Raw genomic sequence first — 104332 nt, 5'->3', positions numbered from 1 at the left:
ACTGCGCTCGGGTGATTTCAGTCCAGGCCATCTTGATCTCATCAGGTTATCGCAAACCCATGAATCATAACCCGCTGAAATCACTCAACTCATTTTCGGTCAGACACTCAGTCAACACCATTATCCACCCGGAAGTGATGAAGCTCTACTCGGGAGCCTGCTGTCCCTTCTTCAAATTTCATGAGCACCCCGACGGAGCGCTCGAAATGACCTATAAATCCTCCAGAAAACTCCTGGATCTCGCTCATGGTTTTGTTCTTGGCGCAGCGGACCTCTGGGGCGAAGCAGTGTCCATCGAACGTTTCCCGACAGGTTCACCACGCGAAAACGACATGATCATCCGCTGGCTCGCTGAATAATGGAGCCGGAAGGTGATTCTGACGCGGAGGACTACAGGGCGCTCTACCTCCGGACCCGCAGGCGCCTCGAACGCGAACGAAAAATTCGCCGGGAAGCCGAGGCCATAGCAGAGCGCGGTCTCCGTGAGCTTTACCGCCTGAATGCCCAGCAGAAGCTTCTCGAAACAATCGTGAGCTGCGCCAACACCACGTCATCGACCCGGTGCGTCCTGAAAGTCGCTCTTGAAGAAACATGTAAAGGTCTCGGCCTGACCGGTGGCGTTGCCTTTCTGAAAGGTAAACACGGTTTCGGCCTCATCGATCCGGATCTCTGCACTCCTGACACACCAGCAGCCCTGAAGAATATCCGGATCGCCTGCGAGGCCTCCGGATTGTTCGAATCCGGAGGCCTCGCCGCACAAATCACGGACGAGCAGAAAATCATCAGCTGGACGATCGGCCAGGATAAAGACACGACAGCAGCCTTTTCGCATGGGCTTGGTCTCCCGGTGATCGCCGGTGGTGTCGTCAGAGCCCTTCTGATCTTTTTCTCCTGCGCGGAGGTCAGGGCGGAAGAACCCATCGTTGGCCTGTGCATGAACATCGGCGGTCACATCGCCCGTGTCATGGAGCGCGAACAGGCTGAGCAAAAATTGCGCCATGATGCCTCGCACGATGCACTGACTGGCCTGCCCAACCGAACGCACTTCAACCGTAAACTCGCCGACACGGTTCGGTCATGGAATTCCACCACCGTGCCACCAGCCATCTGCGTCATCGACCTTGATCATTTTAAGCAGATCAATGACAGTTTTGGCCATGCGGTCGGAGATATGTTTCTCGCTGAGGCGGCCCACCGTCTGGCCGAATGCACCGATCCCTACCCTGGCTGCACGCTTGCCCGCATCGGTGGTGATGAATTCATGGCCTGCCTCACCGGCCTGCCGGATGCCGCCGAGGCTGTGCTGATCGCAGATCGTCTGTGCCGCGTCTTCGACCGCCCCTTCTTTCCGGATGGCCATGAACTGATGTCATCCGCAAGTGTCGGCATTGCATTCTGGACAACTCCGCAGACCGCTGCGTCGCAAATCCTGCACGCCGCCGACTCAGCCATGTATGCCAGCAAGAAGCGCGGCGGCGGCATCGTCACGATCGCAGAGCGCTGAACTATGAACTACCCGCCACGCCGCAAAGTGGCCCCACGACGCCCGGTACCTCCCTCCGCGTTCCGTATCAGTATGAGCCGGAAGCCCGACATTGGCAGAGCCATCATATCATCGACTAAATACAAAAATCCGATCATGAAGGATTGCCCGCCATATGCCTCATACCCCACGGATCATCGCCGACAGCGCCACCCTTTTCCCCCGCCGCCATTCAGGACATCAGACAGAAAATATAACGATACGATAAAGGACAACCAAAAAGCAGAGACCGCCTCAGACTTCCCCGAGCACCATTCCCAGCGCATGGCCCACTGCCTGGGCCCGCACCGCGATCCGCCCGCCCGCAAACATGCGCCGCTCAGCCCGCGCCTCCCGTCCGCGCCGCATCACAGCAAACCACACCAGGCCAACCGGCTTCTCAGCACTCCCGCCATCCGGTCCGGCAATCCCGGTAATCGCTACAGACACATCCGCATCGTCCGCAGCCTGCAAGGCCCCGAAGGCCATCGCCAGAGCCACCGCCTCACTCACTGCGCCCCATTGCACCAGCATTGCCTCAGGCACCCCCAGACAGGTCTGTTTCATCGCATTGGAATAAGTCACGAACCCGCCGGAAACCGCAGCCGAAGAGCCCGCCTGATGCGTCAGCGCCCCGGCTACCAGGCCGCCCGTACAACTCTCCGCCGTGACAACCCGCAGCCTCGCCGCTTCAAGAGCCACCAGAACATCGCTCGCAGCACTGAGAACAACGTCCGGCAATACCATGCCGCCACAGTCTGTATCCGTCATGATTCCGTCTTCCGACAGTCTGTCATCATAACACCACTTCGGCGCCATAGTATGAGCCGTTTGTCAGGATAACGGAAAAACTCTCACTTCAGAAAGCCGACAATTTCCTCAACCCGGGACACAATCGGTTCAGCAATCGCCCCGGCGCGCGCGGCCCCGTCCCGCAACACCGCGTCCAGATGCCCCGTATCCGCCAGCAGCCGCCGTGTCTCAAGCGCAATTGGCTCAATTTTGCTGACCAGAACGTCCGTCAGCGCCTGCTTGAACGGTCCGAAACCTTCCCCGCCATGCTGCGCCAGAACCTGATCCACACTCAGTCCCGAAAGCACCGCATAAAGCCCGACCAGATTGCGCGCTTCCGGCCGGCCTTCCAGCCCCTCAGCCGAGCCCGGTAAGGGCTCAGGATCGGTTTTCGCCCGACGTATTTTCAGCGCAATCATGTCAGCATCATCCGTCATGTCGATCCGGCTCTGTGCCGACGCATCGGATTTCGACATCTTCTTCGTGCCGTCACGCAAACTCATCACCCGCGCAGCCTCAGGCGGCACAAAAGCTTCAATCGTCTGAAAGAACTCAACGCCGTAATCATGATTGAACTTCTGCGCGATATCATTCGCCAGTTCGATATGCTGCCGCTGGTCGTCTCCCACCGGCACCCGTGTCGCCTGATAGGCCATAATGTCGGCCGCCATCAGGTTCGGATAGACATAAAGCCCCGCCGAGTGATTCTCCCGGTCCTTGCCAGCTTTGTCTTTGAACTGCGTCATCCGGTTCAGCCAGCCCAGCCGCGCCACACAGTTGAAAATCCATGCCAGGCGCGCATGCGCGCTTACTGCCGACTGGTTGAACAGAATCTGCCCGACCGGATCAATCCCCGAGGCCAGCAGCACCGCCGTTTGCTGCCGCGTCTGCTCCCGCAGGTCAGCAGGGTTCTGCCAGACCGTGATCGCATGCAGATCCACAAGGCAAAAAATGCACTCGTGATCATCCTGAAGCGAAACCCAGTTACGGATCGCGCCCAGATAGTTGCCCAGATGAGGAATGCCAGTCGGCTGAATGCCGGAGAATACGCGTTTCATGCCCGCTTTGTCGGGCGTTTCACCTCATCCGGTCAAGACGTAACACTCACGTCCCACCATGCAATGAACGCGGCCGTCAGGCAGGGCAACCATCAGGGGACGGAATGCTCCCGGTCAAGCGCCTCGCGCATCGAAGCCGTGCCACTCGCGCCCACCCGATGCGCCCGCGCCTCAGCCACATCCGCCGCCGTAATGACAGGAGCCGGCACCGTCGAACCCTGACCGGAAAGATATGTCAGGATCAGCGCCGCTTCTTCATCAGAAAGATACCGGAAAGGCGGCATCTCCGCCTCGTAAGACATCCCGTTTGCCCGCATAGGCCCGCTCAGCCCATTCATCAGAACTGCCGCCAGATAGCGCTTTCCTTCCGGAGTCGATGCAATCCGGTCAATCCGACCCGTCAGCGGCGGCACCGATCCGGCCATGCCCTGTCCACCGTGGTGACAGATGCCGCAGTTCGAGCCATACAAAAAATGACCGCTCTTATGCCGCGAACAGCCACTCAGGAGCGCGATGGCGATGAGCGCGGAAATCAGGCGGCCACGGCGGAAACTGTTTCGGGCGGATAAAAAATGCATAGGTCCTGTCTGAAATCTGAAAGCCACGGCACACCCGCAAAGAGCGTTAAGTTACCATAACGTCCATGAAGGAGCATCACATGGCCTCTGTTTATCATCCCGCTCGCAGGCTCGCAGCACTCTGCACCCTGATCGGGCTGGCAGCAGTGACAGCAACTCCTGCCGCCAGCGCCGCGACACGCGAAGAACAGAGCGCAGCCTGTAAAGGCGATGCTCTCAAACTCTGTACCTTCTATATTCCGAATGAGCAGAAAATCGCAGCCTGCCTGCAGGCAAAGCGCGACAAACTGAGCCCCGCCTGCAAAACATTTTTCCCCGAAAAGAAATCTTCAAAGGGCAGGAAATCCTCAAAGCCGAGAACTTCATAAAATCTGACGGGATCGGGATGTCAGCCCCCCGGTCCCGTCAGAAATCAGCGCGCCGGATAAACCGATTATTCCGCGTGCTCGACGCCCAGAAGCTGAATCTTGAAGATCAGCGGGCTGTTTGATGGAATAATGCCCATCTCACGCGAGGCATAACCAAGCTTCGCCGGAACATAGAGCATCCATGTGTCGCCGACATGCATCATCGGCAGAGCTTCCATCCAGCCCGGCACCAGACCGTCAAGCGGCATCCGCATATAAGCGCCCTGACCATGCTGGTCAGAACTGTCGAAGATCGATCCGTCCGGCAGCCTGCCTTCATAAATCAGCATCATGCCGTCGCCCTTGCGCGGCGAAGCGCCGTCCTTCGGACCTGAGGTCAGAACCTTATAGGCCAGTCCATCAGGAAGAACCGTCACACCCGGCTGCGAGATCTCCTTCTTCATGATCTGCTCGGGGGTGAGTTCCGGCTCTTCGTTGTGCCCGCATGCGGCCAGAGGAAGGCCAAGAAGCCCCACCAGCGCGAGGGGGAACAATTTTTTCGAATTCAGCGAAAAACGCACCATTTCACCTCAGAAATTGTTGAAAAACGGCATTACACTGCCCGATCACATCGCAACACGCGACATGACCGGATGACACTACCCGTTCAGACCAGACTACGGCAGACCGTCAGAGCGATCCGCCCCGCCGACCGATCTGTGCTCCCAGACGCAGCCGCAGGGCATTGAGCTTGATGAAGCCCTGAGCGTCCTGCTGATTATAGGCGCCCTGGTCATCCTCAAACGTCACCACCCGTGTGTCGTAAAGACTGTTCGGGCTCTCGCGACCAATGCAGATCACGTTACCCTTGTACAGCTTCAGACGAACCCGCCCCGTCACCGAATGTTGAGACGTATCAATCAGCGCCTGCAACATCCGCCGCTCAGGCGAGAACCAGAACCCGTTATACAGGATTTCCGCATACCGTGGCATCAGACTGTCCTTGAGGTGCATCGCCTCACGGTCCAGCGTGATCGACTCGATGCTCCGATGCGCCGTCAGCAGAATCGTGCCGCCCGGCGTCTCATAGATGCCGCGTGACTTCATGCCGACAAACCGGTTCTCCACCAGATCAAGACGACCAATCCCGTTTGCCCGGCCCAGTTCGTTCAGCTTCGTCAGCAACATCGCCGGAGACAGAACCTCACCGTTGATCGCCACCGGATCACCAGATGCGAAATCAATCGTGATCTCAGTCGCCACGTCCGGCGCATCTTCCGGCGCAATCGTCCTCTGGAAAACAAGCTCCTCAGGCGGCACCGCAGGATCTTCGAGAATTTTCCCCTCAGAAGAAGAGTGCAGCAGATTCGCATCCACCGAGAACGGAGCCTCGCCACGCTTGTCCTTCGTCACCGGAATCTGATTTTCTTCAGCGAACGCCAGCAGACGCGTCCGGGACGTCAGATCCCACTCACGCCAGGGCGCAATCACCGTGATGTCCGGCTTCAGCGCATAATACGCCAGCTCAAACCGCACCTGATCATTGCCCTTGCCTGTCGCGCCGTGCGCCACAGCGTCCGCGCCAACAGCTTCTGCAATTTCAATCTGCCGCTGCGCGATCAGCGGACGCGCAATCGACGTGCCCAGCAGATACTGGCCCTCATAAAGCGTGTTCGCCCGGAACATCGGAAACACGAAATCCTTCACAAATGTCTCGCGCAGATCCTCAACGAAGATCTCCTTCACGCCAAACATCTCAGCTTTCTTCCGTGCCGGCTCCAGCTCTTCGCCCTGACCCAGATCAGCCGTGAAGGTGACAACCTCGCAGCCATATGTCGTCTGCAGCCAGCGCAAAATGACAGACGTGTCGAGGCCGCCCGAATAGGCCAGCACCACCTTCTTGATACGTTTCCCATCGGCGGGCGCCATGCGAGGTTTCTCCGGTATTGTGTGTCACAGATCAGATGCGCCGCGCCGCCAGCCCATGGCGACAGCGCAGCCGCTCTGCTGTCAGTAGCATCCTCACCCCATGCAAGGCCAGAGCCACCCCCGGAACTTCATGCCCCGGGCCCATACCAGGAAAGACCCGCCGCAGAAGCTCACTTGGAGAGCCGCATCAGCCGGGCTATCACAACGTCCCAGATGCGCATCCTCTTCATCACGGCAACCCGTCTCGGCGACGCGGTCATCTCCACCGGGCTGCTGGAGCACCTGCGCCACACATGTCCCGAGGCCCGTTTCACCATCGCCTGCGGTCCAGTCGCCGCCGGCCTGTTCCAGCGAATGCCCGGCCTCGAACGGGTCATCGTCATGACCAAACGCCGTTACGACCTGCACTGGTTCGACCTCTGGCGGCACTGCGTTCTCACGCGCTGGGATCTCGTCATCGACCTGCGCGGTTCAGCCACCAGCCTGTTTCTGTGGACCCGCCGCCGCCGGATCATGCGCGGTGGCCGCCGCCCGGGCTCCCGCCTCGCTCACGTCGCGCAGCTCTTCAGCCTCTCCCCGTCACCCATGCCCACCGTCTGGACCAGCCCGGACGACACAGCCCGAGCCCGCGCCACGCTCGGCACACTTCCCCTGATCGCTCTTGGCCCCACCGCCAACTGGTCTGGTAAAGTCTGGCCAGCCGACCGCTTTGTCGCCCTGTGGAACGCCCTCTCCAAAACCCGGCCAGACATCCGTCTTGCCGTATTCTACGGTCCGGGGCAGACCGAAAAACATATGGCCGCACCACTCCTGGCCATCCCCGGCGCAATCGATGCCGGCGGACGATTCACTCTTGCAGAAACTGCCGCGATGCTCGAACTCTGCTCACTGTTCGTCGGAAACGATTCCGGCCTGATGCACCTCGCCGCCGCCGCCGGCACACCCACGCTGGGCCTGTTCGGTCCGTCAAAAGCCAGCGAATATGCTCCCGGCGGTCGTCGCGCCGAATGGATCGCGGCCCCGGGGCCGGAAGGCGAAGCCCCCATCGCCGGCCTGAAAACCGAAACCGTCATCGAACATGCCCGGATCATGCTGCCCGGCGCAGCAACGGAGACGAGACAGTGAGCGTCGCAAGGAACGAAACAGGCCTGACGAACCCTCACCGGACGTCAGATGCGCAGTCCCGGAATTCTCCCGGTACCTCTGCAAAAACGTCGGAGACAGATAAGCCAGAGACACCTGGACCCGCCGCACCTCATGTCGTGCCTCCCCGCAAACCGATGCCCGAAATCCCGGAAATCCCTGAAATCCTGGATCCGGGCGAACTCCCGATCCCGACACCCCCCATCGGCCCTCTCCGCGTCGCCCATGTCATGGCCGGCGCCCCCGCGGGGGGCGCCGAACTCTTCTTCGAGCGCCTCTGCATCGCTCAGGCCGCAAACGGCCTCGATGTCCTCTCCGTTATCCGGCGTGACCCGGACCGCCTCGCCCGACTGACCGCAGGAGGTCTCACCCCACGTGAACTCCGTTTCGGTGGCCAGGCCGATCTCCTCACCAGACCCCGCCTCAACGCCGCCCTCCGCAAGTTCGAGCCCTCCGTCGTCGTCGCATGGATGAACCGCGCCGCCCGTTTTGCGTCAACCGGTCCCTGGACCCTCGCCGGTCGCCTGGGAGGCTTCTACGATCTGTCCTATTATCGCCGCTGTACCCACCTGATCGGAAACACGCACGGTCTGGTCAGCTGGATGACCCGACAGGGCTGGCCAGCGGAGCAGGTTCATTACGTCCCCAATTTCGCCACTGACATCGGCCAGGTCGCCCCGAAACGCCCCCGGGAAATCCCGGACGGCGTTCCCTTCGTTCTGGCCCTCGGACGCCTGCACACCAATAAAGCTTTCGATGTTCTCATCCGCGCCATCGCCCGCGTCCCGGGCGTGCACCTGATGATCGCAGGGGAGGGACCGGAACGGGAAAATCTCGAAGCCCTGGCCCGCACCGAGCGCGTGAGAGACCGCGTCCACATGCCCGGCTGGACCGATCCGGCCAGCCTCATCCGCGCCTGCGATCTCTTCGTCTGCCCCTCGCGGCATGAACCGCTCGGCAACGTCGTGATCGAAGGCTTCTCCGCCGTGCGCCCCGTTGTGGCCGCCGCATCGCAAGGCCCGCGTGAACTCATTCTCCACGGGCGAAACGGTCTGCTTGCCCCGGTGGATGACGACCGCGCCCTCGCCGCCGTCATGCAGATGGTTCTCGCCGACCACGCCCTGGCCCACCGCCTCGCTGTCGCTGGCCGCGCCACCTACGAACGCAGTTTCGGCCCAAAACCCGTCCTCGCCGCCTGGGCTGAATTCCTCCAGCGCGTCGCACCCCGGGGAGCCTGATATGTGCGGTATCGGTGGCATCGTCTATAAACCCGGCGCCACGCTCCGGGACGACGCCACTCTCGCCCGTTTCGCCTCAGCCCTCGCCCATCGCGGTCCGGACGGCATCAAAATCGAACGCCTCGGTCGCGCCGATCTCATCCACGCCCGCCTTTCCATCATCGATCTCGAAGGCGGCGACCAGCCCATCCACGCCGGCCCCGCCGCCATGATCGCCAACGGCGAGATCTACAACGATCCCGTTATCCGCACAAAAATCGGAAACGATCATTATACCACCGGAAGCGATTGCGAATCCGCCCTGCGCCTCTGGCAGCGCGACACCCGCGATTTCGCTCTCCACCTGCGCGGCATGTATGCCATCGCCATCTATGATGCCGATCATGACACCCTGGTCCTCACCCGCGATCCCTTCGGTATCAAACCTCTCTACATCGCGGAACTCACGGACGGCATCGCCTTCGCATCAGAGGCCGCCCCCCTCATCGCCGCCGGTCTTGTCCCGCCCGGCATCGACACCGTCAAACGCGCCGAACTCCTCCAGCTCCAGTTCACCACCGGAAGCCCCACAATTTTCCCTGGCATCACGCGTCTGCTGCCCGGAGAAAACCTCCATATTCAATCAGGAAGCATCACAAACCGTACCCGTCAGTCCCCGCTTCCCGCAGGCCCCGTCGAACAGATCGACGAAGAAACAGCCCTGACCCGCCTCGACTCAGCCCTCATGGACAGCGTCCGCGTCCACGAACGCGCCGACGTGCCCTTCGGCCTGTTCCTCTCCGGCGGCATCGACAGCAGCACCGTCCTCGCCGCCATGTCCCGTCTCCGCCGCGAAGCAGGGCAGGGGGCGCCGTTGCTCGCCTGGACCGCCACCTTCGACACAAACAACATTGCCAATGAAAGCGAGCACGCCGCCCGTCTCGCAAAAGCAGCCGGCGCCATTCATGAAATCGTCCACGTTACACGAGAGGATTTCTGGCGGCATCTCCCCGCCATCGCTGGCTGCATGGATGATCCCGTCGCCGATTATGCCATCATCCCCACCTGGCTCCTCGCCCGCCGCGCCCGCGAAAGCGCCACCGTCGTCCTCTCAGGCGAAGGCGGCGACGAACTCTTCGCTGGCTACGGGCGCTACCGCCGCGCGCTCCGCCCCTGGTGGCGTGGCGGTCGCAAAATGCGCCACAAAGGCATCTTCGATGGCCTCGACATCCTGCGCCCCGAACCCACTCACTGGCGCACCGGCCTCGCCACCACCGAACGCAGCATCATAAACGCCCCCACGCGCCTCGCCGCCCTTCAGGCCGCCGACATCGCTGAATGGCTCCCCAATGACCTGCTGCTCAAACTCGACCGCTGCCTCATGGATCACGGCCTCGAAGGCCGCACGCCGCTGCTCGATCCCGCCGTCGCCAGCGCCATCTGGCGCCTGCCCGACACTCTTCGCATCCGCGACGGCAAAGGCAAATACCTTCTCCGCCGCTGGCTCGAACGCGAACTCCCGGACTCACATCCCTTCGCCCCCAAACAGGGCTTTACTGTGCCCGTCGGTGAATGGATCGCTCAGGAAAGCGCCCGCCTGGCCCCGCTCATCGCCAGCCAGCCGTCCATTGCCGCCATCGCAGACCCGGACCGTGTCCGAAGTCTTTTTCGGGATGTTCACACCCGGAAAACCGGCCCTGCCGCCTGGACGCTCCTCTTCTACGCTCTCTGGCACCGCATCCATCTCGAAGGCGCGGACCGTAACGGAGACGTATTCGAGACACTGTCCTCCCGTTAAACGGGAGCCTTCATTCGCCCGTCACGAAGGTTCACTCCCAAACGGCCAGTCAGCCCGGCTGATCGGTCGCGGCGCCCGGACGTAACAGATCACCCCGACAAGCACGGACAGGACAGTGACAATCCCGGCTTTCGTCACACCAATCGTAAACGGATTGAAAATCTGAACCCCGAAAATCGTCGCCATCGACGCACCGGCGATCACACCCTTAGCCGGCTCGCGCATCACGAAAAATGGCAGCGCCGGCACAAACGCCAGACCTGTGACGCACGCTGCCAGTTCCACAGCCGCGACAGCAGCATGTCCGGACGATGAGCGGGACAAAATCGCATAAGGCACGACAAGACTCAGCGTCCGGAGAGAAACCGTCAGCGCCGAGCGCGTCAAAGCAGCTTTAAAGACCGCACGAACAAACTGAAGCCGCGCGCCAAACCGTCCGGTCATCAGCAGCATGGGCCAGTGCCTGCGCTCCATCAGCCAGGTGTTCCCGCCGGCAATCATGATCGTCATGCCCTGTGCGGTCTGAAGCCATTTGTCGGCAAAGGCACCATGCCCGAACGGCAGGCACGCCAGCAGCGTCACACACACGGGGATCGCGCTGATGCTGAGCAGAATGTCGTTGCGCAGAGACACGGGAAGACCAGGAGCCAGAAGCATCTGACGCAACTCATAACGCCCCGGTTTGCGGGACGAGAGACGCGGTCGCGAAGGCCCGGACACGGCAGCCCCCGGCACAGTCTTCCGCTCTTCGCTTACCAGCGGCTGATGCCAGATCCGGTTCGGAAGCGATAGCACGGCAGCGATCAGCATGCCCATGAGCAGAATGCTGCCAGGAACTGTCACAACCGGTGGCCGCGTCACCAGCCAGAGCTGAAGATCGGACAGAAAAGACGCAACCGTAAAAGTCAGGATCAGCAGAATCCCCGCGAGTATGGTAACAGCCCGCTTTCTGCGTGATCCCGTACGGGCGGGGCTGTACCAGCCCGGCAAAGAAGGAATGGTGTAGACAAGAATAAAAAACAACGTGTCATGAAAAGGCAGACCGCTGACCGCCATCAGCGCGCCCAGACAAAGCACCGTCAGGCATGCCAGCAGTGCCGCAACCCGTGCCTCGCTTCTGACAAGCCCGGGAATCCCAGGCGCCTGCGCCGCGCTGATCTGATTGCCCGCATAGAACTGCAATCCGGCCGGAATGAAAAATGCCGCATAAAGAAAGCTGAAAAATGGATTCCCCTTCATGAGTTCGGGCAGAGACCGAAGCGGGAACTGCCCGTGAAGCCTGAAAGCCTTCAGCACTGCAAGTGCAACAAACACCCCCGCCGTCAGGATCACCGGGTTCCCGCGCCAGAAGGCACTCGTTCCATACTGGCCGAATGTGCGCCTCAGATCACGCCAGTCTCTCCGGGACAAAACAGGCATCACGCCACACCCTTTTCGACGGATGGTGCGGTAATATCCAGAAATGCATCCTCAAAATCGGGAATGGTCATCACTGTGTCCGCAGGCAACATGACATCGTCCCGATAGCCATGCACCAGAACGCCATTTGGCCGCCGGCTCAGAATCTGAAAATCCGGAGGTAAACTTTCCAGAAGCAACTCCGGCGCCGCATGCGTGAGCCAGCGCGTCCGCGCATGAAAAACATCCGTCCTCACATCAAGAACCAGCCTGCCCTGCCGCAGAAAAAGCAGACGCGAGCACAGACGCTCCAGATCGGACAGGATATGAGACGAAATCAGAATGCTGGCCTTCCGGTTACGGCTGTAGTCGCCCAGAAGATTCATGAAATCACGCCGCGCATGAGGGTCCAGACTGGCAACAGGCTCGTCGAGAACCAGAAAATCCGGCTGATGCTGCATCGCCAGAACAATCGCCAGACGCTGCTTCTGCCCGCCTGAAAGTGCCCGGACAAATTTCGCCGGATCAAGGTCCGCCCACTCCGCCAGTAACGGGTCAACCGGCGCGGTGGTCTCGTAAAACGCAGCGATATACTCAATAAGCTGCCCGACCCGGAATGTCCCGAAACCGGACATCGTCTGGGGAACGAATCCCGTTCGTGACCGCACTCCGCGCGAAAGATCGAGAATGTCCTCGCCGAAAATCCTGATTCTGCCGCTGTCGGCCATCATGAAGCCCATCAGACAGCCGATCAGCGTGGACTTGCCAGCACCGTTCCGCCCCAGGAGAGCGACGGTCTCTCCCGGAGCGATCGAAAACGAAACCTCGTTCAGAGCCGTAAAAGTCCCGAAACGACGTGTCAGGTCAGAAACCTGAACCGGAAAAAGATTATTCACGGCAGAGAGGGGATGCGGTCAGATGGTTCATGTCTCCGAGTGTTGCAGACACATCATCCGCCCGGCAAGACCGACGGGCCGGTTTCATTCCTGAAACCAGCCCGATCCTTTACTCAGAAAGACGAAAAAGCAGGACTAACCGACATCCAGCATCTTCGCGATTTTCCCGCCACAAACCTCTCGCAGAAGTTCCCGCACCACATCGTTCGAATATTGCGCGCGGATATAGCTCTGACCAGCCCGTGACAGACCGTCATACATCGCCCCCCGCCGATGCAGCCGGACGATCTCCTCAGCAAGCGCCTCCGGATCGGCATGAACAAGCCCCGCCAGCGCCTCCGGCAAAGCAAGCCCTTCCGCCGCGACCGGCGTCATCACGCACGGAACCCCGGCCGCCAGGCTGTCCAGCACTTTCCCCTTGATACCAGCCCCGAATCTCAGAGGCGCGACACTCAGGCTGACACGCCCGAACAGCGCGTTCAGATCATCAGTTCTGCCCGCAATTTCGACCCCGGTCTCAGCCAGTGCCGCAACACTGTCCGGCATGTCCGCGCCCGCAAGCACGCAGCGGATGGATGCATCGCGCTTCCATACCAGCGGCATGATGTCCTCAACCAGCCAGCGCGCAGCGTCCACATTCGGCGCATGGGTGTAGTTGCCGAGGAACAGCACGCCGGCCCGCTCACCTGTGACCGCCCGCTGCACAGGAACCGCCCACGGCACAAAATGCGCATTCGCCTGAGGCAGTTCGCGACGCAGGATCTCCATCTCTTCCGCAGAGTGCGTCAGCACCGCATCGGCCTGCAAAGCCGCGCGATATTCAGCTGTTTTGACAATTCCTGCCTGCGCCAGAAGCTCCGGCCGGCTCTGAATCGCAGCCTGGCGGGCAAGCCGAAGGAAATGCAGATCCGCAACGTTATAGAGAACACGGGCCGATGTCTGATAACGGCGGACCAGCGCCAGATAACGTGTCGCCACGTCCTCGCGATGCAGATACACCACGTCAAAGCTGTTCGCCTGCCGGCGCAGAATATCTTCCACCGATACATGCACCGGCAGCCCCAGAACCCGTGCCTCCGGGCAATCCTTCAGCACCGCGGGTCCGTCAGGCTGATCGGCAGCGACAAACGAAACGTCAAAGCCGAGCGCAAGGAAGGCCTCCATATGTGACAGCACTGCCCGTGATCCGGCATCCCGCATCGCATCGGGCCGGCGGGAGTCGATCACCAGCACTCTCTGCCGTGAAGCCGCCGGTTCCGTCACATGACCCAGAAGGCGGCGCGCCCGCATCAGTTCGCGACGTTCCGCACCGCTCTCCGCACGCGCCGAAGACTGCCGAAGTTTCTCGACCTGGCCAAGAAGAAACGACAGAACCTGTGTCTGGCTGTCCTGCCCGGCAGACGCCTCAACCGCCCCCGCAATCGCCCGCTCAATATCGCGGTCAAACGCCGTGGCCGCCTCCAGAACAGCAGGCTCGGCGAGCAACGCATCATCACTCTCGCGCCGAATCTCGATCACATGCCGCGCAAGCGGCGACAGTCCGCCAGGAAGCAGAATATTAAACCCGCACAGCAGACTGCGACCCGTCCGGGCCACATCCGGCCTGCGCGCATTCGCGACAATCGACGCAATGACAACGCCATTATCGACAATCCGAAGCGTCACAGGTTCAGCCGGACTGGCCGGATTCCATGCCCAGCCGGAAACCCGGTCGCGGCCGACATGGTCGAGATACCCTTCCAGCGGCGCGACAGGTGAGGGGGCGGAAACCGCCGTGCTGACCAGTTGCTCCGCCTGATCCAGCATCCAGGGCGTGTTTCCGATGCGGCTGTGATCGCCAATGCGACGAACCTCGATCACATGGCGCTGCAAAGGCGACAGTCCGCCAGGAATGTTGAAACGGAAACCACAGTCTCTGCCAAGATCAGAACGCGATCCATCCGCCGTCACCTCCCCGAGTACCAGCCCGTTATCGAGAATCTGCAACCGGACCGGCGCATCATCTCCCTCGCCAGATGCCCAGCCGGCCACAAAGTCATGCGTGACCGTATCAAGAAAGCCCCGCAGCGCCCCGACTGTTTCGGTCGCCTGAACTATTTGCCCGCTTTTCGCGTGAATCCGACGCCGGATAGCCTCCAGTTTCGCGCCTTCCTCGACACGCGGTGCACAATACTGTGCCAGATGCGAAACGGCATCTGGATAAAGCGCGTCATACTCGCCGGCATTGTGGAACATGCCGCGTGACCCGTCATCGACGAAGCTTTCGGAAGCAGCTCCGTTGGCAAAGATAATGTCATGACTCTCCAGTTCGATATGGAAATACGCCACTTCATCCATCTTACCGGCCTGAACGATCCCCGTGCCGTTCACCAGAACAAGCGCCGGTACCAGCACGCCATCAAGATACATCGCATGCAGTGGCGATACCGACAGATCCTGCACCGGCAGCCCGTCGCCCAGCGATCCCTTGCGGAAAATCACCGGCAGAATATCGTGGTTTCCGTTCGCAAACTGACCGGAATAGCTCCGTCGCCCGATCCAGCGGACGGGACGATACCCGTTCGCACAGGTCGCCACGCGATCCCCGATCACCAGATGCTCAACCGGAACGTCGCCGCGCTCCGTCCGGATCAGCGTGCCACGGCAATAGCATGGCGTGCCCTCGGTCACGATCAGGGTGCCGCCACTGCCGTCAGACTGCAACGTGAAAAAAGCCGCGTCATAATCACCGGAAAGACCAACCGTATAACTATCGGTCCCGTTGCTGATGAGCAGAGTGGACGGATCAGTCAGCGTGGCAGTGGCGTTGCCCGACCAGGCCAGTTCCGGCAGATCAATGGAAACACCACTGGCAAGAGCGACAGCACTCGCCGTGCTCCCCGAATACAGCGCCAGCCGCCCGCCCTGTGCGATGCTGACATCAGAGACGCTCGCGCCGGTGTTCGCACTGGCCGTCTGACCGGAAGCGATGGTAACGCCGGAGAGCGTTTCATCTTTATCCGTCACGTAGTCGGACATGTTGATCAGCGTGACGGAAGGATCGTGATCGGATTCCGGGTTCTGCCACCCGGTGTTGACGTGAACAGTCTCGAATTGCGAGCTGGCGGTCAGACCGGTCGTGCCGAGCGTGTGGTCAAGAGATTCCGCGTTGCCTTCAAAGATATAGGTATAGCGATTTCCGGCATCTTCCAGTGTGTTCAGATCAGTGAGGCCGCTGGTGGTATAAACCTGCTGTGCCGCGCTCCACTCAACGTCGTTGAAATCGCCCAGAACGCCAACTTTTGCATTCGGATCGCTCGCAACCAGGCTTTGCACGTAACTGCTGATGTAATCCGCCTGTGCGATGCGGTTATTGACTGTGCCGGTTGTGCCTCCATGATTGATCGGCGCCTGAACAGATCCGTATTCCTCGGAACTTCCCGCCTGTGAAGACAGATGAACATTGATCAGCGTGACATCCTTGCCATTGAAGCTGAATGTCCCGACCAGCGGTAAGCGGGTGTTCTTGAACGTCGTGCTCAGATCTTCGCCACCAATGGTGGTCACCGGCGAAACAAGTGACACACGATCGGCATTGTAGAGATAGATACTCCGAATATTACCGCCGGAGACGCCCCCCTGCGTGCCATCCGCCGGGTCCACTTCGGCATAGGAATAGGTCGGCCCGCCGGCAGCGGCAATCGCCCTGATGATCGCTTCGATATTCTGTTCAGCGCTTACCGTTCCGTCACTGGTGGTCCCGCTGTCATCCTGAATTTCCTGAAGCGCAAGAATGTCCGGTGCGTTGAGATTGTTCAGAATAATTTTGACAAGAGCGCTCAGGCGATCGGCATTGGCCGGATCAAGCGCGTTGAAGTTCTCAATATTATAGTCGCAGACAAGAAGATTCTGATCATCCTTATGAAATGATGTTGTCTGCTGCGTGATGTTGGTATGAACGACTGTCACCTGTGTGGTGGGGACGAGTTCATAGACGCCGTTATAGTAAGAAAGCACGCCAGTGACTGTTCCGAGTTTGTCGCCCACATCCGCGACCGGCGCATCTCCCGGCGTTACGCCGCTGTCATAATAGATCTCGATCCGCTGTGTGTTCAGACTGTCAGCCGTCTCCTGCAATGCTCCGGTTGCCGTGATAAGACCATTGCCGTCATCCGGCACGACCCACGTCGCGTTGGATGCCGTCGTGTCGACCACAACCGCATTATTGATAGTGATAAGCTGGCCAACAAGATTCTTGTAAAAATCGAGCGCATTCGTATCAGGCTGGAGACTGGCCGTGCTGGTATTCAGATTGATAGCGGACTGAATGTCCGTCAGGTAAGACGCGGCGGGAACCGTGAGGCCGCCTTTCCCGATCAGTATCGGCGCTACTTCGGTGTAAGAAGCTCCCGTCGCCGTATAGGATACAAGATTGAGTTCCGGCAGCGCGAGCGCATTACTCCACGATGTGCCAGAATAATTCGTAACTTTCCCCGTAACCGAAACAGTGGTTCCAACAGTCGGAAGAGTGGCCCCCGTGCCGGCATACACAAAGATGCCGCTGCTTCCGACAGTGCTCTCGTCCTTATCTGCTTCCTGAATCCAGAAGCCAATGCTGCCATTCGTATCCACCGCGGTGACAACACCCGTTGTCATAACCGTGCTGCCGGCGAGCGTGCTGTAATATCCGGTGCCGTTGATCTGCTGGATCGTCACGTCTTTGACAGTTCCGGTATCCCCGGAGCCTGTGTCGCCGCCACTGCCCGTGCTGCCGCCGCTTCCGGAACTGCCACCAGTATCATCTCCCGAGCCTGTATCCGAACCACCACCAGCTGAAGATGTGTCGTTGGCGGCTCCCGGTGTCAGCAGCACCGTTCCGCTGGCAGGCGTGCTGCTGTACCCTGGTAGACCAGACAAAGCAGGATCATCAGCGACCCAGTTGGAACTGCCGGTCGTGGCTGTGGCCGAAATGCGCGAAGCGCCGGCGGCCAGCGCCCCGGAAAGCACCACCGACGCGTTGTAGGTGATGTCGCCTTTATCCCCGTCCGTGACAGCAAGAGTATTTCCGATTTCGGACCACGGTGTGGAAGTAAAGCTTCCGGTATTTCCGACGTCGAGATCATCCCCGACCTTGCCAGTAAAATCTTTGACGAGAAGGACCGTCTGAGTGCCGTTCTGCAGCGTGTTGGTGACGAACGGCGTCGCCCAGTAACCCGAAGGACTTGTCGTCCCGAGCTGAAAAACGTTGTCCACTTTTCCCGCAACGCTGCCGTCACCATCTACGACAATCAGTGACCAGGCACTGTAGTCCGTCGAGGCGTCCCCCTGAATTTCGATGAATTCATCCGGGTCACCAGAGACACTCGGATTGAACATGAACTCGTTGATCTGCGGACTGGACACCATCTGGATTTTATCCTGGGCGCATTCGCGCCGTTGTTGTTACTAGGCCGGAATAAGGATGCAACTATTCGTTTCGTTCAGACTGTCGTCAACAACGTTTTGTTAATTTTTTGACCATTTAAACAAATTGTCATGGAGCTTTCCTCCAAAAATAAGATCAGTCTGTTGTTTTTATTGTATTATTCTGAATTCAATGTCGCCACGCAATCAACGATGCGGAGTCGAAATATAAGTGGCCCGGTCCTGTGGTTCAGTTCCGATTCAGGTTTTTCCAACGCGTTATAAAGACCATCCGTCTCAAAAGAATCATTTTTACAGTAAAATGCAGGATTCTATGGCGCGTTATTTCCAAAACATGACAAACCATGTCCATAAACCAGGGCACCCCCTCCGCCCCTCAATGCCCCAGATATCGCTCCGGCCGATGAAACACGATCATTACTCCGCTCAGAGCCGCTGCGCTGATCGCTGAAATCAGCACCTGTCGCCATGGCAGCGCCACCAGAGCCGTCAGCAAAATCACCGTATCAATCGCAAGCTGCGTCCGTCCGGCATTGATCCCGCGCGTCTTCTGCAACCACAGCGTCACAACACCTGTGCCTCCGACGCCAGCCTGATGCCGGGCGAGCGACAGAATGCCCATCCCGATAATCGTGCCCCCGAAAACCGCAGCAAAAACAGGGTCAATATAGCTGATCCCGATCACATCCGGGATGATCAGCGCCAGAAGCGTGATCGACACACTCGCAATCGTCGTCTTCAGAGCAAAAGAATGCCCCATGGCCCGAAAAGCAAAAATCAGAAACGGAATATTGATCAGCGAGAACAGCGTGCCCGGCGTCACCGGCACAAGATAAGATACCAGCAGCGCAATCCCGGCCACACCACCCGTCACCAGACCCGCCTTATGCAGGCAGGCAAGCCCGACAACAATCATCGAGCAGCCGATAAGAAAAGCGTAGATATCTTCAGGAAGCGTATGGCGATGCGGTATCCGGACGGAAAGGGGAGAGTCTTTCGTTTTGCGGATCATGTCGCCTCTGTGCACGTCGCCGCGCCGTGCGACGCGATAATGCCACAATGAACGACCCGCCGGACTACACGCAACTTATATTCCCTGATCGCTACTGCCAGAGGTCACTACTGTCAGAGCCGGCAGGTCTCCGACATCGCATCCTAATGAAGAACCGCGCACGCAATCCGATCGCCCGCACCGCCAATCGGCTGCGTCCGGTAATCATCCGGACTGGCATGGATCACCAGCGAAGACCCGTCAGAATCAAGCAGGGCAGGGCGCCTGCCCGCCTCAGACAACGAGACCAGCGTCGAATACAACTCGACCGTCCCCGCCCCGTCCGGACCGATAAAGATATTCGGCAGATCGCCGTCGTCATTCGCTTCCGCGTGCATCAGTCCGTGGACAACCGGCTTTGCTGTGTGAACATGGCCACCCGCAGTGGTGAATTTCGGCGCCGTACAGTCTCCCTTTTCATGGAAATGGACCCCATGCCACCCGGGAGGCAGTCCCTTCGTCATAATGCGCACGAGAACACCCTTCGGCGCCCCGGTCACCTGAACCGTCCCTCGTGAGCCTCCATCCGCACCGATCAGTTCACCGGACGCGCTGCCCGCAGCCGCAGCAAAGGCAGGAAGTGTCGCAATTCCATACATAAAACCGGTCATCAGCATGAGGCGCACTGAGATCATGACATTTTTCTTTTCATTGAGAGACCCGGCCGACACCCGGCACACAAAAACCTTACGTCGCCCGCCTTCGGTTCCGCGATCAGAGTTTCGTGATCTCCTTCGCAACCGCGCCACCACATGTGTTCCATGCGAAAATATCCATCCTCCCGGCCAATGACCCGGCTGGACCATACGCTCGTGACAGACCAGGCTTCTGCATGACCAGCAGAGGACCACCGAGGCATGACACCTCCCGAAGCCCGGCCAGCAGCACCGTACACCCTGACAAAGCTGTCCTGGCGCACTGCTGAATTCCTGCTTGTGTTCATCGGTGGTCCGCTCCTGATCCTTGACCTGCGTCGGCCAGGCCTCCTCTTCGCGGCGCTCTGGATCGGAGCCTCCGTCGCCTGGTTCTCGACACGGACCCAGACCCGGTCACCCCACAACACGACGCATGAACTGAAAAACATCTTCATCCGCTTTGCCGTCCTCGCCCCGCTCATCGCCCTCGCAAGCTGGTGGCTATGGCCGGAAACCTTCCTGATCCTGCCCCGACAGAAACCACGCTTCTGGGCCATGATCATGGTCCTCTATCCGCTTCTCTCCGTCTGGCCCCAGGAAATGCTCTACCGCCAGTTTCTCTTCACCCGTTACGCACCCCTCTTCAGAAAAACGGGCGCTCTCATCGCAGCCAGCGCCATCAGCTTTGGCTTCGCCCACATCATCTTTCTCAATCCGATCGCCATTGTCATGACAGTCATCGGCGGCTTCCTCTTCGCCCGTGATTACAGCCGGCACAGATCGCTGCGTTTCGCCTGCCTGGAGCACAGCCTCTATGGCTGCCTCATTTTCACCGTCGGCCTCGGGAGATTTTTCTACACCGGCGCAGCCTGGCACCATCACTGAGAAGAAGCCCGGTCCGCTCTAGGATACCGCAGCCCGATCACGTAAAGAATGGCCGAGCTTACAGACGGGGCCATGCATCACCATGCGCCCGGCAGACAGGAAAGACCCGGCCAATGCGCTATGACCTGATCATCCGGAACGGAACCTGCATTCTCCCCTGGGGCGAAGCAAAAACCGATATCGGTGTGACATCCGGCCGCATCGCCGAACTGGCCGTCCCGGCAACCGCCGAAGCCGGCGAAACCATCGACGCTACCGGCCTGCACGTGCTCCCCGGCCTCATCGAGGCCCACGTCCACCTGCGCGACCCCGGCAACGCTGCCGTGGAAAGCATCCCCACCGGAACCCACGCCGCGGCCCTCGGCGGCATCACCACCGTGTTCGACATGCCGAACACAAATCCGGCCATCACAAATGACGAAATGCTGCGCTGGAAACAGGAATACGCATCAGGTCATTCCTGGACCGATTTCGGCTTCTACGTCGGCGCCACAAGAGAAAATACCCCTCAGCTCGGCAAGTACGAACAGTTCGACGGCGTGTGCGCAGTCAAAGTCTTCGCCGGCTCCTCCACTGGCAACCTGATGATCGAAGACGACGCCGGTCTCGAAGCCGTCATGCGCCACGGTCATCGCCGCATCGCCTATCACTCCGAAGACGAATACCGCCTTCAGGCCCGCCGCAAAGACTTCCACACCGGCATGCCCTACAGCACCCACGCCGTCTGGCGTGACGTCGAATGCGCCTTCCTCGGCACCCGCCGTATCATGGCGCTGGCCCGCAAAACCAGACGTCCCGCCCACATCCTCCACACCTCAACCGCGGAAGAACTGAAATACCTCCAGGGCTTCCGCGACATCGCCACCGTAGAAGTCCTCGTCAACCATCTCACCCAGTTCGGCCCGGACTGTTACGATGAACTCGGCGGCCTCGCGGTCATGAACCCGCCGATCCGCGACCGCAGCCACTTCGAGGCAAGCTGGGAAGCCGTCCGCAACGGCACCGTCGACGTCGTCTCCTCCGACCACGCCCCGCACCCGCTCGAAGCCAAAGCAAAACCCTGGCCCGAATGTCCCGCGGGCCTCACCGGCGTGCAGACCATTGTTCCCCTCATGCTCGATCATGTGAACGCCGGGCGCCTCAGCCTCGGACGCCTCGCAGACCTCATGGCTGCCGGCCCCGCCCGCGTCTACGGTCTCCAGGCCAAAGGCCGTATCGCCGCCGGCTACGATGCCGATTTCACGCTTGTCGATATGAAAGCCCGCCGCACCATCACTAACGACCAGATCGTCACCCCCGCAGGCTGGAGTCCCTTCGACGGCAAGCAGATCACCGGCTGGCCCGTCGCCACCATCGTGCGCGGTCAGGCCATCATGCGCGAGGACACCATGATTGGCGAACCTCGCGGCCAGCTTGCCTGCTTTTTGCCCTAAAGCTGGTGTTAACGCGCGAACACTCCGTCGTGGATCAAAAAATCCCCGGATATCGCCTGCACCATCGTCCCGGCCTCAGGCCGGAAGGAAACCGCATGAAGACCCGCCTCTCTCTCTGCATCACCGCAATGATGACCCTCGCGGGAGCCTCCGTTGCCCGCGCAGAAAGCCCCTGGACTGCCTCCGGTTGCGGAACCGAGCCTTCCGCACCGAGCCTCGATGTCTCCAGCGTCGATAAATATAACAGCAGTGTCGACCGTGCCGCCGCCTACGAAAAAGCCGCCCGCGTCTACAATGCCTGCGTCGCCAAAGAGGCGAACCGCCAGGAAACCATCGCCAGCAACGAAGCGCGCGACAAAATCGGCCACATCCATGACGGCAGCACCGATGTCCAGAAACGTATCGCCGCCAATTTCACAAAGATGACCGCAACCCTGAAAACCGCCGGCGCGAAATTCAGTAAATAAGACGAAAGATTCCGGTAAAAATCCGGAACTTTTCACATGTAACAGGACTTCGCTCCGGTCACTTTCAGGAAGAAAGTGGCCCGCTTCTCATCTTAACAAAGGCAGATGAGAAGCATCATAAACCGCATGCGGAAATCTTCCCCGACCTCACCTCATCCGGACCCGAACCACACGAATGCCGATCACGCCCGATGCCCGACGATGCCGCTGGGCCGAAACCAGCCCGCTCCTCCGAACCTATCATGACGAAGAATGGGGCGTCGCCGTCCACGACAGTCGCGAACTCTGGGAAATGCTCTGCCTCGAAGGCTTCCAGGCCGGCCTCTCCTGGCTCACCGTCCTGAAACGCCGCGATGCGTTCCGAAAAGCCTTCAAAGGCTTCAATCCCGAAATCGTCGCCTGCTTCACGGAAGCCGACATCACCCGCCTCATGGCCGATCCGGGCATCATCCGCGCCCGCGCCAAAATCGAAGCGACTATCGGAAACGCGCACGCCTTTCTCTCCATGCGTGAAAACGGAGAAGACTTCGCCTCCTTCACCTGGGCTTTCGCCAGAAACCATTCCCCCGATGGCCTGCCCATCCGCAACACCACAGGCACCGTCCTCGCGCAGTCCCCGCTTTCATCCGCTCTTTCAAAAGCCCTCAAAGCCCGCGGCTTCAAATTCACCGGCCCCGTTATCGTCTACGCCTGGATGCAGGCCGCCGGCATGATCGACGACCACGATCCGCACTGTTTCCGCCATCAGGCCGGCAACACGTCACGTTAACGCAATTGCGTGAATTTCTCTTTTCTCATACTCGTGCGGCCAGCGGATAACTCGTACAAAGCAAGCACTGATGATATTTCGGCCCGGAAAAACAGTTGATCACAAGAACGGACTATTCTTTTCGGGTATCATAATTCTTCTTCTGCTCACCACAGTCGTCCAGATTTGTCTTATCGGAATGCCCGTAACCGGCGATGAGCCGGAATATATCTACCGCGCCCTGAGTTTCTGGCGAACGGGCGGCTTTCAGATGCCGACCAGCGAATTCGCAAAGGAAATGCCGCAATTTCAGGCTCTGGTCGCCAGCGGCTTCACACCGATCAGCGGCCACCCCGTCACAATGTCCATCATCGCCTCGCCTTTTACCGGCCTGTTCGGAGTGGCGGGAGCCAGAGGCATATCGGTCCTGTGCGCGCTGACCTCCGTGGTAAGTCTGGCATGGATGCTGCGCCCCGTAGCCGGACCAGTCATCGCTCTGCTCGCCACAGCATTCGTGATGCTGACTTTCCCCGTGCTTCCTTACACGCATCTTTTCTATACCGAACTGATGATGATGGCCCTGCTCGCAGCATCATGGACATGCGGCCGGCAGAACAGCACGCTTCCCGCTCTGGCGGGAATCCTGTGCGCGTTATTGCTGCCTTTCGTCCATATCCGCGCGGCCCTGCTATCCGCCACTCTCGTGCTTTTTGCTCTCATTCATCTGTGGCAACGACGTGACCGAAACGGGCTCGTCGCCGGTGCCGGACTGTGCGCCATCGCCGGCGGATTATTCCTCTGGCACCAGTTCGCATTCTACGGCCATCTGGTTGCCGGTGCCTCAGCCTCTTTCCAGCCATCCCTGAACGGCGTGTTTGATCGTCTTACAGTCCAGCTTACCGAATTTCGCCATGGCCTTCTCACCGTCAACCCGGCCTGTCTGCTGGCTTTCGCGGGCCTGATTATCGGCGCCTGGAAGAGATCGTCACTCGCGCTCCAGGCAATTCTGCTGCTGGCCGTCTATCTGCCCCCCATGATCTGGGGCACCGCATCGGAATCCTGGCCTGCGCGCTTCTGGGTTCCGGTAATGCCGACCATGGCTGTCGGAATGGCATTCTGGCTCAGATCCGTAAGCGGACTGCCAGCACGTCTCGCCGGTGGCGCACTGGTGCTTTTCGCCGTACTCAATTCAAGAATACTCCTTCATCATAACTCGAAATTTCTTGAAAACCGCCTCGGACTGCTGACCGGAGACGAAGATTTCCCATTCCATGACAGGTTCGATGTGGCCGGCCTGTTACCGTGGGACAGTTTTGATTTCGCAGCTTTCGGAATAGATCCGGCATCTGCTCTGGATGAAACACTGCTGATCCGGGCCGCGCTGTTCTGGCTCGCGCTTCTGGTCGCCTTCGTCCTCAACGGCCTGCTGCGGGCCGGGCGCTTCCCGAAACTGACCACATGGCTCCCGGCACTGGCGCTCCTCCCGCTGCTTCTCGCGGCGACAATGCGCCCCGTCACGGCGTCAGCCTTCGTCGTGACCCGTCAGGACAGCGTCGTCACTCTGAGCTTTAACTGCCCCGCCCAGGTGCGGCTCATCCGTATCTCCGCCCCGCCCCGCCCGCAAATGATCCCGCCGGGTTTCCCTGCCGCGCTGGATATCACCACCATCCGGGCAGCAGACGGAAACCAGGAAACCTGGCGCGCCCCCTTCGCGCCTGTTGCGGGCATTCCGGCCGGGGAATATCGAACGATCAGGCTGACTGCATCGGGTAGCGGTGCAAACGGTCGCTGGAAAAACGCAGCCTTCACGCCCCTGGCAACCGGCCTGCGTCGTCTACGCTGTCACTGACACTATCCGGCCCCTCTGCTCCGGCGTCCGCATCCTGTCGATTTTCTAGGCAGGCTTTCAGGTCTTCGTCAGGCCGTTTCAGTTATGCTCTCTTCTGACAATATAAAGCGGCCTCTGTTTCGTCTCCATGTAAATACGACCAACATATTCCCCAAGCATCCCGATGCTGATGATCTGAATACTTCCGAAAAAAGTAATCGCCACAAACAAAGATGCATAACCGGGTACATGATTGCCCATGACTGCCGTACGAAGCATAATATAGACGCCATATGCCAGCGCCAGAACGGCTCCCACCGTTCCCAGATACGTCCAGAGCCTGATGGGCAAAGTCGAAAAGCTCGTCAGTCCTTCAAGCGCCAGATTCCACAGCGACAGTCCGGAAAACTTTGTCTCGCCAACCGCTCGGGCCGGCCGCGTATAATCCAGCGTCACCGTCCTGAAGCCCACCCAGGCAAACAACCCCTTCATGAACCGCTGCCGCTCGGGAAGCTGCTTCAGAGCCTCCACCACACAGCGATCCATCAGACGAAAATCGCCAACGTTCTCAGGAAGCTGAACCTGCGCCAGCCTGTTATGAAGCGAATAAAACCAGCCAGACGTTTTGCGCTTCACGTAGCTGTCTGAAGACCGGTCAATCCGATGCCCAAGCACAACATCCGCGCCATTACGCCATGCCAGAATCATCTCGGGAATAAGCTCCGGAGGGTCCTGCAGATCAGCGTCAATCAGGATCGCGGCATCCCCGCGTGCGGCATCAAGCCCCGCACTCATCGCCGCTTCTTTTCCGAAATTCCGCGACAGTTCCAGAACCCGGAACCGATGATCCGTATCCGCCAGGGCAACCAGACGCTTCAGAGTGTCGTCACGACTGCCATCATCAACGCACACAATCTCCCAGCATATGTCCGGAATCGCTTCCAGAACCGGAAGGATAACCCCGGCAAAATGCGTGACTCCGGCACCCTCGTTATAAAACGGAACAACAAGAGAAATCGTCCGGGTCACAGCTTCGCTTACACCCGTCATGCGTGTTCCGGCCCACGGACTAAAATCACGCGGAAACCGGACTCCGCCTCAGTGGCCATTATCGTCAGCGTAAGGATTCTTCGTCCCGCGAAACTGCAACCGAACGGGAACGCCGGTCAGTCCAAAGCTCTCCCGCAGCCCGTTGACCAGATAACGCCGGTAATCCTCAGGCAGAAGCTCCGCACGCGTGCCAAAAATCACAAAGGTCGGAGGCCTGCTCTTCACCTGCGTGATATAGCGCAGCTTCAGTCGCCGTCCGCTGACCAGCGGGGGAGGGTGTCTCTCCAGCGCGGAATCAAACCAGCGATTCAGCTCCCCGGTCGGCACGCGACTGTTCCAGATCTCCGCCGTCCGCCGCACTGCCGGCAACAGCTTCTGCACACCGGCGCCCGTCTTCGCCGAAAAGGCAACAACCTCCAGCCCGCGCATCTGTGTCAGAGAAATTTCGAGCCGGTCATAAATCGCCTTGCGCGTCGCAACCCGATCCTCAACCGCATCCCACTTGTTGAGCACCAGAACGCAGCCACGCCCCTCACGCTCCACAAGACGCGCAATCTGCAGATCCTGTTCATGCAGCCCGAGCACCGCATCCACGACCAGAACCACAACCTCGGCCATCTTCAGCGCCTCAATCGTCGCCGACGTTGACATCTTCTCAAGCTTCTCGTCGATCCGCGCCTTGCGCCTCAACCCGGCCGTATCAACAACCTGAACCTCGCCGTGCTCATCGCTGACCATCACGGCCACCGAATCCCGCGTCAGCCCTGGCTCCGGCCCGGTAATCATCCGTTCCTCACCCAACACCCGATTCAGTAACGTCGATTTTCCGGCATTCGGCCGACCAACAAACGCAATCCGCAGCCGCCCCGGCGCCGCCGTTTCGTCTTCAATGAAAACGGCCTCGTCCGCGAACTCCTCAGGAACCGCGTCTTCCTCCGGTTCATCCGGACCTGTCAGCGCCGCAAAGCTGAGAGAAGGCTCTTCCTCAACCGGCTTCGCAGTCTTTCTCGATCGTCTGCGCGGCGAGTGCGTATCTTCAGCAAGCATCTCCGCCTCTGTCGGCGGCGGTAAAGCATCCGCAACCTCGCTCATGAGATCGGCGATGCCCTCACCATGCTCCGCAGATACCGCGATCGGTGTTCCCAGCCCAAGCGAGAACGCCTCCATCGCGGAAGCCGCCCCCGCTTTGCCCTCGGCCTTGTTCGCCACCAGCAGCACTTTGCGGTTCTGCTTCCTCAGCCAGTTCGCAAAATGCTCATCGGCCGGCGTAATCCCCGTCCGCGCATCAATGCAGAACAGCACCACATCCGCCTCGACAACTGCCATTTCAGACGAGGCCCGCATCCGCCCGAACAACGTGTCCGGTGCCGCTTCCTCCAGTCCGGCCGTGTCAATCAGTCGCACCAGGCGACCACGCAACACCGCTTCGCCCTCCTTGCGATCCCGCGTGACACCCGGAGTGTCCGCCACAAGCGCCTGTCTGCGGCCAACCAGACGGTTGAACAGGGTCGACTTGCCAACATTCGGGCGCCCGGCGATGACAACCGTCAGCAGCCCCTTACCGGGAAGAGCCGGTTCGGGGCGCATCGGCTGCCTTGATGAGCGCCCGCCGCGTTTCTGATCAGCCATAAGAAGTAAGAACGCCCCGGTTATCGATAACCAGCATCTGGCCATCTGAGAAAATAGGCTCAACCGTCGTCGCCGCAGGCATCTTGTCCAGCGACAGAATTTTGCCGGTGAGAGGGTCGAGAGTCACAATGCCGTTCTCCGGCAGTGTGCTGATACAAACCAGCTTGCCACCTGCCAGAGCCGGTCCCGTCCAGGTCACGCCATCCTTGCGTACATCAACCCGGACATACTCACGAAGCTGCGTAATCCAGCGCACCTGACCGGTAATCCGGTCAATACAGGTCACCTGCTCATCCATGGTGATGATAAACAGCCAGTCTCCGACAGACAAAATCGGATTCTGGCCCGCAATGGCCCGCTCCCAGATCCTGCGGCCAGATCGCATATCAATCGCCACCATCATCGGCGCGACACTTATCGCATAGGCCGTCCCGCCAGCAACGGCCGGCATGCTGCGCACGCAGGAGAAATCCAGCGCCGAAGTCTGGCCGTTCGCGCTGCCCAGCGTGTCACTCCACACAACCTCGCCACTCTCCTCACGGAGCGCCACAAGATCACCAGACCCAAATCCCGCCAGCACAATCCCGTCCACCACAGTCGGTGCCGGCTGACCGAACATCACCGTATCCGCGGGAGAGGCGTTGTAATTCCAGAGCTGATGTCCGGATGTCGCATCAAGCGCGAACAGCCGCTCGTCAATCGTGCCGAAAAACAGCCGCCCGTTCGTGATCGTCGGCGCCGAACGCCCCGGCGTGCCAACATTCATGCGCCATTTAACTTCGCCAGTCGCGGCTTCGACCGCAACCGTCTCCGAAATGCCATCAACAATATAGAGTGTGTCGCCGTCAGCTCCCAGGCCACCACCAATATTGCTCGACTGCAACCGGTGTGATTTCGGATTAAAATGCCAGAGCTGACGCATGCCCGGCCAGGTGTAACCATGCACGTTCCCCACCGCATCCATGGTGAAGATACGGCCTTTATGAATGACCGGTGTCGCCTGAATAACCCCGCGTCCGCTAGACCCGAGCGCCGCATAAGACAGGAAATCCGGTTCGGAAACACTGTGCCCGATCGATTCCGACCAGCGCTCCTTCAGGCCACCCCAGGCATAGTTGGCGGATACATGGCTCGGCACACGCCCGCTGATCGGCCAGTCAACAGACTGAGTCGGCGCCGGAACAGTGATCGGCGTCAGGGGCTCATTGCTCTTCTGCACCACCAGCCCGTTGCGGCCGTTGAGCACCGGGACGCGATGCCCGGCCAGAATTGGCTTCTCGTCATCATCAAAGACGCTGCAGGCCGCAAGACCTGGAACAGCCGCGGCACCCGCCAGCAGCGTGCGGAGAAAGCTGCGGCGACTGTTACGCGGAGATCGGGACATCGGATCGCTTTCGATCGGCTGGGACACGGCGGAATGGTCTCTGACTGAAGTGAAAATGACGAATGTGCTCAGCCGGCCTGACCGAGCGTCTGCAACAGCGCGTTGGCACGCATTCTGACACCTTCCGGCGCGGCATAATCCTGCGCCAGTGTGGTCAGACGATCGCGAGCCTCTTTATTCTGCCCGGCGCGAATGTCGAGCGTCGCAAGAAGCTCGGTGGCGAGCGCGGCATAAGGCTTTCCGACGCCGGTAAGCAGCGACAGACGCGAACGGATCGTCGCCACATCCCCGGAATCGATCTGCCACTGGCACCACAGCAACGTCGCCAGGTCACGCAGATTACGGTCAGTATGCGTGTCGCGTTCAATGGAATCCCATGCCGTCAGTGCGCGCTGCACATTGCCATGCGTCGCATCTCCGGCCGCAACCCTCATCTTCGCAAGAGTCGCCAGCCCTGATGATCCCGTTCCGCTAAGCTGCGTCAGCGACGCGAATGCCTTTTTCTGCACATCCGTCAGCGGCGCGCTCGCTCCGCTGGCCGATTCATCCGACCCTGCATCATGAAGCGCTTTGAAATAGGTGAGGGAAGCCTGCTCCATCTGCGCCTGTTCCGTGGAACGATGGTACTCCCAGGCACCAACCCCGGCTCCCGTCAGAACGATGATGGCCAGCCCCAGGCCGCCGAATCGCCTGGCCATGCGTCGCATACGCTCAGCCCGCAGCTCATCGTCCACTTCTCTGAAAATTTCGTCGACCACCGGAGCACAATCTCTTCATCTGCGGGCCTGATGCCCGTAACGCCACCGAATGCACGCTTCTTTCCCCGCAGGGCACGGGCAGAGCAGCACACATTGCATATTCCGGGCAGACAATAGCCGCGCATCAGAAATGCAGCAAACGGCGTTCCTGTAAAACACCTGACAGCGGCATTTCGTCGGTAAGCGTTTCTTTACACCGGAGCGCCATACTCTCCCTCATGCACAGCACCCGTTTTCTGTTTCCGACCATCATTCTGCTGCTCAGCGGCTGCTCTGCGCCGCAAATCGGCAGCTTCGCCATGGGGCGTGACTGCTCGGCGACCGAACTCGAAAAAGGCACCGGCTGGTGCTCGCCTCCGGAGACGCCACCCCCCCCACAACCCTACTGCACCGCCGGCTGGAGCGGTGTGGATTGCTGGAGCCGCCCCGATCTCATGCCAAACGTGGCCCGACAGGTTGCCGAAGGCCCGACGGGGCTGACGGCCGAACAGAACGCAGTACGTCTGAATAAATCCTACACGAACGTGCCGCCGTCATCACAGGACAAATACTGAGGAAAGGCCTGCTTCTTTTCCTTCCCCACGGACAGGTCATCAGAACGATGACCGACCACATATCCGGACACAGAGAGCTGTTCAAAATCGGCGCGCAGCCCGGAACGCGCTACGCCGTGCAGTTCGCGACCTCTTCAGCGTCCACCCCGCCGATCGAGGCCGGCTGCCAGACGGGCTTATTGTCCTTGTCGATGACTCTCGCTCTCACCCCTTCGCAAAAATCAGCCCGCGCCAGCAGACGACCAACGGCGCTGCTCTCCAATGAAAACCCGTCCGTAATCAGTTCCATAGAGGCCAGTTTTTGCTGCATCAGCCAGGTGACATGCAGCGAAAACGGACACGCCGCCTTCAGTGTCGCCACATCTTCCTCTGCCCACGCCACATCACCTCCCGCCACGATGACAGCCTCCAGCCGTTCCAGCACCAGAGGCAAACCTTCCGCCGGCGTCAGAGTAAGCGCGTCATAAACGGGAACAGAGGCAGCAAGCAGTCCCGGCAGACTCACGTCGCCTGCCCGCGCCGCAGCAAGATTCCCCAGAACAGCATCGATCTCTTCGCCGGAAACGTCCGCAAGCGTATCCATAAGAGAGGGGAGGCAGTCCGAATGCAGCAGATGGTCCGCCATCCCCATTGTCACGGCCTGCGCGCCATTCATCCGTCCGCCGGTCAGAGCAAAACGGAGTCCGTGCGGGCGGGGGGCACGAGCAAGCAGCCAGCCCCCGCCGGCATCCGGCGTCAGCCCGATCGCTGTCTCCGGCATCGCCAGCACGGAGCGCTCCGTGACAATCCGATGCCGTGCATGCGCGCCAAACCCGATCCCGCCACCCATCGTGATGCCGTCCATCACCGTCACCACTGGCTTCGGATAGCGCGCAATCGCCAGCATCGTCCGGTAAGGGATCGCCATGCTCGTATGGGCCGCCACCGGACCATCCTGCCCGATAATCGACCGGATCGCCTTGATGTCGCCCCCCGCGCAGAAGGCTCGTGGCGACGAGGAGTCAATCAGAACCATCCGGACTTCGGAATCGTCCCGCCAGTCATCCAGCACAGACAGCATCTCTTCCGCTGTCGCCGCGTCGACCGCATTCAGTTTCTTCGGACAATCAAGAGTCATCCGGGCCAGAGAGCCCCGTCGCTCAAGGAGAAAAGGACGACCACCGCCCGATGGTCCCAATTGCAAAGATTCAGTCATGGCACCTCTTCCGGTTCCCGGCCGCCACACCCTGCGGCACCGCCCGTTCATGCGTTCTTTATATCCGGTTGTGACAATCACCCGAATCTCGTACGGGTGATCACATCATAATTCAGACCCGTTCAGGTCGGACGAGAGCAGGAGCAGAAGCGTGGCCGTCGAATCCGTTGCATTTCGGGAAGCAATGGCGCGTCTGGGCGCGGCAGTGACAATCGTGACCACAGGCAGCCTTGATGAGCCAACCGGTTTCACAGCCTCCGCCGTCTGCTCCGTCACAGACACCCCGCCAACCATCCTCGTCTGCCTGAACCGTTCAGCGCGCGTTCGTCCGGCTTTTACCGAAAACGCCGCACTGTGCGTCAATGTCCTCTCAGGTGCTCAACGGGCGCTTTCAGACCGTTTCGCCGGCGCCTTCGATATGTCCGAGCGCTTCGATGTCGGGCACTGGACCACCCTGGAAACAGGAGCGCCCGTCCTTGAAGAAGCCATCGTCGCGCTGGACTGCCGGATCAGCAAAATCGTGGAAGTCGGAACGCACAGCGTCATTTTCGGCACTGTCGAAGCCCTTCGGCTCGGCGGCACCGTCGGCGGTCTCGTCTATTTCAACCGGGCTTACCATCACCTGCCTCACGTCGAGGCCAAATAACCTTCGGGATAACAGGCCCGGCGGACAACGAAAAAACGGAGCGAACACAGATGGCAAAAAAAGACATAAAGGATGACGTGCCGATCATTTCCGTCCGGACCATCCTGATCATGCATGGTGTGCTGATCATCGTCGTCGCCATGATGGTCTGGATCGACTGGTCTCTGCCTTCCTGATCGCGGAGCATTCGCAGGGAGCCCCGCCACTCCCCACACTGCCACCGCCGCTCACGCTGCTGGCGGCAGAAGGTCCTCAACCAGCTCAGCCGGCCTGCAAAGCCGTGTGCCGCGCTCCGTCACCACAACCGGCCTGTTGATCAGCACCGGATGCGCCACCATCGCATCCAGCAACGCGTCGTCTGAAATATCCGGTGCATCGAGACCGGGTTCAGCAACCAGCGTCTCCTTCGCCCGCAACAACCCCCGCACCCCGATGCCACCTGCGCGGGCAATTTCCGCCAGCGTCGCACGATCAGGCGGTGTCCTGAGATACTCCACGATCCACACCTCAAGTCCGGCCTGGGTCAGCCGCTCCAGCACCCTGCGCGAGGTGCCACAACGCGGATTGTGAAAAATCGTCGCCTGCATCAGTTTCTCCAGCTTAAAACCAGGCTGCCCAGGAGCCCGTGTCATACCAGCAGAACCGGCAGATTACGGCTGGTTCCGATAACGAGACAAAAATTATCGCCTGCGTTATAGTCCTGTCATGCAAGACATCCAGACCCTGACCCGTTTCTCCGTGTCCCCGCTGCACTGCATGACCCGCCAGCTCGCCGCCGTCGCTTCAGGCCGCGCAGCGCCGGATCTCGTGCTGACCGGCGCCCGGATGCTCTCCACCTATTCCAGCCGCATGCTGAAAAATCGCGAACTGTGGATCAGCGGCGGTCGCATCGCCGCTCTCCGCCCCGCCGGAAGCTGGCGCGCAACCGGTCAGACGCCGGGTGAGGTGAGGGATGTCACCGGGGGCATCCTTGCCCCGGGTCTCGTGGATCCGCACCTGCACATCGAGAGCAGCATGATGACTGCCTGCGCCTACGCGGAAGCGGCCCTGCTCAACGGCACCACCACCATCTTCTGTGACAGCCACGAAATCGGCAATGTCGCAGACGTCGCCGGTATCGAATGGATGCTCGAAGACGCCCGGCACGCGCCGCTCAACGTCTTCCTTACCGTGCCAAGTACCGTCCCGGCCACTTCACCGCAATGCGAAACCGCTGGCGGCGATCTGACACCCAATAAGATCGGCGCCATCTTCGACCGCTGGCCCGAAGCCGTCGCGCTCGGCGAAAAAATGGATTTTGTCCCGCTTTGCCTTGGTGACGAACGCAGCCATGCCATCGTCGCCGAATCGCTCAAACGCGGCTGCCCCGTCAGCGGGCATATTTATGGACGGGAATTCGTCGCCGCCTACGCTGCCTCCGGCGTCACCGACACACACGAAGCCGTCACCGGCGAAATCGCCGATGACCTCCTGGAAGCTGGCGTCTGGATCTTTCTCCGCGGCGGGCCACCGACAACCCCGTGGCATTCCCTCCCGGAAGCCATCAAAACCATCACCGAAATGGGCGCCGACCCCAAGCGCGTCTGCGTCTGCACAGATGACCGTGATGCCGATGATCTGTTCCTGTTCGGTCAGGACTGGGTCGTCCGTCAGGCCATCGCAGCGGGCCTCAAACCGGAAACCGCCTGGAGTCTGGGCTCTCTCCACGGCGCTACCCGCTTCGGCATGGATAACGAAATTGGCGGCTTCGGCGGCGGGCGTCGCGCCGATCTTGTCCTCCTTGATGATGCAATGGAGGTTCAGGACACCTGGTATGGCGGCGTCCATGTCGTCTCAGATCGTAAAATCACCCCCGTGCTCGATCGTCAGCTTTCCGAATCCCGTTACCATTACCCGGAAGCCGCTTACCGGACCGTTATCCTCCCGAAGATCGGTTCCCTCACGCCTCCGCTGCCTGACGCTGCCTGTCACGCCAATGTGATCAGCATCGGTGCCCCGGGCGACATCGCCCTCCGGCACGACGTCATCGCACTTGAAGAAGCCCGTAACTGGGACACTCTGCTCGCGAAACATGATCTCTGTTTCGTCACCGTCCTCGAACGGCATGGACGGAATGGCGGAGTCGCACATGGTCTCCTCCGTGGCTTCGGCCTCACCGAAGGCGCGGTCGCCAGCAGCGTCGGACACGACGCGCACAACATCATTGTCGCGGGCCGCAATGAAGCCGATATGCGCCTCGCCGTTGAGACGATCCGCGACAGTCGTGGCGGTGTCGTTGTCGTTTCCGGCGGCGAAGTCAAAGCGCTCGTGCCGCTGCCCATCGCCGGCCTGCTTTCAGATCAGCGGGCTTGTGTCGTCGCGCGACAGGCCGAAAAACTGAAGCACGCATGGAGCGAGCTTGGCTGTACACTGCCTTATATGGGCTTCAATCTGATCCCGCTTTCCGTCATCCCGGACATCCGGATCACAGATCGCGGACTCATCACCGTACCCGCCATGGAACAGATTCCGCTCTTCGTGGTGTGAACTCCCGAGATTGACAATGACCCCGGATCGTGAGGGGATGCGCATGAGTCAGGGACGCCGCAGAGTGCGGCTGTCCACCTGGCCGTCGCGCCCGTCCGCTGGTCGGGTGGCGATTCACGAGAAGGATGATTTCGATGCCCACCGGCACAGTAAAATGGTTCAATGCGACAAAGGGCTATGGCTTTATCCAACCGGATGATGGTGACAAGGATGTGTTCGTCCATATCACCGCTGTCCAGGCGGCAGGTCTGACCGGGCTCACAGAGAACGAAAAAGTCAGCTACGATCTGGTCAACGAGCGCGGTAAAGCTGCAGCGACCAACCTCAAAACCGTCTGAAGTTCTGCCGCCGGTCGCTTCGTCGACAAAGGCGGCATACTTTGGCCAGAGGGTAAGTCAGGGCTGGAATGCCGGATCGTGTCATGCGGTCCCTCCAGCCCTTAACACCTCTGCTTACACATTCTGTTTCACGGAAATTCCGTGATATTATATTCTGTACTATTACGTACAATTTTTCGCTTTCATATTTACCGTCACCGGCCTCGTCCGGCAGGACAATATGATCGCGATCATCCCCGATACAGTCCTGAACGCCTGATGCATGGTTTCAGGAAAAGTTCATATAAAATCAGCAATCTGGTGCTCTGAGAAGAAAAGTGCCACCTGTCCTTGACACCCTCCTCAGGCACTCCTATCTCCAGTGTGGCACTCCCGGGGTGGGAGTGCTAACGCACCGCGGCGTAGAGCGCGTGGCAAGAGGCGGCGTCGCTTGAGACTAAGGGCGTCGTCCCCAGAAAAAGAATGTGGAGCGATCCATAATGACGAAATTTCGTCCCTTGCATGACCGTGTGGTGGTTCGTCGCGTAACAAGCGAAGAAAAAACCGTTGGCGGCATTATCATTCCTGACACCGCGAAAGAGAAGCCAATGGAAGGCGAGATTGTCGCCGTTGGCCAGGGCGCTCGCAATGAGCAGGGCCAGATCGTGGCACTCGATGTGAAAGTCGGTGATCGTATTCTGTTCGGCAAATGGTCCGGAACAGAAGTCAAGATCGACAGTGAAGAACTGCTGATCATGAAAGAAAGCGACATTATGGGCGTGATCGCCTCCTGATCAGGCTTCTGATCCCCCAATTTGTTCGTTTTCATCCTTTAAGGAGAATTTTCCATGGCTGCTAAGGACGTAAAGTTCGGTGGTGACGCACGTCAGCGTATGCTGCGTGGTGTCGACATCCTCGCGGATGCCGTCAAAGTAACGCTCGGCCCCAAAGGTCGTAACGTTGTCCTCGACAAAAGCTTCGGCGCACCCCGCATCACCAAAGACGGTGTGTCGGTCGCAAAAGAAATCGAGCTGGCAGACAAGTTCGAGAACATGGGCGCACAGATGCTGCGCGAAGTGGCCTCGAAAACCAATGACGTGGCCGGTGACGGCACCACGACAGCAACCGTTCTGGCTCAGGCCATCGTGCGTGAGGGCCACAAGGCCGTTGCCGCCGGCATGAACCCGATGGACCTCAGGCGCGGTATCGACAAAGCTGTCGCAGCCGTCGTCGAAGAGCTGAAGAAGAACACCAAGAAGATCACCACCCCGGCTGAAACAGCTCAGGTCGGCACGATCTCCTCGAACGGCGAGCATGAAATCGGAGAGATGATCTCCAAAGCCATGCAGAAAGTCGGCTCCGAGGGTGTCATCACGGTTGAGGAAGCCAAGGGCCTCCACACCGAGCTCGACGTCGTCGAAGGCATGCAGTTCGATCGTGGCTACATCTCCCCGTATTTCATCACGAATGCGGAAAAGATGATTGCGGATATGGATAACCCCTATATCCTCATTCACGAGAAGAAGCTGTCCTCGCTTCAGCCGATCCTGCCTCTGCTTGAGGCTGTTGTTCAGTCCGGTCGTCCGCTGGTCATCATCGCCGAAGACGTCGACGGTGAAGCTCTGGCAACACTGGTCGTCAACAAACTGCGTGGTGGCCTGAAAATCGCTGCCGTGAAGGCTCCTGGTTTCGGTGATCGTCGTAAGGCGATGCTCGAAGACATCGCGATCCTCACCAATGGTCAGGTCATCAGCGAAGACATCGGCATCAAGCTCGAAAACGTCACGCTGCCGATGCTCGGTCGCGCCAAAAAGGTGCATATCGAGAAAGAAAACACCACGATCGTTGAAGGCGCCGGCAACGGCGACGATATCAAAGGTCGCTGCAACCAGATCCGTGCGCAGATCGAGGAAACAACCTCGGATTACGACCGTGAGAAGCTGCAGGAACGTCTCGCGAAACTGGCCGGTGGCGTCGCTGTCATCCGCGTCGGTGGTTCGACGGAAGTCGAGGTGAAGGAGCGCAAGGATCGCGTTGATGACGCGCTTCATGCAACCCGCGCCGCTGTCGAGGAAGGCATCGTTCCCGGCGGTGGAACCGCTCTGGCCCGCGCTTCCACGGGTCTGGCTCACCTGCACTACCACAACGAAGACCAGAGAGTTGGCGGCGAAATTATCCGCAAGGCTCTTCAGGCTCCGTTGCGTCAGATCGCGCACAACGCTGGTGAAGATGGCGCTGTCATCGCTGGTAAAGTGCTCGAATCCGATGAGTATGCTTACGGCTTCGACGCACAGCTCGGCGAGTACAAGAACCTCGTCGACGCCGGCATCATCGATCCGACCAAGGTCGTCCGCACGGCTCTTCAGGACGCAGCTTCGGTTGCCGGTCTGCTGATCACGACGGAAGCTATGGTCGCCGACAGGCCGGAGAAAAAAGCTCAGCCAATGCCGGGTGGCGGTGGAATGGGCGGCATGGGCGACATGGATTTCTGATCCATTCGACAGCCGGTTTCATACCGAAAAAGGGGAGGGCGATTTCGCCCTCCTTTTTTTGTGCCCGTTTTTTCAGCGATGTGGAAATATTCCTTACCGCTACAGAGTGTCGGAAACTACGCTGACCTTGTCGCTTACACGCAGCTCTGACTCATCCCCTGTAAATGGCGCAGCTTCATGTGTGCCTCGTTAAACCAAAAAGGGACAAGTTCCTTTTGCAGGTCTCAGGAAAAACAGAGCGGTATCAGGTCCACTGCCGACGAAATTCCTCCAGGCGGCTGAGGTAATCTTTCCGCTGAGCCGCGCTGATCCACGCCGCGTCAATCCCGTTCCGGGTGATCGTCAAAAGATCCTGTCTGCTCAGCGCCGCATCTCCCTGAGCCACGATCAGGCTTTGCCCGACGTAATTTCCCTTCATATATGCCGGGTCATCTGAACTGACAGTCACTTTCAGTCCCTGATCAAGCATGCCCCGGACAATATTGATGTTCTCGCCATTCTGGCGCAGCCAGCCACAGGCAACCGGGCATACCGTAAACGCAACACCACGCCTCCGTGCCACAGCAACAAGATCAGCCCGCTCCAGAATGTTGCCACCATGATCGATCCGGTCAGTATGGAGATCCTCCAGCGCCTGCCGGATATGCTCATGCGTCTCCAGCTGATCGAGATCGCAATGCATCGTCAGATGAAAGCCAGCCTGACGTGCCCTGGCAAAGACCGTCCTGAATTTGTCGGGCGGATTGTTCTTCTCATCAGAATCCAGACCAACACCCACGATATGCTGACGATATGGCAAAGCCATTTCCAGAGTTCTCATCGCTGAATCGGCGCTCAGCTCCCGCTCGAAACACATAACAAGCTGAGAATCGATATGGAGCTGGCGCCGGGCATCAGCCTGAGCCCGCGTCAGACCCATGATGACCGTCTCAAACGGAATACCCCGATCCGTGTGCATCTGCGGATCAAAGAAGATCTCGGAATACAGGACATTCTGATACGCTGCCTTTGTCAGATACGCATAGGTCAGATCGTAGAAATCCTGCTCCTTCAGCAGAACGCTCTTTCCTTCATAAAAAATTTTCAGAAAACTCTGTAAATCGTGGAAATTATAGCTCGCCCGCATGTCCGCGACCGTATTGTAAGGCAGCGCAACGCCATTTCGCTTCGCCAGCTGAAATTTCATCTCTGGCTCAAGTGTGCCTTCAATATGCACATGGAGTTCCGTCTTCGGCATCGCCTGAATGAACGCAGTCAGATCCTCATCAGTCTTTCCACGCGCAGGCGCCGCACCAGCTCCTCTCCCCACCACCATGGCAGCAGAGAGCAACATTGTATTGGCCAGAAAAATTCTTCGTCCGGACGCCATTCCCGGTAATTCCTTTTGCTAATCTTATAAACAAAGCCGGAGCCGGCTGTTGCGTAACAACACTCTGTCCTGATCCGTCGGAGATCAGGCCTTTCCGAACGCTCTGTTGTCATTAAGTGTTGGTTCCTTCCCAGGGCTTTGCCCTGGAACTGACCAAAGGTCACAAACCTTTGGAAATATGCTTATTTATCAACAGATTGGGGTGAAGGGGTCCGCGACCCCTTCCGGGTTCGGGCAGAGCCCGATCTTTTTCTAACCCTTTGAAAAATCACAGATCAACACTTAACGACAACAGAGCCTTTCCGAAGGCCACAATGTCGTCAGACGACATCCTCGCATTCGCGCATAAGCAACATCGTATCCCTACGGGAAAACAACACATGTCCCGCATCCCGATACCCATGCCACCCGGCCAGCCGAAGCAACGACGCATTATCCGGCGAAATAATAGAAAGACCGCTCGTATCCGGCCTCCCCGTCATGTCACGCCAGCGCGGCAGTCAGCGCCTCACCCGCATACCCCCGGCCTATGCGACCACGCCGCAAAAACCAGTCCGCTTCCGGCACATTCTCAGGTCGCAACTGCATGTTTCGCCGGAAACCGGCAAACCGCCCGGAAACCATAACCCATCAGTGACCACAGACCACGATACCGAACCAGCCGCTCCGTCTCAGGCTCCGGAATCCTAATCTCATAAACCCCGACCTTACTCCGCCACTCCCAGCACGGCAGACGCTTCCCGAACCACATCGGCCAGCGCCCCGGGCGCAAATGGCGACACCAGACCCGCTTCCGCCACCAGTGCCGTGAACGGTGCCGACCCACCCCGCGCGCAGAGCTTCTCATAGGCCTTCATCGCCGCCGGCTCATCCCGGCGCGATTGCAGCCACAGCTGCATCGCACAGCACAGAGCCAGCGTATAATCGATGTAATAGAAAGGAGATTTGTAAATATGCCCCTGCGCCTGCCAGCGGCCGCCCTTCGCCGGATAAGCAACATCGCCGTAATCCCGCCACGGCATATATTGCCGCTCCAGCCGTCGCCATGTCTCATGCCGCTCCGCCGGCGTCATCTCCGGCCGCGCATAAACCTCATGCTGAAAGTGATCCACGCAGACGCCATAAGGCAGAAAACTCAGAGACCCGATCAGGTGCATCCGCCGGAACCGCTCCGCCGCTCCGTCCTCAACCATCAGTTCCATATGCGGCCAGGTCAGAAACTCCAGCCCCATCGAGTCAATCTCCGCCGCCTCCATCGTTGGCCACAACTCATCAATCGATGGCAGATCGCGACTGCGCCAGTTCTGATACGCATGGCCCATCTCATGGGTAAAAACACTGATATCCCCATGTGTGCCATTGAAGTTTGCAAAGATGAACGGCATGCCGACATCCGGAAACGCCGTGCAGAACCCGCCACCCGCCTTGCCGTCCCGGTTCTTCAGATCGAGATAACCACCCTTCACCATATCCGCAAAAAACGGCCCCAGCCCGCCTGACATCCGGTCGAACATCGTCTGCGCCCGCCCGATCAGAAGATCATAATCCCCCGCCGGTTTCGGATTGCCCTTCGGATCAATGAAGTTTTCATCCCAGTACCGCAGATGATCCCAGCCCATCTCCTCACGCCGCGCCTCAAGCAGCTTCGCCACCAGTGGCGTCACATGCGTCAGAACTTCCTCGCGAAACCGGGCCACCTGCTCCGGCCCATAATCAACCCGCCGCATCCGCCGGTACCCCAGCGGTGTGTAGCTGTCGAAACCCAGCGTCCGCGCCATCTCCGTCCGTAACGCAACCAGCCGCGCATAGAGGGTATCAAGCGTGTCCCCGTGCTCAGCAAAAAACGCCCAGCGCGCTCGCTCCGCTTCATGCCGAACCGTCCGGTCCGCGTTCTCCAGCCATGGTGCCAGCCCTGAGAGATTGACCGTCTGCCCCGCAACCGTAATCCGCGCTGATGCCAGTAACGCCGTATACTCACTGCAAAGACGAGACTCTTCCTCAAGAGCCGCCTCAATGCGCGTATCAAACGTGGTGACGTCACTCTCCCAGAGCTGCACGACATGCGCGCCGACCACGGCAACGAGCGCGTCCCGGTTCGGATCAGCGAGAAGACGCTTCTTGATCGCCACCTCATGCGCCGTCACCTTCGGCGCCAGCTTGTCGGCGTAGTCCCGCCCGGCCTTACTCGTCTCACTGGTCGTGTCCTGCGAAAACCGCAGATAAACAAGCGCCGCCCAGCTATCGAGCGTGCGCCGCTCGCGGTCAAACCGCTCAAGCGCCGCAGCGAGGTCGCCCGCATCCAGCAGAGCAACAACAGCCCCGAAACCGTCCGCGAGACTGGCTTCCGTGGGACGGGGAAAGGTGAGGGAGGAAAATTCCGGCTTCATTCCGGTATCGTGGCACTGAGCTCGCCGCCCGTCCACCGGTCTCGGAGAGAATGAAACGATGTCCATCTCAGAGGCTGTTTCATACGCCCCGCAGCCGCCGATCCGACATGCGTTGCGACGCGGATTTTCCGGCCTCCGATACTCACGATCCGCACGGCCTGTTCCACTTCGGTGCTTAAAAACACAACCCGGTCGCGTGCCTCAGGCGCGGTCTCAATCAACAGCGAAGCTTTTGAAACAGTTCATAAGACAAATATTAAGACAAATCACCGTAAGTGAGACGCTATTGCGGACCGTCACCTGACCTCCGGCTGGCAAGGATCTCCTCTCATGGCAACCGATCAGCTTTCCGTTGCCGAAAGGCCTGGCACTGTCGCCCTGTGGCAGCCCCCCTCAGAAACGGACGAGGCAAGGCTCGCCAGCCAGTTCACCCAGGCGAGCCCGTTTCCACATCTCGTCATCGACGGTCTGTTCGACCCGGCCTTCCTCACAGCAATCACCGACGAGATAAAACGCCTCCCGTCCGCTGACTGGTCCCCGCATTACACGGCGCTCCAGAAAAAACGTATGACCGGAAAACCGGCAGATCTGCCATTCTCAGCCGCACGCTATTTCTCACTCGTCAACGCACCGGAATTCATCGCTTTCCTGGAAGCCGTCACAGGCATCCCGTCACTCCGGCCCGATCTCACCCTCCTCGGCGGCGGTGTGCATGAAGCGGGCGCAAACGGTCATTTTGAAATCCACGTCGATTTTCAGAAACACCCCTCAACAGGGCTGCAAAATCGCCTCGCGGTCATCACTTATCTGAACACAGACTGGACCGAAGCCGATGGCGGCGCGCTCGAACTCTGGAACATGAAAGACAACCGGTCCGGCGCAACCATCCCGCCTCTGCTCGGCCGAACCGTCATCATGGGACAGTCGCCTGTCGCAGCGCATGGCTATCCCGAACCGTTGCCCGGCTCCCGCCCACGCCGCGCTCTGATCGCTTATTTCTATTCGCAGCCAGACAAACCAGCCGGCGCCATGATCAGCACAACCCGCTATATCCGCCGCCCCGGCATGCCTCTGTCCAGTCATCTCCAGATGACCCTCAGAGACATTTTCCCGCAACCGATCGTCAGATCACTGCGTCAGATCCGATCCCGCTTCACACATAAACGGAGCCGCTAAGAAGCTGTTTCAAAAGCCCCTCTGCCAGCAATCCGACGCGCGTTTTTACGCTCCGATGCTCACGGCCCGCGCCCGGGTGCTCAGAAACACACGCCGGTCACGCCCCTCAGCAACGAGACTTTTGAAACAGCCTCAAAAACACACAGCTTCACCGCAACGTCGCGACAAACGCCGCGATCCGCCCGCAGGCTTCTTTCAGATCCGCATCAGCCGTCGCGCAGGACAGCCTCAGATAAGGTGACAACCCGAACGCGCTCCCCGGCACCGTCGCCACATAAGCCTGCTCCAGCAGCGCCATCGCGAAATCAGTATCCGTCCGCAGCACCCGTCCGTCGGGCGTCGTCTTTCCAAGGCACGCCGCAATTCCCGGATAGGCATAAAACGCCCCCGACGGCATCGCACAGCTAAACCCGGGAATGGCGCGCAGCGCCTCAACCACCATCAACCGACGGCGCGCATAGGTCGCCACCATCTCCCGGATCATATCCGCAGGCCCGTCCAGCGCCGCCGCCGCCGCCGCCTGCGCCACCGTGCAGATGCCCGACGTCGCATTACCCTGAACAACCCGCATCGCCGCGATCAGCTCCCGTGGCCCACCAGCGTAGCCGACACGCCACCCGGTCATGGCATAAGCCTTCGCCACACCATTCATCGTCAGCACACGATCCCGCAAATCCGGCGCGATCGCCGCGAAAGAGCGGAAAGAATGATTGTCAAAAACAAGATGCTCATAGATCTCGTCAGAGAGAATCCACACATCAGGATAATCCCGCAACACTGCCGCAATGCCGCGCAGATCGTCCTCCGTGCACAGCGCCCCGGACGGATTGTTTGGAAAATTCAGCACCAGCCACTTCGTCTTCGGCGTCATCACCGCCGCCAGTCGCTCCGGCCGCAGACTGAACCCGTCCGCCTCATCACATTCCGGATGAACCGCAACACCACCAAACATCCGGGCAATCAGCGGATAACTCACCCAGTAAGGCGCGGGAACAACAACCTCGTCCCCCGGATCGATCGTCGCCATGAACGCGTTAAAAATGACCTGCTTGCCGCCATTGCAGACAATCAGCTCATCCGGCGCATAGGTCAGCCCGTTCTCGCGCTCAAACTTCCGCGCAATCGCAGCCTTCAGCGCCGGCTTCCCGTCCACCGGCGGATATTTCGTATCTCCCGCCAGCGCGGCCTGATGCGCGGCCTCAACCGCATAAGGCGGCGTCGGAAAATCCGGTTCGCCCAGGGCCAGAGAGATCACATTGTGCCCCTCCGCCCGCAACGCCCGTGCCCGGCGCGCCATTTCCATCGTCGCCGGAGCCGGCAGCCCCTCAAGACGCTTCGCCAGCCGTGGTCCCGAAACAGCGTCGTCGGTCACACCCATTCTCCTCAGCGCAGCCCGGCACAGAAACGCTGAATCCGGGAGCAGGCTTCCTTCAGACTCTCCGTGTCCGTCGCATAAGACACCCGGAAATGCCCGGCGAACATGAACGCCGACCCATGCACAGCCGCGACACCTTCCTCATCAAGCAGAGCCGTCACAAAGGCCTCATCCGTGTCGATCACCGTGCCACTCGCCGTTCGCTTGCCGAAACATGCGGCCATCGACGGAAACACATAAAACGCCCCTTCCGGACGCGCGCAGCTCAGCCCGGTCGCCTGATTGAGCATCGACACAACCAGATCGCGACGCTCACGATACGTCTCACACATCGTCCCGATGAAATCCTGTGGCCCCGTCAGCGCCTCAAGCGCCGCCGCCTGCGCAATCGAACACGGATTGGACGTGGACTGCCCCTGCAGCTTGTTCATCGCCCGCGTCAGTTCCACCGGCGCACCCGAAAACCCGATCCGCCAGCCCGTCATCGCATAGGCCTTGGACACGCCGTTCATCGTCACGGTCCGGTTCCGCAGCTTCGGCTCAACCTGCACGATCGTCGCCGGCTCAAAGCCATCGTAAACCAGCTTCGCATAGATATCGTCAGTAAAAATCCACACATCCGGATGACGCAGCAGCACATCGCAGAGCGGCCGCAGATCCTCCGCCGAATAGGTTGCTCCCGTCGGATTGCACGGTGAGTTCAGAAAGAACCACTTCGTCCGCGGCGTAATCGCCGCTTCAAGCTCAGCCGCCGTCAGCTTGAAATCATTCTTCGGCAGACAAGGGACAATCACCGGATAGCCATCCGCCAGCGCCACAATGTCAGGATAAGATACCCAGCACGGAGCCGGAATGATCGCCTCATCACCCTTGTTGATGGTGCTCACCATCGCGTTGTAAATCACCTGCTTGCCACCCGTGGAGACAATCACCTCCTCCGGCTTGTAATCCAGCCCGGAATCCAGCCGGAACCGCTCGGCAACCGCCGCGCGCAGGGCTGGAGTGCCCGCCACATCCGTATATTTCGTCTGCCCGGCCTCAATCGCCCGGATCGCCGCCTCTTTGATGCTGGCCGGCGTATCAAAATCCGGTTCACCCGCCGAAAGGCTGATAATGTCGCGGCCAGCCGCCTTCAGAGCACGTGCCTTCGCCGTAATGGCGATCGTCTGGCTGGGGCTGATCTTGTTCAGGCGGTCGGCGATGAAAGACATAATCTCGATCCTGAGAAGTGAGCGCCGGGTAAACCCGACCGGATGCCGTCTTCCGGCAGCGCGGCACAATAGAAGGTTTCGCGCCAATGCGGAACAGCCGGCCCCCCACATCCGGGTGATGACCCGTGAACAGCCTCATCCATACGCTGAAACACCGGTTCGAATCACAAAAGAACAGGAGCAATGGCTCTGTTCACGCTCTGTGATTTTTCAAAGGATCAGCGGAAGACCATGTTCCGGCCGAACCCGGAAGGGGTCGCAGCCCCCTTTCATCCCAAACTGTTGATAAACAAGCCGGTTTCCACAGATCTGCGATTTTTGGCGGGTTCCAGGGCAGAGCCCTGAGAAGGTACCGGTACTTAACGCGAACAGAATCAGAGCAATCCTGATCTGTATCAAAAAGTATCACAATAATGAGAAATAAGACCGGTCATAAACTCTGATTAAGATTTCCTCCTCATCGTGGTGCTCAGAAAACTCGCCCCGCAAAATGCCGGAGAACTACCATGACCGATCCCGTTTCGTCTGTCTCAAGCCTCCCACAAACTTTGGCCAAAGATCAGTTCGTGTTCAGAATGCTGGACTCTTTCCTGCCTCTGACCCGGCAGAGTGAAATCAGCACATCAGACGCCGGTAACACCGCCGCGACATCCGCTCAAAGCAGCCTGTTCGTCACGAGCGACGATCGCCGCGACCTTGATGCCATGGCAGACAGCGGAACCGCAGGGATCAGCACACTGGCAACAATCTTCAGTCAGGCGGCAGCCGCAATCAACAGCACCACCACATCCGACAACGATAAAATTTCCGTCTGGACTACAGTCACCGCTGATATCGCCATGTTCAGGTACGGAGACGCCTCGACAAACCAGATCGCGCCCGCAATGACAGCCATCGAACAGGCATTTTACAACGCCACGCAAAACAGTCCGTTCATGAAAACGGCTCTCGCAATGAGCGAGGCCACATCCCTGCCTCCAAACGCCTCGAAACTCGAAACTGCGCTGTATAACGCAGCGCAGAACATCAGAAATTCCGCTGATTTCACCACAGTCACTTACACAGACAAAATGAATTCCAGCACAGCGCAGACTGCGTCAGGTACAACCGTCAACTCAACCTTTACCTACGGAATAACGCGCGAAAACATCACCAACGTTCAGCTTGTACCGACCTTCATAGATCCATCCGAACGATCCGGCGAAAAAGATGTCATAACCGAAACGACCAGCTCCAGACAGGTCTCGGCTACTCAGACTGGCTCATCCGGCGAAAAATCCACAGGATCGTCATCGTCAGCCACTCCGGCCGCCTCGACGTATCACCTCTTCACTTCCGGACAATCGACCACCAGAACACTTGAACAGGAGATCGCCGAAACTCTGCTCGGCTTTGGCAACAGGACACGAACCAATACTCAGGCCTGATTGCCCGTCTTTCTGAAACCCACCGGACGGAAAACGTGTTTTTTCAGGGCGCTCCGTTCCGGTTCAGGTTCGCAGGCTGTCCCGCACCCCTGCCGCCTGCCGCACAGCCTCAGCGCTCATCCCCGCCTCCCGCATCGCCCGGACCGACAACGCGCCACTCCGCTTCGAAAGCCGCTTTCCCGCCGCGTCACACAGCAATGGATGAAATGCATAATCCGGCACCGGCCACCCCATCAGCTCCTGCAAAAGCCGGTGAATCGCCGTGATATTCCGCAAATCCACGCCCCGCGTCACCAGAGTCACGCCCTGCGCCGCATCATCCTGCGTGACACACAGATTATAAGAGACCGGCACATCCCGCCGCGCCAGCACCACATCCCCGAACGCAACCGGGTCACACGTCACAACACCCCGGTCCAGATCCCGAAAGGTGAGGGGACCACGCCCGGTCGTCCCGACCGCCCGCGCCACATCCAGCCGCAACGCATATGACTGTCCGGACGCAATTCGCCGGGCCCGCGTCTCCGCGTCCAGCCCCCGGCAGATCCCCGGATAAACCAGACTTCCGTCCGGCGCATGATGCGGCGCTGATGCCGCCTCCATCACCTCCCGGGCGATCTCCGCCCGGGTGCAGAAACACGGATAGACCAGCCCCCGCGCCGCAAGCCCCGCCAGCGTCTCCCGATACAACACCATCCGTGCCGACTGCCGGATCACCGGCCCATCCCACCGGAGCCCGACCCAGGTCAGATCCTCAAGAGTTTCATCAACAAACCGCTTCCGACACCGCCGCGTGTCGATATCCTCAATCCGCAACAGAAACCGGCCGTTCGATCCCGCATGCCGCCCTGCAAAAAACGCCGCTGCCACATGCCCCAGGTGAAGAGGCCCCGTCGGGCTCGGCGCAAACCGCGTCGTGACCGGTCCACGCACCGGAAACAGCGCATTGCTCACCGGACACTCAACCGGCCTGTGCCGATCCGCCATCGTCGCTCTGTCATCGAAGTCTCATATTCCGGCAGAGTCCGCTTCCTTGCAGTACCCGAATTTCCAGGCTTATAGTTTTTACGATACTTCTCGACGACGCGTGATCCATGGCGTTCTGTTTCGAGCCCAGCCATGCGACTCATGAGCCGTCTCCGGGGAAAGGACACGGGCTTTGACCAGTGGCAGTATGCACTATCCGTCTCTCGTCCTGAATGCCGACTTCAGGCCGCTTTCATATTTTCCGCTTTCGCTGTGGTCATGGCAGGACACCATCAAGGCCGTCTGCCTGGACCGTGTTTCCGTCCTGAATGAATACGATACCGAGGTCCGCTCCCCAAGCTGCCGCATGCGCCTTCCCAGCGTCATCGCCCTCAGGGAATACGTCCCGACCGCCCGCCGCCCTGCCTTCACGCGCTTCAACGTCTTCCTGCGGGACAATTTCTCCTGCCAGTACTGCGATGATCACCTGCCCACGCACGAACTGACATTCGATCACGTCATCCCCCGCAGCAAAGGCGGAAAAACAACCTGGGAAAACGTCATCACCGCCTGCGGAACCTGCAATCTGCTCAAAGCCGACCACATGCCACACGAAATCCGCATGTTCCCGCGCCGCCGGCCCGCACAGCCCTCAACATGGGAACTGCAGGAAAATGGCCGTGCTTTCCCGCCAAACCACCTGCATGAAAGCTGGCGCGATTACCTCTACTGGGATGTCGAACTCGAAACCTGAAACAGCCTCACTTCGTATAAGTGTAGCTATATTCTTCAGCCTGCGCCTGCAGATCCGGCGCGCCCTTCAGATTGAGCGGGATCGGTTTCGCGCTCTTCTGGTTGAAAATCGTGTTGTGATTCGTCCAGCGCTGACACGTATTCGCCGCGAGGGGAAAGGACGTGTGAATTTCAGACCCCATCTGCTTGCGCAGACATGAAATGTCCGTGTCGTTGATCGTTCGTCCCATTTCCGCCGAGCACCCGGCTGCACATAACGCCAGAAGCGGAACAACCCTGCGGAAAGCGGTCCGCCCAAAACCGTGCTTCCTGGTTTCAACTGGATGAGACACCGCGACCTCGTTCATTCCTGACCATGCACCGTGACAGCCCTGCCACAGCCTTCCCCGTCTGCCACGTTCCGCCACATCAATGAAGTCCGTCCCCGGCAGGCCCCCCGCGTGCCCCCTGCATGGCCGAAGCCACAGCAGGGCAGGGGAGAAAGCCGTACAAAAACACCACCCGATAGCGAAAATGTCAGTTGACGTCGAAGCCCGCCGCCTCAATCGTACGGCGCAGCGCCGTCTCACCGGTCAGAGACGGGTCATAGTCAACGGTAACCTCGCCTTTTTCCAGGGAAGGACGCGCCTCTTTCACGCCGGCGATGCCCTCAAGCGCCCGCCTGATCGATGCAACACACCCGTCGCATGTCATGCCCTGCACAAGAAATGTCTCGGTTTTCATCGCTTTTCTCCTTACACGCGCAGCCGGCGACATCGTCGCCACCAGACCGCCCGCCGTCTTCAACAGCCGGCGACCATCGCGCCACAGCCCGTCAATGTCCACCCCCGACAACGGGAACAGACCGCTCATCCAGCGATACCGGCCGCCACCTGTTGAGCAGCAGCGCATTGCTCACAACAGACACGGAACTCATTGCCATGGCCGCGCCCGACAACATCGGCGGCAGCATCCCGAAGGCCGCCAGCGGCACACCCAGACCATTATAAATACACGCGAAAAACAGATTCTGCCGGATCTTGCGGGATGTCGCCCGTGACAGGCTGACGGCGTCAACCAGCGCCAGAAGCTGCGACCGCATCAGCACAACCTCCGCCGTGTCCAGCGCGACATCCGTTCCGCCACCCATCGCAATGCCAACATCCGCCGCCGCCAGAGCCGGCGCATCGTTGATCCCGTCGCCCACCATGCCAACAAGACCGCCATCACCCGCTGAAGCCTTCACCTCCGCCACCTCGGCAGCCTTGTCGCCCGGCAACACCCCGGCCCGGATATCCGTAATGCCCACCAGCGCCGCCACACGCCGCGCCGCAGCCTCGGAATCCCCCGTCACCATCACCGGACGAATCCCCAGATCTTTCAGCAACTCCACACTCTGCGCCGCATCCGGCCGGATTGTGTCCGCGACCGCAATCCAGCCGGTCAGAACACCGTCCCGCTCAACCCCGATCAGCGTCTGCCCATGCACTCCCGCCTCCGCCGCCGCTCCCTGAGCCGTCACGCCAAGAAACCGCTCAGATCCCAGCCGCACCGGCACACCCTCTGCCTGCGCCGTCAGCCCGTGTCCGGCCACAGCCTGCCCGCCAGACACCGCGACAGGAACAATGCCGTCAGCCTCCGCCGCTTCACGAACCGCCTTCGCCAGCGGATGCGCAGACTCCCCCTCCATTCCCGCCGCCAGCGCCAGAACATCCCCCCTGGTCAGCCCGTCCACAGGAAACACTCCCGTCACCTGAGGCCGTCCTTCCGTCAGCGTCCCGGTCTTGTCCATCAGCAGCACGGACACACGCCCCATCTGCTCCAGCGCTTCCGCCGAGCGAAACAGCAGCCCCGCCGCCGCGCCCCGGCCGGCCCCGACCATGATCGCCGTTGGCGTCGCCAGCCCCAGAGCACACGGGCACGCCACAACCAGAACCGCCACGGCATTGACCAGGCTCCACTCAAATGAGCCCGATATCGCCCAGCCAAATCCCAGCGTCAGCAGCGCAATCCCCAGAATGACAGGCACAAAAATCGCCGAAACCCGGTCCACCAGCCGCTCGATCGGCGCTTTGGACCCTTCCGCCTCGTCCACCATCCGGGTGATCCGCGCCAGCGCCGTGTCCGCCCCGACAGCCGTCGCACGCACCCGCAAAACGCCATCGCCATTGAGCGTCCCGCCGCGCACCGCATCCCCCGGTTCACGCGGCACCGGCATGCTTTCACCCGTCAGCATCGCCTCATCAAGAGCCGACTCACCCGTCAGCACCGCGCCATCCGTCGGCACAGCCTCTCCGGGCCGGACCACAAACACATCACCCACAACCAGCCCCGCCGCCGGCCGGTCCAGAACCCCGTCCGCCGTCTCCACATGCGCCGTCCGGGGTTGCAACTTCGCCAGCCGTGCAATGCCGGACGCCGCCCGGTCCTTCGCATTCGTCTCCATCAGCCGGCCGGTCGTCACCAGCGTCAGAACCGTCGCTCCGGACTCAAACCACACCGGCGCATCCAGCCCGCACACGGTAACAATCGCGCTCGAAAGCCAGGCAATCGTCGTTCCCAGAGCTACCAGCACGTCCATATTCGCGCCGCCGCCCCGGAGCGCCCCCCATGCCCCCCGATAGAATTTCAGCCCGAGCCCGAACTGCACGACGCTTGCCAGCACAAGCTGTATCCAGCGCGGCAGCATCAGCGCATGGCCCGCTCCAGGCACCATCTCCAGAAGCAGCGGCACCGTGGCCACCACGCCCACAGCCAGTTCCATCTTCAGCCGCCGCCGCGCCCCGGCCCGCCGCGCCTCGCGCGCCACCTCATCCGTCTCCGCCAGCCCCGCCCGAAAGCCCGCCTGACTCACCGCCGCAATCAGATCATCAACACCCGCCAGCCCCGGCGTCACATCAGCCGTCGCCCGCGCCGCCGCGAAATTTACATGTGCCGTCACGCCGGGAAGCCGGTTCAGAACTTTCTCAATCCGCGTCGCACACGCCGCGCAGGTCATCCCCTCAATCGCCAGCGAAACATGCTCATGCGGCACCGTGAATCCCGCCCGCTCAATGGCCGCTTCAATGTCGGAAACAGGGGCATGATCCCCGGTCAGAGCCAGAGACGCCTTTCCGGACGCGAAATTCACAGTGGCGATGACGCCGGGAAGCCGGTTCACAACCTTTTCGATACGCGCCGCACACGCCGCGCACGTCATGCCCTCAACTGGCAGAGAAACCGATGCAGACATCACCGCCCCCGATAGCCGGAAAAAACCCTTCAGGCCTCCCGCCGGCACTCTATTTCGTAAGTTCCGTCACGCACCCGGCCAGATGCCAGGTTCATCCCCGGTCAATATGCGGTCCCGGTCACCATGCGCGGCAGGACTGCTCCCGTCGATAAGGGAATTTTCCGCCGGAGACGCAAGAGGAGCGATACCCAGGCTCAGGACACTGGTTTCAGAAGTCCCTCCGATGACGATCCGACGCACATGTTCTGCACTCCGATGTTCCCGGCCCTTCCGGCCGCTGAGCCTTGGTGCTCAAAACCACACGAGGACATACCCCCGCCAGGCGCTCCCGCTCACCGGAGAAACCTCCGAAACAGTCTCATAAACGCGTCATTAATACGCGGATGACAGACTGCGCTTCTGTTCTGAAAACCATGAAATAATGCGGGCCTCGCAATCTCGGCAATCACATCAGCGGGCGGACGCAAAGGGGGAGCAATTATAAGATTTTCAACAGTGCGTTCCGCTTCCCGGCCCCTTCGGAAAGCCCGCACATGGAAAATTGTGCCCGGCCTCTTCATCAGAGACCAGTCAGGCACCACCGCTCTTGAATTCGCGTTCATCGCAATCCCGCTCTGCACGCTTCTTTACGCCTCGGTGATGATGAGCGTCATCTATTTCACTCAGGATGCACTCGATTTCGTCGCGGACCAGATGTCCCGGCCCCTCCTGACAGGGACCGCTCCTTCCTCCTCCGCCGCCTTTAAAACACAGGCCTGCACCCAGCTACCCTCTTATCTGAGCTGTTCTTCACTGTATGTTAATGTGCAGACTGTCACCACCTTCGCACAGCCGTCTGTCACGCCAACGTACGACAGCAGTGATCAGATTTCAAACAAGCTGAACTATGAGCCCGGCAGTCCCGGAGACATCGTAGCACTTCAGCTGATGTACAGATTGCCCATCCCGACAGTCGCCGGCCTGGGAGGATTCAACCCCGTCACTCAGGGCGCCGGGCAGTCGCTGCTCCTGCTTTCGACCGTCGTCATCAAGACGGAGCCAGCCTCGTGACCCGTTCCGATGACGCAGGCAGCAAAAACTCCGGGAAAAACCAGTGGCAGCGCTTCCTGGCCTGCCGACGTGGCGTTTCCGCCGTTGAATTCGCACTGCTCGCCCCGATCCTCATCACCATGTTCGTCGGAGGCACCGAAATCGAGGAAGCCGTCGTCGTTCTGAGAAAAGTCACCTCCACATCGTACACCGTCGCAAATCTGACAACGCAGTACGACACCATGACCACAGATGACGCCGCAATCATCCTGGAAGCCGCGCAGATGGTGTTGCAACCCTATCCGACAAGTTCGGCACAGACGGTCGTTTCAGAAATTTCCGTCGGAAGCAGCGGTCAGGGCACGATCATCTGGAGCTGCGGCCTCAACCACGCACCGCATACCCTGAACGCGAACATCACCCTGCCGGCCGGAACCGATTCCTCAGGCTCAGCCTACCTCATCTACGGCGAGAGCTGGTATTCCTTCACCCCTCCCGTCATCAGCCAGTTCATGCCGACAGTGTCCGGCACGGGGCAGGGAAACAGTTACTCGCTGCCCATGTACGAAAATCTCTACATGGTGCCACGGCAATCCACATCCATTCCCCTGACCGCCGGCAGCAACACCAGCTCAGGTGTTACATGCACGTACCCGTCGTCTTCCTGACACGCACCACAAACCACCAGCACACGCACACAAACGCCAGACAGCCCAGAATCGTGTCCCAGGGCGCAATCCCGCTCCCAACGACCGCCAGCGCACTGTCCGACCCGCTCAGTCCGGACACAGCAGCCAGCGCCACCCCCATCAGGCTTTCCCCGACAATCAGCCCGGATGCGATCATCGTCCCCGCGCCAGCCTCGGCTTCAGTCCGTCCCATCCGGCGCTGAAGCCACCAGCCAAGGCCCGCGCCAACAGCAATCGTCGTGGAGACCGCCGGAGGCAGATAAAGCCCGATCCCGACAGCCAGAGGCGGAAGCGAAAGCGCGCGCCGCTTCAGAACCCGGTCAAGCACGATCAGGGCCGCGCCCAGCACCAGGCCAATGGAAATCATCGTCCAGTCAAGGTTGTGTTCAAAAATGCCCGAAGACACCATGGCAATGATCGCAGGCTGCGGTGCCGCAAGAGCCCGTGCCGGGTCCATGCCCGGACGAGGTAAAGCACCGGTAAACCCATAAGCCTGATAAAGAAGATTCAAAATCGGCGGCACAACGAGCGCCCCGATTCCGCACCCCAGCAGCAGCACCGCCTCCTGTTTCCATGGCGACGCTCCCACAAGCTGCCCCGTCTTCAGGTCCTGAAGATTGTCATTCGAAATCGCCGCCGAAGCGACAATCGCGGACAGAATGAAGATGGTGAACGCAATCGCCAGATGATGGCCGTTCGCCGAAAAAACTGCCGGCAAAAGCCCGACATAATCCATCCCGAGCATGAAAGACGAAACCAGAACAGTCGCAATCAGAACAATGCCCGAAATCGGTGACGAGGAAGAGCCGACCAGCCCCGCCATATAGCCGCAGGCCGCTGCCGTCAGAAACCCGAAGATAAACAGAAACACTGTCCCGAACAGAACCGGCACAATCACATGCGACGTAAACGGCAGCAGAAACACCGTCAGCAACCCCGCAACCACGACAAAAAGCCCGCCAGCAACCAGCCCGATCGTCCGCGGCGACAGATCGCGGTTATCCGTGGCGACCCCGACCCGCGAAGTCAGCGCGTCCTTCACACCCCGGATCACCGGTCCGGCCAGTTCCCCGAGCGTCCACACCGAAGCCAGCGCAATCGCCCCCGCGCCAATAAACCGCACCTTGTGCATCCACACCCAGGTCGCAAAAGCCGCCGGAGCCAGATGGTCAGTGTTCGGCGTGATCGCCGTCAGCCAGGGTACGGCAATCAGCCAGGACAGAACATACCCGAACAGCATCGCAAGCCCGCCCGCGATCCCGACCAGATAACCCGCTCCCAGAAGCGCCAGTGAAAACCCCGTGGAAAGCCGGAACACCGCTGAACCGGACGTAAAGACCACCGCCGCTCCGTCCGAAAGCACCCGCAATCCGCCGCTCGCAAACGAGAAGACGGCGGAAATCACAGTGCCCAGAATCAGCGTGACCAGCCCGTCACTCCGCGCCCCCCGTTCAGACTGTTCATGTCCGGCTCGCAAAATCTCCGCCGCCGCAACACCTTCGGGGTAGGGCAGGGAACTCTCATTCACCAGCGCCCGCCGCAACGGAATCGTGAACAGCACGCCCGCCATCCCTCCCGCCGCCGTCAGCCCCATCGTCTCAAGATAAGGAAACCGCGCCCAGTGTCCGACCAGAATCAGTGCCGGAAACACCGCGAACACCGTGGAGATCGTCCCGGCCGCCGAGGCCTGACTCTGCACCATGTTGTTCTCAAGAATCGATCCGCCGCCCAGCAGCCGCAACACCGCCATCGAAATGACCGCCGCGGGAATCGAAGAGGCAAATGTCAGCCCGATCCGCAACCCCAGATAGGTGTTGGATGCCGTGAAAACCACGGTGATAAGAGCACCGATAATGAGACCACGAACAGTGAGTTCGCGGGACGAAACGGGCTGCGGCATAAAGCGATCCTGCGAGAATTCCGACACGAAAACCATCGCTCGCAACCGGAGACCCTCCGGATACGGCAATCAGCCCTCCGGCGCCGGACTCCGGTTGACGAAGAGCCGCGTGCCGGCATACGGCCCGACGCGCACACTGCCCGATGAAGTCCCCCATGATGACCGAACTGGTTCGATATGCAAACGTCCCGCGCGGTCTGCACATGGAAACCAGACAGCATCTTCACGGGTTAATACACGGACAGACCATGACAATCCGCCATACCGGCGGTCACCGGACAGGAGGAAATGTGTCAGGAACACCGATGCCAGGAGCGTCCGATACCGCCGTTATGCCATTCCCAATAAGAGCACGCACGTCGAAACCGCCCCGCCCCCGGAGGCCAGCGCTGACAGCGATCCTCTGCCTGCTCAGTCTCATCTGCGGACCTGTGGGACAAACGGCGCTCCTCGCATCCGCTGCCGGTCTCGGTCTGGTGGCGACAACGACGACAGCAGACGCCCGCGCGACGGATGCCACCGTGCCAGGCGTCACCGCACCGGATACAGGCACCACCACTGGCACGACCGGCACTCAGGATACCCTCTTCGCCGTGCCCGCCAGCATCGCCCCTGACTCCGCCCTGGACGCGCTCGATAAAACCATCCGGGACGTGTTCCGCACCCGCATCGATGCCAGTTCGAGTCGCAATGCCAGCACCGTCGCGGAACTTTCCCAGCGTGCCGGCGCCGCGGAGACCAGAGCGAACGCCATGGTCGCGCAGCTTGAACCTTACGAAAAAATCTTCAGATCGATGCTCGACGTGCTCGGTCCGGCCCCCGCAAAGGACGCGCCCCCCGAAGACGCAACCCTGACAGAACATCGCAACAGACTGCTTGCCGCCCAGCGCGACCTGACCGGACGCCTCACCCGTGCCCGCCTCTACGCTCTCCAGGCGCATCAGCTCGTCCTCGTCCTCGGTCAGCGGAATAACGCCGCCCAGCAGGCGATGCTGCTGCAACGGTTCCCATCCCCCCTGGCCCCCGCGTTCTGGAGCCACCTCTCCGCCGAATTCGCCTCCGACCTCACCCGGGGACGTGATTTCGTCAGCGAAGCCGCGCAGACCGTCGCCACCACGGCCCAAAGCTCAGCCCTCCCGACGCTGCTGATCTGCCTCTTCGGCGCAGGCGTGCTCTTCGCGGCCCCCTTCTTTCTCCTGAACCAGACCCGTCGCGCCGCCGCGCGCCTTCTGCCGGTCGGACGCGTGCGCCGCGTCGGCGCCGCCGTGCTGTATTCCGTCTGCTGCGGCGCTTTCTCAGGATTCGGCGCCATGGTCTTCTGGATCGGCATCACAGGCGCAACCGATGTGGATGGCAGTGATCTCGCCCGGTTCGCCAGCTTTGTCGGAGCCCAGATTCCGCTGGTCGGATTCATCCTCGGTGCCGCCGCCGCCATCCTGTCTCCCGGCAAACCGGACTGGCGCGTCGTCCCGCTCTGTGACAGTGCCGCCCGCGCGATGGCGCCCTATGCACTCTGGTTCGCGCTCCTGCTCCTCCTGCGTGGCGCGCTCCGCTATATCGATACAGAAGCCGGCCTCGGCCAGTTCGGCATCCAGGCCGCCGATATCGTCTTCGTGTTCGCCGCCGCCCCCCTCCTGTTCATGACGCCCAGACAGATTGTCCGGCAAAGCGATGCCGACGCGGACGACACGCCACTGCTGCAAAGCACCATCGGGCGCGTCGTCCGCGTCCTGGCGTTCTTTGTGTCCATCTTCTGCGTGGCAGCCAGCCTCATGGGCTATATCCCGCTCGGTTACACGACGCTGTCATGGATCTGCTCCATGGTCGTCACCCTGCTTGGCCTGTCGCTGGTCTTCCTGCTGATCAACGACCTCGCAACAACCGTCTTCACCAGCGCCGGCCCCCTCGGTGCCCACCTCGTCCGTCTCGGCATCGCGCCCCGGCTCGTCGACCAGGGCAGCACGGTTATCAGCGGCCTGCTCAGCGTCTTCCTGGTTTTCATCGCCGTCGCCGTCGCACAGTCGGGTGGCGACTTCGACTTCTCCGTGATCTTTGGAAACATCGAAAAAGTCGTGTTCGGACAGAACATCGGCGGCGTCAGCCTGTCCTTCGACGTCATCGTGAAATGCATCGCCGTGCCGGTCATCGGCTACTACCTCATCCACCTGGTCCAGAACTGGCTCAGAAACCGCCTGTTCCCGACAACAGCCCTCGATCTCGGTGCCCAGACTTCCATCGTCACCATTTTCACCTACACCGCCTGGATTCTCGTCGGCCTGACAATCATGTCGACCATCGGCATCACCGTGAAAAGCATGACCTGGGTCGTCAGCGCCCTTTCCGTCGGCATCGGCTTCGGCCTTCAGTCCATCGTTCAGAATTTCGTGTCCGGAATCATCCTGCTCGCCGAACGCCCCGTCACAATCGGAGATCTCGTCCAGATCAACGGCACCACAGGCGACATCCGCCGAATCAGCGTCCGGTCCACCGATATCGGTCTGTCCGACGGCTCCACGATGATCGTCCCGAACTCGCAGTTCATCACCTCCGCCGTCCGTAACGTCACCCTCGGTCACCCCACGGGCGCCATGTCCGTCTCCATCGGCCTCCCTTTGGGCACCGACCTCTCGAAAGCCGTCGGCGTCATGAGCAAAGCCCTCGAAAGCGTTCCCGGCCTGCTGAAAGATCCGGCTCCCACCGTCACGATCGCGTCCATCGCCGTCGATACGGTGACCCTCACCGCCTCCGCGAAAACCTCCTCGCCCCGCAACGTGGATGCCGCCGCCAACGCCGTCCGCCTCGCCCTGTGGAGCGCCCTGCACGAAAACGGCATCGTCGCCACCGTCGCGCCGACGTCATGAAGTGGTCACGCGCACAATCTACCCCGGAAGGGCAGGGTGGGCTGGAACACGCGGCACAGCCAGTGTAGAAACCGGCATGTGAGGGAAAATATGAGCAAGACCGGGCCGTTTGCGGGCGACTCAGCGTACACAGGAAGACCGCCACTCGCCGTCGTGACCGGTGGATCAGGCGGAATAGGACAGACAATCCTTCTCGCCCTGGCCCGCAAAGGGTACGACACGGTCACCCTTTCCCGCAACGCGCCCCCGCGTCCCGACAGCCGAACCGGACAGATTCGTCACATTCCCTGTGACCTTGCCAATGCCGACGATCTCGCCCGCGTTGCCGGACAGCTCGTGACCGAAGGCCGGCCTGTTCAGGTTCTCATCCACTGCGCCGGCGTCATTGTGCCCGGCCCGGTGCAGTCCATGCGCGCGGAAGATGTTCAGCGTCAGATCGCCATCAATCTGACCGCCCCCATCCTGCTGACATCGCAGCTCCTGCCGCTGATCCCGCGCGGCGGACACATCGTCTTCATCAATTCACTCGCCGCTGTCATCCCGCTCGCCAACAGCGCCGTCTATGTCGCCAGTAAAGCTGCCCTCCGCAGCTTCGCTCTGGCCCTGACACTGGAAACAAAATCGGTCGGTATCGCCGTCTCATCCATCTTCCCCGGCGCCGTCGATACCCCCATGCTCCGTGATGAAATGGCCCAGGGCGGCTCCGTCCTCAATTTCGTCAGCCCTCCGGCCAGGCCGGAAAATATCGCCGCCGCCGTCATGAAAGCCCTCCGTCATCCCGGCCAGGAACGCTTCGAACCCGCCATAGACGGCCTGTTCGGTCGCCTCTGCATGATGTTTCCGAAGCTCCTCCGCCTGGCGCTCCCCGTTCTGACCTGGTTCGGCCGACGCGGCTCCGCCCGCGCCTGCGGCAGACCCCCGAACCAGTAACCGGCAGTCGGACCGTCTGTTTGTAACCGCCAGATAACAAGCAGACGTGACAGAGCACGAATGAGCCTGCATGATCCCCGCAATCAGAGGCAGCGGGACCGCACACACATTATGATTTCCAGATTTTCGAGACCCCTTCCGTCACTCCTGTGCGCGGGTCTCCTCGCCGGAACCATGCTCACCGGCACGGCAATCACAGCGCCTCACGCCGCGGCACGCCCCCCGGAACCAGCCCGCATCAGCAGCACCACCGGCAACGTTACCCACGCCACGCTGCCCAACGGCCTTCAGGTCGTCATCGTGCAGAACCGCCTGGCCCCGGTCGTCACCACCGAACTCAATTACCTCGTCGGCTCAGCCAACGCCCCGGATGGCTTCCCCGGAAGCGCCCATGCCCTGGAACACATGATGTTCCGTGGCAGCAAAGGCCTCGATAAAGACCAGCTCGCAGCCCTCGCAGCCCGTCTCGGTGGCAGCTACAACGCCGATACCACCGAAGACGTCACACAGTATTTTTACACAGCGCCCGCCGAAGACCTCGGCCTGCTGCTCCACATCGAAGCCCTGCGCATGAACGGCCTCACCCTGTCGGAAGCCGACTGGGACAAAGAGCGGGGCGCCATTGAGCAGGAAGTCTCCCGTGACCTCTCCAGCCCCGTCTATCGCTACATCTCGCAGCTCCGCTCGATCCTTTTCAAAGGCACGCCCTACGAACACGACGCGCTCGGAACCCGCCCGTCCTTCGACAAAACAAACGCCGCCCTGCTGCGGAGTTTCTACGAGAAATGGTACGCTCCGAATAACGCCATCCTTGTCATCGTCGGCGATATCGACCCCCAGGCCACTCTCGCCCAGGTGAAACAGGCTTTCGGAGCCATCCCCAGCCGCGTTCTCCCGGAGCGCCTTCCCGTAAACCCCGCGCCCGCGCCAGCGCAGGCCCTTGCCTTCCCGACTGATCTTCCCGTCGGTATCGCAACACTCGCCTTCCCGATGCCCGGCCTGACATCAAAGGAATTCGCAACCGCCGATATCCTGTCAGATGTTCTCGCCAGCCAGCGTGGCGCCCTCTACCAGCTCGTCCCGGCAGGCAAAGCCCTCTTCGCCGGCTTCGAGTTCAACCCGATCAAACGCGCCGGCCTCGGCATCGCCCTCTCCGCCTTCCCGAAAGGCGGCAATTCCGCAAAAGCCATTGCCGACATGAAGGATATCCTCACCGATATCCGCGCCCACGGCGTCCCGGCCGAACTCGTCGAAGCGGCAAAAACGAAGGAAATCGCCCAGCTCGGCTTCTCCGCGAACTCAATCAGCGGTCTCGCAGAAAGCTGGTCACAGGCCCTCGCATTTCAGAACCTGTCCGCCCCGGACGACATCGCGGCCGCCTACCGCGCCGTCACCCCGGAAGACGTCAACCGCCTGGCAGCCCGCATCCTCGATCCGGCCCGCGCCGTCACCGCAATCCTGACACCGGAAGAATCCGGAAAACCACAGAGCGACAAAGGTTTCGGCGGTGCGGAATCCTTCGCTTCCGCTCCCGATAAACCCGTCAAACTCCCGGAATGGGCGGAAACAGCGCTGGCAAAGCTCGACCTGCCACCGCCCGTTCCGTTGCCGACCGTCCAGACCCTCCCCAACGGCCTCACGCTCATCGTCCACCCGTCCCATGTCAGCCAGACCATCGAAGTCTCGGGCCTGATCCGCAACAATGCCGACCTCCAGGTGCCGAAAGGTAAGGAAGGCCTGTCCGGCGTCACCGAAGAACTCTTTAGTTACGGCACAACAAAGCACGACCGTCTGGCCTTCCATAAAGCCCTGGACGATGTCCCGGCCTGGGAAAGCGCCGGCACCGGCTTCTCCCTCAGCGTCCCCGCCGCGAAATTCGATCAGGGAATGGATCTCCTCGCCGAAAACGAACTGCACCCGGCCTTCCCGGAACAGGCGTTCCAGGTCGTGAAAGTGCAGAATGCCCAGGGACAGGCCGGCGTGCTGCAATCCCCTGGCTATATCTTCGGGCGCGCCATCAAAACAGCGCTCTCCCCAAAAGCCGATCCCTCGCTGCGTCAGGCCACGCCACAAACCATCATGGCCCTCTCCCTCGCGGATGTCCGTGCGTATTACGGCGCTGTCTGGCGCCCTGACATGACCACCATCGTCATCACAGGTGATATCACCCCGGAAAAAGCCCGTTCCACGGTTGAAAAAACCTTCGGTGACTGGAAGGCCACCGGCCCGAAACCACAGGTCGATCTGCCCGGCTGGCCCGACAGCAAAACTTCACGCGCCCATGTCCCGGATAAAAGCAACGTTCAGGACACGGTCGCTCTGGCGGAAAGCCTCGGCATCACCGCAGCAAATCCCGATCGCTATATGCTGACAGTCGGTGACGAAATTCTCGGTGGCGGCTTCTCGTCACGCCTCTACCGCGACCTTCGCGTCAAAACGGGTTACGTCTATTCCGTCAGCAGCAGCTTTACGATCGGCAGAACCCGCGGTGGCTACTCCGTCTCCTACGGCGCTGATCCCGATAAAGTCGGCCTGGCCCGCGAAGCCGCCATGCACGACATCCGTGCCATGCAGACGTCACCCGTCACGGACGATGAACTCACCATCGCCAAATCCGGCCTCCTGCGAGGCCTGCCACTCGGCCGCGCCAACCTGGATGCCATCGCCAGCAGCTATCTGCACCTGATCCAGCTCGGCCTGCCACTCAACACGCCCGACATCGCCGCTCAGGCCTACTACAAAGCCACCGCAGCAGACGTTCAGGCCGCCTTCACCAAATGGGTCCGCCCTGACGACCTCGCCGAAATCGTCAAAGGTCCCGATCCAAAATGGTGATCTGAGAAACATCGTCCCGGCATCGCCTCCCTGCGATGCCGGTGACACCCCTCCGCAATCCGATCTGTTATCGTTAAGTGCTGGTCCGGTCTCAGGGCTTTGCCCTGGAACCACCAAGGGTCACAGACCTTATTGACAAACAGACAGGGGTGAAGGGGTCTCCGACCCTTTCCAGGTCCGGGCAGAGCCCGTTGCGTCTCATCACGTCGGTCAGCCCTGATCCGGACTGGCATGAAACACTCAGTCTTCGCCTCAGTATTTTCGTAATATCAGAAGCTGTGAAGCCTGAGCTGTGAGTGAGAGCGCCGGACACAGCCAGAACCCCGCAGAGTCCGCAGACCCCGCCACCCCGGTCTGCCCGGATTACCGGGCAGCTCTTCCTGACTCCCCGTCCTCGTCCAGAAAAAACTGATCCGCGTCCTCGTCAAAATCAAACAGTTCCGCATAACGCGCCCAGTCCACCACCGTCTGCAGCGTCTGCGATGCATAACCAGGCGACATCCCGTCGCACAGTTCCTCGCGAAATCTCCCGGCATCCACAACATGATTCGGACGCTCATCCAGAGCCACGCAAATCGCCTTCACCAGCGGCACCTGCTGCAACAGAGCATGCCGGAGGATCGTCTTGCGCTCGTCAAACTCGCTGACCGGGAAACGAACACCTTCTTCCGTCAGAAGAATGTCACCATCTTCCAGCTCGGCAAACCCAAGCAGCTGCAACGCCTCGACAAGCGGAAACAGGTCATCCAGCTCCAGCTGTGCCTTCTCCGCCAGTAACGGCAGATCCGCACGCCCGTTCAGCGGCGCCGCGGCAAGCCCCTCGATCAGCCCGACCATGCTGCCGATCGTCACCGGCGCAATCGCCACATAAGCCGGCGCGGGCGGCGTTACCACCACACCATCCTCCGGCAGATCAGCCTCCGACAGAACCGGCGCCCGCCGCGTCATCAGGCCGTAGATCCGGTCCACCAGCTCCCGAAACGCAGGATCATCCCGCAGACGCGGATGGGGCAGGGGAACCGTCACAACATGCTCAACACGCCCCGGATTGGCCGCGAAAACCAGAATCCGGTCACACATCAGAACCGCTTCCTCAATGCTGTGCGTCACCATCAGCATCGATTTCACCGGCAGCTTGTTCTCACACCACAGCTCAACCAGATCAGTCCGCAAATTCTCCGCCGTCAGCACATCCAGCGAGGAAAACGGCTCATCCATCAGCAGCAGATCCGGCAGCACAGATAATGCCCGCGCCAGCCCGGCCCGCTGCGCCATCCCGCCCGACAACTCGCGCGGCCAGGCATTTTCGTGACCACCAGCCCCGATCAGATCAATCGCTTCTCTCGCCCGGACCTCGCGCGCCTTCCGCGCGACGCCCTGCGCTTCCAGCACAAGCTCCACATTGTCCTGCACACTGAGCCAGGGAAACAGAGCACTGGACTGAAACACCATCGCAATGCCCGGAACCGGCCCATGCAGCGGCTCGCCCCGCCAGATCACCGCCCCGGATGTCGGCGCCATCAGCCCCGCCATGATCCGCAGCAGCATCGACTTGCCCGACCCCGACCGTCCCAGCAGCCCGACGATCTCGCCCGAAACAATGTCCATCGACACATCATCAAGCACCAGCAGATCAGCACTGGCGCCACGATGGTAGCACTGCCTGATCGCCCTCAGCGAAAGCAGCGTCTCCCGTTCATCCGCTTCCGCCGGATCATCGACAGGCTCGGGAGAGGGAGGTGCAGAAAAGAAATCCGGCATCGCGGGGTGCATCAGGTCTTCGGTCAGAAAATGGTCCTCCTTCCCACCGGATGTGAAAGGAGATCAGAAACACACCCGGTCACGCTATCGCCTCATCGCCCCGGAAGGAAGCGTCATCTGCTTCTTTGTTCAGCCTGATGAACCGACGGCGGCCCTCCGCCCCGAAATTCCCGCAAAGCCGCCCTCACCACGCCACTGACACGACCATCGGACCGGTCGGTGACGCAAATCACCCCCGTCCATAACAGATATGCGCCCCGCGCCCTGAGCGGACCGGAAGTTTGCGCCATGATCCCCGGGCCGTTCCACGTATGCGGACAATAAAAAAAATAGCTGAACTGGAGAGGTTCCATGTCTTCCTGGTATCAGACCATGCCGCCCGATCAGCGCAGAACGTTCTGGGCATGTTTTCTCGGCTGGGCTCTCGACGCGATGGATGTCCAGCTTTTCGCCTTCGTCATTCCAACCCTGCTGCCCCTCTGGGGAATGACAAAAGGACAGGCCGGCATCATCAGCACATCCGCCATCATGACATCCGCCCTCGGTGGTATCCTCGCCGGAACACTCGCCGACCGCATAGGCCGGGTGAAAGTTCTTAAACTCGCCATCCTCTGGTTTACCCTTTTTACGGGTCTGTCAGCCTTCACAAACTCCTTCCACCAGTTGCTGTTCACCCGAAGCCTCCAGGGCATCGGTTTCGGCGGAGAATGGACGGCAGGCGCAATCCTGATCGGGGAAGTGGTGGATAAGCGTATTCGCGGGCGCGCCGTCGGCTCGGTGCAGGCCGGCTGGCCGGTTGGCTATGCCGCAGCCGCCCTGGCCTGGTGGATCGTCTTCAGCCTCGCGCCGGAACACATCGCCTGGAGAGCCCTGTTTCTCGTTGGCCTGCTTCCGGGACTCCTTGTGCTGTGGATCCGGCGCGGCATCAAAGACTCAGACGCATTCGAAGTCGCCGTCGAAAAACGCAGACAGGCCAATGACCGGTCCGTCCTTTCTCAGCTCATGGCGTCCGGAGTGCGTTCCAGAATGATCCTGTCCTGCCTGATGGTCGCAGGCGCCCTCGGCGGAAACTACACCATCCTGACATGGCTGGTGACCTACCTGCGTCAGACGCAGGAAATGACCGTCAACATGACGTCTCTCTATCTCTCGGTCAATATCGCGGGATCGTTCGTGGGCTACGTCCTGATGGCGCATGTCAGCGACTATATCGGCCGGCGCAAAACATTCTCCCTCTCCGCCGCCGGAGCCTTCGTCACCGTCCTCGCCTACACGCAGCTCGACCTCCCGACGGGCGTACTCCTCGTCCTCGGTTTCCCGCTCGGCTTCTTCCAGTCCGGCATCGTCTCCGGCATGGGCGCCTGTTTCACCGAACTCTTCCCGACACGCATCCGCGGAACAGCCGCCGGCATCTCCTACAATGTGGGCCGGGGCGCCGGCGCCATGGTGCCCACAATCGTCGGTTTCACCAGCGCATCAATGGGGCTGGCGCTGGCAATCGGCGCATGGGCCGCCTGTTCCTACGTCCTTGTCTTCATCGTTGCGATCTTCCTTCCTGAAACTCTCGGCACGGAGCTGGAGCATGTCTGAAATCACCCCGCAGCGTAACGGCGGACAAATTCTCGTTTCCGCCCTCTCCGCCAACGGCGTCGATACAATCTACTGCGTGCCCGGCGAAAGTTACCTCCCCGTCCTGGACGCTCTGCATGACGCAACCGGAATACGTACCATCGTCACCCGTCACGAAGGCGCCGCATCCAACATGGCCGACGCCTATGGAAAGCTGACAGGACGGCCTGGAATCTGCTTCGTCACCCGTGGTCCGGGCGCTACCCATGCCAGCAACGGCATCCACACGGCACACCAGGATTCCACACCGCTGATCCTGTTCGCGGGCCAGGTGGAAACCGATTTTCTGGGCCGCGAGGCATTCCAGGAAATCGACTACCGGCAGATGTTCGGCGGCATCGCGAAATGGGTCACCGAAATCGACAGCATCGAGCGCATTCCCGAGATCATATCACGTGCGTTTTCCGTCGCCTTGTCCGGCCGCCCCGGACCGGTGGTGATCGCCCTTCCCGAAAACATCCTGTTCGGAACGAGCGTAGTTGCCGATATCCCGGCGCCCCGCATCGCCCGTTCCGCTCCCGACCCGCAGGCAATGACGGAACTGCGCGACATGCTGGCCAGCGCGGAACGCCCCCTGATGATCGTCGGTGGTACAGGCTGGTCCGTTTCAGCCTGTAAAGCACTGGAACAGTTTGCCATCGCAAACAATCTGCCCGTCGCGGCATCTTTCAGAAGGCAGGATCTGTTCGATAACCGCCTCCCCAACTATGCCGGACAGATCGGCATCGGAATCTCGCCAGCCCTGACAGAGCGCGTCAGAAACGCGGACCTGCTTCTGGTCGCCGGCTCCCGCCTGTCCGAAGCCGTGACATCGGGCTACACCCTGGTCAGAGTTCCAAAACCGGAACAGGCCATGATCCACATTCATGCTGATCCGGAAGAACTGGGTCACGTCTATCAGGCCCGGCTCCCGATCAATGCCTCAATGCAGGGATTTGCCGCCGCCCTGGCGGATCTCGCCCCCGTCGAAAATGCCCTGTGGACATCCTGGACCCAGGCCGCACGGGCGGATTATCTGCATCATTCGACACCACCTGTCCCGCATCCTGATCTGGAAGGCGTCGACCTCGCCCGCGTGGTGGCGTGGCTGGACGATGTCCTGCCGGATAACGCCATCATCACCAACGGCGCCGGAAACTACACCGCCTGGGTTCATCGTTTTTATCGCTACCGTCAGCAGGGAACCGAACTGGCCCCCACCAACGGCGCAATGGGCTACGGCCTGCCCGCCGCCATAGCCGCCAGCCTCCAGAACCCGTCACGACCAGCGATCTGCTTCGCGGGAGACGGCTGCTTCATGATGTATCCACAGGAACTCGCAACCGCGATGCAATTTGGCGCACCGGTCATCGTCATCGTCGTGAATAACGGCATGCTGGCAACCATCCGGATGCACCAGGAACAGAAATTCCCCGGCCGGATCAGCGGCACGGATCTGTCCAACCCCGATTTTGTCCTGTTCGCCCGTTCCTTCGGCGCACATGGCGAGCGCATCGAGAGAACAGAGGATTTCCCCGCAGCATTCGAACGCGCCCGCGCAGCAGGCAAGGCGGCTCTGATCGAACTCTGTGTCGATCCCCGACAGATCACGGCACAGATCCGTCTGGCCCCGGTCGGTTTCGCATAAATACTTCTGGAACAATGGGAAATAAAGATCATGAAACTCACTGGTGAACTGGTAATCGGCCAGCGGCGCACACGCGGAACAGGCGGAGACTTCCACGCTCAGGCGGCAGATGGCGGCGAAATGCCTGATCCCGTTTTTGGCGGCGCGGTCACATCGGACGTCGATACGGCCTGCACCCTCGCAGAATCAGCCTTCGATGAGTACCGACAGCTTTCCGCCGAACGACGCGCCGCATTTCTGGAAGCCATCGGCGAGGAAATCATGGCCATCGGAGACGCTCTTCCCGAAAGAGCCCACAAAGAATCCGGCCTGCCAATGGCACGTCTGACATCAGAGCGTCAGCGCACCGTCAATCAGTTGCGTCTGTTCGCACGTCTCGTGCGCGAGGGCCGCAACGAAGCCCCTGTCCTGGACTCACCCCTGCCTGACCGGCAGCCCCCGCGCGCGGATCTGCGCCAGAGACGCATCCCGCTTGGTCCCGTCGCCGTGTTCGGTGCCAGCAACTTTCCGCTCGCCTTTTCCGTCGCCGGCGGCGATACCGCCTCCGCTCTCGCCGCCGGCTGTCCGGTGATCGTCAAAGCCCATGAAGCCCATCCCGGCACATCGGAAATGACCGCCGTGGCAATCATGCGCGCCGCAGCCCGCACAGAGATGCCAGACGGCGTATTTTCCATGCTTTTCGCACACGATATGACAATCGGTCAGGCTCTCGTGCGTCATCCGGCCATACAGGCCATCGGCTTCACCGGCTCGCGGCAAGGAGGCATCGCACTGCTGCGACTTGCACAGGCACGTCCTCAGCCAGTTCCACTTTATGCCGAAATGAGCAGCATCAATCCGGTCTTCCTGATGCCAGCCGCTCTCGAAGCCCGCGCGGAGAAAATCGCCGAAGGATTCGCGGCATCCCTGACAACAGGAACAGGACAGCTCTGCACCAATCCCGGTCTGCTCATCGCCTTCGCAGGTCCGGCGCTTGAGCGTTTTCAGAATACGGTGGCGTCAGTCCTGCCCACACTCCCTCCGACCCTGATGCTCACGTCAAAAATCTGCCAGTCCTGGCGGGAAGGGATCGACAGGCTCAGCCACAATCCCAAAGTCAGCCGGGTCGCCGGCAGGCCGAACGATCAGGAGCAGGGCAGGGCGGGCGGCGTGCTGTTCCGCACCAATGCCGCGGCCTTCCTGTCCGACCCAGCACTGGAAGACGAAGTTTTCGGCCCCGGTTCCCTGCTGGTCGTCTGCCAGGATTTCAACGAGATGCGACTGGTCGCCGAACATCTCTCCGGACAACTGACCGCAACCCTGCACCTTGAGCCGAACGATTATCCAATGGCGCGAGGCCTGTTGCCCGTTCTGGAACGCAAAGCCGGACGCATCCTCGTCAATGACTACCCGACCGGGGTGGAAGTCTGTGACGCCATGGTCCACGGAGGCCCCTGGCCCTCCACCTCTGACAGTCGCACAACGTCAGTCGGCAGCGAAGCCATCGACCGCTTTCTGCGCCCGGTCTGTTACCAGAACCTTCCCGAGGATCTGCTGCCGGCATCCCTGAAAAGCACGAACCCCCTGCATCTGTGGCGTCGCCGCGACGGCACTCCCGTCCAGGATCAGTAGCCCCTAAACGCCTTCACTGAATGAGGCCGCCGGCACAGGCGTCGCCGGACACAGGCGCGCATCCGGCCAGCGGCCCTCATTCACAAGCGTTTCAGTGCACTGGCGAAGAAGGCGAAGAATGGCCGAGAGATCATCCGGCAGCAGACTCTTCTTCGGCCATGTCGCGGCAACAGTGCGCGTAATCTCAGGATTGACGAGCCGAAAGCTTTTCAGCACCCCGCTGGCAATATCCTCCGTCACCGCCGCCGACGGCAGAATCGTGCAGCCGCAGTTCTCGCGCACAAGCCGTTTGGTAATCGAAATCGACCCGTCACACTCCAGCGCGATCCGGAGCGGAAAATTGTGACGCGCCGCAAGTCTCTCAACCAGAACACGAAGACCATGATGCGTCGTCGGCAGAATAAGCGGGATCTCCCCCAGATCCCGAACATCGACAGACCCTCCTTCCAGGGGATGATCCCATGGCGTGATCAGCCGCACATCTTCATGGAGAAGCTTCTCCCAGTGCAGCCCGCCGGGACATTCAGGAACGTAGAGAACGGAAAGATCGACCTCGCCCGCCTCCATCATGGGAAGAATCTGAGCCGCAAGCCCCTCAATAAGACGAATACGGGTCGCGGGATAACGTTCCCTGAGTGCACGGCTGAATGTGCCAAACAGCATCCGCGCAATAGTGGGCTGAGCGGCAATACAAAGACGTGCCGGACCTGTACGGGAACAGGCCCCGATCACCTCGCTGGCTTCCTCCATGATCCGGGCGACGCGCTGAGCATACTCCAGCAACAGCCGCCCGCTCTCTGTCAGCTTGACGCCATGTCCGCTGCGGCGAAAAAGATGCCCGCCGAGCTGCGCCTCCAGTAAACCAATCCGCCGGCTTACCGTGGACTGATCCAGCCCGATGGTCAGAGCCGCTCTGGAAATGCTGAGATCATTCGCGACGAGAGCAAAAAGCGCCAGATCATCAGAATTCACCGGATTGTCTCCATAAAAGACAGACCCTCCTCCTCGCGGCATCAGATCCCGATACTGATTACGTCCGAACCCGAAACAGGTTTTTCCAGGTTCCCGTTGTCGGGACAGTATTCTTCACGAATTGAAAAAACGTCGCTCAGCAGCTCCCATGCGCCCCGACGCGCGAGCAGGCCAGAGGGAATGTTACTCCCGCCTCCACACCCACGCCGCCAGCGGCGCCCACACCGGCGCACCAAGAGTCGTCGCAGACATCGTCATCACCAGACTTATGCCTGGGGGGTGCCGGCCCGAGCACTCTCCCCGATCTCCACTACCCGAACAGGAAGCCTCATCTGCCCCCCTGTTCTTCCCGAAACCAGGATGTTACCCAACCGAACCAGATGACAGACGGAGACACGGTCAATGCGTAAGGCGCTCATCCTGCTTGCTCTCACCGCGCTCACGCCTCCGCTCGTGGCAAAGGCCGACACCGCGCAACACCCTCAGGCCGAAGAGCAGGCACTCACCCTCGCCGAAAAAGCCATTGCCCTCCGCTCCGTCGCCGGTCCCGGAAACCAGACTCCGCAGGTCGCTGCACTCTTCCGCTCCACCCTCATCGCAGGCGGATTCCAGGCAAAAGACATCACCATCACCCCCTTCGGGGACACGGCGTACATGACCGCCCGCTGGCCCGGCTCCGATCCGTCCCTCAAACCCGTCGTCATCTCCGGCCACATGGATGTCGTCGAAGCAAAACCCGCCGACTGGCAGCGTGACCCCTTTAAACCGGTCGTCGAAAATGGCTACCTCTTCGGACGTGGCGCCACCGACATGAAACTCGACGCCGCCCTGGTCATCGCCTCCCTGATCGAACTGAAACGCGAAGGTTACACCCCCCGCCGCGACATCATCCTCGCCCTCTCCGGCGATGAAGAAACCGCAATGGAAACGGGTAAAATTCTCGCCGATAAACTTTCAAACGCCGATCTCGTCCTCAACGGCGATGTTGGCGTCGGCATCCTCGATGAAAAAACCGGCAAACCTGACTATTATTCCTGGGAAGGCGCCGAAAAAACCTACGCCGATTTCAGAATGACCGTCACCAATCCCGGCGGTCACTCGTCAGAACCACGCGCCGATAACGCCATCGATCGCCTCGCCGCAGCCCTCCTGCGTATTCAGAAATATCAGTTCAGGCCCGAACTCAACGCGCTGAGCAAAAGCTATTTCACCAGCGCCGCTCAGTTCCAGCCCGCGAAAATCGCCACAGCCATGCGTAACTTCGCCGCAAATCCCGCCAGTCAATCCGCCATCGCCACTCTCAGCGCCGACCCGGCCCTGATCGGTAAAATCGGCACAACCTGTGTCGTCACCATGATCAATGGTGGCCACGCCCTCAATGCCCTTCCGCAAAGCGCCACCGCCAACATCAACTGCCGCATCTTCCCCGGCCACCCGCGCAGTGCCATCATGGCCGAACTCGAAAAAGCCGCCGCCGACCCGGACGTGCATTTTTCCGACGTCACCCAGGGCTCCGTCGAAACCGAAGCCTCTCCCATGCGCCCGGATTTCACCCAGGCCGTCGAAAAAGCCATGCACGGCATCCACCCCGGCCTGCCCGTCTTCCCCGGCATGACCTCAGGTGCCAGCGACAGCATGTGGTTCCGAAATCACCACGTCCCCAGCTACTCAATCAGCCCCGTCTTCCTCAAACCATCAGAAAATTTCTCCCACGGTCTGAACGAACGCACCCCGGTCGCAGCCATCGGCCCGGCGATAGACTTCTATCTGTCGCTTCTGCCGGATCTCTCGCATTAGAGCCGGCTTCAAAAGCTCTCTGCTGGCGACCCCGCACGGGTTTTCCGCGCCCCGATGCTCACGGCCCCGATACTCATGGCCCAGTGCTCACGGGCCGTAAGGCCGCTCCGCTCCGGCGCTCAGAAACGCAACGCCAGCCGCGCCTGTCAGGGACGCTCCTGCTCTGCAAAGAGCTTTTGAAACAGCCTCTCTCAGATCACTCAGCCCCCATCGTCCGCCGCCGCACCCATGCCGCCAGTGGTTCCCACACCAGCGCACTGAGAAGTGCGGCGAACGCCGTCATCACCGTCACACCAAACGCCGCACGGACGCTGTCCCCGGCCTCCATAGCCTCAGCGATATACGCGCCCAGACCAGCAGAAATCAGCCGCACATCGCCCCAGCGAACAAATTCCGCCGCAATCGCCAGATTCCAGGCCCCGAAAAACGCCATCCGTGCTCCGGCCAGCCAGCCTCTGCCAATGCCGGGCAACACAACAGACCGCCACCACAGCCAGCCCCGGATGTCATAAGCCCGCGCCGCCTCAAACAGGCCACGCGGAAACGTCGCCACACCGCCAGTCAGCTTTGCCGCCAGAAACCATTGCGGTCCGATCATCACCAGCGGCATCAGCCAGAACCCGGATGAAAGCCGCAGCCCCGTAATCAGACCAGCCATAAGCGGAAACAGCATCACCGTCGGAAAGACAGCCAGCAGTCGCATCAGCGAAACACACTCAGCCGCTTCGGCCCGACGCCTCCCCAGCCACATACCTGGAAAAAGCCAGATAACAGATGCCAGCAGCACCATGAGCAGAACGCGCAGAAGCGTCGCAAATCCCAGTGCTGCAACCCGCACGACTTCGTCCGGCCCGATATGAAAAATCAGCGGCTGCCAGCACACAGCCAGCGTCGTCGCACACAGTCCTGCCAGTGCGACAGTCTCAGCCAGATACGGGCGCCCGGCCGTCTCTGACGACGGAACGGCAACAGGCGCGCGCCCAAGGCGAAGCGTTCCCAGCCTCCGAACCGCATACAGGGCAGCCTCGCCCAGTCGTCCCACAACAGGAGCCCGACGGAGAAATCGTAAAACCGGTGGCTCAGACGGCAAGCCTGACAGACCAGCCCCATCGCCCTCAATCTGAAACCGCGCCGACCAGGAAAGAAGCGGACGAAAAACAAGCCAGTCATATCCAATGACAATCAGCATCATGATCAGCGCCGCCAGCACAACCGGCCACACAATGCCCGTCGCCGCCGCTGCCGCCACACAGGCGCCCAGACCAGGCGCCACGAAAGCCGCCCGTTGCCACACGAAAATCTCCACCCAGAGCAGGGCCAGCCACGCAAATGGCATGGCTTCAACTGCACCCTTTACAAGCACAGGAATCGCAACAGGCATGTCCAGCCGCCAGAATCTCTGCCAGCCCGTCAACCGGAATCCCCGAGCGACCAGATCAAGCTCCCCCGAACCACGGCCCCCCGATCGGAGAAGCGCCGCTGTCATCGGCCCGGCGAGAACCGGAAAAACCGCAGCACCCGTCAGACACTCTCCCGCAATCCCATGCCCCGGAACCAGCATGGAAAACAACGGTGCCGCGAAAACAAGAAATCCACAGACCGGAACCGCCCGTGATTCATCAAGAAAAGAAAGGATATTTTCCCGAAATCGCTCCCGCCGGTCCGTGACGATCGCACAGAAGACCGAAAACATGACGGACAGAACAAGGACAGTCGCCATCCGAAGTGCCGTGTGCAGCGCGCAGTCCGGTAACCCGGGCAGAGACAGAAGCACCGTCTGGCGGCCCGAAATCGTGTCCTCCCCCGTCAGAAGATGCACAGCCACTCCGGCCAGCATCTCAAAACAAAGAACGCAGATCAGCGCCCGCATCCCCACAAACCGGCGAACCCCGACCCGAAGCGACGCTTCATCTGCCGAATAACGATCTGACGAAAGACTGGCGGAGGCGCTCATACTTCTCGCGGTTTCTGCCTGTGACAATGAAATGGAGCCCTTTCCTGGCCCCGTTGTCAAAGGTTCAGTGCGCTTTTCACCCGAAGCAGAACCGGAAATTACTGTCCCGTGCTGCCAAACCCGCCCGCGCCACGATCCGTGTCGTCCAGATCGTCCACCTCGTTCCACAACACCCGAAACACCGGCGCAATCACCGCCTGGGCAACCCTCATCCCACGCTCAACCGTGAACACCTCAGTCCCCGTGTTCAGCAGAATCACACAGATCTCGCCCCGATAATCCTCGTCAATCGTCCCCGGCGTGTTCGGTAAAGTGATTCCGTGCTTCAGCGCCAGCCCCGAACGAGGCCGCACCTGCAACTCATACCCCGGCGGCAGCGCAATACAGAGCCCCGTCGGAATCATCGCCCGCCCGCCCGGCAACACGCTCAGCGAACCGGTCACCGCCGCAAGCAGATCCATCCCGGCAGCCCCCGCCGTCGCATAAGAGGGCAGGGGAAGCCCCTCCGCATGGTCAAGCCGCCGAACAGAAACAGGAACCAGTGGCGCCGTCATACGCAATCTCCCACAAACCCACAGATCTCAGAAAAAACCATCGTGAAGGGACTCAGACCCGGTCGCCACCATCCGCCATGACCGGCATCTCAAACCACGCCGCAATCCGCTCCGCCAGACGACGCGCCAGCTCTGTCTTGGCCAGCAGCGGCCAGTGCTCAATTCCATCCCGCGTGATCAGAATGGCCCGGTTATCCAGCCCACCCATCACATTCGTGCCGGTCGAAACGTCATTCGCAACGATCCAGTCGCACCCCTTGCGGGTCCGCTTGGCCACGGCATTCGCTTCGACATTGTCAGTCTCGGCGGCAAACCCGACCACCAGAGCCGGACGCTCCGGCCCCGGCGCGGACAGCATCGCCAGAAGATCCGGATTCGGACTCAACGTCAGCACGGGAGGCGGCGCCCCGGCCTGCTTCTTAATTTTCAGACCCGCAACACCATCCACCCGCCAGTCCGCCACCGCCGCCGCACAGACCGCAATGTCCGCCGGTAACGCCGCCCGCACAGCGCGCTCCATCTCCAGCGCCGTCTCAACCCGAACCACATCCACACCAGCCGGATCAGCCAGCGCCACCGGTCCGCTCACCAGCGTCACCCGCGCCCCAAGCGCCGCCAGCGCCGAGGCGATCGCATAACCCTGCAACCCGGAAGACCGGTTCCCCAGATACCGCACCGGATCAACCGGCTCATGCGTCGGCCCCGCCGTCACCAGCGCCCGACGTCCCGCCAGCGGCTCCCAGGCAATCCCCCCATGCGTCGGCCGGAACCACCCGATCAGAGCCGAAGCACCCCGAATGTCAGCCCGCCCGAGCCACGCCAGAATCACATCCCGCAGCACGACCGGCTCAGCAAACCGCCCCGGTCCGAACTCACCACAGGCCATCTCACCGTCATCAGGCCCGACAACCTGCACGCCCCGATCCGTCAGCAGCGCCATATTCGCCCGCGTCGCCGGATGCTCCCACATGCGCACGTTCATCGCAGGAGCCACCATCACCGGCGTATCCGTCGCCAGAAGCAGCGTCGTCGCCAGATCATCCGCCAGACCCTGCGCCATCTTCGCCAGAATGTTTGCCGTCGCCGGCGCCACAACCACAAGATCAGCCGAGCGGGACAACACAATGTGCCCCATCTCCTGCTCATCCGTCAGCGAAAACAGATCCTGATAAACCGGCTCGCCACTCAGTGCCTGCAACGACAGCGGCGTCACAAACTCCGCTCCCGCCTTCGTCAGAACACAGCGCACATCCACCCGCGCCGCCTTCAGCAGACGCACCAGCTCCAGCGCCTTGTAAGCCGCAATCCCGCCACTGACGATCAGCAGAACCCGCTTCCGGGCCGACCCGCCAGAAACGTCGTCAGGCTTACCGGCGGCGACACCCATCGGACGTCAGAGCCGCCAGCCGGAGTGAATCGCCGCAATCCCGCCGGACAGCGACTGATACTTCACATGCGCGAACCCGGCCTCCCGGAACATGTCGGCCAGCGTCTCCTGATCCGGAAACATGCGAATGCTCTCCGCAAGATACTGATAGCTCTCACGATCCTTCGCGATAAACTGCCCCATCGCCGGCAGCACCTTAAACGACCAGGCATCATAAACCGGTGCCAGCGCCGCGACCTGAACCTGGGAGAACTCCAGACACATAAACCGCCCGCCCGGCTTCAGAACCCGACGCGCCTCTTTCAGCACCGCCAGTTTGTCCGTGCAGTTTCGCAGCCCGAAGGAAATCGTCACCCGGTCCACAGACCGGTCCGCCAGAGGAATCTGCTCCGCATCCACCACACAGAAAGACAGATCGGACACATACCCGCGCGCAATCGCCCGGTCCCGGCCCACCGCCAGCATCTTCTCATTGATGTCCGTCATGATCGCAGGCCCGCCACCACCGGCCAGCCAGCCAAACGTCACGTCGCCCGTTCCGCCAGCCAGATCCAGCAGCGACAGACCCGGCTGCGGCGCCAGCTGTGCATTGAACATCCGCTTCCAGACGCGATGCACGCCCAGTGACATCACGTCGTTCATCACGTCATAGCGACTCGCAACACTGTCAAACACCGCGCGGACAAGCGGCTTCTTGTCGGTGCGCGGCACGGCGCGATAGCCGAAATCGGTGGTTTCATCAGCAGCCGCACCGGTGGCGCCGGCTGTTTCATGGATCTCGTAAGGGGCATTGTCGGTCATGGCGCCGACCTATAGCGTGTTTGTCGCAATGCCAGAACTCCCCGAAGTCGAAACCGTGATGCGCGGCATGCGTGCCAGCCTCGAAGGCCACCGGATCATCTCCGCCGTCGTCCGCCGCCCGGACCTCCGCTGGCCCCTCCCGAAGGATCTCACAAAAATTCTCAACGGGCGCCGCATCGAAAGTTTCCGTCGCCGCGGCAAATACATCTTCATGCGTCTCTCCGGCGGCATGTCGATGCTCCTCCACCTCGGTATGTCCGGTCGCGTCACCCTGGACGCCTCCGGCGAGGTCACCCTCCACGAACACGTCACATTCACGACAGAAGAGGGACGATGCTTCGGCCTGATCGACCCCCGCCGCTTCGGCGCCATCGACCTCGTGCCCACAAAGGAAGAAGACTCCCATCGCTTCGTCTCCGGCATGGGACCGGAACCTCTCGACCCCGCTTTCACCGCCGCCACCCTGGCTCAAAGCCTCGCCGGCCGCCGCGCCCCGATCAAAGCCATGCTCCTCGATCAGCGTATCGTCGCAGGCCTCGGCAATATCTATGTCTGCGAAGCCCTGTTCCGTGCCCGCATCCACCCCGCCACCCCGGCCGGCATCCTCACCATGCCCGCCATCCGCCGCCTCGTCCGCGCCATCCGTGCCGTCCTGACCGAAGCCATCGCCGCCGGAGGCTCCAGCCTGCGCGATTACGTTCAGCCCGACGGTGAACTCGGCTATTTCCAGCACGCCTGGCGCGTCTATGGCCGCGCCGGCCAGCCCTGCCCGGAATGCCCGACGAAAGGGCAGGGGGCAGACGGAACAGACGCCTGCCCGGGCATCGTCAGGATCACCCAGTCCGGCCGTTCGACCTTCTTCTGCCCGCGCCTGCAAACAGACCCGGCGGCATCGTGAACCACGCCCTGCGGCTGATGCATGACCCCCGTGTCGCACAAAGCGCGGTCGCCCGAGAACTCCAGCTTGACGCGCAGACCGGCACTGGACTAGAGAAGCCAACCTTATTCGGGCTTAACCGTCGCAAGACGGGATACGCATCAACACATCGATCTTGCTGGACCAGACAGAAAACAATGGCGAACATCGCATCCGCTCGTAAACGCATCCGTCAGACGGAGCGTCGCACCCTTCGCAACACTGCCCGCATGTCCCGCATGCGCACCTTCCTCAAGAAGGTCGAGGCAGCAATCGCGTCGGGCAACAAAGACGAAGCGAACGCAGCTCTGAAAGTGGCTCAGCCGGAAATCCAGCGCGCCGCGACAAAGGGTGTTATCCACAGCAACCTCGCAGCCCGCAAAATCTCCCGCCTGTCTTCGCGGATCAAAGCTATCGCTACAGCCTGAAGCCTGAGCACACAGGGCAGAAAACAGGGCCGCAAAGGCGTTAATTTCTGCCTTTGCCTCAGTTGTTATTCAGAATGTGTTTAAATAAGCCGGAATGCCCGTCGGGTGTTTCGGCTTATTTGTCTGAAAAACAATGTAATGAACAAATAGTTTCCTGCTATCGGGCCATTATTCGCGATTCTCTATACCTTCGATCAAATCGCGTTACCGAGTCGAGAATCTCGTTGCGCCTCCCGAATCGATGATCTACTTTCCACCTCAACAGCTTGATATGCAGACGCAGACCGTCTGGTCGCCTGTTGCGGCCAGAGGCGGACGTCAGAGTCGGCGGAATTCAGACCGCAACAGGTTTCCTGTGCGCGGGTGATATGAAACACGGCGCTCTGACAGATCGCTCCCTCGCGGTGCGGGCCTGTAAATGAAAACGATTGCTGGAGTCGACGGACAGGAGCCCCAAACCGGCCCTGTCCGCTCCGGACTCCAGAGAAATGGGTGCGCGCGGAAAGATGCTGGTTCCTACACCGTCCGGGAAATTGCTGAACGAAAGCCTTTCGGACACCGAACAGGCTGTGACGGGCGGTCTTGCCGGTCTCGTCACCGATGCCTGGACCCGCATCGCCGCCCGCATGAAGTCAGAAGTCGGTGACGTCGAATACCGTACATGGCTCCAGCAGATCGTCCCCGGACCCGTCGACGGCGACGAAGTCACCCTCCTCCTGCCCACGCGCTTCCTGCGCGACTGGGTTCGCAGCCAGTATGGTGATCGCCTCAGCACACTCTGGAACCAGGAAATCCCGACCATCCGCCGCGTCGAGCTCCAGGTCATGCGCCCCGGCGACGTGCCCCGGCCAGCCGTCGCCGGCCCCGTGACCGAACCCACTCCGTTCCCGACCACATCCCCGCCGCCCCGGCCTCCCGAACGCGCGCAGGACCGTCATGGTGACGCCCGCTCAGATCTCGCGGCCCCTCTCGATCCACGCTTCACCTTCGATACATTCATCGTCGGCAAGCCAAACGAATTCGCCTACGCCTGCGCCCGCCGCGTCGCGGAAAAACCCTCCAGCGCCGGCTTCAACCCGCTCTTCCTGTACGGCGGCGTCGGCCTCGGCAAAACCCACCTCATGCACGCCATCGGCGCCGAACTCATGCGGGGAGGCCAGATCTCGGTCGCCTACATGTCCGCCGAAAAATTCATGTACCGCTTCATCGCAGCGATCCGGTCCCAGTCCACCGTCGAGTTCAAGGATCAGCTCCGCTCCGTCGATGTGCTGATGATCGATGACCTCCAGTTCCTCATCGGCAAGGACAACACCCAGGAAGAATTCTTCCACACCTTCAACGCCCTCGTGGACGCCGGGCGCCAGATCATCGTCTCGGCCGACAAATCCCCGTCCGATCTCTCCGGCCTCGAAGACCGCCTCCGCACCCGCCTCGGCTGCGGCATGGTCGCCGACATCCACGCCACCACCTTCGAGCTCCGTATCTCCATTCTGGAAGCCAAAGCCGCCGCGTCAGGGGTGACCATTCCGGCAAAAGTGCTCGAATTCCTTGCCCACAAAATCACCACCAACGTCCGCGAACTCGAAGGCGCCCTGAACCGCCTCGTCGCCCACGCCAACCTCTTCGGCCGCCCGATCACGCTGGAATCCACCCAGGAAGTCCTCCACGACATCCTCAAGGCCCACGACCGGCGCGTCACCATCGAGGAAATCCAGCGCAAGGTCGCCGAACACTGGAACATCCGCCTCACGGATATGTCCTCCGCCCGCCGCGCCCGTGCCGTCGCCCGCCCGCGTCAGGTCGCCATGTACCTCGCCAAACAGCTCACCAGCCGATCCCTCCCCGAAATAGGTCGCAAATTCGGCAACCGCGACCACACCACCGTCATGCACGCCGTCTCCCGCATCACCGAGCTGATGGAGCGCGATACCGCCTTCGCCGAAGATGTCGAACTCATGAGACGCATGCTTGAAAGCTGAGACGCAGGAGCGTCGCGAAGTCTCAGTTTCAGCCGACCCTGCAAATAGCAACGGCGTGATCCCGGCAGAGGGTCGGCACAACAAAGCGGGCTTCATCATGAGGCCCTGCCCGGATTTCCTTCAGTGAAGCGGGAGCCGATCGACTGGCTCCGCGCGGAACAGAGGATCTGCCATTCCGCATCGCAATACCCGGGAGCTGCATCCCGACCGGAAACTCCACCCACACATCGCCATCAGAAAAAACCTCTCCCGCCTGCCTTTGCCGTCAGCCCCCGTCCTGTTAGACTGCCCCACCAATTTTTTCCGGCCATCATGGCCGGACAGCGCGGCCAGATCCGGGCTCAAAGAGGAACAGGCGTCGATGAAGTTTACGGCCGAGCGTGCCACCCTGCTGAAGGCCCTCGCTCACATCCAGAGCGTTGCCGAAAAGCGGAATACCATCCCCATCCTGGCCAATGTGCTGATCGACGCGCGTGACGGTCGCCTCGCCCTCACCGCGACAGACATGGAAATCGCCATTGTCGAGGAGTTCCCGGCCACAATCCACACGCCCGGCTCCGTCACGGCGCCCGCCGCCGTGCTCTACGAAATCGTCCGCAAACTCCCCGATGGCAGCGACGTCGAACTCAGCCACCCCGGCGCCGACGCCCAGCTCGACCTCCGCGCGGGCCGTTACGCAACCCGCCTGAACGCCCTGTCCGTCGATGACTTTCCCTCTATGATCGCAGGCGACCTGCCACATCAGTTCAAACTGAACAGCGCCGTCCTGAAATCCCTCATTGATCGCTCGCGTTTCGCAATCTCCACCGAAGAAACCCGCTACTATCTCAACGGCATCTATTTTCACGTGACAGAAGGCGAGACGGGCGGCCTCCTCCGCGCCGTCGCAACAGACGGCCACCGCCTGGCCCGCGTCGAAACCGAACTCCCCGCAGGCGCCGCCGGCATGCCGGGCGTGATCATTCCCCGCAAGACAGTCGGAGAAATCCGCAAACTTCTCGATGAAGCACCGGAAGAAGTCGATGTCTCGGTCTCCGATACCCGCATCCAGTTCACCGTGGGTCCGATCACCCTTACGTCGAAGCTGATCGACGGCACCTTCCCGGAATACCAGCGCGTCATTCCGTCCGGAAATAATCGCATTCTTCGTGTTGGCAAAAAAGATTTTTCCGATGCAGTGGCCCGCGTCGCCGCGATCAGCCAGGAACGCTCGCGCCCGGTGAAACTCGCCCTGTCGCGTGACCTCCTCATCCTGTCCGCCACCAGCGCCGATCAGGGAACCGCCAAGGAAGAACTCGACGACAACCGCGTGACCTATGACGGCGAAGACATGGAGATCGGCTTCCAGGCCCGTTATCTCAATGACATCACCGATCAGGTCGCCAAAGATGTCGAATTCGTCTTCGCAGACAGTGCAGCCCCGACCATCGTTCGCGATGTGGACAGCCCCTCAGCACTCTACGTGCTGATGCCAATGCGGGTCTGAGACCCGTCCCGGACGCAGCCACATACCAGACCACGAAAAGCAGGACCGGAGCCCTCCGGCCCCCGTCGATGACGCGCCTTCTTCGCCTTGTGCTGACGAATTTTCGCAATTACGACCGGCTCACCTGGGAGCCGGAAGGATCGCCCGTCGTCATCACCGGCGATAACGGCAGCGGAAAAACCAACCTCCTCGAAGCCCTTTCTCTCCTCGCCCCCGGACGGGGCCTCCGCGGCGCCCGCACCGCCGAACTTCGTCGCCACACGCCCGGAACCGCCGACCGCAATACGGGCCAGGACACAGGCGAGACCGCAGGCTGGGGCGTCTCAGCCCGCTTTACCGATGATCGCGGCCCCTTCGATGTCGCCACCGGCATGGAGGAGGGACAGGACGGCGCCCGGAAATTTCTCCTCAATGGCACCGCCCTCCGTGCCCGCACCGCCATCGCGGACCATCTTTCCGCCGTCTGGATCACGCCGCAGATGGATCGCCTGTTCGGTGAAAGCGCAAGCGGCAGAAGGCGTTTTCTCGATCGTCTCGTCGTCGCGATGGCCCCGCACCACGCCCGCGAACTCGCCGCCTGTGAACGCGCCACCGCCCAGCGCAACCGTATCCTCTCCACACAATCCACTGATCCCGCCTGGCTCTCCGGCATCGAAGACGCCATGGCCCGTCATGGGGTCGCGGCTGTCGCCGCCCGTCAGGAACTTGTCAGCCGCCTGAACGCAACCGGCGCCGACCCGACCGGCGCATTTCCCTCCGCGCTCCTCTCCCTCCTGTGTCCCATTGCCACCCGGCTGGCAGCAGAGCCCGCTCTCGCCGTCGAAGACTGGCTGCGCACGCAACTCCGTGAAGCCCGTGACAGGGATCGCCTCCGTGGTCACGCAACACTCGGCGCCCATCGCACCGATTTCGCCCTTCAGGACCTGGAAACCGGGCGTCCCGCCGCCGAAGCCAGCACCGGCCAGCAAAAAGCGCTCCTGATCGGCATCATTCTCGCCCATGCCCGCCTGATGAGCGCTCCCGGCACTGTCGCGCCAATGCTGCTGCTGGACGAACCGCTGGTCCATCTCGATGCGGGTCGCCGCGCCGCTCTGATGAACACATTGCTCGATTTCAGAACCCCGGTCCTGCTGACGGGAACCGATCCCGGACCCTTCGCGCCGCTCCGCGACCACGCCCGTTTCATGCGCCTGCATCACGGTATTTTCACCGATGAAGGAAAAGGGGAGGGCATCCCCCCCGAAGCATAACGGACCTGCGCCCCAAAACCGCCGGCTTTCGCGAAAAACCGCCGGAAATCACACCCTTCCGAAGGCTGCGCGCTGGCCCCGCCGCAGCAAAAGGCGTATAAGACCTCCACAATCTTCATACCCCGAAAACACCGGAGCATCCGCCTCGTATGACAGAGTCAGCCACGCCCTCCACACCTGCCGGAGATGATGAGTACGGCGCGTCCTCAATCTCGGTCCTCAGGGGGCTGGACGCCGTACGCAAACGCCCCGGCATGTATATCGGCGATACCGATGACGGCTCGGGTCTGCATCACATGGCTTTCGAAATCATCGACAACGCCGTCGATGAAGCCCAGGCCGGTCACGCCACCCATTGCGAACTGACCCTGAATGCCGATGGCAGCGTCACCGTGCGCGATAACGGTCGCGGTATTCCGACCGACCTGCACCACGAGGAAGGCATCAGCGCCGCCGAAGTCGTGCTGACGAAACTGCATGCAGGCGGAAAATTCAACCAGAATTCCTACAAAGTTTCCGGCGGCCTGCACGGCGTCGGCGCCGCCGTCGTCAACGCCCTGTCCGAATGGATGGAAGTCCGTATCTGGCGTAACGACATCGAACACATGATCCGCTTCGCCCACGGCGAGCGCGTCGCTCCCCTGGTGGAAATCGGTCCTTCTGACGAGGAACGTGGCACCCAGGTCACGTTCATGCCAAGCGACAAGACCTTCACGAAAACGATCTTCGAGTTTCCCATTCTCGAACGTCGTCTGCGTGAACTGGCTTTTCTCAATTCCGGCCTGAAAATTACCCTGCGTGACGCCCGTGTCGAGCCCGTCCGGGAAGAAGTCTTCCATTATGATGGCGGTCTGGTCGCCTTCGTCGAATGGCTCGACCGCTCCCGCGCGCCGGTCATCACACCACCGATCTACGGCAGTCTCGAAAACCCGGATAACGGAATCAAGGTCGAATTCGCGCTGACCTGGAACGACAGCTATCACGAAACGATGCTGTGTTTCACAAACAATATCCCACAGCGTGACGGCGGTTCCCATCTCGCCGGCTTCCGTCAGGCCCTGACCCGCATCGTCGGAAAATACGCGGAGAGCATCGCAAAGAAAGACAGCGCGTCCCTCGTCGGTGACGACATGCGCGAAGGTCTGACAGCCGTCCTGTCCGTGAAAGTGCCGGACCCGAAATTCTCTTCACAGACAAAGGACAAACTCGTTTCGTCCGAAGTCCAGCCGGTTGTCCACACCGCCGCCGCCGACATGATCGGTCACTGGTTCGAAACACACCCGAAAGAGGCGAAGCTTGTCGTCTCCAAGGTGCTGGATGCCGCCTCCGCCCGCGAAGCCGCCCGCCGGGCCCGTGAACTGACCCGCCGCAAAGGCGTGCTCGATATTTCGTCGCTGCCCGGAAAACTCGCCGACTGTCAGGAACGCGATGCCTCCAAAGCCGAAATCTTCATCGTCGAGGGTGACTCCGCTGGCGGAACCGCGAAGCAGGGCAGGGACCGTCGCTTCCAGGCTATCCTGCCCCTGAAAGGCAAGATCCTGAACGTCGAACGCGCCCGCTTCGACCGCATGCTCGGTTCCGCTGAGATCGGCACCCTGATCACAGCTCTCGGCACCGGCATCGGGCGCGGGGAGGCCGACCAGGGCGGCTTCAGCATCGAAAAACTCCGCTACCACCGCATCGTCATCATGACAGACGCCGACGTCGACGGGTCACATATCCGCACGCTGCTTCTGACGTTCTTCTTCCGCCAGATGCCCGAACTCATCGAAAAGGGCTATCTCTACATCGCCCAGCCGCCGCTCTATCGCGCCAAACGCGGCAATGAAGAACGCTACCTGAAAGATGACGCCGCCCTTGAGCGTTATCTGCTCGACAAGGCTCTGGGCAACACCACGCTGACGCTCGGTAATGGTCACATCCTCGAAGGTGACGAACGCGAAACAGAAATTACCTTCATGCGTGATGCCGCCCGAGTCATCGGTCGCCTCTCCAGCCGTATTCCCGGCTGGGTCATCGAACAGGCCGCCATCGCGGGCGTGTTCGACAGCGATCGTGATGCGGCTCAGATCCGTGTCCCGGATCTGCAGAAACGCCTCGACGAGGCCTCTGCACCCGCCGAGCGTGGCTGGAAAGTCGTCCTCAGTGACGCCGGGCTGGAACTCGGTCGCAACGTCCGCGGCATCGGCGAAATGTATCGCCTCGACGGCGCAACGCTCGCAGGTGCGGATGTCCGCTGGCTCGGTGTCAATGGCGCCCGTATGATGCGTGATTACGGACAGGGAATCGTCATCCGCCTCGAAAGCGGCATGGAACTTCCCGCGGCCGGCCCCTCAACAGCCTTCGCCCGCCTGCTGGCTCAGGGCCGCAAGGGCCTCGCCATCAACCGCTTCAAAGGGCTTGGCGAGATGAACGACGAACAGCTCTGGGACACAACCCTCGATCCTGCCGTCCGCACACTTCTCCAGGTCCGCATCTCGGATCTCGAAGAAGCCAGTGAAGTGTTTTCAACACTGATGGGTGATGTCGTCGAGCCACGCCGTGACTTCATCGTAGGGAACGCGCTGAAAGTGGCTAATCTCGACGTGTAATGCCGGCCTGCTCTGAGGCTGGTGTCCGGTTTGGCACTCAACAGATCAGGGTGAAGGGAGCCGCGCTCCCTTCCGGGTTCACCCGGAGCCCCCCGCCAGTCCCACACACGGCAAAGCCCCTGCACATTATACAATCCGGAGGCCGCTGCATGATCGTTCAGGATCATCCCTATTTCTGCGACATGCCTGACGATATGCGTTACCTGAAGCCGAAAGAGTTCTCGAAGCCCTTCATCGAAAAAACGATGATCTTCATCCTTCCTGACAGACTGAAGGATTTCCGTAAGGATCTCTATCATGTCAGAAAACGCGAGAACGAAGACGGCGCAATCTACGTCCCGCTCTTCCGTGCGCAGTGCATCCTCGGCAGAGATCCGATCCCGCCAGAGTATCACGGGCCGTTCAACGCCTACCCGTTCTATTCAAAAGTCGCCCGCAACAAACGACACTATCTCGATTACTATATGCTGTTCGTCTTCAACGGGCAGCCGGACTACGCAAAATTCCGTTCTCTGACAGCATAGAACCAAAAAATCCCGGAAGATTAATCCAGAAACACAATTGCCTTCCGCCCGTTCAGGAGCGCCCGCTGCTCGGTATAATACCGCACCGCCCGCGCCAGCACCCGCCGCTCAATATCACGCCCCTTGCGGATCAGATCCTCCGGCGTATCCGCATGACTGATCCGCTCCACATCCTGCTCGATGATCGGCCCCTCATCGAGATCGTGCGTCACAAAATGCGCAGTCGCTCCGATCAGCTTAACACCCCGCGCATAAGCCTGATGATATGGCCGCGCACCCTTGAAACCCGGCAAAAACGAATGATGAATATTGATGCAGCGCCCTGACAGCCTCGCCGCCATTTCGTTCGAGAGGATCTGCATATAACGCGCCAGAACCACCAGTTCCGTGCCCGTCTCCTCCACAAGCTGAAGAATCTGCGCTTCCTGAGCCGCCTTCGTCGCAGCCGTCACTGGCAGATAGTGAAACGGAATCCCGCCAAAATCGACATCCGCGTAAACGTCGCGAGGGTGATTGGCAATAATGCCGGCAGGCTCGATCGCAAGCTCACCAACGCGCCAGCGATACAGCAGATCAACAAGACAATGATCGAACTTTGAAACCAGCAGCATCACCCGCGTTGGCCGCGTGTTGTCCTTGATCGTCCATGTCATGCCAAACTCAGCCGCCAGAGCCGACATCACGGAAATCAGATGAACCGGCTCGCGCCCGTCAAACTGACTGAAAACAACCCGCATGAAGAACTTGCCGCTCTCCGTGTCGTCAAACTGCTGAGCTTCGGTGATATTAGCGCCCAGCTCAAACAGCTTCTGCGCAATCGCCGCCACAATGCCAGGCCGGTTCACACAGCTCAGAGTGAGCGTGCGAAACCCGCCAGACGCGGCAGATCCATTCACGGATGCAACTGACATGAAACGCCCCACCTCAAAACCCTGACCTCAGCACACAACACACCTTCAGGGCGCGACTCGTTACAGGATGCCACCCCGAACGTCGAGCCGCGCCACCCGGCGCCCCTCCACGCAGCCCCGAATTGATCAAGGGCATTGCGGCACACACCATCCCATGCGAAGCACAATCAATAACCGTTCGTCGCCCTTCCGATCCAGGCGCTTTCCGGCCGGAACCGGTGGTGGGCAAACACACGCAGTGAGCCTGACCCATGAAATCCCGCCTCACGGCCCTCGTGGCCCTCCTCGTCACCGGCTGTTCCTATACCGTCGATCCCCTGAAAAACTATTGCGCTGAACCGGATATCACCAGCGCCGTCACCGGGATCGCAAACGCCCCGTCACCCCTGCCTGACGTCACCGGCACCGCCCCCGCAAGCCAGGCCGCCTCATTCAGCAACGGCACCATCCGGGGCTCGCTGTTCGGGTCTCATTACCAGGTCATGGCCTGCCACGGCACACTCACACGCGCCGATGGCTCAAAGGAAGAAGGCGTCGCCGTCACACGCCTCAAAGGTGGCCCGACAAGCTGGCGCGCCCTCTGGCTCGATCCGGCCTCGCCCGATTACTTCCGCGTCTGGCTGACCGACGCCCAGGTCGCCACCTACCGCGAGAAACAGATCACGGACAAACTCAATCACACACCCGCGGCCTGCAAACCTTATGCAGAGGACCTGTTCCGTAACACCCGCCAGACCGGCCTCGCAGATGGCAAACTTCGCAGCACCCTCTACACCTGCCTCGCCGCCAGCGGCCTCAGACCCGCCACGCCGCCGACAGGCATCAACGCAACCACCACCTCAGCCACACCAACCTTCTACGTGCCTTATTATCTGGACCCGGAAATGGAAATCAGCGGCCTTCAGTTCTACTGAGTTCCAGGTCCGGGCCTGAGCCGGAACCCACAGACAGGAAAAAACCATGTCCGGACCAAAACTCTTCGAGCCGAAACAGATCGGAACGCTCCCGCTCGCCAACCGCATCATCATCGCCCCGATGTGTCAGTACTCCGCCATCGACGGCTGCATGACCGACTGGCACCTCATCCATCTCGGTAATCTCGCCCTCTCCGGCGCAGGCATCCTCACCATCGAAGCCACCGCCGTAACCTCGGAAGGCCGCATCACCGCACACGATGTCGGCCTCTGGGACGACACCACCGAAGCCGCCATGGCCCGCGCCCTGAAGGGCATCCGCACCGCCTCCGACATTCCCGTCGCCATCCAGCTCGGCCACGCAGGACGCAAAGCCTCCGTCGCGGTCCCCTGGAAAGGCGGCAAACACATTCCGCCCGGCGCGCCCGAAGGCTGGCAGACCGAAGCCCCCTCAGCCATCCCCTTCACCGAAGGCACCAACCCGCCCCACGCCCTCGACAAAGCCGACCTGGCCTCCCTCCGCAACGCCTACGGCACCGCCGCAAAACGCGCCGCCCGGCTCGGCATCAACGCCATCCAGCTCCACGCCGCCCACGGCTACCTCATCCATCAGTTCCTCTCGCCGCTCTCCAACCAGCGCACCGACGACTACGGCGGCAGCCTCGAAAACCGCCTCCGCTTCCCGCTCGAAGTTTTCGACACCATCCGCGAAGCCTTCCCCGAAGGCCCCGTCACCATCCGCATCTCGGGAACCGACTGGGTCCCCGGTGGCTGGGACATCGACCAGAGCATAGCCCTCGCAAAAGCGCTCGAAACCCGTGGCTGTGACGCCATCCACGTCTCAAGTGGCGGCCTCAGCCCGCAACAGCAGATCCCCGTCGGCCCGAGCTACCAGGTCCCGCTCGCCCGCGCCGTCAAAGCCGAAACAGACATCCCCGTCATCGCTGTCGGCCTCATCACCGGCTTCGAACAGGCGGAAGCCATCGTCTCCACCGGCGACGCCGATTTCATCGCCCTGGCACGCACCATCCTCTACGATCCCCGCTGGCCCTGGCACGCCGCCGCCCACCTCGGCGCGCAGATCAAAGCCCCGAACCAGTACCTCCGCTGCCAGCCTCATACCCTCAAAGAACTGTTCCTGCCGCCGAACTAAAAACTCCGGTTAAAATCAGGAACAAAGTGATCCGGTGCCGCACGCCCCGGATCACTTCCCACACGTGCGGCAATGCACTTCCTCTGCCTCGGAAAAGACGCTCAGGAACTCAACGGCCCGCACCGAGAACTTCCAGAGGACAGCTCATGACGCCGCTGCCTGCCATTCCCTCCAGAGGCCCTTCAATCACGCTTCTGAAAGTCGCATTCTTTACCAGCATCGTTCTCGTCTCAGCAGGCACCGCCCACGCACAAGGTGTACCCCGACACACCTATCCGTCGTCAGACCTACCTCGCCACCGCCGCACCCACGACTGTCGAAGGCGCCCGCGTCACCACGCAAAGCAAATCCCTGACCACAGCAAAAGGCACATTCTGCAAAGTCACCGGCACCATCGCCCCGGCCATCAGCTTCGAGATCGATCTGCCTCAGAACAAATGGACCCGGCGCTTTGTCCAATCAGGCTGCGGTGGCCTCTGCGGTATGGTCAACGCCAGCATCGGCAATGCCTCACGCCGCACACCCGCCCGATTTATCCGTTCCCGCTCATTGCCCGATACAGCGGTAAAGGAGACCCGAAAGTAGCTTCAGACTACACAGCCGCCCCGAGCCCCGTCACATCCGAACCCGTCACCATACAGTGGTACGGCGCCAGCCTGATCAGTCCGGATTTTCAGAAGAACTCTATCGTAAAAGACGGCTTCCTGACGGAAGAACTGCCTCTAAGACTCCCGGCCTGGGGAATAGCAGGCTGCCTCACTCCGGACCAGGTCCTGGAACTTGCCGCCACCCGCGCGGCGCTTATGGATCAGGCCAGCCCGAAAAACGCCGGCCTCGCAGGAATAGCCGGTCTGCCGGATGACCGCCTGCAATCGATCCTGAAAGAAACCGGAACATTCGTCGCCATCGTAAACGCACCGGATAATGTCGTCATCGGCGGCCTCGCAGCGCAACTCGATCTGGCTGTCGCACACGCGCTGCAACTGGGTGCGTCCACCGCAAAACGGCTGCACGTCGCAGTCCCGTCCCATACACCCCTTCTTCAGAGCGCGGTGGACCCATTGCTGCACGCCCTCCACACCCTGCAACCAGAACAGCCGTCACCAGAAGTGCGATTGCTGAGCGGACTGGACGGAGAACCCGTTCTCCGCATCGATGACGGGTGTATGAGACTGGCCAGACAGGTCAGCACAACAGTGAACTGGCAGGCCTGCCTTCAGGGCTGCAGAGAAGCTGATGTCAGCAGGATCATTGAAACAGGACCCGGCACCGCGCTGACCCGCATGGCACGCAACACACTGCCGGACATTCCCTGTCACGCGACAGAAGACTTCCATAGCGTCGATGGGCTCAGTCACTGGATCGCACAGTCCTCGTAAAGCCAGACCCGACCCCGTCATCCCTCCGCGTCAAAATCCTTCACCGCCGCATCCGCACGCCCCTTAACCCAATACCCCGAAGCCTTCAGCCACACCCGGTCCAGCCCGCGTTCCTCCAGAAAATACCGCCGCACCGCCCGGGCCACCATTGCCTCAGCAGCCACCCACACAAACGTCCGGGGACCACACTCCAGCGTCTTCAGCACGGTCAGAACAGGTTCCGCCCGATCAGCGTCTTCCAGAGGACGATGAACCCAGTGCGCCTCATGCCGTGCCCCGGTCACAAACACCTGCTCATCCTCAGCACCCGGAACAGCAACAACCGTTGTCACGCGCGCCGAGGCCGTAAGTTCCTCAACACGCCGCCCGATCGCCGGCAAAGCCGTTTCGTCGCCAATCAGCACCCAGTGATCAATCTCTCCCTCAATCACCTGAGACCCGCGCGGCCCGCCAATATCCAGCCTGTCACCCGCCCGCGCCGCCCGTGCCCATGCCGCCGCGGGTCCGCCCTCATGGCTGACAAAATCCAGCACCAGTTCCCGCCGTGCCGCATCAAAGCGCCGAGGCGTATAGTCCCGACGAACCGGCTCACCATCTGACCCCGGAAGAAAAATCTTGATGTGATCATCAGGCGACGCACTCACAAACGAGCTCAGATCATTGCTCGTCAGCGTCACCCGGATCATGTGCGGCGTCAGTCTCTCAGCCGAGACCACATCCAGTGTCCGCCGCTTCAGCTCATGCCGGACCCGACGTATCTCCGGGCCGTTTTTTGAAGAGAAAAAAGAAGTCAAACTCATCTGCAAGTCCTTTCCGGCGGGTAGCACCAGCGACTGCAAATGTACAGACGCACAGAGCCAGCCCGCAAGTTGCTGGTTTCTGCGCGTTGTTTCACGTTAACGCCTACGGACGCACGGCCTGAAAACCGAACGACACCGGCACACCACAACAGGTCAGTCCGGAAAATGTCAATATTTTTCTCCTGAGCACTACTCAATACGTGGCGCCGGCTGATCCCAGACCAAAACCTGGATCGCGCCATACTGAAGGCGCTCGGCAGGTGTCCCAAAATGCTTCTGCAGCGCATCCCTGCACAGGGAAAGGGAACTGCAATTCTCTTCATCCTGAACCAGAGCAACGAAAAATCTGCGCCCGCGCGTCGAAACATCCCCGTCATACCAGAGTGGCGACACCTGAGCTCCGCGCTGCCGCATGGATCCCGCCCCATCAAACTGCACCGGTCGCATGATGACGCTGCCCCGGCTGAGCCACGTCACCCCAGGCGGGTTCGTTCCCCAATAAGGCCCATAACCATAAACAAGATCATGGCTTTTAAGGAAATCGATAAACCCGTCCGATCCATTCATATACACTCTGACCGGGCGCAGCCATGTCTGCGCCGGAACCGAACACAGACCGGAAACCGGAAGTAAAAACAGAACAGCAACAGAAGCGAATTTCGCGAAACCGCCTTCCCATGATCGTCCCTGAACAAGACAGAACAAAATCAGAAAAGGAACAAACAGCACCAGCACCGCAAAGAACCGCGCCGCATTCATCGTGTCAGGCAAAGCTCCGATCACATAAAGCACAGACGTACACAGGCACGACAACATCATGCTGCCGACGACAAGCCACTGCGCCCCTGAGATGGACTGCCGCGCTCTCCACAGAAACGGCAATACCGCGGACAGAACAAAAAGAAACACGCTCCAGACGCCCAGTGTCGTCGCAAGCGATGTCCCGGTATAACCCGGAATAATATTCAGTATCCGGGCTGTCCCCTTAAACCAGGTTGCGAGATTCGCATTGAATCCGGCCCATGTCCCGAGCTGAAATGCCGTCTGGGGCAACCAGTCAAGAAACCCGAAACAGCGTGTCCCGGTCACCACAACAGACAATACCATCATGGCGCATAACCATGCCGCCCGCCGCCTGACCTCTTTCTTCAGCAAAAACACAAGAAAGGCCCCGCCAGCGACAGGCCCGGCAACAGCCGCCTGTCCCCACGGGTCCGATAACGAGGCAAGCGTCACCAGAACAGCGCTCAGAACTGCAAATCCACCGTGGCGGGCAATCGCAAACCACGCACAGAGCAGCGCCGCCAGCCCCCATAACAACGTGACATCATGGCTCACCGGACTGGAAAGAAATCCGGTCCATCCCCGTGCCTCCCGATCACAAAAAAGATAGATGATCGCGATAAGATATCCCGGGCGGCCGATCATAAGCCGCGCCAGAACCGTCAGAAGAATCCCCGACCCGATATAAATCAGCCACCCCGACAAAACGACGAGAGAAGGATGAAATCCCAGCACCGTCAGCGCAGCCACTCCTGGAAGAAGAGAAAAAACCCAGTTATCCTGTGTATAGCGCCACGTGTATAAGAAATTCACACCATATTGCCTGATCCCGTCCATAATAACGAAAGGATCAAGAGTATCTCCATCCACGCTCCACAGTGAAAACTGGTCGTGAAAAGTCATCCAGAGACCTGAAATCAGGAAAGCGAACCACGACAAACAATAAATTATCAGTTTTTTGTCGTGTTTAACGTCATCATTCATCCTCGTTTTTCTCATTCCGGTCATCACACCTCAAAACCAGTCACGATCCAGAGTCCGTAAACCCCCGACCATCGCCTCCGGATTGTCCATCAGAGACGCACCCGATCGGGACAATGTTGCAACAGCAGCATAAGCCCCGGTCCGCTTCTCCATGGCCAGTGAGGGAACATCCTCGCGCTCCAGCCACCACACGCTCGCAGCCCCTGCCATCTTGCGCAGAAGAAAGAGAATCTCTGCCGCCTTCACGAGAGTCGGAGACCGTCGCAGTCCTTCAATCCGTGCCTGCTGACACTGAATCTCCGCCCGCGTGCTCGTCGTGCCCGCCTGCCGCCGCGCCGCCTCAATCCGCTGCCAGTCCACCCGCTCCGGCCCGGTCACCAGCGCCGCATACGCAATATTCGCTGTAAACGCCTCGCTCACCAGAACCGCCAGCGGTGCCGCACGTCGCTCCGGCCAGAACAGAAGACACCCCGCCAGCCCGACCATGCTGCCAATGATATTATTGACCGCCCGCGACAAGCCCACGTCCCATCCCAGCGTCGGGCTGACCAGATCCGTTACCAGCACAAAAAGCTGCGTCATAAACGTCACGCACAGCGTATAATTGACGCCCCGCAACGCAATCGTCGCCGCCGCCATCGGGAAAATCAGCAGAAGAATACACCAGACAGGCAAAACCACGCCCATCACCGCCGCCAGCACACCACCGGCAATGCTCCCCGCCACACGCTCAATCGTACGCGGCAACGTCGTCGTCACGCTGGGCTGCATCACCACAACCACAGCCATCATCGCCCAGTAGGCGTAAGGAAGCGCAAGCCAGAGCGTAATTGCATACGCCACAAGAACCGCCGCGCAGACCCGCCCCGCATGACGCAGAACCAGATGGCTCGCAGGCCCGGCCTTTCGCGAACGCTCTGTGATGTCGTCAGCAACACTCCGGCTCTCCGGCTGCTCCCACGCATTCAGAAGATCCGTCAGAGCATCCGCACAGACACCGGCTCCCCGGCTGAACAGATCCTCGCCACGATCGGAAGCCTGTCGCAAAAAACCAATATGCTTCCGCAAAGCATCAGGATTTCCTTCCGGAAGAACGATCTCGCCGCCAACCCGCTGCAACACCGCCGCAACAAGCCGCACAACCCGACGCGCACCGGTCGATTCCACTCCGGATAAAATCGCATGTTCAAACGCCATGATCGCAATAAAAATCCGGTCGCACGCTTCAACAGCAGGCAACAGCGTCGCCCGGGTCCGACCAGTCGTCGGATCCGCCGCAAGCACTTCGATCCGGCTCCGCGCCTGCTCGATCCTGCCGCGAATATCACGTCGGTAAGCGCTGATCGCCTGCTCCTCCATGCGCATATCCGCAGACACCATCATGCATTCCAGCAAACGCCCGGTCATCCGGCCCTGCTCGCGAAAAATTCCCGAACAGGCCTGCCGCAACGGCGACCACGGATCGACCGGCCACGCCAGAACGCACACGAGCGTGGCCCATATCGTGCCGGCCAGAAAAAATCCGGAAAGTTTCAGCGCGCCAGACGGGGATTGCGGATAACAGACGGCCACAACAGCAACGATTGCAGCAAGCACGCCAATCTGCGTGGCCACACCGCCGCGCACCCGCATCAGCCCGCACCCAAAAACAGCAATCCCCAGCGCAGAAAATGCCAGCAGCCCGCCCACACCGGATGCCACCGAGACCACACCCGTAATCACCGTGCCCAGCGCCCCGAATTTCAGCATTGCTCCAAGGCGCGGACGCAGCAATCCACCCGGATCAACCAGACACGTCCAGAATGCCGCAAACGCCGACCAGGCCATCAGGGGCATCCCGAGCCGTAACGCCACGATCATCACCAGCCCGACCGCAACGCCGGCCCGCAGCCCTTCCCGAACAGCAATCTGCTCCGGAGCAATCGAAATCGCCCGCACACCCAGCCAGTGCGCCAGCCCCGAAGGCATGATGCCTCCCGAAAAAGCCCGCAAATAACGACGCATGCGAAAAGCCGAAAAACCGAAATACGTATGCATGCGCAACCAGCTAAGAGTCAGAGGACAGGCGGAAACCGTCCTTATTCACAGTAACGGAAATTTGCAGCAAAATAATGATGCCTGCCAGTCAAGTCTGCCAGCAAACCGAAGCCGGCATCTCCGGACGGGGACGACCACTCCCCCCCGATCATCATCGTAATACGGCCCGGAGTTTCACCCCCCCACGGCGCCCGACAAAGCCGCTTCTCCGGTCTGGCCCGAAAAATGGAAAGGCGCTTCCACACGAAAGAACGCTCCACTTCCAGGCGGACAAAAAGCCCTACTTCCCGCCGGAATCCTCCTCGCCGGCAGTCTCCACCACCGTCTTCCGCACCCGTACACGGCGAATATGCCGTGCGTCAGAGTCCAGAACCCGGAACACGTACCCTCCCTCATGGGTAAACACCTCACCCCGCGTCGGAACATGCCCCGCCAGCCGGAACACAAGCCCCCCAATGGTCTCAATCTCCGACTCACGCTCAGACTCCGTCAGGATCGGCCCGAGCACATGCTCGAACTTCTCCACCGGACACCGCGCATCAATGTCGTAAGACCCGTCCGGACGCTCCACGATCATCGCCGTCGTCGGCTCATCATGCTCGTCCGAAATATCACCGACAATCGTCTCAACCAGATCCTCGATCGTCACCAGCCCGTCGATGCCGCCATATTCGTCAATCACCAGAGCCATATGCATCCGCCGCTGACGCATCATCAGCAGCAGATCCAGCACCGGCATCTGCGGCGCAATCATCAGCGGCTGTCGCAGCAGAGGATCAAGCGTGAAGGCCTCACTCGTGCCCAGATAGGCAATCAGATCCTTCACATGGATCATGCCCACAATGTCATCGAGCTGCCCGCGATACACCGGCATCCGGGAATGATTCTCCCGCCGCATCATCGCCAGAGCGTCATCCAGACTGATATCCGCCGACATCGCGATAATATCGGCCCGCGGAATCATCACATCATCCGCGCTCGTCTCACGCAGCCGCAGAACATTCGCAATCAGCGCCCGTTCCTGACGATCGAGTTCCGGCGTCTCATCGCCCGAATCCCCTGCATCCGCCGCTTCCTGAACCAGCGCCGCAATCGAATGCCGCAATCCCTGGTCACGCTTCCGGCCAAACAGCGAAAACAATCCGCGTTTGCCGCGACCGTTCCCGTCAGATCTCTCGCCCGAAGATGTGTTGTCAGATCCGGTCATGTCCGTGGTTTCCATGGGTTGGGAACGCCAATCGTCGACAGAACACGAGCCTCTTCCATCTCCATCCGCCTGGCCTCGCCAGCCCCGTGATGATCATGACCGTCCAGATGCAGCACGCCGTGAACCACAAGATGCATCAGATGGTCGGCAACCGGCCGCCGCGCCGCCCGCGCCTCACGACACACAGTCTCCAGCGCAAGAATAATCTCGCCACCCGGAAACCCCGCCGGCGGCTCAAAAGTCAGAACATTCGTCGGTTTGTTACGGCCCCGATGCCGCGCATTCAGCCGCTTCACCACCCGATCCGAAGACAACACAATCGTCTCGGGAACAGGAGCTTCAGCATGCAGACACGCCGCGGCACAGGCACGCCAGGCAAAGGCCTCGGCACGAGGGATAAAAGCCCGCCAGCGCCTCTCCTCGACAATGATCTCAGGACCATCGTCATCGGGTTCAAAATCGCCCTCGCCGTCAAAAAGAGGGGAGGGGAGTGACCCGTTCCATCGGGAAGGGTCACTCTCTGTCGCGGCCGCGAGACCGCGACCAATACTACCTGGCGGTTCCATCTTGCTCCCGGCGGAACCTGTTGCGGGAGGTGTCCCGTTCCGCCGTCTTCCGTTGATCATACGCATCAACAATGCGCGCGACCAGTCTGTGCCGCACCACATCGCGCGCGTCAAAGCGGTTCACGGCAATACCCTGAACCCCCTCAAGCGTATTCAGCGCATCCTGAAGCCCCGAAACCGTGCCCGAAGGCAGATCCACCTGGCTCAGATCGCCCGTCACAACCATGCGCGACCCGTTGCCCATGCGCGTCAGAAACATCTTCATCTGCGCCGGCGTCGTGTTCTGCGCCTCATCGAGAATCACATAAGCATGCGCCAGAGTCCGCCCGCGCATGAACGCCAGCGGCGCCACCTCAATCTCACCCGTCGCCATCCGCCGGATCACCTGATCCCCTGGCATCATGTCATGCAGCGCGTCATAAAGCGGCCGCAGATACGGATCGATCTTGTCCTTCATGTCCCCCGGCAGAAACCCGAGCCGCTCACCCGCCTCAACAGCAGGCCGGGAAAGAACAATCCGGTCCACCTGACCGGCCTGCAACATCGCCACAGCCTGCGCCACCGCGAGATAGGTCTTGCCCGTGCCCGCAGGCCCGACACCAAACACCATCTCCTGACTCGCCAGCATGTCCATATAAGCCGCCTGACCAGGCGACCGGGCCTCGATCGCCCCGCGCTTCGTGCGGATCGCCGGGAGATCAACCAGCGCCAGAGCCGGTCCCTCAGCCACAGCACCCGCTCCCATTGCGCCCGGCGCCGGATCACGCAACGCCGCATGAATGTCAGACAGCCTGATCGCCGCGTCGATCTCCCCCGTGTCGATCACTCCGCCCCGCTCAGCCCGCCGGTAAAGCGAGGTCAGCGCCGAATGAGCCAGAGCCACACGCCCCGGATCACCATTGATCGCCACCCGGTTTCCCCGTCGCGTCAGACGAACACCGAGCGCTTCCTCCAGATGGTGCAGATGGCGGTCATGATCGCCAACAAGCTGCGCCAGTAACGCGTTGTCGCCAAACTGGAGGGTCGTTGGTTTCGACACCCCCGTTCCGGCAAGAGAATGGGTGCCCCTGGTGCGGGGATGCGGAGTTCCTGTGGCTGACAGTTGGGTCAAGCGAGCGCGCACTCCTCAGTCAGAGTTCCGGCCAGCGAGTTGCTGAGCCGTGTCGTGATCAGCACCGGACGAACCGTGCCAACCAGCTCATCAGTCCCGTCCACATGAACGGGCTGCAACCACGGCGACCGCCCGACCATCTGGCCCGGCTTCCGACCGCGTCCGGTGAACAGAACAGGTGCCACACGATCCACCACCGAACCGTTAAAGTCATCCTGCTGTTCACGCAGAAGCGCCTGCAACGCCTGCAGACGCCGATCCTTCACATCCTCAGCAACCTGCAACGGCGCTCCGGCCGCAGGCGTGCCCGGACGAATGGAATACTTGAACGAATAGGCCAGCGCAAAACCAACATCGCCAATCAGCCGCATCGTCTCCTCAAAGTCCTCATCCGTCTCACCCGGATGGCCAACAATGAAATCAGACGACAGCGCCAGATCCGGCCGCGCCACCCGAAGCCGGTCCACCAGCCGGCGATATTCGTCCGCCGTGTGCCCCCGGTTCATCGCCTTCAAAATGGAATCTGAGCCCGACTGAACCGGCAAATGCAGAAACGGCATCAGCTCGGGCAGATCCCGGTGCGCCGCAATCAGTGCATCATCCATGTCACGGGGATGAGACGTCATGTAGCGAATGCGCTCCAGCCCCGGAATCTTCGCCAGCGCGTAAGCCAGCCGCGCCAGCCCCCACACGCCACCATCCGGCCCCTCGCCATGATACGCGTTCACATTCTGCCCCAGCAGCGTGATCTCCCGCACCCCACCAGCCACCATCCGCCGCGCTTCGGCCAGAACCGAAGCCGCCGGACGGCTCGCCTCAGCGCCGCGCGTGTAAGGTACAACACAAAAGGAGCAGAACTTGTCGCAGCCTTCCTGAACGGTCAGAAACGCCGAAACATTCGCCGCCGTCTGCGGCGCCGCGTCCTGAGGCAGAAAATCGAACTTCTGCTCGGCCGGAAAATCCGTGTCGATCACAGATCCGCCCGCCCGCGCCGCCCGTGCCACCATCTCCGGCAGCCGGTGATAGGTCTGCGGCCCAAGCACAATATCCACATAAGGCGCGCGCTTGAGAATCTGCTCGCCCTCCGCCTGCGCCACACAGCCGGCAACAGCCAGAACAGTCTCCCGCCCCGCCGCCTTCCGCTCGTCCCTGATCACCCGCAAACGCCCAAGCTCGGAAAATACCTTCTCCGCGGCACGATCGCGAATATGACAGGTATTGAGAATAATCATGTCAGCATCAGAAGGATTATCTACCGGCGCATATCCGAGCGGCCGCAGCACATCCGTCATCCGCGCACTGTCATACACATTCATCTGGCATCCCCAGGTGATCATGTGCAGACCACGACGCGCGCCGCCATTCCGGGAAACAGGGGAGGGAGACACATCGCGCGTGTCAGAAATGTCAGGGATGGGGGCGAATTCAGTCGTCACAGCTCAGGCTCGCTCCGGCAGGCCGCCGGACCATTCCGGACGACGGAACGGAGAAATCATGCGTGAAGACGCGCCGGTCAAGACCCCGCCCCGGTCATCGCACCGGCCAGAGCTGAAAAACCGACATCGTGAAAACCGGCGCCGTCACGTCGGGAAGACCAGAATCCTGTCAGAACCCGAACTCCTCGCAAGAGCTACAAAACCCGACCAGACACCGCTTTTTCCGGGCCTCATAAGAGACCCGTATCAGGCAAAAGACGGACGAGTCTTGTCAAGAGAAGCTTTATCACGTCCACACGACGCCGCCCGATCGGACGCTTTCAGCTCCCATTCCGGCACCTCAGGGTCCGTATTCTGCCGAAGTCCGGCCGCTCCCGTCGTCACCGCCCGCCAGGTCGCCATCGCCAGCGCTTTCCGACTCGGAAAATCATCCGGGTCCAGAGGCGGATGCAGCAAAACCGAGGCCCGCATCGAACGCCACTTCACGAGCTGCCAGAGATGCGGACCAAGATCCATGTCGCCATACCACGCAAAAACAGGCCGCCGCGCCTTGCCAACAGGCAGCCCGTCAAGCTGATCGTAAACCACTGAAACCGGCTGAATCAGCGGCACCATTCCAGGCGGAAACGAAATGCCCATATCCTTCGGATCCACGTTCCGCAGACGCGGCGGCTTGGCGATCGCAAAAAACGCCGACATAAACGGCAGCACACGTGACCCGTCCGAAGAGGTCCCCTCCGGAAACAGCACCAGATTATCGCCACCCGCCAGACGCGAAATCATCTCATCCCGCTCACGCCCGGTCGTGTTGCGCTGCCGGCTGACAAAAATCGTCCGCCCGATCTTCGAAACCAGCCCCATCACCGGCCAGTGCTCAATGTCGCCCTTCGCCACAAACACAGAGGGGAGAATCGTCCCCAGAACCGGCACGTCCAGCCAGCTCGAATGGTTCGAAACATAAATCACAGGACGATCGCCACGCGCCCGCGCCCGCGCCCCGCCAACAGTGCCCGCCCGCCGGCCGATCACATTGATCTTCAGTGACAGCAGCTTGCAGATCACGCCCCAGATCACCCGCGTCCAGCGAATCTTCGCCGTCCCGGGAACCAGCAGCAGACACGCCTCAAACCCGACCGAGGTCGGAACCCAGACCGTGATCGCCGCCAGCCGCGCGGCAGCGCGCACACGACGATAAATGCTCCGCCCGGCCACCAGGCGCTCGTGCGCGTCAATCCGGTCCAGTTCATCAGGATCAATCCTGAAAGGCGGTGTGCGCCGCTTCAGCAGAGGAACCTTCATGCCGGGTCCGACCAGGACAGAGTCATGCTGCCCGCCATCAGACGCGGGCAAAGAAAAGCCAGATTCATGCCCTCTCATAGCCTCAAACAACCGATGACGACAACGCACGGGAAAGGCAGACAAAAAATCGTATGAAAAGAGGGATTTTTCAGCCTGACCCGCATCACTTCGATACGTATTCATGTCATTAAGAAACTGATGAGAGGACGATTTTCCCTTCCCCTGCGCCGTCGTCAGACCCGCGCCCCGCTGTCAGAGCCCCGGCAAACCAGCTCCGAACGCTCAGACCCGCAAGGCCCGGCGCGGATTCGTCATGCCCCCCCGAAAGTCCGCGCTCCGGGCGCGCTCACCCTCCTGCTGGCCGCCACCGCCCTTGTGTCACTGCCCTCAGTGGCCACCGGCAAGGCAAAGCCCGTGGCAAAAACAATCGCCCCGACCGGCCCGACGCTGCCCTACACAACAACTGTCGTCCCCACGAAAAACGCCGATCTCGATTCCGCGCTCACCGCCTCGTCCGATCTGCTCAGCCTGCAAAAAACCCACGCCGTCGGTCCGTTTGCCCTCGCTGGCCGGATTCGCAGCGAATACGCCCGTATGACCACCGCCCTCGAAAGCTTCGGGTACTACGACGGTCACGTCACCATCACTGCCAAACGCCCCAAAACAGCCAAAGCGCCGCCCGACATGCAGATGGACGGCAACGACATCAATCTCCCGCAATGGCTCGGCAACCTGCCTGTCGGCGAAACCCTCGCCATCGAAGTGACCGCGAAACCCGGCCCGCTCTACCATCTCGGCTCCGTCAAAACCGTCTCGGCAGATAAAAAGCAGCCTGTCACACTCTCAGACGCCGAAAAAACCGCCTTCGGCCTGAAGTCCGGAGATCCCGCCGTGGCCTCCAATGTGCTCAAAGCCGGAGACGACCTGGCCGGAACCCTCCAGGAAGAAGGCCACCCGCTCGCCAATGTCGATGCCCCCACCGCCTTCCTTCAGCCAGCCACGCAGACCCTCGATGTCATCTATCCCGTCACCATCGGCCCCAAAGCCAATATCGGCCCCATCACCCTGAAGGGCCTCGACAAGACAAAGCCCGCCTTCATCCGCCGCCGCCTCACCGTTGGAACCGGACAGCTCTACCAGCCGTCGAAAATCGAAAATGCCCGTCAGGATCTCGCCTCTCTGGGAATCTTTTCAACCGTCAGCGCCAAAGACGCATCAAAACTCGCCCCCGATGGCGCCATGCCGCTGACCTTCAGCTTCGCTGAAGCCAAACGTCATTCCGTCGGTGCCGAAATCGGTTACTCAACCGATCTCGGTGGCCGCGTCGGCGCCACCTGGACGCATCATAACCTGTTCGGCAACGCCGAGCGGCTGCGCCTGACCGCCCTCATCACCGGCCTCGGCGGGTCCGCCCAGCAAGGCCTCGGCTACGATGTCTATGCGGATCTGTTCAAACCGGATTTCCCCGGACGAAACCAGAACGCCAGCTTCCGCCTCGAAGGCCTGAAACAGGATTTCTATTCCTATCGCCAGACCGCCCTCATCGCCCGCGCCGGCATCGTCCGTCGCCTCAACCGGCACTGGAACATCTCCTACGGCCTCGCCGCCGAACAGGAGAAAATCGAACAGTTCTGGGTCACCAAAGATTACACCATGATCTTCGCCCCCGTTTCCGCGAACTTCGACAACACCGACCTGGCCTCGCCACTCCTCCCCGCCACACGCGGCTGGCGTGTCTCGCTCAGCGCCACCCCGTCAGCCTCCTTCGACCAGGGCACCTCCTTCTTCGCCCTGCTCCAGGCCAACGCCTCAACCTATGTCGATCTCGCCCGAACCGGCCTCACCAGACCCGGACGCAGCGTCTTCGCCTTCCGCGCCATCGTCGGCAGCGTCCAGGGCGCCTCAACCTTCAACATCCCGCCCGATCAGCGCCTCTATGGCGGCGGCACAGCCACCATCCGTGGCTACCGTTATCAGGGCGTCGGACCGCAATTCGCCGGCACGAAATACGCCATCGGCGGCACCTCACTCGATGCCGGCACCATCGAATTCCGTCAGCGCATCCTGAAAAGCTTCGGCGCAGCAGGCTTCGTCGATGCCGGTCAGGTCGGCTCCGGCAGCGCCCCTCTCCACGGAACTCTCCGTGTCGGCGCCGGCGCCGGCGCCCGTTACTTCACGCCCATCGGCCCGGTCCGCCTCGACATCGCCGTCCCGCTCAACCGCCCGCCCCGTGGCGATAAATGGGAACTCTATATCGGCCTGGGAGAGACATTCTGATGCCCCCCGATCAGAACGATCACAACCAGTCCGATCACAACCAGTCCGATCCGGGCCGGAACGACGCGCCCCATAACGGCGTCGCCATGCCACCGGAAAGCCCGAACCCGCCCTCCCGCATGGTTCCACCGGCCCCCGCAAGCACGGCAAAGCCCCGCCGCTCCTGGCCCCGTCGCATCGCAAAAGGCACAGGAATCGCCGCGGCATCCGTCGCGGGTCTCGCCGTGCTCACCATCGGTGTCGTTCTCGTCGCCGCCAACACCAGCCCCGGCCGTCACTTTCTCGAACGCGAAACCGCGTCGCTGACCGGCAACACCGTCCTCATCACCGGCCTCAAAGGCCGCTTCCCCGATGCCCTCCACGTCGGTCGCCTCGAACTGCGCGACACAAAAGGCGTCTGGCTTACACTCGAAAATCTCGAATTCGACTGGTCGCCCCTGCGCATGATCGGCCGCACCGCCCGCGTCGATCTCGTCAGCGCCGACCGCCTCGCCATCCCGCGTCTGCCCTATTCCGACCCGAACCAGCCCACCGCCCCGAGCACAGGCCCCACAAAAACCGGCCTTTCCATCGACATCCGCAACGTCGACGCCCGCCGCATCGAAGTCGGCGCCCCGCTCGCCGGCATCCCCGCCGTCCTCGCGCTCAAAGGCCACGCCGCACTCCCGCGCCTCGACGCCCTCCTCAACAGCCCGTCCTTCAAAAATCTTCCCGTCGCCGACATCGTCCTTGATATCACCCGCCTCGACGCCGCCGGAACCCTGACCCTCACCGCCAAAACCGACGCAAAACACGTCAACCTGAAACTCAATGCCCAGGACGGCAAAGACGGCATCGTCGCCGGCATGACCCACATGCCCGATCTCACCCCCGTCGCCCTGGCCATGACCCTCAACGGCCCCACCGACAGCGCCGCACTGGACCTGAACGCCGATGCCGGAAACATCTCCGCCACCATCAACGGAAAACTGAACCTCCTCGCCAATACCGCCGACATCGCCGCCAGTCTGACCGCGCCGGCCATGACCCCGGGGCCGGCCATCAGCTGGCAGGCCGCAAGCCTCACCGCGAAACTCAGCGGCCCGTTCGTCGCCCCGTCGGGAACCGGCACCCTCACGCTCGACCGCCTCGTCGCCGGCAGCACCCAGGTCGGCTCCCTCAACGCCAGCTTCGACGGAATGGGGCAGGGCGATCAGATCAACCTCCTTCACCTCCACGCCACCGCCGATGGCCTCAGACTCCCCGGCAGCAACCCAACCCTCCTCGCCACAGCACCGCTTCAGCTCGACGCCACCTACGCCCCGAACGATCCGGCCCGCACAGCCATCCTCTCGCTGAGCCACCCGATCCTTCAGCTCGCCGCGAAAGCCGCCACCAGCCCCGCCATCAAAGGCACCGCAAACCTCACCCTGCCGGATCTCGCGCCCTTCGCCGCAATGGGCGGCCAGAAACTCGGCGGTCATGCCGGACTGACCGCCGATTTTGCCCTCCCCGCCAAAGGGGGCGACACAACAACCCTCAGCCTCAACGGCGATATCGCCGCCCTCAGCGGTCTCGAACAGGCCGTGAAACTCATTGGCGCCAACGGCAAGCTCGCCGCCCAGGCCACCATGAAGGAAAGCGGGCAGGGAAAAGAAAACGGGGGAGGGGGCCGCACCATCCATCTCGACAGCCTCACCCTGGACGGCAAAGCCCTGCACCTCACCGTAGCCGGAAACGTCGTTCAGAACGGCGCGCAAAACGGCGGCAAAACCACTCTGGACACCCAGGCCAGTCTGACCCTGCCAGACCTCTCCGCCACCGCGAAAACACTGCGCGGCACCGCAAAGCTCGATCTCACCGCCACCGGCCCAACCGACGATTTCGCCGCCAAAGCCCATCTCGCCAGCGATTTCGGCACGGCCACCATGCCCAAAGCCCCCATCACTCTCGACGCCGACATCGCCCATCTGCCCACCATCCCGCAGGGCCACATCACCGCCGCCGGCACCCTCGACCGCGCCCCGCTCGCCCTCGACGCCACAATCGCTCAGGACACCGAAGGCACGCGCCACCTCACCCTGACCAAACTCGCCTGGAACAGCGTTCAGGGCAGCGGCAAGCTCGATCTCCCGTCGAAGCGCAAAATCCCGCTCGGCACCATCGACATCCGCATCGCCCGCCTGGCCGACCTGCGCAACCTCATCGGACAGCCCGTCTCCGGCGCGCTCGACGCCTCCCTCAGCAGCACAGCCGCCACCCAGAACACACCAATCAGCACAAAGATCAACGTCACCGGCACCGCCGCAATGGCCCCCTACAGCGTCGGCAGCATCAAACTCGCCGGCACCGTCATCGACCCGGAAGGTTCCCCGGACGCCAATCTGACCCTCGCTCTCGACAGAGTAACCGCCCCATCCATCGCAGGCAG

Annotated in this window: 86 protein-coding genes (1 of these 86 running past the window's edge); 44 read left to right on the top strand and 42 right to left on the bottom strand. The window is 60.8% G+C overall.

Going from position 1 to position 104332, the window contains the following annotated elements; genetic code table 11:
• On the top strand, positions 1-359 hold a 359-nt coding region (locus tag GOB85_RS04230; RefSeq protein ID WP_173576369.1), incomplete at its 5' end, for a heme NO-binding domain-containing protein.
• Positions 359-1504, top strand: coding sequence for a GGDEF domain-containing protein (locus GOB85_RS04225; RefSeq protein WP_173576368.1), 1146 nt, complete (start codon positions 359-361; stop codon positions 1502-1504). The genes GOB85_RS04230 and GOB85_RS04225, both read left to right, overlap by 1 nt.
• Before the next feature lie 273 nt (positions 1505-1777).
• Here the strand turns inward: GOB85_RS04225 and GOB85_RS04220 are convergent, their stop codons facing one another.
• The 3 genes from GOB85_RS04220 to GOB85_RS04210 all read right to left on the bottom strand — a co-directional run bounded on the left by GOB85_RS04220 (position 1778) and on the right by GOB85_RS04210 (position 3950).
• Complete coding sequence (locus GOB85_RS04220) at positions 1778-2293, bottom strand: CinA family protein (protein ID WP_242011277.1); 516 nt, start codon at positions 2291-2293, stop codon at positions 1778-1780.
• A gap of 83 nt (positions 2294-2376) precedes the next feature.
• A complete protein-coding gene (gene trpS, locus GOB85_RS04215; RefSeq protein WP_173576367.1) occupies positions 2377-3372 on the bottom strand; it encodes a tryptophan--tRNA ligase in 996 nt (331 codons plus the stop codon).
• Positions 3373-3464: 92 nt separating this feature from the next.
• The gene (locus GOB85_RS04210; protein WP_173576366.1) at positions 3465-3950 is read right to left on the bottom strand and encodes a c-type cytochrome; all 486 of its coding nucleotides are present in this window, start codon (positions 3948-3950) and stop codon (positions 3465-3467) included.
• 80 nt (positions 3951-4030) lie between these two features.
• Here GOB85_RS04210 and GOB85_RS04205 point away from each other — a divergent pair, with 80 nt between their 5' ends.
• Positions 4031-4318 carry a hypothetical protein gene (locus GOB85_RS04205; protein ID WP_198912189.1) on the top strand — a complete coding sequence of 96 codons (288 nt, stop codon included), beginning with the start codon at positions 4031-4033 and terminating at the stop codon, positions 4316-4318.
• 65 nt (positions 4319-4383) lie between these two features.
• On the opposite strand, the gene GOB85_RS04200 is transcribed toward GOB85_RS04205, so the two are convergent.
• Both GOB85_RS04200 and GOB85_RS04195 read right to left on the bottom strand, forming a co-directional pair.
• Positions 4384-4881 carry an FKBP-type peptidyl-prolyl cis-trans isomerase gene (locus GOB85_RS04200; protein ID WP_173576365.1) on the bottom strand — a complete coding sequence of 166 codons (498 nt, stop codon included), beginning with the start codon at positions 4879-4881 and terminating at the stop codon, positions 4384-4386.
• A gap of 106 nt (positions 4882-4987) precedes the next feature.
• Positions 4988-6226 (bottom strand): argininosuccinate synthase, encoded by a 1239-nt coding sequence (locus GOB85_RS04195; protein WP_173576364.1) that lies wholly within the window; start codon positions 6224-6226, stop codon positions 4988-4990.
• Between the two features lie 213 nt (positions 6227-6439).
• Here GOB85_RS04195 and GOB85_RS04190 point away from each other — a divergent pair, with 213 nt between their 5' ends.
• The 3 genes from GOB85_RS04190 (at position 6440) to asnB (ending at position 10384) form a co-directional block, all read left to right on the top strand.
• A complete protein-coding gene (locus GOB85_RS04190) occupies positions 6440-7351 on the top strand; it encodes a glycosyltransferase family 9 protein (protein WP_173576388.1) in 912 nt (303 codons plus the stop codon).
• A 248-nt stretch (positions 7352-7599) separates the two neighbouring features.
• Positions 7600-8607: a glycosyltransferase gene (locus GOB85_RS04185; RefSeq protein WP_242011288.1), complete on the top strand. Its 1008-nt coding sequence runs from the start codon at positions 7600-7602 to the stop codon at positions 8605-8607.
• Position 8608: 1 nt separating this feature from the next.
• Positions 8609-10384, top strand: coding sequence for an asparagine synthase (glutamine-hydrolyzing) (gene asnB / locus GOB85_RS04180; RefSeq protein WP_173576363.1), 1776 nt, complete (start codon positions 8609-8611; stop codon positions 10382-10384).
• Between the two features lie 21 nt (positions 10385-10405).
• Here asnB and GOB85_RS04175 read toward each other — a convergent pair whose 3' ends face one another.
• The 5 genes from GOB85_RS04175 to sodC form a co-directional block, all read right to left on the bottom strand.
• Complete coding sequence (locus GOB85_RS04175; protein WP_173576362.1) at positions 10406-11803, bottom strand: hypothetical protein; 1398 nt, start codon at positions 11801-11803, stop codon at positions 10406-10408.
• Entirely contained in the window at positions 11803-12678 is an 876-nt protein-coding gene (locus GOB85_RS04170; RefSeq protein ID WP_173576361.1) for an ATP-binding cassette domain-containing protein, read from the bottom strand. Before GOB85_RS04170 ends, GOB85_RS04175 begins: the two co-directional genes overlap by 1 nt.
• A 135-nt stretch (positions 12679-12813) precedes the next feature.
• Entirely contained in the window at positions 12814-18063 is a 5250-nt protein-coding gene (locus GOB85_RS04165; RefSeq protein WP_173576360.1) for a Hint domain-containing protein, read from the bottom strand.
• 394 nt (positions 18064-18457) lie between these two features.
• On the bottom strand, positions 18458-19093 hold the full coding sequence (locus tag GOB85_RS04160; RefSeq protein WP_173576359.1) for a YitT family protein: 636 nt from the start codon (positions 19091-19093) through the stop codon (positions 18458-18460).
• A gap of 143 nt (positions 19094-19236) precedes the next feature.
• Complete coding sequence (gene sodC, locus GOB85_RS04155; protein WP_173576358.1) at positions 19237-19767, bottom strand: superoxide dismutase[Cu-Zn]; 531 nt, start codon at positions 19765-19767, stop codon at positions 19237-19239.
• Positions 19768-19989: 222 nt separating this feature from the next.
• Here sodC and GOB85_RS04150 point away from each other — a divergent pair, with 222 nt between their 5' ends.
• The 5 genes from GOB85_RS04150 (at position 19990) to GOB85_RS04130 (ending at position 25149) form a co-directional block, all read left to right on the top strand.
• Entirely contained in the window at positions 19990-20652 is a 663-nt protein-coding gene (locus GOB85_RS04150) for a CPBP family intramembrane glutamic endopeptidase (protein ID WP_173576357.1), read from the top strand.
• 113 nt (positions 20653-20765) lie between these two features.
• Positions 20766-22085, top strand: a complete 1320-nt coding sequence (locus GOB85_RS04145; RefSeq protein ID WP_173576356.1) for a dihydroorotase — start codon at positions 20766-20768, stop codon at positions 22083-22085.
• A gap of 95 nt (positions 22086-22180) precedes the next feature.
• Positions 22181-22552 carry a hypothetical protein gene (locus GOB85_RS04140; protein ID WP_173576355.1) on the top strand — a complete coding sequence of 124 codons (372 nt, stop codon included), beginning with the start codon at positions 22181-22183 and terminating at the stop codon, positions 22550-22552.
• 175 nt (positions 22553-22727) lie between these two features.
• Positions 22728-23321 carry a DNA-3-methyladenine glycosylase I gene (locus GOB85_RS04135; protein ID WP_173576354.1) on the top strand — a complete coding sequence of 198 codons (594 nt, stop codon included), beginning with the start codon at positions 22728-22730 and terminating at the stop codon, positions 23319-23321.
• Between the two features lie 70 nt (positions 23322-23391).
• The gene (locus GOB85_RS04130; protein ID WP_173576353.1) at positions 23392-25149 is read left to right on the top strand and encodes a hypothetical protein; all 1758 of its coding nucleotides are present in this window, start codon (positions 23392-23394) and stop codon (positions 25147-25149) included.
• A gap of 78 nt (positions 25150-25227) precedes the next feature.
• Here the strand turns inward: GOB85_RS04130 and GOB85_RS04125 are convergent, their stop codons facing one another.
• The 4 genes from GOB85_RS04125 to GOB85_RS04110 form a co-directional block, all read right to left on the bottom strand.
• Positions 25228-26178 (bottom strand): glycosyltransferase family 2 protein, encoded by a 951-nt coding sequence (locus GOB85_RS04125; protein WP_173576352.1) that lies wholly within the window; start codon positions 26176-26178, stop codon positions 25228-25230.
• Positions 26179-26226: 48 nt separating this feature from the next.
• Positions 26227-27765, bottom strand: a complete 1539-nt coding sequence (der, locus tag GOB85_RS04120; RefSeq protein WP_173576386.1) for a ribosome biogenesis GTPase Der — start codon at positions 27763-27765, stop codon at positions 26227-26229.
• Between the two features lie 34 nt (positions 27766-27799).
• Positions 27800-29191, bottom strand: coding sequence for a PQQ-like beta-propeller repeat protein (locus GOB85_RS04115; protein WP_173576385.1), 1392 nt, complete (start codon positions 29189-29191; stop codon positions 27800-27802).
• 68 nt (positions 29192-29259) lie between these two features.
• Positions 29260-29949 carry a tetratricopeptide repeat protein gene (locus GOB85_RS04110; RefSeq protein ID WP_173576351.1) on the bottom strand — a complete coding sequence of 230 codons (690 nt, stop codon included), beginning with the start codon at positions 29947-29949 and terminating at the stop codon, positions 29260-29262.
• Between the two features lie 218 nt (positions 29950-30167).
• Between GOB85_RS04110 and GOB85_RS04105 the strand changes: the two genes are divergently transcribed.
• A complete protein-coding gene (locus tag GOB85_RS04105) occupies positions 30168-30503 on the top strand; it encodes a hypothetical protein (RefSeq protein WP_173576350.1) in 336 nt (111 codons plus the stop codon).
• 109 nt (positions 30504-30612) lie between these two features.
• Here GOB85_RS04105 and GOB85_RS04100 read toward each other — a convergent pair whose 3' ends face one another.
• Positions 30613-31698, bottom strand: a complete 1086-nt coding sequence (locus GOB85_RS04100; protein ID WP_173576349.1) for an enoyl-CoA hydratase/isomerase family protein — start codon at positions 31696-31698, stop codon at positions 30613-30615.
• A 184-nt stretch (positions 31699-31882) separates the two neighbouring features.
• Here GOB85_RS04100 and GOB85_RS04095 point away from each other — a divergent pair, with 184 nt between their 5' ends.
• A complete protein-coding gene (locus GOB85_RS04095) occupies positions 31883-32344 on the top strand; it encodes a flavin reductase (RefSeq protein WP_173576384.1) in 462 nt (153 codons plus the stop codon).
• Between the two features lie 50 nt (positions 32345-32394).
• Positions 32395-32520 (top strand): hypothetical protein, encoded by a 126-nt coding sequence (locus GOB85_RS19560; protein WP_277875838.1) that lies wholly within the window; start codon positions 32395-32397, stop codon positions 32518-32520.
• Positions 32521-32571: 51 nt separating this feature from the next.
• Here GOB85_RS19560 and arsC read toward each other — a convergent pair whose 3' ends face one another.
• On the bottom strand, positions 32572-32976 hold the full coding sequence (arsC, locus tag GOB85_RS04090; protein WP_198912188.1) for an arsenate reductase (glutaredoxin): 405 nt from the start codon (positions 32974-32976) through the stop codon (positions 32572-32574).
• 73 nt (positions 32977-33049) lie between these two features.
• On the opposite strand from arsC, the gene GOB85_RS04085 reads away from it, so the two are divergent.
• From GOB85_RS04085 to groL, 4 genes are all read left to right on the top strand, one after another.
• Positions 33050-34870: an adenine deaminase C-terminal domain-containing protein gene (locus GOB85_RS04085; protein ID WP_194298664.1), complete on the top strand. Its 1821-nt coding sequence runs from the start codon at positions 33050-33052 to the stop codon at positions 34868-34870.
• 134 nt (positions 34871-35004) lie between these two features.
• Positions 35005-35208 (top strand): cold-shock protein, encoded by a 204-nt coding sequence (locus GOB85_RS04080; protein WP_173576348.1) that lies wholly within the window; start codon positions 35005-35007, stop codon positions 35206-35208.
• A 479-nt stretch (positions 35209-35687) separates the two neighbouring features.
• A complete protein-coding gene (gene groES, locus GOB85_RS04075) occupies positions 35688-35981 on the top strand; it encodes a co-chaperone GroES (RefSeq protein ID WP_173576347.1) in 294 nt (97 codons plus the stop codon).
• Between the two features lie 54 nt (positions 35982-36035).
• Positions 36036-37679 carry a chaperonin GroEL gene (gene groL / locus GOB85_RS04070; protein WP_173576346.1) on the top strand — a complete coding sequence of 548 codons (1644 nt, stop codon included), beginning with the start codon at positions 36036-36038 and terminating at the stop codon, positions 37677-37679.
• Positions 37680-37923: 244 nt separating this feature from the next.
• Here the strand turns inward: groL and add are convergent, their stop codons facing one another.
• From add to GOB85_RS04055, 3 genes are all read right to left on the bottom strand, one after another.
• Positions 37924-39048: an adenosine deaminase gene (gene add, locus GOB85_RS04065; RefSeq protein WP_173576345.1), complete on the bottom strand. Its 1125-nt coding sequence runs from the start codon at positions 39046-39048 to the stop codon at positions 37924-37926.
• A 320-nt stretch (positions 39049-39368) separates the two neighbouring features.
• Positions 39369-39530 carry a hypothetical protein gene (locus tag GOB85_RS04060; RefSeq protein WP_173576344.1) on the bottom strand — a complete coding sequence of 54 codons (162 nt, stop codon included), beginning with the start codon at positions 39528-39530 and terminating at the stop codon, positions 39369-39371.
• A gap of 225 nt (positions 39531-39755) precedes the next feature.
• Positions 39756-41435 (bottom strand): M3 family oligoendopeptidase, encoded by a 1680-nt coding sequence (locus tag GOB85_RS04055; RefSeq protein WP_173576381.1) that lies wholly within the window; start codon positions 41433-41435, stop codon positions 39756-39758.
• A 330-nt stretch (positions 41436-41765) separates the two neighbouring features.
• Here GOB85_RS04055 and GOB85_RS04050 point away from each other — a divergent pair, with 330 nt between their 5' ends.
• Positions 41766-42611, top strand: a complete 846-nt coding sequence (locus GOB85_RS04050) for a 2OG-Fe(II) oxygenase (RefSeq protein ID WP_198912187.1) — start codon at positions 41766-41768, stop codon at positions 42609-42611.
• Positions 42612-42759: 148 nt separating this feature from the next.
• Here GOB85_RS04050 and GOB85_RS04045 read toward each other — a convergent pair whose 3' ends face one another.
• Together GOB85_RS04045 and GOB85_RS04040 are read right to left on the bottom strand one after the other, a co-directional pair.
• Entirely contained in the window at positions 42760-43914 is a 1155-nt protein-coding gene (locus GOB85_RS04045) for a pyridoxal phosphate-dependent aminotransferase (RefSeq protein ID WP_242011286.1), read from the bottom strand.
• Positions 43915-43994: 80 nt separating this feature from the next.
• Positions 43995-45197, bottom strand: a complete 1203-nt coding sequence (locus GOB85_RS04040) for a pyridoxal phosphate-dependent aminotransferase (RefSeq protein WP_173576342.1) — start codon at positions 45195-45197, stop codon at positions 43995-43997.
• 506 nt (positions 45198-45703) lie between these two features.
• On the opposite strand from GOB85_RS04040, the gene GOB85_RS04035 reads away from it, so the two are divergent.
• On the top strand, positions 45704-46624 hold the full coding sequence (locus GOB85_RS04035) for a hypothetical protein (protein ID WP_173576341.1): 921 nt from the start codon (positions 45704-45706) through the stop codon (positions 46622-46624).
• 63 nt (positions 46625-46687) lie between these two features.
• Here the strand turns inward: GOB85_RS04035 and gluQRS are convergent, their stop codons facing one another.
• Entirely contained in the window at positions 46688-47611 is a 924-nt protein-coding gene (gene gluQRS / locus GOB85_RS04030; RefSeq protein ID WP_173576340.1) for a tRNA glutamyl-Q(34) synthetase GluQRS, read from the bottom strand.
• Positions 47575-47754, bottom strand: coding sequence for a hypothetical protein (locus GOB85_RS04025; RefSeq protein WP_173576339.1), 180 nt, complete (start codon positions 47752-47754; stop codon positions 47575-47577). Before GOB85_RS04025 ends, gluQRS begins: the two co-directional genes overlap by 37 nt.
• Before the next feature lie 44 nt (positions 47755-47798).
• Between GOB85_RS04025 and GOB85_RS04020 the strand changes: the two genes are divergently transcribed.
• Positions 47799-48344 (top strand): HNH endonuclease, encoded by a 546-nt coding sequence (locus GOB85_RS04020; protein WP_408737030.1) that lies wholly within the window; start codon positions 47799-47801, stop codon positions 48342-48344.
• 7 nt (positions 48345-48351) lie between these two features.
• Here GOB85_RS04020 and GOB85_RS04015 read toward each other — a convergent pair whose 3' ends face one another.
• The 3 genes from GOB85_RS04015 to GOB85_RS04005 form a co-directional block, all read right to left on the bottom strand.
• Positions 48352-48690, bottom strand: a complete 339-nt coding sequence (locus GOB85_RS04015; RefSeq protein WP_242011276.1) for a hypothetical protein — start codon at positions 48688-48690, stop codon at positions 48352-48354.
• A gap of 169 nt (positions 48691-48859) precedes the next feature.
• The gene (locus tag GOB85_RS19165; protein WP_242011275.1) at positions 48860-49195 is read right to left on the bottom strand and encodes a heavy-metal-associated domain-containing protein; all 336 of its coding nucleotides are present in this window, start codon (positions 49193-49195) and stop codon (positions 48860-48862) included.
• Entirely contained in the window at positions 49158-51554 is a 2397-nt protein-coding gene (locus GOB85_RS04005) for a heavy metal translocating P-type ATPase (RefSeq protein ID WP_173576337.1), read from the bottom strand. Before GOB85_RS04005 ends, GOB85_RS19165 begins: the two co-directional genes overlap by 38 nt.
• Positions 51555-52049: 495 nt before the next feature.
• Between GOB85_RS04005 and GOB85_RS04000 the strand changes: the two genes are divergently transcribed.
• Together GOB85_RS04000 and GOB85_RS03995 are read left to right on the top strand one after the other, a co-directional pair.
• Positions 52050-52604, top strand: coding sequence for a TadE/TadG family type IV pilus assembly protein (locus GOB85_RS04000; RefSeq protein WP_173576336.1), 555 nt, complete (start codon positions 52050-52052; stop codon positions 52602-52604).
• Positions 52601-53251, top strand: coding sequence for a TadE/TadG family type IV pilus assembly protein (locus tag GOB85_RS03995; RefSeq protein WP_173576335.1), 651 nt, complete (start codon positions 52601-52603; stop codon positions 53249-53251). Before GOB85_RS04000 ends, GOB85_RS03995 begins: the two co-directional genes overlap by 4 nt.
• On the opposite strand, the gene GOB85_RS03990 is transcribed toward GOB85_RS03995, so the two are convergent.
• A complete protein-coding gene (locus GOB85_RS03990; protein WP_173576334.1) occupies positions 53223-55172 on the bottom strand; it encodes an OPT family oligopeptide transporter in 1950 nt (649 codons plus the stop codon). The genes GOB85_RS03995 and GOB85_RS03990 overlap by 29 nt on opposite strands.
• 248 nt (positions 55173-55420) lie before the next feature.
• Between GOB85_RS03990 and GOB85_RS03985 the strand changes: the two genes are divergently transcribed.
• The 3 genes from GOB85_RS03985 to GOB85_RS03975 all read left to right on the top strand — a co-directional run bounded on the left by GOB85_RS03985 (position 55421) and on the right by GOB85_RS03975 (position 61798).
• Positions 55421-58033, top strand: coding sequence for a DUF3772 domain-containing protein (locus GOB85_RS03985; RefSeq protein WP_242011274.1), 2613 nt, complete (start codon positions 55421-55423; stop codon positions 58031-58033).
• Positions 58034-58123: 90 nt separating this feature from the next.
• Positions 58124-58963 carry an SDR family NAD(P)-dependent oxidoreductase gene (locus GOB85_RS03980; RefSeq protein ID WP_173576333.1) on the top strand — a complete coding sequence of 280 codons (840 nt, stop codon included), beginning with the start codon at positions 58124-58126 and terminating at the stop codon, positions 58961-58963.
• 111 nt (positions 58964-59074) lie between these two features.
• A complete protein-coding gene (locus tag GOB85_RS03975; protein WP_173576332.1) occupies positions 59075-61798 on the top strand; it encodes a M16 family metallopeptidase in 2724 nt (907 codons plus the stop codon).
• Positions 61799-62161: 363 nt separating this feature from the next.
• Here GOB85_RS03975 and GOB85_RS03970 read toward each other — a convergent pair whose 3' ends face one another.
• A complete protein-coding gene (locus GOB85_RS03970; protein WP_173576331.1) occupies positions 62162-63559 on the bottom strand; it encodes an ABC transporter ATP-binding protein in 1398 nt (465 codons plus the stop codon).
• 52 nt (positions 63560-63611) lie between these two features.
• On the opposite strand from GOB85_RS03970, the gene GOB85_RS19060 reads away from it, so the two are divergent.
• The 4 genes from GOB85_RS19060 to GOB85_RS03955 all read left to right on the top strand — a co-directional run bounded on the left by GOB85_RS19060 (position 63612) and on the right by GOB85_RS03955 (position 68426).
• Positions 63612-63758 carry a hypothetical protein gene (locus GOB85_RS19060; protein WP_206752435.1) on the top strand — a complete coding sequence of 49 codons (147 nt, stop codon included), beginning with the start codon at positions 63612-63614 and terminating at the stop codon, positions 63756-63758.
• A 152-nt stretch (positions 63759-63910) separates the two neighbouring features.
• Positions 63911-65149 carry an MFS transporter gene (locus GOB85_RS03965; protein WP_173576330.1) on the top strand — a complete coding sequence of 413 codons (1239 nt, stop codon included), beginning with the start codon at positions 63911-63913 and terminating at the stop codon, positions 65147-65149.
• Entirely contained in the window at positions 65142-66815 is a 1674-nt protein-coding gene (locus tag GOB85_RS03960; RefSeq protein WP_173576329.1) for a thiamine pyrophosphate-binding protein, read from the top strand. The genes GOB85_RS03965 and GOB85_RS03960 overlap by 8 nt, the downstream gene beginning before the upstream one ends.
• A gap of 30 nt (positions 66816-66845) precedes the next feature.
• Positions 66846-68426, top strand: a complete 1581-nt coding sequence (locus GOB85_RS03955; protein ID WP_173576328.1) for an aldehyde dehydrogenase (NADP(+)) — start codon at positions 66846-66848, stop codon at positions 68424-68426.
• Between the two features lie 3 nt (positions 68427-68429).
• On the opposite strand, the gene GOB85_RS03950 is transcribed toward GOB85_RS03955, so the two are convergent.
• A complete protein-coding gene (locus tag GOB85_RS03950) occupies positions 68430-69398 on the bottom strand; it encodes a LysR substrate-binding domain-containing protein (RefSeq protein ID WP_173576327.1) in 969 nt (322 codons plus the stop codon).
• Between the two features lie 402 nt (positions 69399-69800).
• Here GOB85_RS03950 and GOB85_RS03945 point away from each other — a divergent pair, with 402 nt between their 5' ends.
• Positions 69801-71195: a M20/M25/M40 family metallo-hydrolase gene (locus GOB85_RS03945; RefSeq protein ID WP_173576326.1), complete on the top strand. Its 1395-nt coding sequence runs from the start codon at positions 69801-69803 to the stop codon at positions 71193-71195.
• 196 nt (positions 71196-71391) lie between these two features.
• On the opposite strand, the gene GOB85_RS03940 is transcribed toward GOB85_RS03945, so the two are convergent.
• The 4 genes from GOB85_RS03940 to GOB85_RS03925 all read right to left on the bottom strand — a co-directional run bounded on the left by GOB85_RS03940 (position 71392) and on the right by GOB85_RS03925 (position 75891).
• Positions 71392-73149, bottom strand: coding sequence for an ABC transporter permease subunit (locus tag GOB85_RS03940; protein ID WP_173576325.1), 1758 nt, complete (start codon positions 73147-73149; stop codon positions 71392-71394).
• 98 nt (positions 73150-73247) lie between these two features.
• Positions 73248-73703 carry a dUTP diphosphatase gene (dut, locus tag GOB85_RS03935; RefSeq protein ID WP_173576324.1) on the bottom strand — a complete coding sequence of 152 codons (456 nt, stop codon included), beginning with the start codon at positions 73701-73703 and terminating at the stop codon, positions 73248-73250.
• 52 nt (positions 73704-73755) lie between these two features.
• Positions 73756-75090, bottom strand: coding sequence for a bifunctional phosphopantothenoylcysteine decarboxylase/phosphopantothenate synthase (locus tag GOB85_RS03930; protein WP_173576323.1), 1335 nt, complete (start codon positions 75088-75090; stop codon positions 73756-73758).
• A 6-nt stretch (positions 75091-75096) separates the two neighbouring features.
• Complete coding sequence (locus GOB85_RS03925) at positions 75097-75891, bottom strand: class I SAM-dependent methyltransferase (RefSeq protein ID WP_173576322.1); 795 nt, start codon at positions 75889-75891, stop codon at positions 75097-75099.
• 28 nt (positions 75892-75919) lie between these two features.
• On the opposite strand from GOB85_RS03925, the gene mutM reads away from it, so the two are divergent.
• The 7 genes from mutM (at position 75920) to GOB85_RS03890 (ending at position 85065) form a co-directional block, all read left to right on the top strand.
• Positions 75920-76789: a bifunctional DNA-formamidopyrimidine glycosylase/DNA-(apurinic or apyrimidinic site) lyase gene (gene mutM, locus GOB85_RS03920; protein ID WP_173576376.1), complete on the top strand. Its 870-nt coding sequence runs from the start codon at positions 75920-75922 to the stop codon at positions 76787-76789.
• A 176-nt stretch (positions 76790-76965) separates the two neighbouring features.
• Positions 76966-77235: a 30S ribosomal protein S20 gene (gene rpsT / locus GOB85_RS03915; protein ID WP_173576321.1), complete on the top strand. Its 270-nt coding sequence runs from the start codon at positions 76966-76968 to the stop codon at positions 77233-77235.
• 626 nt (positions 77236-77861) lie between these two features.
• Entirely contained in the window at positions 77862-79214 is a 1353-nt protein-coding gene (gene dnaA / locus GOB85_RS03910; RefSeq protein WP_408737029.1) for a chromosomal replication initiator protein DnaA, read from the top strand.
• A gap of 361 nt (positions 79215-79575) precedes the next feature.
• Positions 79576-80700, top strand: a complete 1125-nt coding sequence (dnaN, locus tag GOB85_RS03905) for a DNA polymerase III subunit beta (protein WP_173576319.1) — start codon at positions 79576-79578, stop codon at positions 80698-80700.
• 68 nt (positions 80701-80768) lie between these two features.
• Positions 80769-81950, top strand: a complete 1182-nt coding sequence (recF, locus tag GOB85_RS03900) for a DNA replication/repair protein RecF (protein WP_173576318.1) — start codon at positions 80769-80771, stop codon at positions 81948-81950.
• Between the two features lie 149 nt (positions 81951-82099).
• Positions 82100-84541: a DNA topoisomerase (ATP-hydrolyzing) subunit B gene (gene gyrB / locus GOB85_RS03895; RefSeq protein WP_173576317.1), complete on the top strand. Its 2442-nt coding sequence runs from the start codon at positions 82100-82102 to the stop codon at positions 84539-84541.
• 149 nt (positions 84542-84690) lie between these two features.
• Entirely contained in the window at positions 84691-85065 is a 375-nt protein-coding gene (locus GOB85_RS03890) for a hypothetical protein (RefSeq protein WP_173576316.1), read from the top strand.
• Between the two features lie 20 nt (positions 85066-85085).
• Here the strand turns inward: GOB85_RS03890 and purU are convergent, their stop codons facing one another.
• Positions 85086-85976 carry a formyltetrahydrofolate deformylase gene (gene purU / locus GOB85_RS03885; protein ID WP_173576315.1) on the bottom strand — a complete coding sequence of 297 codons (891 nt, stop codon included), beginning with the start codon at positions 85974-85976 and terminating at the stop codon, positions 85086-85088.
• Between the two features lie 251 nt (positions 85977-86227).
• Here purU and GOB85_RS03880 point away from each other — a divergent pair, with 251 nt between their 5' ends.
• The 4 genes from GOB85_RS03880 (at position 86228) to GOB85_RS03865 (ending at position 89422) form a co-directional block, all read left to right on the top strand.
• The gene (locus tag GOB85_RS03880; RefSeq protein WP_173576314.1) at positions 86228-86890 is read left to right on the top strand and encodes a hypothetical protein; all 663 of its coding nucleotides are present in this window, start codon (positions 86228-86230) and stop codon (positions 86888-86890) included.
• 46 nt (positions 86891-86936) lie between these two features.
• On the top strand, positions 86937-88043 hold the full coding sequence (locus GOB85_RS03875) for an NADH:flavin oxidoreductase/NADH oxidase (protein ID WP_173576313.1): 1107 nt from the start codon (positions 86937-86939) through the stop codon (positions 88041-88043).
• Between the two features lie 255 nt (positions 88044-88298).
• Entirely contained in the window at positions 88299-88628 is a 330-nt protein-coding gene (locus GOB85_RS03870; protein ID WP_173576312.1) for a tannase/feruloyl esterase family alpha/beta hydrolase, read from the top strand.
• Positions 88629-88846: 218 nt separating this feature from the next.
• On the top strand, positions 88847-89422 hold the full coding sequence (locus GOB85_RS03865; protein ID WP_173576311.1) for an ACP S-malonyltransferase: 576 nt from the start codon (positions 88847-88849) through the stop codon (positions 89420-89422).
• Positions 89423-89439: 17 nt separating this feature from the next.
• Here the strand turns inward: GOB85_RS03865 and GOB85_RS03860 are convergent, their stop codons facing one another.
• The 8 genes from GOB85_RS03860 to GOB85_RS03825 all read right to left on the bottom strand — a co-directional run bounded on the left by GOB85_RS03860 (position 89440) and on the right by GOB85_RS03825 (position 99645).
• Entirely contained in the window at positions 89440-90222 is a 783-nt protein-coding gene (locus GOB85_RS03860) for a siderophore-interacting protein (RefSeq protein WP_173576310.1), read from the bottom strand.
• Between the two features lie 189 nt (positions 90223-90411).
• On the bottom strand, positions 90412-91908 hold the full coding sequence (locus tag GOB85_RS03855) for a hypothetical protein (protein ID WP_173576309.1): 1497 nt from the start codon (positions 91906-91908) through the stop codon (positions 90412-90414).
• 111 nt (positions 91909-92019) lie between these two features.
• Positions 92020-93993 (bottom strand): FUSC family protein, encoded by a 1974-nt coding sequence (locus tag GOB85_RS03850; RefSeq protein WP_242011273.1) that lies wholly within the window; start codon positions 93991-93993, stop codon positions 92020-92022.
• A 313-nt stretch (positions 93994-94306) separates the two neighbouring features.
• On the bottom strand, positions 94307-95233 hold the full coding sequence (locus GOB85_RS03845; protein ID WP_242011272.1) for a hemolysin family protein: 927 nt from the start codon (positions 95231-95233) through the stop codon (positions 94307-94309).
• Entirely contained in the window at positions 95230-95799 is a 570-nt protein-coding gene (gene ybeY / locus GOB85_RS03840) for an rRNA maturation RNase YbeY (RefSeq protein WP_173576306.1), read from the bottom strand. The genes GOB85_RS03845 and ybeY overlap by 4 nt, the downstream gene beginning before the upstream one ends.
• Positions 95783-96838 carry a PhoH family protein gene (locus tag GOB85_RS03835; protein ID WP_173576375.1) on the bottom strand — a complete coding sequence of 352 codons (1056 nt, stop codon included), beginning with the start codon at positions 96836-96838 and terminating at the stop codon, positions 95783-95785. Before GOB85_RS03835 ends, ybeY begins: the two co-directional genes overlap by 17 nt.
• A gap of 68 nt (positions 96839-96906) precedes the next feature.
• Positions 96907-98247, bottom strand: a complete 1341-nt coding sequence (miaB, locus tag GOB85_RS03830) for a tRNA (N6-isopentenyl adenosine(37)-C2)-methylthiotransferase MiaB (protein WP_173576374.1) — start codon at positions 98245-98247, stop codon at positions 96907-96909.
• Between the two features lie 345 nt (positions 98248-98592).
• Positions 98593-99645: a lysophospholipid acyltransferase family protein gene (locus tag GOB85_RS03825; protein WP_173576305.1), complete on the bottom strand. Its 1053-nt coding sequence runs from the start codon at positions 99643-99645 to the stop codon at positions 98593-98595.
• A 198-nt stretch (positions 99646-99843) separates the two neighbouring features.
• Here GOB85_RS03825 and GOB85_RS03820 point away from each other — a divergent pair, with 198 nt between their 5' ends.
• A complete protein-coding gene (locus GOB85_RS03820) occupies positions 99844-101922 on the top strand; it encodes an autotransporter assembly complex protein TamA (protein WP_173576304.1) in 2079 nt (692 codons plus the stop codon).
• A gap of 86 nt (positions 101923-102008) precedes the next feature.
• Positions 102009-104332 carry the 5' portion of a translocation/assembly module TamB domain-containing protein gene (locus GOB85_RS03815; RefSeq protein WP_408737027.1) on the top strand. Its footprint extends 1933 nt past the window's final position, so 2324 of the gene's 4257 nt are visible here — the first part of the coding sequence; the start codon lies at positions 102009-102011; its stop codon lies beyond the right edge, outside the window.

It is taken from the genome of Acetobacter fallax, assembly GCF_011516735.1.
GTDB lineage: Bacteria > Pseudomonadota > Alphaproteobacteria > Acetobacterales > Acetobacteraceae > Acetobacter > Acetobacter fallax.
Note: the sequence above shows the minus strand (reverse complement) of the source record. Positions and strands in the feature narration are given on the sequence as shown.

Bases quoted from the DNA above. Each gene is read 5' to 3' on its own strand.
- sodC (WP_173576358.1), bottom strand. From the start codon at position 19,767: ATGATCTCAGTGCGCCTCATGCTGATGACCGGTTTTATGTATGGAATT.
- groES (WP_173576347.1), top strand. From the start codon at position 35,688: ATGACGAAATTTCGTCCCTTGCATGACCGTGTGGTGGTTCGTCGCGTA.
- GOB85_RS03820 (WP_173576304.1), top strand. From the start codon at position 99,844: ATGAGAGGACGATTTTCCCTTCCCCTGCGCCGTCGTCAGACCCGCGCC.
- recF (WP_173576318.1), top strand. From the start codon at position 80,769: ATGACGCGCCTTCTTCGCCTTGTGCTGACGAATTTTCGCAATTACGAC.
- gyrB (WP_173576317.1), top strand. From the start codon at position 82,100: ATGACAGAGTCAGCCACGCCCTCCACACCTGCCGGAGATGATGAGTAC.
- GOB85_RS04085 (WP_194298664.1), top strand. From the start codon at position 33,050: ATGCAAGACATCCAGACCCTGACCCGTTTCTCCGTGTCCCCGCTGCAC.
- GOB85_RS03965 (WP_173576330.1), top strand. From the start codon at position 63,911: ATGTCTTCCTGGTATCAGACCATGCCGCCCGATCAGCGCAGAACGTTC.
- add (WP_173576345.1), bottom strand. From the start codon at position 39,048: ATGGCGTCCGGACGAAGAATTTTTCTGGCCAATACAATGTTGCTCTCT.
- GOB85_RS04185 (WP_242011288.1), top strand. From the start codon at position 7,600: ATGGCCGGCGCCCCCGCGGGGGGCGCCGAACTCTTCTTCGAGCGCCTC.
- GOB85_RS04150 (WP_173576357.1), top strand. From the start codon at position 19,990: ATGACACCTCCCGAAGCCCGGCCAGCAGCACCGTACACCCTGACAAAG.
- GOB85_RS04160 (WP_173576359.1), bottom strand. From the start codon at position 19,093: ATGATCCGCAAAACGAAAGACTCTCCCCTTTCCGTCCGGATACCGCAT.
- GOB85_RS04095 (WP_173576384.1), top strand. From the start codon at position 31,883: ATGGCGCGTCTGGGCGCGGCAGTGACAATCGTGACCACAGGCAGCCTT.
- mutM (WP_173576376.1), top strand. From the start codon at position 75,920: ATGCCAGAACTCCCCGAAGTCGAAACCGTGATGCGCGGCATGCGTGCC.
- GOB85_RS03865 (WP_173576311.1), top strand. From the start codon at position 88,847: ATGGATCAGGCCAGCCCGAAAAACGCCGGCCTCGCAGGAATAGCCGGT.
- GOB85_RS03855 (WP_173576309.1), bottom strand. From the start codon at position 91,908: ATGACTTTTCACGACCAGTTTTCACTGTGGAGCGTGGATGGAGATACT.
- miaB (WP_173576374.1), bottom strand. From the start codon at position 98,247: ATGATCACCTGGGGATGCCAGATGAATGTGTATGACAGTGCGCGGATG.
- GOB85_RS03860 (WP_173576310.1), bottom strand. From the start codon at position 90,222: ATGAGTTTGACTTCTTTTTTCTCTTCAAAAAACGGCCCGGAGATACGT.
- GOB85_RS04015 (WP_242011276.1), bottom strand. From the start codon at position 48,690: ATGAACGAGGTCGCGGTGTCTCATCCAGTTGAAACCAGGAAGCACGGT.
- der (WP_173576386.1), bottom strand. From the start codon at position 27,765: ATGCGCCCCGAACCGGCTCTTCCCGGTAAGGGGCTGCTGACGGTTGTC.
- GOB85_RS04115 (WP_173576385.1), bottom strand. From the start codon at position 29,191: ATGTCCCGATCTCCGCGTAACAGTCGCCGCAGCTTTCTCCGCACGCTG.
- GOB85_RS03925 (WP_173576322.1), bottom strand. From the start codon at position 75,891: ATGACCGACAATGCCCCTTACGAGATCCATGAAACAGCCGGCGCCACC.
- GOB85_RS04200 (WP_173576365.1), bottom strand. From the start codon at position 4,881: ATGGTGCGTTTTTCGCTGAATTCGAAAAAATTGTTCCCCCTCGCGCTG.
- GOB85_RS03940 (WP_173576325.1), bottom strand. From the start codon at position 73,149: ATGAGCGCCTCCGCCAGTCTTTCGTCAGATCGTTATTCGGCAGATGAA.
- GOB85_RS03825 (WP_173576305.1), bottom strand. From the start codon at position 99,645: ATGAAGGTTCCTCTGCTGAAGCGGCGCACACCGCCTTTCAGGATTGAT.
- GOB85_RS03985 (WP_242011274.1), top strand. From the start codon at position 55,421: ATGACAATCCGCCATACCGGCGGTCACCGGACAGGAGGAAATGTGTCA.
- GOB85_RS04035 (WP_173576341.1), top strand. From the start codon at position 45,704: ATGACCGATCCCGTTTCGTCTGTCTCAAGCCTCCCACAAACTTTGGCC.
- GOB85_RS04175 (WP_173576362.1), bottom strand. From the start codon at position 11,803: ATGCCTGTTTTGTCCCGGAGAGACTGGCGTGATCTGAGGCGCACATTC.
- GOB85_RS04100 (WP_173576349.1), bottom strand. From the start codon at position 31,698: ATGACTGAATCTTTGCAATTGGGACCATCGGGCGGTGGTCGTCCTTTT.
- GOB85_RS04205 (WP_198912189.1), top strand. From the start codon at position 4,031: ATGGCCTCTGTTTATCATCCCGCTCGCAGGCTCGCAGCACTCTGCACC.
- GOB85_RS04045 (WP_242011286.1), bottom strand. From the start codon at position 43,914: ATGGAAATGGCGCGCCGGGCACGGGCGTTGCGGGCGGAGGGGCACAAT.
- GOB85_RS04140 (WP_173576355.1), top strand. From the start codon at position 22,181: ATGAAGACCCGCCTCTCTCTCTGCATCACCGCAATGATGACCCTCGCG.
- GOB85_RS03970 (WP_173576331.1), bottom strand. From the start codon at position 63,559: ATGCCGGATTTCTTTTCTGCACCTCCCTCTCCCGAGCCTGTCGATGAT.
- GOB85_RS03960 (WP_173576329.1), top strand. From the start codon at position 65,142: ATGTCTGAAATCACCCCGCAGCGTAACGGCGGACAAATTCTCGTTTCC.
- GOB85_RS04105 (WP_173576350.1), top strand. From the start codon at position 30,168: ATGCACAGCACCCGTTTTCTGTTTCCGACCATCATTCTGCTGCTCAGC.
- GOB85_RS03890 (WP_173576316.1), top strand. From the start codon at position 84,691: ATGATCGTTCAGGATCATCCCTATTTCTGCGACATGCCTGACGATATG.
- ybeY (WP_173576306.1), bottom strand. From the start codon at position 95,799: ATGGAACCGCCAGGTAGTATTGGTCGCGGTCTCGCGGCCGCGACAGAG.
- purU (WP_173576315.1), bottom strand. From the start codon at position 85,976: ATGTCAGTTGCATCCGTGAATGGATCTGCCGCGTCTGGCGGGTTTCGC.
- GOB85_RS19560 (WP_277875838.1), top strand. From the start codon at position 32,395: ATGGCAAAAAAAGACATAAAGGATGACGTGCCGATCATTTCCGTCCGG.
- dut (WP_173576324.1), bottom strand. From the start codon at position 73,703: ATGACGGCGCCACTGGTTCCTGTTTCTGTTCGGCGGCTTGACCATGCG.
- GOB85_RS04040 (WP_173576342.1), bottom strand. From the start codon at position 45,197: ATGTCTTTCATCGCCGACCGCCTGAACAAGATCAGCCCCAGCCAGACG.
- GOB85_RS04125 (WP_173576352.1), bottom strand. From the start codon at position 26,178: ATGACGGGTGTAAGCGAAGCTGTGACCCGGACGATTTCTCTTGTTGTT.
- gluQRS (WP_173576340.1), bottom strand. From the start codon at position 47,611: ATGGCGGATCGGCACAGGCCGGTTGAGTGTCCGGTGAGCAATGCGCTG.
- GOB85_RS03990 (WP_173576334.1), bottom strand. From the start codon at position 55,172: ATGCCGCAGCCCGTTTCGTCCCGCGAACTCACTGTTCGTGGTCTCATT.
- GOB85_RS04130 (WP_173576353.1), top strand. From the start codon at position 23,392: ATGATATTTCGGCCCGGAAAAACAGTTGATCACAAGAACGGACTATTC.
- GOB85_RS04195 (WP_173576364.1), bottom strand. From the start codon at position 6,226: ATGGCGCCCGCCGATGGGAAACGTATCAAGAAGGTGGTGCTGGCCTAT.
- GOB85_RS04135 (WP_173576354.1), top strand. From the start codon at position 22,728: ATGCCGATCACGCCCGATGCCCGACGATGCCGCTGGGCCGAAACCAGC.
- asnB (WP_173576363.1), top strand. From the start codon at position 8,609: ATGTGCGGTATCGGTGGCATCGTCTATAAACCCGGCGCCACGCTCCGG.
- GOB85_RS04145 (WP_173576356.1), top strand. From the start codon at position 20,766: ATGCGCTATGACCTGATCATCCGGAACGGAACCTGCATTCTCCCCTGG.
- GOB85_RS04050 (WP_198912187.1), top strand. From the start codon at position 41,766: ATGGCAACCGATCAGCTTTCCGTTGCCGAAAGGCCTGGCACTGTCGCC.
- GOB85_RS04210 (WP_173576366.1), bottom strand. From the start codon at position 3,950: ATGCATTTTTTATCCGCCCGAAACAGTTTCCGCCGTGGCCGCCTGATT.
- GOB85_RS03880 (WP_173576314.1), top strand. From the start codon at position 86,228: ATGAAATCCCGCCTCACGGCCCTCGTGGCCCTCCTCGTCACCGGCTGT.
- rpsT (WP_173576321.1), top strand. From the start codon at position 76,966: ATGGCGAACATCGCATCCGCTCGTAAACGCATCCGTCAGACGGAGCGT.
- GOB85_RS04080 (WP_173576348.1), top strand. From the start codon at position 35,005: ATGCCCACCGGCACAGTAAAATGGTTCAATGCGACAAAGGGCTATGGC.
- dnaA (WP_408737029.1), top strand. From the start codon at position 77,862: ATGAAGTCAGAAGTCGGTGACGTCGAATACCGTACATGGCTCCAGCAG.
- GOB85_RS03980 (WP_173576333.1), top strand. From the start codon at position 58,124: ATGAGCAAGACCGGGCCGTTTGCGGGCGACTCAGCGTACACAGGAAGA.
- GOB85_RS04060 (WP_173576344.1), bottom strand. From the start codon at position 39,530: ATGACGGGGAGGCCGGATACGAGCGGTCTTTCTATTATTTCGCCGGAT.
- GOB85_RS04005 (WP_173576337.1), bottom strand. From the start codon at position 51,554: ATGTCTGCATCGGTTTCTCTGCCAGTTGAGGGCATGACGTGCGCGGCG.
- GOB85_RS04165 (WP_173576360.1), bottom strand. From the start codon at position 18,063: ATGGTGTCCAGTCCGCAGATCAACGAGTTCATGTTCAATCCGAGTGTC.
- GOB85_RS04055 (WP_173576381.1), bottom strand. From the start codon at position 41,435: ATGAAGCCGGAATTTTCCTCCCTCACCTTTCCCCGTCCCACGGAAGCC.
- GOB85_RS03850 (WP_242011273.1), bottom strand. From the start codon at position 93,993: ATGCGTCGTTATTTGCGGGCTTTTTCGGGAGGCATCATGCCTTCGGGG.
- GOB85_RS03945 (WP_173576326.1), top strand. From the start codon at position 69,801: ATGCGTAAGGCGCTCATCCTGCTTGCTCTCACCGCGCTCACGCCTCCG.
- groL (WP_173576346.1), top strand. From the start codon at position 36,036: ATGGCTGCTAAGGACGTAAAGTTCGGTGGTGACGCACGTCAGCGTATG.
- GOB85_RS04025 (WP_173576339.1), bottom strand. From the start codon at position 47,754: ATGAGTCGCATGGCTGGGCTCGAAACAGAACGCCATGGATCACGCGTC.
- GOB85_RS03930 (WP_173576323.1), bottom strand. From the start codon at position 75,090: ATGGGTGTCGCCGCCGGTAAGCCTGACGACGTTTCTGGCGGGTCGGCC.
- GOB85_RS03875 (WP_173576313.1), top strand. From the start codon at position 86,937: ATGTCCGGACCAAAACTCTTCGAGCCGAAACAGATCGGAACGCTCCCG.
- GOB85_RS03845 (WP_242011272.1), bottom strand. From the start codon at position 95,233: ATGACCGGATCTGACAACACATCTTCGGGCGAGAGATCTGACGGGAAC.
- GOB85_RS04220 (WP_242011277.1), bottom strand. From the start codon at position 2,293: ATGACGGATACAGACTGTGGCGGCATGGTATTGCCGGACGTTGTTCTC.
- GOB85_RS04190 (WP_173576388.1), top strand. From the start codon at position 6,440: ATGCGCATCCTCTTCATCACGGCAACCCGTCTCGGCGACGCGGTCATC.
- GOB85_RS19165 (WP_242011275.1), bottom strand. From the start codon at position 49,195: ATGAGCGGTCTGTTCCCGTTGTCGGGGGTGGACATTGACGGGCTGTGG.
- GOB85_RS04225 (WP_173576368.1), top strand. From the start codon at position 359: ATGGAGCCGGAAGGTGATTCTGACGCGGAGGACTACAGGGCGCTCTAC.
- GOB85_RS03955 (WP_173576328.1), top strand. From the start codon at position 66,846: ATGAAACTCACTGGTGAACTGGTAATCGGCCAGCGGCGCACACGCGGA.
- GOB85_RS03975 (WP_173576332.1), top strand. From the start codon at position 59,075: ATGATTTCCAGATTTTCGAGACCCCTTCCGTCACTCCTGTGCGCGGGT.
- arsC (WP_198912188.1), bottom strand. From the start codon at position 32,976: ATGACACGGGCTCCTGGGCAGCCTGGTTTTAAGCTGGAGAAACTGATG.
- dnaN (WP_173576319.1), top strand. From the start codon at position 79,576: ATGAAGTTTACGGCCGAGCGTGCCACCCTGCTGAAGGCCCTCGCTCAC.
- trpS (WP_173576367.1), bottom strand. From the start codon at position 3,372: ATGAAACGCGTATTCTCCGGCATTCAGCCGACTGGCATTCCTCATCTG.
- GOB85_RS04020 (WP_408737030.1), top strand. From the start codon at position 47,799: ATGCACTATCCGTCTCTCGTCCTGAATGCCGACTTCAGGCCGCTTTCA.